Source organism: Promicromonospora sp. NFX87, from assembly GCF_048564965.1.
Lineage (GTDB): Bacteria > Actinomycetota > Actinomycetes > Actinomycetales > Cellulomonadaceae > Promicromonospora.
In genome coordinates this window covers 6,024,927-6,140,269 of the sequence record NZ_CP183413.1, presented here as the reverse complement: position 1 = coordinate 6,140,269, position 115,343 = coordinate 6,024,927, and the positions used below count along the sequence as shown (strand labels likewise).

Annotated in this window: 94 protein-coding genes (2 of these 94 cut by a window edge); 52 read left to right on the top strand and 42 right to left on the bottom strand. The window is 71.3% G+C overall.

Annotation, left to right across the window (positions count from 1 at the left end):
• The 6 genes from ACNYC2_RS27425 to ACNYC2_RS27400 all read left to right on the top strand — a co-directional run.
• Positions 1–2,525, top strand: the 3' portion of a protein-coding gene (locus ACNYC2_RS27425; protein ID WP_419704774.1) for a glycoside hydrolase family 2 TIM barrel-domain containing protein. The gene continues 457 nt to the left of window position 1, outside the view; the window shows 2,525 of its 2,982 coding nt (coding positions 458–2,982); its start codon lies off the left edge, out of view; its stop codon occupies positions 2,523–2,525.
• Between the two features lie 87 nt (positions 2,526–2,612).
• Positions 2,613–3,728: a mannonate dehydratase gene (locus tag ACNYC2_RS27420; RefSeq protein ID WP_419707915.1), complete on the top strand. Its 1,116-nt coding sequence runs from the start codon at positions 2,613–2,615 to the stop codon at positions 3,726–3,728.
• Positions 3,729–3,789: 61 nt separating this feature from the next.
• Positions 3,790–4,395 (top strand): DinB family protein, encoded by a 606-nt coding sequence (locus ACNYC2_RS27415; protein WP_419704773.1) that lies wholly within the window; start codon positions 3,790–3,792, stop codon positions 4,393–4,395.
• A 147-nt stretch (positions 4,396–4,542) separates the two neighbouring features.
• Positions 4,543–4,950 (top strand): VOC family protein, encoded by a 408-nt coding sequence (locus ACNYC2_RS27410; RefSeq protein ID WP_419704772.1) that lies wholly within the window; start codon positions 4,543–4,545, stop codon positions 4,948–4,950.
• A 38-nt stretch (positions 4,951–4,988) separates the two neighbouring features.
• On the top strand, positions 4,989–5,834 hold the full coding sequence (locus tag ACNYC2_RS27405) for an alpha/beta fold hydrolase (RefSeq protein ID WP_419704771.1): 846 nt from the start codon (positions 4,989–4,991) through the stop codon (positions 5,832–5,834).
• Positions 5,835–5,962: 128 nt separating this feature from the next.
• A complete protein-coding gene (locus ACNYC2_RS27400; protein WP_419704770.1) occupies positions 5,963–6,781 on the top strand; it encodes a DUF1206 domain-containing protein in 819 nt (272 codons plus the stop codon).
• A gap of 10 nt (positions 6,782–6,791) precedes the next feature.
• On the opposite strand, the gene ACNYC2_RS27395 is transcribed toward ACNYC2_RS27400, so the two are convergent.
• A complete protein-coding gene (locus ACNYC2_RS27395; RefSeq protein ID WP_419704769.1) occupies positions 6,792–7,673 on the bottom strand; it encodes a fructosamine kinase family protein in 882 nt (293 codons plus the stop codon).
• A 127-nt stretch (positions 7,674–7,800) separates the two neighbouring features.
• Positions 7,801–8,997 (bottom strand): cellulose binding domain-containing protein, encoded by a 1,197-nt coding sequence (locus ACNYC2_RS27390; RefSeq protein ID WP_419704768.1) that lies wholly within the window; start codon positions 8,995–8,997, stop codon positions 7,801–7,803.
• 219 nt (positions 8,998–9,216) lie between these two features.
• On the opposite strand from ACNYC2_RS27390, the gene ACNYC2_RS27385 reads away from it, so the two are divergent.
• On the top strand, positions 9,217–9,885 hold the full coding sequence (locus ACNYC2_RS27385) for a Type 1 glutamine amidotransferase-like domain-containing protein (protein WP_419704767.1): 669 nt from the start codon (positions 9,217–9,219) through the stop codon (positions 9,883–9,885).
• 64 nt (positions 9,886–9,949) lie between these two features.
• On the opposite strand, the gene ACNYC2_RS27380 is transcribed toward ACNYC2_RS27385, so the two are convergent.
• Both ACNYC2_RS27380 and dnaB read right to left on the bottom strand, forming a co-directional pair.
• A complete protein-coding gene (locus ACNYC2_RS27380; RefSeq protein ID WP_419704766.1) occupies positions 9,950–11,119 on the bottom strand; it encodes an AI-2E family transporter in 1,170 nt (389 codons plus the stop codon).
• 174 nt (positions 11,120–11,293) lie between these two features.
• Positions 11,294–13,108 carry a replicative DNA helicase gene (dnaB, locus tag ACNYC2_RS27375; RefSeq protein WP_419704765.1) on the bottom strand — a complete coding sequence of 605 codons (1,815 nt, stop codon included), beginning with the start codon at positions 13,106–13,108 and terminating at the stop codon, positions 11,294–11,296.
• A 346-nt stretch (positions 13,109–13,454) separates the two neighbouring features.
• Between dnaB and ACNYC2_RS27370 the strand changes: the two genes are divergently transcribed.
• Positions 13,455–14,798, top strand: coding sequence for an MATE family efflux transporter (locus ACNYC2_RS27370; RefSeq protein WP_419704764.1), 1,344 nt, complete (start codon positions 13,455–13,457; stop codon positions 14,796–14,798).
• Between the two features lie 24 nt (positions 14,799–14,822).
• On the opposite strand, the gene ACNYC2_RS27365 is transcribed toward ACNYC2_RS27370, so the two are convergent.
• A complete protein-coding gene (locus ACNYC2_RS27365) occupies positions 14,823–15,782 on the bottom strand; it encodes a winged helix-turn-helix domain-containing protein (RefSeq protein ID WP_419704763.1) in 960 nt (319 codons plus the stop codon).
• 398 nt (positions 15,783–16,180) lie between these two features.
• Here ACNYC2_RS27365 and ACNYC2_RS27360 point away from each other — a divergent pair, with 398 nt between their 5' ends.
• Positions 16,181–20,293 carry a carboxypeptidase regulatory-like domain-containing protein gene (locus tag ACNYC2_RS27360; protein ID WP_419704762.1) on the top strand — a complete coding sequence of 1,371 codons (4,113 nt, stop codon included), beginning with the start codon at positions 16,181–16,183 and terminating at the stop codon, positions 20,291–20,293.
• A 37-nt stretch (positions 20,294–20,330) separates the two neighbouring features.
• On the opposite strand, the gene ACNYC2_RS27355 is transcribed toward ACNYC2_RS27360, so the two are convergent.
• A complete protein-coding gene (locus tag ACNYC2_RS27355; protein WP_419704761.1) occupies positions 20,331–21,422 on the bottom strand; it encodes an inositol-3-phosphate synthase in 1,092 nt (363 codons plus the stop codon).
• Positions 21,419–22,066: a PadR family transcriptional regulator gene (locus ACNYC2_RS27350; RefSeq protein ID WP_419704760.1), complete on the bottom strand. Its 648-nt coding sequence runs from the start codon at positions 22,064–22,066 to the stop codon at positions 21,419–21,421. The genes ACNYC2_RS27355 and ACNYC2_RS27350 overlap by 4 nt, the downstream gene beginning before the upstream one ends.
• Positions 22,067–22,528: 462 nt before the next feature.
• Between ACNYC2_RS27350 and ACNYC2_RS27345 the strand changes: the two genes are divergently transcribed.
• The 10 genes from ACNYC2_RS27345 (at position 22,529) to ACNYC2_RS27300 (ending at position 35,629) form a co-directional block, all read left to right on the top strand.
• Positions 22,529–24,967, top strand: a complete 2,439-nt coding sequence (locus ACNYC2_RS27345; RefSeq protein ID WP_419704759.1) for a transglycosylase domain-containing protein — start codon at positions 22,529–22,531, stop codon at positions 24,965–24,967.
• A gap of 330 nt (positions 24,968–25,297) precedes the next feature.
• On the top strand, positions 25,298–27,721 hold the full coding sequence (locus tag ACNYC2_RS27340) for a transglycosylase domain-containing protein (RefSeq protein ID WP_419704758.1): 2,424 nt from the start codon (positions 25,298–25,300) through the stop codon (positions 27,719–27,721).
• 214 nt (positions 27,722–27,935) lie between these two features.
• Positions 27,936–28,226 carry a 30S ribosomal protein S6 gene (gene rpsF, locus ACNYC2_RS27335; RefSeq protein ID WP_207775488.1) on the top strand — a complete coding sequence of 97 codons (291 nt, stop codon included), beginning with the start codon at positions 27,936–27,938 and terminating at the stop codon, positions 28,224–28,226.
• 110 nt (positions 28,227–28,336) lie between these two features.
• A complete protein-coding gene (locus ACNYC2_RS27330; protein ID WP_116673132.1) occupies positions 28,337–28,888 on the top strand; it encodes a single-stranded DNA-binding protein in 552 nt (183 codons plus the stop codon).
• Positions 28,889–28,967: 79 nt separating this feature from the next.
• Positions 28,968–29,204 carry a 30S ribosomal protein S18 gene (gene rpsR, locus ACNYC2_RS27325; RefSeq protein WP_116673133.1) on the top strand — a complete coding sequence of 79 codons (237 nt, stop codon included), beginning with the start codon at positions 28,968–28,970 and terminating at the stop codon, positions 29,202–29,204.
• A 17-nt stretch (positions 29,205–29,221) separates the two neighbouring features.
• Positions 29,222–29,671 (top strand): 50S ribosomal protein L9, encoded by a 450-nt coding sequence (rplI, locus tag ACNYC2_RS27320; protein WP_116673134.1) that lies wholly within the window; start codon positions 29,222–29,224, stop codon positions 29,669–29,671.
• Positions 29,672–29,862: 191 nt separating this feature from the next.
• A complete protein-coding gene (locus ACNYC2_RS27315; protein ID WP_419704757.1) occupies positions 29,863–31,266 on the top strand; it encodes an ABC transporter substrate-binding protein in 1,404 nt (467 codons plus the stop codon).
• A gap of 20 nt (positions 31,267–31,286) precedes the next feature.
• Positions 31,287–32,183 (top strand): carbohydrate ABC transporter permease, encoded by an 897-nt coding sequence (locus tag ACNYC2_RS27310; protein WP_419704756.1) that lies wholly within the window; start codon positions 31,287–31,289, stop codon positions 32,181–32,183.
• Positions 32,180–33,046 (top strand): carbohydrate ABC transporter permease, encoded by an 867-nt coding sequence (locus ACNYC2_RS27305; RefSeq protein WP_419704755.1) that lies wholly within the window; start codon positions 32,180–32,182, stop codon positions 33,044–33,046. Before ACNYC2_RS27310 ends, ACNYC2_RS27305 begins: the two co-directional genes overlap by 4 nt.
• Positions 33,047–33,421: 375 nt before the next feature.
• Complete coding sequence (locus ACNYC2_RS27300; RefSeq protein ID WP_419704754.1) at positions 33,422–35,629, top strand: hypothetical protein; 2,208 nt, start codon at positions 33,422–33,424, stop codon at positions 35,627–35,629.
• A gap of 74 nt (positions 35,630–35,703) precedes the next feature.
• Here ACNYC2_RS27300 and ACNYC2_RS27295 read toward each other — a convergent pair whose 3' ends face one another.
• Entirely contained in the window at positions 35,704–36,420 is a 717-nt protein-coding gene (locus tag ACNYC2_RS27295; protein WP_419707914.1) for a DUF305 domain-containing protein, read from the bottom strand.
• Positions 36,421–36,635: 215 nt separating this feature from the next.
• Between ACNYC2_RS27295 and ACNYC2_RS27290 the strand changes: the two genes are divergently transcribed.
• The 3 genes from ACNYC2_RS27290 to ACNYC2_RS27280 all read left to right on the top strand — a co-directional run bounded on the left by ACNYC2_RS27290 (position 36,636) and on the right by ACNYC2_RS27280 (position 40,644).
• The gene (locus ACNYC2_RS27290) at positions 36,636–38,066 is read left to right on the top strand and encodes an LVIVD repeat-containing protein (RefSeq protein ID WP_419704753.1); all 1,431 of its coding nucleotides are present in this window, start codon (positions 36,636–36,638) and stop codon (positions 38,064–38,066) included.
• Between the two features lie 303 nt (positions 38,067–38,369).
• Positions 38,370–39,680, top strand: coding sequence for an LVIVD repeat-containing protein (locus tag ACNYC2_RS27285; protein WP_377136549.1), 1,311 nt, complete (start codon positions 38,370–38,372; stop codon positions 39,678–39,680).
• A gap of 190 nt (positions 39,681–39,870) precedes the next feature.
• On the top strand, positions 39,871–40,644 hold the full coding sequence (locus tag ACNYC2_RS27280) for a DUF305 domain-containing protein (RefSeq protein WP_419704752.1): 774 nt from the start codon (positions 39,871–39,873) through the stop codon (positions 40,642–40,644).
• Between the two features lie 43 nt (positions 40,645–40,687).
• On the opposite strand, the gene ACNYC2_RS27275 is transcribed toward ACNYC2_RS27280, so the two are convergent.
• The gene (locus ACNYC2_RS27275) at positions 40,688–41,506 is read right to left on the bottom strand and encodes a type II CAAX prenyl endopeptidase Rce1 family protein (protein ID WP_419704751.1); all 819 of its coding nucleotides are present in this window, start codon (positions 41,504–41,506) and stop codon (positions 40,688–40,690) included.
• 148 nt (positions 41,507–41,654) lie between these two features.
• Here ACNYC2_RS27275 and ACNYC2_RS27270 point away from each other — a divergent pair, with 148 nt between their 5' ends.
• Complete coding sequence (locus ACNYC2_RS27270) at positions 41,655–43,916, top strand: carbon starvation CstA family protein (RefSeq protein WP_419704750.1); 2,262 nt, start codon at positions 41,655–41,657, stop codon at positions 43,914–43,916.
• A complete protein-coding gene (locus tag ACNYC2_RS27265; protein WP_419704749.1) occupies positions 43,913–44,149 on the top strand; it encodes a YbdD/YjiX family protein in 237 nt (78 codons plus the stop codon). The genes ACNYC2_RS27270 and ACNYC2_RS27265 overlap by 4 nt, the downstream gene beginning before the upstream one ends.
• A 134-nt stretch (positions 44,150–44,283) precedes the next feature.
• Here the strand turns inward: ACNYC2_RS27265 and ACNYC2_RS27260 are convergent, their stop codons facing one another.
• Positions 44,284–45,099, bottom strand: a complete 816-nt coding sequence (locus ACNYC2_RS27260; RefSeq protein ID WP_419704748.1) for a hydrolase — start codon at positions 45,097–45,099, stop codon at positions 44,284–44,286.
• Positions 45,100–45,363: 264 nt separating this feature from the next.
• Here ACNYC2_RS27260 and ACNYC2_RS27255 point away from each other — a divergent pair, with 264 nt between their 5' ends.
• The 3 genes from ACNYC2_RS27255 to ACNYC2_RS27245 all read left to right on the top strand — a co-directional run bounded on the left by ACNYC2_RS27255 (position 45,364) and on the right by ACNYC2_RS27245 (position 48,844).
• Positions 45,364–46,524: a right-handed parallel beta-helix repeat-containing protein gene (locus ACNYC2_RS27255; RefSeq protein ID WP_419704747.1), complete on the top strand. Its 1,161-nt coding sequence runs from the start codon at positions 45,364–45,366 to the stop codon at positions 46,522–46,524.
• A gap of 74 nt (positions 46,525–46,598) precedes the next feature.
• Positions 46,599–48,149: a sensor histidine kinase gene (locus ACNYC2_RS27250; protein WP_419704746.1), complete on the top strand. Its 1,551-nt coding sequence runs from the start codon at positions 46,599–46,601 to the stop codon at positions 48,147–48,149.
• Positions 48,146–48,844 carry a response regulator gene (locus tag ACNYC2_RS27245; protein ID WP_419704745.1) on the top strand — a complete coding sequence of 233 codons (699 nt, stop codon included), beginning with the start codon at positions 48,146–48,148 and terminating at the stop codon, positions 48,842–48,844. Before ACNYC2_RS27250 ends, ACNYC2_RS27245 begins: the two co-directional genes overlap by 4 nt.
• 207 nt (positions 48,845–49,051) lie before the next feature.
• Here ACNYC2_RS27245 and ACNYC2_RS27240 read toward each other — a convergent pair whose 3' ends face one another.
• The gene (locus ACNYC2_RS27240; protein WP_419704744.1) at positions 49,052–49,822 is read right to left on the bottom strand and encodes a hypothetical protein; all 771 of its coding nucleotides are present in this window, start codon (positions 49,820–49,822) and stop codon (positions 49,052–49,054) included.
• A 353-nt stretch (positions 49,823–50,175) separates the two neighbouring features.
• Here ACNYC2_RS27240 and ACNYC2_RS27235 point away from each other — a divergent pair, with 353 nt between their 5' ends.
• The 8 genes from ACNYC2_RS27235 to ACNYC2_RS27200 all read left to right on the top strand — a co-directional run bounded on the left by ACNYC2_RS27235 (position 50,176) and on the right by ACNYC2_RS27200 (position 61,009).
• A complete protein-coding gene (locus ACNYC2_RS27235; protein WP_419704743.1) occupies positions 50,176–51,075 on the top strand; it encodes an ABC transporter ATP-binding protein in 900 nt (299 codons plus the stop codon).
• Positions 51,072–52,271: an ABC transporter permease gene (locus tag ACNYC2_RS27230; RefSeq protein WP_419704742.1), complete on the top strand. Its 1,200-nt coding sequence runs from the start codon at positions 51,072–51,074 to the stop codon at positions 52,269–52,271. Before ACNYC2_RS27235 ends, ACNYC2_RS27230 begins: the two co-directional genes overlap by 4 nt.
• On the top strand, positions 52,268–54,082 hold the full coding sequence (locus ACNYC2_RS27225) for a PQQ-binding-like beta-propeller repeat protein (protein WP_419704741.1): 1,815 nt from the start codon (positions 52,268–52,270) through the stop codon (positions 54,080–54,082). The genes ACNYC2_RS27230 and ACNYC2_RS27225 overlap by 4 nt, the downstream gene beginning before the upstream one ends.
• Positions 54,083–54,131: 49 nt before the next feature.
• Complete coding sequence (locus ACNYC2_RS27220) at positions 54,132–55,772, top strand: PQQ-binding-like beta-propeller repeat protein (protein WP_419704740.1); 1,641 nt, start codon at positions 54,132–54,134, stop codon at positions 55,770–55,772.
• A gap of 51 nt (positions 55,773–55,823) precedes the next feature.
• Entirely contained in the window at positions 55,824–57,518 is a 1,695-nt protein-coding gene (locus tag ACNYC2_RS27215) for a PQQ-binding-like beta-propeller repeat protein (RefSeq protein WP_419704739.1), read from the top strand.
• A 67-nt stretch (positions 57,519–57,585) separates the two neighbouring features.
• Positions 57,586–59,262, top strand: coding sequence for a PQQ-binding-like beta-propeller repeat protein (locus ACNYC2_RS27210; RefSeq protein WP_419704738.1), 1,677 nt, complete (start codon positions 57,586–57,588; stop codon positions 59,260–59,262).
• Between the two features lie 46 nt (positions 59,263–59,308).
• Complete coding sequence (locus tag ACNYC2_RS27205; protein ID WP_419704737.1) at positions 59,309–60,094, top strand: deoxyribonuclease IV; 786 nt, start codon at positions 59,309–59,311, stop codon at positions 60,092–60,094.
• A gap of 51 nt (positions 60,095–60,145) precedes the next feature.
• On the top strand, positions 60,146–61,009 hold the full coding sequence (locus tag ACNYC2_RS27200) for an NAD-dependent epimerase/dehydratase family protein (RefSeq protein ID WP_419704736.1): 864 nt from the start codon (positions 60,146–60,148) through the stop codon (positions 61,007–61,009).
• A gap of 59 nt (positions 61,010–61,068) precedes the next feature.
• Here ACNYC2_RS27200 and ACNYC2_RS27195 read toward each other — a convergent pair whose 3' ends face one another.
• Positions 61,069–61,938: a DNA/RNA non-specific endonuclease gene (locus ACNYC2_RS27195; protein ID WP_419704735.1), complete on the bottom strand. Its 870-nt coding sequence runs from the start codon at positions 61,936–61,938 to the stop codon at positions 61,069–61,071.
• 56 nt (positions 61,939–61,994) lie between these two features.
• Here ACNYC2_RS27195 and ACNYC2_RS27190 point away from each other — a divergent pair, with 56 nt between their 5' ends.
• Positions 61,995–64,721 (top strand): phosphoenolpyruvate carboxylase, encoded by a 2,727-nt coding sequence (locus ACNYC2_RS27190; protein ID WP_419704734.1) that lies wholly within the window; start codon positions 61,995–61,997, stop codon positions 64,719–64,721.
• Positions 64,722–64,770: 49 nt separating this feature from the next.
• Entirely contained in the window at positions 64,771–65,559 is a 789-nt protein-coding gene (locus tag ACNYC2_RS27185) for a sirohydrochlorin chelatase (protein WP_419704733.1), read from the top strand.
• Between the two features lie 16 nt (positions 65,560–65,575).
• On the opposite strand, the gene ACNYC2_RS27180 is transcribed toward ACNYC2_RS27185, so the two are convergent.
• Positions 65,576–66,508 carry a 5'-3' exonuclease gene (locus ACNYC2_RS27180; protein WP_419704732.1) on the bottom strand — a complete coding sequence of 311 codons (933 nt, stop codon included), beginning with the start codon at positions 66,506–66,508 and terminating at the stop codon, positions 65,576–65,578.
• A 138-nt stretch (positions 66,509–66,646) separates the two neighbouring features.
• On the opposite strand from ACNYC2_RS27180, the gene ACNYC2_RS27175 reads away from it, so the two are divergent.
• Complete coding sequence (locus ACNYC2_RS27175) at positions 66,647–67,045, top strand: hypothetical protein (protein WP_419704731.1); 399 nt, start codon at positions 66,647–66,649, stop codon at positions 67,043–67,045.
• A gap of 56 nt (positions 67,046–67,101) precedes the next feature.
• On the opposite strand, the gene ACNYC2_RS27170 is transcribed toward ACNYC2_RS27175, so the two are convergent.
• The 7 genes from ACNYC2_RS27170 to ACNYC2_RS27140 form a co-directional block, all read right to left on the bottom strand.
• The gene (locus ACNYC2_RS27170) at positions 67,102–67,509 is read right to left on the bottom strand and encodes a fluoride efflux transporter FluC (RefSeq protein WP_419704730.1); all 408 of its coding nucleotides are present in this window, start codon (positions 67,507–67,509) and stop codon (positions 67,102–67,104) included.
• Between the two features lie 5 nt (positions 67,510–67,514).
• A complete protein-coding gene (locus ACNYC2_RS27165) occupies positions 67,515–67,982 on the bottom strand; it encodes a fluoride efflux transporter FluC (protein ID WP_419704729.1) in 468 nt (155 codons plus the stop codon).
• Positions 67,983–68,032: 50 nt separating this feature from the next.
• A complete protein-coding gene (locus ACNYC2_RS27160; RefSeq protein WP_377136523.1) occupies positions 68,033–68,494 on the bottom strand; it encodes a universal stress protein in 462 nt (153 codons plus the stop codon).
• A 24-nt stretch (positions 68,495–68,518) separates the two neighbouring features.
• On the bottom strand, positions 68,519–69,541 hold the full coding sequence (locus ACNYC2_RS27155; protein WP_419704728.1) for a sigma-70 family RNA polymerase sigma factor: 1,023 nt from the start codon (positions 69,539–69,541) through the stop codon (positions 68,519–68,521).
• Between the two features lie 83 nt (positions 69,542–69,624).
• A complete protein-coding gene (locus tag ACNYC2_RS27150) occupies positions 69,625–71,823 on the bottom strand; it encodes a SpoIIE family protein phosphatase (protein WP_419704727.1) in 2,199 nt (732 codons plus the stop codon).
• Positions 71,824–71,913: 90 nt separating this feature from the next.
• Complete coding sequence (locus tag ACNYC2_RS27145) at positions 71,914–74,943, bottom strand: helix-turn-helix transcriptional regulator (protein WP_419704726.1); 3,030 nt, start codon at positions 74,941–74,943, stop codon at positions 71,914–71,916.
• A gap of 65 nt (positions 74,944–75,008) precedes the next feature.
• The gene (locus tag ACNYC2_RS27140) at positions 75,009–75,224 is read right to left on the bottom strand and encodes a hypothetical protein (protein ID WP_419704725.1); all 216 of its coding nucleotides are present in this window, start codon (positions 75,222–75,224) and stop codon (positions 75,009–75,011) included.
• Between the two features lie 407 nt (positions 75,225–75,631).
• Here ACNYC2_RS27140 and ACNYC2_RS27135 point away from each other — a divergent pair, with 407 nt between their 5' ends.
• Together ACNYC2_RS27135 and ACNYC2_RS27130 are read left to right on the top strand one after the other, a co-directional pair.
• Entirely contained in the window at positions 75,632–76,249 is a 618-nt protein-coding gene (locus ACNYC2_RS27135) for a hypothetical protein (protein ID WP_419704724.1), read from the top strand.
• Positions 76,250–76,549: 300 nt separating this feature from the next.
• Positions 76,550–78,559 (top strand): penicillin-binding transpeptidase domain-containing protein, encoded by a 2,010-nt coding sequence (locus tag ACNYC2_RS27130; protein WP_419704723.1) that lies wholly within the window; start codon positions 76,550–76,552, stop codon positions 78,557–78,559.
• A gap of 118 nt (positions 78,560–78,677) precedes the next feature.
• On the opposite strand, the gene ACNYC2_RS27125 is transcribed toward ACNYC2_RS27130, so the two are convergent.
• From ACNYC2_RS27125 to ACNYC2_RS27095, 7 genes are all read right to left on the bottom strand, one after another.
• Positions 78,678–79,145, bottom strand: coding sequence for a hypothetical protein (locus ACNYC2_RS27125; protein ID WP_419704722.1), 468 nt, complete (start codon positions 79,143–79,145; stop codon positions 78,678–78,680).
• A gap of 210 nt (positions 79,146–79,355) precedes the next feature.
• A complete protein-coding gene (locus ACNYC2_RS27120) occupies positions 79,356–79,760 on the bottom strand; it encodes an SHOCT domain-containing protein (protein ID WP_419704721.1) in 405 nt (134 codons plus the stop codon).
• 153 nt (positions 79,761–79,913) lie between these two features.
• The gene (locus ACNYC2_RS27115; RefSeq protein WP_419704720.1) at positions 79,914–80,579 is read right to left on the bottom strand and encodes a response regulator; all 666 of its coding nucleotides are present in this window, start codon (positions 80,577–80,579) and stop codon (positions 79,914–79,916) included.
• Complete coding sequence (locus ACNYC2_RS27110) at positions 80,576–81,994, bottom strand: sensor histidine kinase (protein ID WP_419704719.1); 1,419 nt, start codon at positions 81,992–81,994, stop codon at positions 80,576–80,578. Before ACNYC2_RS27110 ends, ACNYC2_RS27115 begins: the two co-directional genes overlap by 4 nt.
• Before the next feature lie 75 nt (positions 81,995–82,069).
• Positions 82,070–83,305: an amidohydrolase gene (locus ACNYC2_RS27105; protein ID WP_419704718.1), complete on the bottom strand. Its 1,236-nt coding sequence runs from the start codon at positions 83,303–83,305 to the stop codon at positions 82,070–82,072.
• A 72-nt stretch (positions 83,306–83,377) separates the two neighbouring features.
• Complete coding sequence (locus tag ACNYC2_RS27100; protein ID WP_419704717.1) at positions 83,378–83,674, bottom strand: DUF4287 domain-containing protein; 297 nt, start codon at positions 83,672–83,674, stop codon at positions 83,378–83,380.
• Between the two features lie 122 nt (positions 83,675–83,796).
• Positions 83,797–84,234: a hypothetical protein gene (locus ACNYC2_RS27095; protein ID WP_419704716.1), complete on the bottom strand. Its 438-nt coding sequence runs from the start codon at positions 84,232–84,234 to the stop codon at positions 83,797–83,799.
• 102 nt (positions 84,235–84,336) lie between these two features.
• Here ACNYC2_RS27095 and ACNYC2_RS27090 point away from each other — a divergent pair, with 102 nt between their 5' ends.
• Together ACNYC2_RS27090 and ACNYC2_RS27085 are read left to right on the top strand one after the other, a co-directional pair.
• Positions 84,337–86,424, top strand: a complete 2,088-nt coding sequence (locus ACNYC2_RS27090) for an NAD(+) synthase (protein WP_419704715.1) — start codon at positions 84,337–84,339, stop codon at positions 86,422–86,424.
• Positions 86,425–86,514: 90 nt separating this feature from the next.
• A complete protein-coding gene (locus tag ACNYC2_RS27085) occupies positions 86,515–87,240 on the top strand; it encodes a copper resistance CopC family protein (RefSeq protein ID WP_419704714.1) in 726 nt (241 codons plus the stop codon).
• Positions 87,241–87,302: 62 nt separating this feature from the next.
• On the opposite strand, the gene ACNYC2_RS27080 is transcribed toward ACNYC2_RS27085, so the two are convergent.
• Entirely contained in the window at positions 87,303–89,411 is a 2,109-nt protein-coding gene (locus ACNYC2_RS27080) for a glycosyl hydrolase family 28-related protein (RefSeq protein WP_419704713.1), read from the bottom strand.
• Between the two features lie 156 nt (positions 89,412–89,567).
• Complete coding sequence (locus ACNYC2_RS27075; RefSeq protein ID WP_419704712.1) at positions 89,568–91,019, bottom strand: MFS transporter; 1,452 nt, start codon at positions 91,017–91,019, stop codon at positions 89,568–89,570.
• 319 nt (positions 91,020–91,338) lie between these two features.
• Here ACNYC2_RS27075 and ACNYC2_RS27070 point away from each other — a divergent pair, with 319 nt between their 5' ends.
• The gene (locus ACNYC2_RS27070; RefSeq protein ID WP_116673175.1) at positions 91,339–91,620 is read left to right on the top strand and encodes an HU family DNA-binding protein; all 282 of its coding nucleotides are present in this window, start codon (positions 91,339–91,341) and stop codon (positions 91,618–91,620) included.
• A gap of 97 nt (positions 91,621–91,717) precedes the next feature.
• On the opposite strand, the gene ACNYC2_RS27065 is transcribed toward ACNYC2_RS27070, so the two are convergent.
• The 3 genes from ACNYC2_RS27065 to ACNYC2_RS27055 all read right to left on the bottom strand — a co-directional run bounded on the left by ACNYC2_RS27065 (position 91,718) and on the right by ACNYC2_RS27055 (position 96,747).
• Positions 91,718–94,252 carry a flippase-like domain-containing protein gene (locus tag ACNYC2_RS27065; protein ID WP_419704711.1) on the bottom strand — a complete coding sequence of 845 codons (2,535 nt, stop codon included), beginning with the start codon at positions 94,250–94,252 and terminating at the stop codon, positions 91,718–91,720.
• A gap of 129 nt (positions 94,253–94,381) precedes the next feature.
• Positions 94,382–95,161: a CPBP family intramembrane glutamic endopeptidase gene (locus tag ACNYC2_RS27060; RefSeq protein ID WP_419704710.1), complete on the bottom strand. Its 780-nt coding sequence runs from the start codon at positions 95,159–95,161 to the stop codon at positions 94,382–94,384.
• 80 nt (positions 95,162–95,241) lie between these two features.
• The gene (locus ACNYC2_RS27055) at positions 95,242–96,747 is read right to left on the bottom strand and encodes a S10 family peptidase (RefSeq protein ID WP_419704709.1); all 1,506 of its coding nucleotides are present in this window, start codon (positions 96,745–96,747) and stop codon (positions 95,242–95,244) included.
• 185 nt (positions 96,748–96,932) lie between these two features.
• Here ACNYC2_RS27055 and ACNYC2_RS27050 point away from each other — a divergent pair, with 185 nt between their 5' ends.
• The 6 genes from ACNYC2_RS27050 (at position 96,933) to ACNYC2_RS27025 (ending at position 100,409) form a co-directional block, all read left to right on the top strand.
• Positions 96,933–97,160: a hypothetical protein gene (locus tag ACNYC2_RS27050; protein WP_419704708.1), complete on the top strand. Its 228-nt coding sequence runs from the start codon at positions 96,933–96,935 to the stop codon at positions 97,158–97,160.
• A 1-nt stretch (position 97,161) separates the two neighbouring features.
• Positions 97,162–97,671 (top strand): hypothetical protein, encoded by a 510-nt coding sequence (locus ACNYC2_RS27045; RefSeq protein WP_419704707.1) that lies wholly within the window; start codon positions 97,162–97,164, stop codon positions 97,669–97,671.
• 93 nt (positions 97,672–97,764) lie between these two features.
• Positions 97,765–98,463 carry a hypothetical protein gene (locus ACNYC2_RS27040; protein WP_419704706.1) on the top strand — a complete coding sequence of 233 codons (699 nt, stop codon included), beginning with the start codon at positions 97,765–97,767 and terminating at the stop codon, positions 98,461–98,463.
• Positions 98,456–98,758, top strand: coding sequence for a transcriptional regulator (locus ACNYC2_RS27035; RefSeq protein ID WP_419704705.1), 303 nt, complete (start codon positions 98,456–98,458; stop codon positions 98,756–98,758). The genes ACNYC2_RS27040 and ACNYC2_RS27035 overlap by 8 nt, the downstream gene beginning before the upstream one ends.
• Positions 98,759–98,778: 20 nt before the next feature.
• The gene (locus ACNYC2_RS27030) at positions 98,779–99,603 is read left to right on the top strand and encodes an ABC transporter ATP-binding protein (RefSeq protein ID WP_419704704.1); all 825 of its coding nucleotides are present in this window, start codon (positions 98,779–98,781) and stop codon (positions 99,601–99,603) included.
• The gene (locus tag ACNYC2_RS27025) at positions 99,600–100,409 is read left to right on the top strand and encodes an ABC transporter permease (RefSeq protein ID WP_419704703.1); all 810 of its coding nucleotides are present in this window, start codon (positions 99,600–99,602) and stop codon (positions 100,407–100,409) included. Before ACNYC2_RS27030 ends, ACNYC2_RS27025 begins: the two co-directional genes overlap by 4 nt.
• Before the next feature lie 12 nt (positions 100,410–100,421).
• On the opposite strand, the gene ACNYC2_RS27020 is transcribed toward ACNYC2_RS27025, so the two are convergent.
• The 3 genes from ACNYC2_RS27020 to ACNYC2_RS27010 all read right to left on the bottom strand — a co-directional run bounded on the left by ACNYC2_RS27020 (position 100,422) and on the right by ACNYC2_RS27010 (position 103,732).
• Positions 100,422–102,803, bottom strand: coding sequence for a heavy metal translocating P-type ATPase (locus ACNYC2_RS27020; RefSeq protein WP_419707913.1), 2,382 nt, complete (start codon positions 102,801–102,803; stop codon positions 100,422–100,424).
• 192 nt (positions 102,804–102,995) lie between these two features.
• On the bottom strand, positions 102,996–103,304 hold the full coding sequence (locus ACNYC2_RS27015) for a heavy-metal-associated domain-containing protein (RefSeq protein ID WP_116673181.1): 309 nt from the start codon (positions 103,302–103,304) through the stop codon (positions 102,996–102,998).
• A 47-nt stretch (positions 103,305–103,351) separates the two neighbouring features.
• Entirely contained in the window at positions 103,352–103,732 is a 381-nt protein-coding gene (locus ACNYC2_RS27010) for a metal-sensitive transcriptional regulator (RefSeq protein WP_419704702.1), read from the bottom strand.
• A gap of 138 nt (positions 103,733–103,870) precedes the next feature.
• Between ACNYC2_RS27010 and ACNYC2_RS27005 the strand changes: the two genes are divergently transcribed.
• The gene (locus tag ACNYC2_RS27005; protein ID WP_419704701.1) at positions 103,871–104,728 is read left to right on the top strand and encodes a rhamnogalacturonan acetylesterase; all 858 of its coding nucleotides are present in this window, start codon (positions 103,871–103,873) and stop codon (positions 104,726–104,728) included.
• A 3-nt stretch (positions 104,729–104,731) separates the two neighbouring features.
• On the opposite strand, the gene ACNYC2_RS27000 is transcribed toward ACNYC2_RS27005, so the two are convergent.
• The 7 genes from ACNYC2_RS27000 to hemE all read right to left on the bottom strand — a co-directional run bounded on the left by ACNYC2_RS27000 (position 104,732) and on the right by hemE (position 112,300).
• Complete coding sequence (locus ACNYC2_RS27000; protein ID WP_419704700.1) at positions 104,732–105,046, bottom strand: hypothetical protein; 315 nt, start codon at positions 105,044–105,046, stop codon at positions 104,732–104,734.
• Between the two features lie 113 nt (positions 105,047–105,159).
• Positions 105,160–106,530 carry a glutamate-1-semialdehyde 2,1-aminomutase gene (gene hemL / locus ACNYC2_RS26995; protein WP_419704699.1) on the bottom strand — a complete coding sequence of 457 codons (1,371 nt, stop codon included), beginning with the start codon at positions 106,528–106,530 and terminating at the stop codon, positions 105,160–105,162.
• A complete protein-coding gene (gene hemB, locus ACNYC2_RS26990) occupies positions 106,527–107,471 on the bottom strand; it encodes a porphobilinogen synthase (RefSeq protein ID WP_419707912.1) in 945 nt (314 codons plus the stop codon). Before hemB ends, hemL begins: the two co-directional genes overlap by 4 nt.
• A 132-nt stretch (positions 107,472–107,603) precedes the next feature.
• On the bottom strand, positions 107,604–108,395 hold the full coding sequence (locus ACNYC2_RS26985) for a uroporphyrinogen-III synthase (protein ID WP_419704698.1): 792 nt from the start codon (positions 108,393–108,395) through the stop codon (positions 107,604–107,606).
• Positions 108,392–109,432, bottom strand: a complete 1,041-nt coding sequence (hemC, locus tag ACNYC2_RS26980) for a hydroxymethylbilane synthase (protein WP_419704697.1) — start codon at positions 109,430–109,432, stop codon at positions 108,392–108,394. Before hemC ends, ACNYC2_RS26985 begins: the two co-directional genes overlap by 4 nt.
• Before the next feature lie 86 nt (positions 109,433–109,518).
• Positions 109,519–111,036, bottom strand: coding sequence for a protoporphyrinogen/coproporphyrinogen oxidase (locus ACNYC2_RS26975; protein ID WP_419704696.1), 1,518 nt, complete (start codon positions 111,034–111,036; stop codon positions 109,519–109,521).
• 178 nt (positions 111,037–111,214) lie between these two features.
• A complete protein-coding gene (gene hemE, locus ACNYC2_RS26970; RefSeq protein ID WP_419704695.1) occupies positions 111,215–112,300 on the bottom strand; it encodes a uroporphyrinogen decarboxylase in 1,086 nt (361 codons plus the stop codon).
• A 49-nt stretch (positions 112,301–112,349) separates the two neighbouring features.
• On the opposite strand from hemE, the gene ACNYC2_RS26965 reads away from it, so the two are divergent.
• Together ACNYC2_RS26965 and ACNYC2_RS26960 are read left to right on the top strand one after the other, a co-directional pair.
• The gene (locus ACNYC2_RS26965; RefSeq protein ID WP_419704694.1) at positions 112,350–113,846 is read left to right on the top strand and encodes a glutamyl-tRNA reductase; all 1,497 of its coding nucleotides are present in this window, start codon (positions 112,350–112,352) and stop codon (positions 113,844–113,846) included.
• A 172-nt stretch (positions 113,847–114,018) separates the two neighbouring features.
• On the top strand, positions 114,019–115,343 hold the 5' portion of the coding sequence (locus ACNYC2_RS26960; protein WP_419704693.1) for a hypothetical protein. The gene runs 58 nt beyond the window's last position; 1,325 of the gene's 1,383 nt are visible here — the first part of the coding sequence; it begins with the start codon at positions 114,019–114,021; its stop codon lies off the right edge, out of view.

The following is a 115,343-nucleotide window of genomic DNA, read 5'->3' as shown; positions in this document are numbered from 1 at the left end:
AGGTGGACCTGACCGACAAGCTGCGTGACGGCGGCGAGCACCTGCTCGCGGTCCGCGTCACCAAGTGGTCGGCGATGTCGTACGTCGAGGACCAGGACCAGTGGTGGCTCTCCGGGATCTTCCGCAGCGTCACGCTGGAGCACCGGCCGGACGGCGCGCTCGACGACGTCCGCGTGCACGCCGGCTACGACCACACGACCGGCGTCGGCACGCTGCGGGTGGACGCCGCGACAGTGGTGGCCGCCCCCGGCGCGGTCGCGGCACGGGTCGCGGTGCCCGAGCTCGGGATCGAGGGCGCTGCCGGCGAGGAGCTGCGGGTCGCCGTCGAGCCGTGGAGTGCCGAGCGGCCGCGGCTCTACGACGTCGTCGTCACTACGGACACCGAGACGGTGACGCTCGCCGTCGGCTTCCGTACCGTCTCCATCGAGGACGGCGTGTTCCTCGTCAACGGGCGGCCGATCAAGCTGCGCGGCGTCAACCGGCACGAGTTCGACCCGCTGCGCGGCCGCGCCGTGACGCCGGAGCGGATGCTCGAGGACGTGCTGCTCATGAAGCGGCACCACATCAACGCCGTCCGCACGAGCCACTATCCGCCGCACCCGCACTTCCTCGACCTGTGCGACCGGTACGGCCTCTACGTGATCGACGAGAACGACCTGGAGACGCACGGGTTCCTGGGCGAGAGCTGGGCCGGCAACCCCACGGACGACCCGGCCTGGACCGAGGTGCTGGTCGACCGTGTCACCAGGACCGTGCGCCGCGACGCGCACCACACGAGCATCATCATGTGGTCGCTGGGCAACGAGGCGGGCGGCGGGCGCAACGTCCGGGCGATGGCCGACGCCGTCCGGGCGCTCGACCCGAGCCGGCCGATCCACTACGAGGGCGACTACTCGAGCGACGACGTGGACGTGTACTCGCGGATGTACGCCGACAGCGCGGAGGTCGAGCTGATCGGCCAGGGCATCGAGCCGCCGCTGGAGCGCGCCGACGCAGACGCCCGCCGTCGGGCCATGCCGTTCGTGCTGTGCGAGTACGCGCACGCGATGGGCAACGGCCCGGGCGGCCTCGCCGACTACGACGCGGCCTTCGACCGGCACGCGCGCCTGCTCGGCGGGTTCATCTGGGAGTGGATCGACCACGGCCTGACCCGCGCCGACGCCGACGGGAACCTGTTCTCGGCGTACGGCGGCGACTTCGGCGAGCGGTTCCACGACGGGACCTTCATCGCCGACGGTCTGCTCCTGCCCGACCGCACGCCGTCGCCCGGGCTGCTGGAGACGGCGGCCGTGTTCGCGCCGATCCGGATCGACGCCCAGCCGGACGGCACGCTCCTGGTGCGTAACCGTTACGCGTTCCGCGACACGAGCCATGCGGAGATCGGCTGGACGCTGCACCGCGGTGCGGAGGTGCTCGCGACGGGCACCCTCGACCTGGTGCTGGAGGCCGGGACGCAGACGGTGGTGCGGCCGCCGTCCGACCTCGTGCTCCCGGAGCCGGGCGAGGCCCCGGTCTGGTGGACGGTGCGGGCCGTCCAGCACAAGGCCGAGGCGCTCGAGGAGGCGTGGCTCGAGCCCGGCTTCGAGCTCGGCGCGGGCCAGCTCCTCCTCGTCGAGCCGGCGTCGCTCACCGCCCCGGCGGGCCGGGTCTCCACGGAGGCCGACGGCGGGTTCCGCGCAGGCCCGGCCCGGTTCGACGGCCGTGGTGACCTCCGCGAGCTCGCCGGCCGGACGGTGCACGGCTTCCGGGTCGACGCCTGGCGCGCGCCCACCGACAACGACCGCCGCCCGGCGAAGTGGCAGGGGTCGGCCGACGAGGAGAAGTGGCGCGACGCGGGCCTGCACCTGCTCGCCGAGCGCAAGAACGGTGTCGGCGTCAGTGCCGACGGGGCGCTCGAGATCGACGCCAGGATCGCGGGCCCGGCGACCCGTGCGGGCTTCGCCACGCGCTACCGCTGGCAGCCCGTCACCGACGCACCGGACGCGGTCGACCTGCTCGTCGACATCCGGCCGGAGGGCCGCTGGCCCGAGAACGTGGCTCGCCTCGGCGTGGTGCTGGCGCTCGACGAGCCGACGGCCGCCGAGACCGGCGTCCGCTGGTCGGGCCTCGGGCCGGACGAGTCGTACGCCGACTCGAAGCAGGCGGCGCTCGGCGGTTCGTGGCAGCACACCGTCGCGGACTGGCAGACGCGGTACACCCACCCGCAGGAGAACGGCGCGCGCCGGGGCGTGACGAGCGCCGTCCTGTCCTTCACGGACGGGACCGGTCTGCGGATCGACGCCGGGGAGGTGACGGTCGGCGCCCGGTCGCAGCTCGGGATCGAGCTGTCGCTGCGTCCCTGGTCCGATGAGGCGCTGGATCGGGCGGCCCACCCGCACGAGCTCGTGCCCGACGGCAGGCTGTGGCTGCACCTCGACGCGGCACAGCACGGCGTCGGCAGCGCAGCGTGCGGCCCCGGCGTCCTGGCGAACGCTCAGCTCCACGCGGCGCCCGTCCGGATGCGGCTGCGCTTCACCACCCTGTGAACACGTGCCCGCCCCGCGCCGCGGGGCGGGCATGATGTATACAAGAGTGGACATACAAGGGCGACGACGAGGAGTGCGGCCGTGAAGATGGGCTTCCGCTGGTACGGCGAGGGCAACGACACAGTGACCCTGGATCATGTGCGTCAGATCCCTGGCGTGGAGACCATCGTGTGGAGCCTGCACCACAAGCAGGCCGGTGAGGTCTGGGAGCAGGCGGAGATCGACGCCGAGGTCGCCCGCATCACCGGCCTGTCGGACGAGGCCCGCGCCAAGGGCGTGACGCGGACGTTCGACGCCGAGGTGGTCGAGTCGGTCAACGTCCACGAGTCGATCAAGCTCGGCCGGACCGTTCTCGGGATGAGCCGCGACGAGGCGATCGCGAACTACGTCACGACGATCGAGCGGCTCGGCCGCGCCGGCGTGAAGGTCGTCTGCTACAACTTCATGCCCGTCTTCGACTGGCTGCGCACCGACCTGTGGCACCCGCTGCCCGACGGCTCGACCGCGCTGTACTACGAGAAGGCAGTGGTCGACAAGATGTCGCCCGAGAGCCTCATCGCCGACATGGAGGCGAACACCCACGGGCTGACCCTGCCCGGCTGGGAGCCGGAGCGGCTGGCTAGCTTCAGCGAGCTCAACGAGGCCTACGTGGGTGTCACCCACGACGACATGTACGCGAACTACCAGTACTTCCTCGAGGCGGTCATCCCCACGTGCGAGGAGTACGACGTCAAGCTCGGTGTCCACCCCGACGACCCGCCGTTCGACGTCTTCGGCTGGCCGCGCGTGGTCTCCAGCAAGGAAGGCCTCGCGCGGGTGCTCGACCTGCACCCCAGCCCGCACCACGGCCTGACGCTGTGTCTCGGCAGCTTCTCCGCCAACCCGGAGCACGACGCCGTCGACGCCGTGCGGACCTTCATGGACCGCATCCACTTCTCGCACGTGCGCAACATCAAGCACTTCGACAACGGCGACTTCACCGAGGTGGCCCACCGCGCCGTCGAGGGCAGCGTCGACACCACCGGGATCATGAAGGCGTACGCGGAGGCCGGCTACCAGGGCTACATCCGGCCCGACCACGGACGCCACCTCTGGGACGAGAACACCACGAACAAGCCCCGCCCCGGCTACGGCCTCTACGACCGGGCGCTCGGCATCCAGTACCTGCTCGGCGCGTGGGACGCGTTCCGCTACCAGGCCTGATCGGCGGCACGGGGCCGATTTTCCGTGGCGGTCTGCTCCGGCGTGGGTCCACGATGTTCGTATGGACCCACAGGAGCAGGCCGAAGAAGCCGTGACGACGCGCTGGACGCAGTCCACAGTCTTTCCCGACATGTGGGCCGACCCCGACGACGACCCGCGCGAGACCGAGACCCCGTCCGACGAGCGCGGCCTGCTGCTCGACTACCTCCGCTACTACCGCCTCACCCTGGAGATGAAGTGCGGGGGGCTCGACGCCGAGCAGATCGCCCGCCGGTCGGCCCCGCCGTCCACCATGTCGCTGCTCGGTCTGGTGCGGCACCTCGCCGACGGCGAGCGGCACCTGCGCCGGGTCATGGCGGGTGAGGACGCCCCCGACCTCTACCGCACCGCGGAGGACCGCGACGCGGAGTGGAACGGCGCAGTCGCCGACCCGGCGGTCGTCGAGGACGCCTGGCAGAGCTGGCACGCCGAGATGGACGCCACGGACCGCTACCTCGACGGCGTCACCGACCTCGGCACGTGGAACGCCGGCGCGTCCGACTTCGGACCAGAGGGCGCTGACCTGCAGCTTCGCGATGCGCTCGTGGGGCAGATCGTCGAGTACGCGCGGCACTGCGGCCACGCCGACATCCTGCGCGAGCGGATCGACGGTCGCGTCGGCCAGTGACCGGCGTGGCGATCCGAGGGTGATGTCTGGCCGACGGGGGCCGACTGCCTTGCGGTTCGGTCCCGCGGTGGGACTCTGGAAGTGACTGACGCCCCGTGGCGCGCCCTGCGGTGCGGTCACCGCCGGTCACGAGGGAGTGAGACAGCGATGGTCACTGTGCGCAGCGTGTATCCGAGCTTCTCGGCGAACGACATAGATGCGGTCCGCGCGTTCTACGCGGACACGCTGGGACTGCGGGTGACGGCCCAGCCCGAGGGTGCGGGCCTTGCGATCAATCTCGACGGCGGTACCACGGTGTTCGTGTACGCCAAGGAGAACCACACGCCGGCGTCGTTCACGGTCCTGCACCTCACCGTCGACGACGTCGACGAGGTGGTCGACGAGCTGATCGCCAAGGGTGTGGTCTTCGAGCGCTACGAGGGGTTCGAGCAGGACGAGAAGGGCATCGTGCGCGGGTTCATGGAAGGGGGCGACGGCGCCTGGTTCACCGATCCCGCGGGTAACGTCATCGGGCTCGCCGACGGCGAGGGCTTCGAGGCAGCCCTCAGCAGCTAGGCCGGGTGAGGGTGCCGGACTCGGTAACATCTGGCCCCATGTCCCCCACGTTCGTCCTGGTCCACGGCGCCTTCGCCAACTCGTTCTCGTTCGCGCCGCTCCAGGCCGAGCTCGCCCTGCTGGGCCACCGCTCGGCAGCGGTGGACCTGCCCGGGCACGGCTTCGCGGCGACCTACCCGGCCGCGTACCAGGCACCGCAGGACCTCGCGGGCCTGGCGACCGCGCCCGGCAGCATCAAGGGCGTCACCCTCGCCGACAACGCGGCCCGGGTCATCGAGGCTCTCGAGCGCGCCAAGGAGCACGGCCCGGTGATCCTGGTCGGTCACAGCCGGGGCGGCGCCACGCTGACCGCGGTCGGCAACGCCCGTCCGGACCTGATCGACCGCATCGTGTACGTCTCCGCGTGGGCCCCGGTGGACCTCGGAGTGGGCGAGTACTACGCCGAACCCGAGATGGCCTCCGTCGACGCCGGGGTCCTCGCCGGCGTGCTGGCGGCCGACCCGGCCGCCGTCGGCCTGCTGCGGGCCAACTTCCGCACCGCGGACCCGGCTGCGCTCGCGAGCCTCAAGGAGGCGTTCCTCGCCGACGGTACCGACGACGAGTTCTTCACCTTCCTCAACACCTTCCAGCCGGACGAGAACCTGGACGCGGGCACGTCGGCAGACCGCGTCCAGGCCGCGACGTGGGGCACCATCCCGCGGACCTACGTGCGGCTCAGTGCCGACACGAGCATCCCGGTAGCGATGCAGGACCGGATGATCCGCGAGGCAGACGCGCTCACCCCCGACAACCGGTACGACGTGCACACCCTCGAGTCCAGCCACCTGTTGTGGCTGGTCCGGCCGCGCCCGGCAGCGGAGCTGCTGGCGAGCCTGGCCGGCTAGCCGGCTGCCCGGCGGCGCGCTTTCGCGGGCGTCGCTGGGTCGTGCCGTGTGCGGAATGCGTATTGCGGTGAAATGCGCGAATCTGTAGGTAGCCGCGTTCCGTGCGGCTCGACGGAGGTACAGGTCCAATGTCCGAGAAAGCCATCCCTCCTTCAGCCGACGCCGCCGCGCGGCGAACCAAGAACAGCAGAGCCGTGCAGATCCTGGCCCGAGGCGGCTACATCGCCTCCGGCGTGCTGCACGTGCTGGTCGCCTGGCTGGCCGTCCAGCTCGCGCTCGGCCAGCCCGAGGGCCAGGCCGACGAGTCCGGCGCCTTCCGCACCCTCGCCCAGATGCCCGGCGGCGAGGTGGTGCTCTGGGCGGTCGCCGTGGGCTTCGCGGCGCTCGCCGTCTGGCAGCTCCTCACGGCCGCCGTCGGTGCGCCGAACGCCGGGAGCCAGGCGGGGGCGCGGGCCAAGAGCGCGGCCAAGGGTGTGCTCTACGCGGTGCTGGCGGTCTCCGGGGTCAGGGCCGCGCAGGGCACCGGTGGATCGGGCCGCAGCGAGGAGAGCATGACGGCACAGGTTCTGGAGATGCCGGGTGGCCCATGGCTCGTGGGCGCCGGTGGTCTGGCCATCGTCGGCGTCGGTGTCTACCACGTGGTCAAGGGCGCGCGGAAGAAGTTCCTGCGGGACCTCACGGGAACCGGCGGCGGTTCGGTCGGGCAGGTGGTGGTGCGGCTCGGACAGGTGGGTTACGTCGCCAAGGGCATCGCGCTCGGCGTCGTCGGTGGGCTGATCGTGGCCGCAGCGGTGACCACGGACGCCGCACAGGCCGGCGGCCTCGACGAGGCCCTGCGCACGATGCGCGACCAGCCGTTCGGCACGGCGCTGCTCATCGTGGTCGGGCTGGGGATCGGTGCGTTCGGTCTCTACTCCTTCGCGCGTGCCCGGTTCGCGCGGCTCTGATCCGGCTCGATCAGCCCCGCCGGAATGGGGCGAGCGTGGCGCGCACCTGTTCGGCCGCGCCCCAGTCGTCGTCGAACTGCGCGATGACCGCCAGGTGCTGGCGCAGCTGGAGGAGCTGCATGCGTTCCCGCCAGCCGGTATCGAGCGAGGTCAGCTCTGCGTACAGGTCGAAGAAGACATGCGCCTCGGGCGGCGGCGCCGTCGTCCACAGGTGAGCCAGATCGACCTCGGCCCACGTGTACGAGACCGCCGGGTCGATCAGAGCCGGCTGCCCGTCGGGTGCGGCCAGGACGTTCTGCGCCCACAGGTCACCGTGTGTGAGGCAGGCGGTCCTGGCCGGGAGCAGGTCGGGCAGCCGGGCGCACAGCCGCTCCAGCGCCGCCCGGTCCGCGGCGTCGAGCGCCGCCTGGACGCGGGGCTCGTCGAGCCAGCGCAGCAGCCGGTGCCGGGCGAAGAACTCGAAACCGTCGTCCGTCCAGGTGTTGACCTGCCGACGGCGACCCAGCCAGTTGTCGCGGTGCCAGCCGAACCGGTCGTGAGCGCTGCTCGTGTGCAGGCGGGCGAGCGTGTGCGCGAGCTGCTCCCAGAAGGCCTCGGAGCTCGGCCGGGGTCGCAGCACCGAGAGCACGAGCAGTTCACGGCTCGCAAGCAGCACCTCGGGCGTCATGACACCGCCAAGAGTGCGCAGCGCGTGCAGGCCCTCGGCTTCCGCTGCGAACGCGTCGTCCGACGGCGGTTCCGCGAACGCCTTGGCGAACAACGACGTGCCGTCCTGACGTCTCGCGAACCCTGCCGTCGCCGCGAGTCCGCCGGTCGCCGGCTCGACCGTGACGACGTCGGTGAACCCGGCCGCGTGGAGCCGGTCGAGCAGCAGCGCTGTCGGATCCAGCACGGGCGTGCTCCTCTCGTCGGCTCCGCCGCGAGTGGCGAAGCGTCCGCATTCAAGCACGTGGCATGCCGGGTGAGAGAAGGCCGCCGACCCGCTCCACTGGCGGGACGGCGGCCGTCGGCTCACCCTCTCAGGAGCTTGTGCACGTCAGACTGGGCGTCGGCGGCGTGCCGCTGCCGAGCAGGCCGAAGGTCGTGGTCCCACCGGCCGGGAGCCGGCCGTTCTCAGCCGCGTTCCGGACGACGACCTGGTCGCCCTGCGACGTCGCCGTCCCGTTCCACACCTGGTCCACGCGCTCACCGGACGAGCGCCAGCTGACGTTCCACGACGTCGTCGACGCCTCTCCGGCCCGGACGGTCACCTCGCCCTGGAAGCCGCCGGGCCAGGAGTTCACGGTGCGGTACGTCGCCGTGCAGTCACCGGTGGGCGTCGGTGTGGGCGTCGTCGACGTCAGGGACGTGAAGAACCGCCAGATCTCACCCGGCACGTGCGACTGCGACTGGCCGCGGTCCCGGGCGTCCCATTGGTGGTCGCTGTCGTTCGCGATCCACACGACCGGGTAGCCGTCGCGGCACGTGTAGCTGGTCTTGGTGTGGGTGCCGCTGCCCGCGGCGGGCTCCGGTGCCTGCTGGGCCTGGCACCCGTTGTTCTGCAGGAAGCGATCTCGCAGCGCACGGCCCTGCGAGATGTTCAGGACGCTGTCCGTGACACCGTGGGAGCCGAGGTAGGCGACGGGCTGGGTGCCGCCGGCGCAGCCGGACAGCTGGGCGCCGTTGAGGACCGCCACCGCGCGGAACACGTCAGCACGTGCGCAGGCCAGGGCGTTGCTCATGCCGCCGCCGTAGCTGAAGCCGGTAGCGAACCGCTGGCCCGTGTCGATGCAGAACGCGGAGTCGAGGGTGCGCAGCACGTCGTCCACGAACGTCACGTCTCGACCGTTGGTGTTGGGCCAGGCGTTGTCGATGCCCTGCGGGGCCACGAAGATCGTGCTGTTGCTCGCGAGCGGCTTCAGGCCGTAGAAGCCCTGGTTCACCACGTCCTGCGACGTGCCGTGCCACCAGTGCAGTCCCACGACCAGGCGGTACGGGCGGCTCGGGTCGTACCCGGCGGGCACGTCGAGGCGGAACGTGCGGGACTGCCCGCCGCTCGTGATGGTGTGGTTGCCGGTGCCCAGGCCCGCGGGCTGGCCGCAGCCGGCGGTGGCCGCCGCCGGAGCGGCCTCCTCGGGGAGTGCGGAGGCGGGTGCGTTGAGCCCGCCGAGGGCGAGCAGGACGGCCGAGGCCGCCAGCAGGACCCGCCATCCTCGGGACGGAGTGGGGTGTCGCATGGTGTCGCTCCCTTCACCAGGGTCCCCAGCCGCGCTGCCGAGGACGGAATCCGCGGACGAAGCCCGACGGTGCGGCGAATTTATCGTTAAAGGTGGGACGGGCTGAAGAAGGTTAAACGGTTCAAGCGCCAGTGCCTAGAGCTGCGGGAGCGATGATTCCCGCAGCGCTCCGCCGTCTACCGGTCATCGAGCTCTTCACTCACCCGAACCCGGAGAATCATGCGGCTGCTACTCACCTCCGCAGGCGTCAGGAACGCCGGCATCCACGACGCGCTGCTCGGCCTCCTGGGCCGGCCGGTCGCCGACTGCGACGCCCTCTGCATCCCCACCGCGCTGTACGGGCACCCGGCCGTCGGCCCGGGGCGGAACGCCAGGGACTTCATCACCGGAGAGTCCGACGACATGACCGGGCTCGGCTGGAAGTCGGTGGGCGTGCTCGAGCTGACCGCGCTGCCCACCATCGACGAGGAGCTCTGGGTCCCCAAGGTCCGGGACGCGGACGTCCTCCTGGTGGCTGGTGGTGACGCCCTCTACCTGAACCACTGGATGCGGGAGTCCGGGTTCGCGGACCTCCTCCCCTCCCTGACCGAGACGGTCTACGTGGGGATGAGCGCAGGCAGCATGGTGATGACCCCGCGCATCGGGGAGTGGTTCGTCGAGTGGACCCCGCCGTCGGGCGGCGACGCCACGCTCGGGATCGTCGACTTCTCGATCTTTCCGCACGTCGACCACCCGATGCTGCCGTACAACACGATGGCGGCCGCCGAGAGGTGGGCGGCCGGGATCGAGGGACCGGCGTACGCGATCGACGACGAGACCGCCCTCGTGGTGGCCGACGGGTCCGTCGAGGTCGTGTCCGAGGGCCACTGGAAGCTTCTTGACGGGTAACGGCCGGCCAGGCGAGGACTACCGCATGCTCTGCTACATCCGTGAGCTCTGAGGCCTGCGCGGGTCAGACGGTCTCGGAGCGCTTCTGCCGCGCGAACCGTGCGGGCAGGTCGGGCCCGTCCCACACCTGGATAGCGCGCCAGATCGACGCGGCGATCGGTACGGCGAGGACGGCGCCGGTGATGCCGACGAGCACCGTTCCCGCGGTCAGCGCGAACAGGATGACGAGCGGGTGCAGGCGCAGGGTCCGGCCCATGACGATCGGCTGGAGGAAGTCGCCCTCGAGCTGGTTCACGACGACGACGATCGCTACGACGATCAGTGCCTCGACCGGCCCGACCGCGACCAGCGTGACCAGCGCCGCGAGGATGCCGGCCACTGTCGCCCCGACCAGGGGGATGAAGGCGAGCAGGAAGACGAGCACGGACAGCGGGATGACGAGCGGGACGCCCACGATGGCGAGGCCGATCCCGATGCCGACCGCGTCGACGAAGGCCACGATCGCCGTCCCGCGCACGTAGCCGCCGAGCGTGCGGATGGTCGCGGCGCCGACGCGCTGCCCCCGCTCGTACCGGTGGCCCTCGAAGGGCCGCAGCAGGAACTCCCACATCGCCGGGCCGTCCTTCAGGAAGAAGAACAGCACGACGATCATGATGAAGAACCCGGCGACGAAGTCGGCGGTCTGGGAGACACCCGCGATGGCGCCCGAGCCGAAGGTGTCCGACTGCAGCAGGTTCATGGCGGACTCACGCACCGAGGCGATCTGCTCGGTGGAGATCTGGAACGGCAGATCCTGGATGTAGGTCTGCAGGGAGTCGAAACCGTCGAGCGCCTGGGTCTGGAGCTCGTCCCACTGGTCCACGACGGCCCGCACGACGAGCCACACGATCGCCGTCAGCAGCGCGACGAGGGCCAGCAGCGCGATCCACGTCGCGAGCAGCGACGGCAGACCGCGGCGGCGCAGCACCGAGACCAACGGGTAGATCGCCGCCGCCAGCACGAGCGCGATGAGGACGGGGATCACGACGAGGGTCAGGCGCGTGCCCACGAACCCGAAGACGGCGATGACCGCCACGACCGCGAGGATCTGCAACGAGCGTGTGCCGACACGACCGAAGCCGTCGGACCAGAGCCGGGACGCGCCGCTCTCGGCGGGCTTCAGGCGGCCGGCGGGCGGCTGGGCCTCGACGCTCGGGCGGGCGGGGCGCGGTGTGCGGCGGCCGAAGAGTCCCATCGCCTGTCCTCCTTGTGCGGGATCCGGCAGACGCCGGACGTGCCGACGCTATTGCGGTCCGGCCCGAGTCGCGCGGTGGCGTGCCCGCGTGTCGAGAGCGCGGTGCCGTGGAACTTCCCAGCGGTACGCCTGCTGGGCCACCAGCGAGCTACGGAGCCCGCTCGACGTCGTGCGTCAGACCTGCATGTCGACGAACCGCTGGTAGTGCCCCTGGAACGCCACGGTGATCACGTCGGTCGGGCCGTTACGGTGCTTGGCCACGATGAAGTCCGCCTCGCCAGCGCGTGGTGACTCCTTCTCGTAGGCGTCCTCACGGTGGAGCAGGATCACGACGTCGGCGTCCTGCTCGATCGAGCCCGACTCACGAAGGTCCGACATCTGCGGCTTCTTGTCGCTGCGCTGCTCGGCGCCACGGTTCAGCTGCGAGATGGCGATGACGGGCACCTCGAGCTCCTTCGCGAGCAGCTTGAGTGAACGCGAGAACTCGGAGACCTCCTGCTGACGCGACTCGACACGCTTGCCGGACGACATCAGCTGGAGGTAGTCGATGACCACGAGCTTGAGGTCGTGCTTCTGCTTGAGCCGCCGGCACTTCGCACGGATCTCCATCAGCGACATGTTCGGTGAGTCATCGATGAACAGTGGGGCGTCCGACACCTTGCCCATGGTGGCGGCGAGCTTCTGCCAGTCACCGTCGTCCATGTTGCCGCTACGCATCTTGGTCAGCGGGACCCGGGCCTCGGCCGCGAGCATACGCATGACGATCTCGTTGCGGCTCATCTCCAGGGAGAAGATGACGGCTGCCTGGTTGTGGTGGATGGCCGCATGAGAAGCGACGTTGATCCCCAGCACCGAATTGTGGGTAGGGATCAGCGACCGGCTCGCCAGGTACAGGTGCGACGGGTTCTCCACCTCGACGCAGCGCACGGGCACCGACTCGATCGCCCGAACTGAGGCGACTCCGAAGACGCGTGGCGCACCTTCATGTCCTGGGCCGATGGCCAGCTCGGTGCCACCACCAAGCTTTCCGGCCATCTCTTCGGTTGTCAGGATCTGGGCGTCCGCTGCCGCGCCGACGGCCCACTGGTGCTGAGCGTCCGCGACGATCACTGTGCCGTCGTCGAACTCCACCTCGTAGCACGGGCGACCTCGCATGACCTCGGTGGCTGCGACCACCCTGGTGGGGGTGCCGTCGGCAGCCAGGAGCATGTCGCCGACGGCGACCTCACCCATGGTCGTCCAACCGGACGGCGTCGGTAGCGGTGTATCGAGTGCCAGTGCCTTACCAACAGCAGGTCGGGCAGCCACGACGATCATCTGGCCGCCGTGCAGGCCGTTCGTCAGGCGGTCGAAGTCCGAGTACCCGGTGGGCACCCCGGTGAGCCCCTCGCCACGGCCCTGGGCCGCGTCGATCTCGTCGAAGGTCGGCCCGATGATGTCGGCCAGCGGCAGGTAGTCCTCCGACGCCCGGCGCTCGGTCACCGCGTAGACCTCGGCCTGCGCGTTGTTGACGACGTCGTCGACCTCGCCGCCGTCGGTGGCGTAACCCATCTGCACGATGCGCGTGCCGGCTTCGACGAGGCGGCGCATGATCGCGCGCTCGCGAACGATCCGCGCGTAGTAGCCCGCGTTCGCCGCTGTGGGCACGCCTGCCATGAGGTCGTGCAGGTACGGCGCACCACCGACGCGCGCATGCTCACCACGGCGCTGGAGCTCGGCGAGCACCGTGATGGCGTCGGCCGGCTCGCCACGACCGTAGAGGTCGATGATCGCGTCGTAGATCGCCTCGTGCGCCGGCCGGTAGAAGTCGTTGCCGCGGATCTGCTCGATCACGTCGGCGATCGCGTCCTTGGACAGCAGCATGCCGCCCAGCACGCTCATCTCCGCGGCGATGTCCTGCGGCGGGGTGCGATCGAGGCCCGGCCGTCCCGAATAGCTCGACTCCAGCTCCTCGACCGACATCCGCACCTCCTGCTTTCCACGTCTCATGACATCTTGGCGCACGCTGCGCGTCCGCTCGACCGACGTCCTACACCTGTTCTACTCCTCGCCACCCACACGCCCCGGGACTTCGGGGCCGACACGCCTTTGTGTCGTGTGCGACAGCCGCACCCCGGCTGGCCAGCGGGTGGGTCCCGCTGACGCTAAGCCCCTGCGGACCCGAACGCAATGAGACCTGTGGACGAGCCTGTGCACATCCATGTGGAAAGGTGGCCCAGGGCTGTGCACAGTGGGTGGACAACCCTGTCCCCAGTTGTGGATAACCCCTGTGTAAAACATCACCATCCCCTCTGACCTGCATCAACGTAACCCCCAGCCTGTGGAGGAAAGAAAGTTGGGCGAGCCGCGCCACACTCCGGGTTTTCGGCGGTCCATCGACCGGGAGATCCTCGCCCTCGCGGTACCCGCCCTCGGGGCGCTCGTCGCCGAACCCGTCTTCGTGCTTGTGGACAGCGCGGTGGTGGGGCATCTCGGCACGGCCCAGCTGGCAGGCCTCTCGCTCGCGAGCAACGTGCTCCTGACCCTCGTGGGGCTGTGCATCTTCCTCGCGTACACGACCACCGCGTCGGTGGCCCGGCTCACCGGTGCAGGCAAGGAGCGGGAGGCGCTGCAGTCCGGCATCGACGGGATGTGGCTCGCGCTCGGGATCGGCGCCGTCCTCGTCGCCGTCCTGCTGCTCGCCGCCCCGCTGACGGTGACCGCCCTGGGCGCGCACGGCGACGTCGCGCGGCATGCCGTGATCTACCTGCGCTGGTCGGCGCCCGGCCTCGCCGGGATGCTCGTGGTCCAGGCCGCGACCGGCGTCCTCCGCGGCCTGCGCGACACGCGCACCCCGCTGGTCGTCGCGGCCTCCGGCGCGCTGCTCAACGTGGGCCTGAACCTCGCGCTCGTCTACGGCGCGGGAATGGGGATCGCTGGCTCGGGCCTGGGGACGGCCGTCACCCAGATCCTCATGGCGGTGGTGCTCGGGGTGATCGTGGTGCGGGGCGCGCGAGCACGCGGTTCGAGCCTGCGTCCGCACCGCGCGGGCATCCTCTCGGGTGCCCGGGCCGGCGTGCCGCTGGTGATCCGCACCCTCAGCCTGCGCGCCGCCATCCTGCTCACCGTGGTCGTGGCGACCGATCTCGGCGCCGTCGCGCTGGCCGGGCACCAGGTCGTGAGCTCCCTGTGGGGCCTTGCCGCCTTCGCGCTCGACGCGCTCGCCATCGCGGCGCAGGCCCTCGTCGGCCACGGGCTCGGCGCCGGAGACGTGGGGCACGTGCGCCTGGTGCTGCGCCGCTGCCTGCAGTGGGGCGTCGGTGCCGGGGCGCTGATCGGCCTGGTCCTGGCCGTGACCGGGTGGTGGATCGCGCCACTGTTCTCGCCCGATCCCGACGTGCGCGTCGCGATCGCGCTCGGCATAGCCGTCTGCGGCGTGCTCATGCCGATGGCGGGCTGGGTCTTCGTGCTGGACGGCGTCCTCATCGGTGCGGGCGACGGCCGCTACCTCGCCTGGGCCGGCATGGCGACGCTGGTGGTCTACGTCCCGTTCGCGCTCGCGGTCTCCGCCTGGGCGCCCGACGGCGCGCGGGGTCTCGCCTGGCTCTGGCTCGCGTTCGCCGGCGTGTTCATGGCCGCACGCGCCGTCACGACCGGATGGCGTGCGCGGGGTGACCGCTGGCTGGTGACCGGGGCGTGACGACCATGCGCCCCGGCCTGCCTCCTAGACCCGCACCCTGAGCCGGTAGCCCACCCCGCGCACCGACGCGACCTCCACGTCGCGGACCGGCGCCAGCCGCTTGCGCAGCCGCTTCACCGCCGATGTCACCGGGTCGGAGTCGCCTAGGTACGGCAGCTGCCATACGCGTGCGGTGAGCTCGGCGAACGACCAGACCCGGCCCGCCTCCAGGGCGAGGGTCGCGAGCAGGTCGAACTCCCGCGCCGACAGATACACGCGCCGGCCCAGTGCGATGACCTCCCGGCCGGCCAGGTCCACGAGCAGCGGCCCGGCCACCAGTGGTTCCAGCGTCGGCGGGGCGGTCATCGGGATCGATCCGCTGACGGCGGGAGCGCCGCCGGTCCGGTCCCGTACGGCACCGGCACCGCTGTCCAGGGCGGGCTCGGGAACCGGGCCGGCGGCTCGCGCGGTGGCACGGGCCGCCGTGGCGGCTGCCGCGTACCCGGGCTCCGGCCGGAGCGGTGCCGGGACGGTCGTGCGCAGCACCGGCTGTGCCAGCACGCTGCCCGACGGCGGCCGGAACCGTCCGCGGCGTCCGGCCGCTCCGGCGTCGGACCCACCGGGCACCGGTGCGGGCAGGGCCGCGGACAGCGCTGTCGACCTGCGCTCCGCCGTGACGAGCAGCGGCGCCTCGGTGAGGTTGGTGCTCTCGGGGAAGCGGTCGGCCGGGTGCTCGGGGAGGTGTCGGCCGTAGGTCTGGTCCTCCGTCGGACCGGGGTTGTCGTATCGCTCGGGCTGCGCGCCGAGGACGCGCGTGGCGGTGTCGGCGGGATGCCTCGGTGCGGTCTGGTTGCCCAGGACGGCGCGGGCGCCCTCCGCGTCAGGTGTGGCGAGCACCGTCGCCCGGCCACGGAGCAGATGGGCGATCTCGATGATCTGGTCTGAAGGCAGGCCAACGCAGACGACGAGGCCGGGGGCAGAACCTGGTGCGAGGTCGAGCGTCACGTGCGTCACCCTCCGTGGATGGAGCCGTTCGGGTACTTACCGGGTGGAAACCGGCCAGCGCGCGCCAGTTTGTCCTCGGCCCGTACCAATGAGGTCAATTTTTCGTTACCTGCGCGTTGCGTGCCGGAAATGACACATTCCCGCCCAGGTGGCATTTTTACGCCACAGTTCACCCGCCGGGGGTGAATTTTCGCCAGAAACGGGTGAAATTCCACCAGGGTTGTTGACACGAGCGGCCACCCCACTCCCGACCGTGTTTTGACCGAGAAATGACCGACACCTGACCGTGAACGAACCTTGTTGCCCTGACCTGCGCAAACAACGGTTAGGGATGGCCCACGACCGTGGTCCGTCCAAGCGCATCCGGAGTCGTGGATGCGCCGGGTAATGGAGGGTTCATGCATCGTCGAACTGCTCTCGCACGGAGCTCGACAACCGCCACAGCGGTTCTCGCGCTCGTCGCGACATCAGCGCTGAGCGTCGCCCCGGTGGCGTTCGCAGGAACGTCCCCGGCCACAGCGGCGACAACCACGAAGGCCGTGGCGGCCGACCCCGAAGACAAGTTCACCGACTTCGCGAGGGAGATGCTGGCGGAGCGCAAGACCGCCGACTTCTGGGTCGAGATGGCCGACGAGGCGGACCTGACCGACGCCCGGGGCATCACGAACTGGGACGAGCGGGGGCAGCGGGTCTACGACGCTCTCACCAGCACCGCCGAGGCGTCCCAGGCGAGCCTGATCAAGCAGCTCGACGCCGCCGGCGCCGACTACGAGAGCTACTGGATCAGCAACCGGATCCTCGTCCAGGACGGCACGCTGGCGCTGGCCGACAAGCTCGCGAAGAGCGGCGAGGTCCAGCGGATCAGCGAGACGGTGCAGCTGAACCTGGTCGAGCCGGTCAAGCGGACCGACGTCAGCGACAAGGGCACCCTTGCCGTCGAGTGGGGCCTGGACGCCATCAACGCGCCCGAGGTCTGGGAGATGGGCTACACGGGTGAGGGCATCACCGTGTCGAACATCGACACCGGCGCGCAGTACGACCACCCGGCCCTGGCCGACCAGTACCGCGGCAAGCAGGCCGACGGCACGGTCGTGAACGACTACAACTGGCAGGACACCTCCGGCTCGGCCGAGCTGCCGTTCGACGACAACGGCCACGGCACGCACACCATCGGCACCATGGTCGGCGACGACGGCAACGGCAACCAGATCGGTGTCGCTCCCGGCGCCGAATGGATCGCCACGAACGGCTGCGACAGCTGCTCGGACGCCGCCCTGCTCTCGTCCGGGCAGTGGATAGTCGCCCCGACCAAGACGGACGGCAGCGACCCCGACCCGTCGAAGCGGCCCAACGTCGTCAACAACTCGTGGGGCCTCACCGCCGCGGGCAGCATCGACGACTGGTACACCGACACCACCGCGGCCTGGGAGGCCGCAGGCATCTTCGGCACCTGGTCCGCAGGCAACTCCGGCCCGGGCTGCACGACGACGTCGTCCCCCGGCGCCAACACCGGCTCCTACTCGGTCGGCGCGTTCGACGTGAACGGCGCCATCGCCGGCTTCTCGTCCCGCGGCGCCGGCGAGGACGGCCTGGTCAAGCCCAACATCGCGGCCCCCGGCGTGAACGTGCGCTCCTCGGTCCCCGGTGACGGCTACGCCGCCTTCAACGGCACGTCCATGGCTGCCCCGCACCTCGCGGGCGCGGTGGCGCTGCTGTGGAGCGCGGCCCCCGCCCTCATCGGTGACATCGAGGGCACGCAGGCCCTGCTCGACGAGTCCGCCGTCGACACGAACGACACCACCTGCGGCGGCACCGCCGACGACAACAACGTGTGGGGCGAGGGCAAGCTCGACGTCGCCGCACTCATCGACGCCGCCCCGATCGGCGCTACCGGCTACGTCAACGGCACCGTGACCGACGCCGACGGCACCCCGATCGCCGGGGCCGACGTCACGGTCGACGGCGAGCGCGACCGCACCGTCAGCACCGACGAGGACGGCACCTTCAGCGCGCGCGTCGCCACCGGTGACTACGCGGTGTCCGCGTCCGCCTTCGGGTTCCTGCCCTCGACGCCGGCCCCCGCGGCCGTCACCGAGGACGGCACCGTCGACGTGCCGATCACGCTCGAGGCCGCCCCGTCGCACGCCGTGACGGGTACCGTCACCTTCGCCGGGTCGGGCGACCCGGTCGTGGGCGCACCGGTCAGCCTCGGCAGCCACTTCGAGGACACCACCACCGGCGCGGACGGCACCTTCGCCTTCGCCGACGTCCCCGAGGGCACCTACCCGCTGACCGTCGAGATGGGCGGCTGCGCCTCCACCTACGAGGCCGACGTCGTGGTCGACGGCGCGAAGGACGTGCCCGTCGAGATCACCGCGGTGACCGACGACTTCGGCTACTCCTGCGCCACGTCGACCGGCGACTACCTGCAGGGCGACACCAAGTCCTCGCTCACCGGCGACGACGCGCAGATCTCGCTCGACCTGCCCTTCGCCTTCCCCTTCTACGGCGAGAGCTACGACACCGCGTTCATCACGTCCAACGGCCACCTGAACTTCCTGGCCGCCACGACGAGCTACGCGAACGGTCCCATCCCGAGCAGCGCGGCACCCAACGCCGCCCTGTACCCCTTCTGGGACGACCTGCTCATCGACGCCGACTCGGGCCTCTACACGGGCACGACGACGGTCGACGGCGAGGACGCGTTCGTCCTCGAGTGGCGCAACGTGCGCAAGTACAGCCCCGCCTCCGACCGGCTCAACTTCTCGGTCACCCTCGTCGCCGACGGCACCGCGATCTTCGGCTACGGCGACGTGACGGACACCGACACCGCCAAGGGCAACTCGGCGTCGATCGGTATCGAGAACGCCAACGGCACCGTCGGCATGCAGTACTCCAACAACACCGCCGCGATCTCCTCGGGGCTGACCATCACCTACACGGCGCCGGTCCTCGCGTTCCTCGAGGGCACCGTCACCGACCTCAACACGGGTGATCCCGTCGAGGACGCGACCGTCACGGCGACCGCCGAGGGCGTCACCCGCACCGCCACCACGGAGGAGGACGGCACCTACTCGGCCATCGCCCTGCCCGGCGACTACACCGTTGAGGTCACGGCACCGGACTACGAGTCCGAGTCGGGCACCGTCACCCTCGAACCGGAGGGCACCGGCACGTTCGACGCGGCGCTCGCCGCGGGCAAGCTCGCCGTGAGCACCGGTTCGATCAGCGCCACGCTCCCGCTGGGCAGCTCCACGACCAAGCGGTTCACGGTGAAGAACGAGGGCACCGCGCCGGCCGACGTCGAGCTGGTCGGCACCGGTGGCGGCTTCGACATCCTGGGTGCCGAGGGCGCCGCCGTCATCCAGCACCCGCAGGGCGAGGCGACCGTCGCCAAGTCCACGAAGCCGTCGGCCAAGGCCGGCGGGTCGCTCGGTACCTCGGGTACGCGGCTCCAGGCCGCGGGCAAGGGGACCACGGGCAAGGTCGTGACGCCGGAGTCCATCCCGGTTTCGCCGAACGCCACGACCATCACCCACTCGACGTCGCAGGAGATCGCCGAGCTCAGCTCGGCCTCGTGCGGTGGCCTGGCGGGGACGACGGAGAACCACTTCTTCCGGACGTTCACGCTGAGCGACTTCGGCATCGACGGTGACTTCGACGTCTCGGAGGTCTCCTTCGGGGTGGAGCAGGCGACGGCGCAGACCCTGACCGTCAAGCTCCACACCCTGGAGGGCGCCCTCACGTTCGCCAACCTGACGCAGATCGGGACGGCTGACATCGCCATCCCGGCCTCGACCCTGACGATGATCTCGGTGCCCGTGGAGGGCGAGGTGCCGGCCGGCTCCACGCTCGTCGTCGAGATCGTCTCGGCCAACCAGCAGGCCAACGGTGGTGTCTTCTACATCGGGTCCAACGGTGCGGGGCAGAGTGCGCCGTCGTACCTCTCGGCCACCGACTGCGCGCTCCCGGAGCCCGCGACGACGGACTCCATCGGCTGGCCCGACATGCACATCGTCATGAACGTCTCCGGTGACACCGCCGGCGGCGGCAGCATGGACTGGGTGACGACGACCCCTGCCGAGTTCACGCTCGCACCGGGCCAGAGCAAGACCATCACCGCGGCCCTGAACGGTGTGGTAGCCCAGCCGGGTACGTTCACCGGCTCGATCGTCGCCGACGCCGAGACGCCCTACGACGCCCCGTCGGTGGACGTGTCCATGAAGATCAACCCGCCGAAGAGCTGGGGCAAGCTCTCCGGCACCGTGGGCGGCTTCACGCCCGACGGCGTCGTGTCGCTCGGGGACTCGGTGGTCCAGCTCAACGGCCGCTTCTCGACGGTCACCCTGGTCACCGGGGCCGACGGCAAGTACGAGTACTGGTTCGACAAGTCTGAGCGCACCGCTCAGATCATCGCGACGGCCAACGGGTACGTCCCGCAGGTCGGCTCCGCGAAGGTGACGGCGGGCACGAACGTCGTGACCGACTTCGAGCTGGACCCGCTCAAGTAACCCAGGTCCGTGAAGTAGCGCGGATTGTTCTACCGGGTCAGCGTTCGATGTCGCCGCGGATGAAGGCCTCCAGCTGGGCGCGGCCGGCGGTGTCCTCCATCTGCACGGGCGGCGACTTCATGAAGTACGTGGCCGCGGACAGGATCGGGCCGCCGACGCCGCGGTCCTTCGCGATCTTCGCCGCGCGCACCGCGTCGATGATGATGCCCGCCGAGTTCGGGGAGTCCCACACCTCGAGCTTGTACTCCAGGCTGAGCGGCACCTCGCCGAACGCGCGGCCCTCGAGCCGCACGTACGCCCACTTGCGGTCGTCGAGCCACGCCACGTAGTCCGACGGACCGATGTGTACGTTCCGGTCCTCCTTCTTGCCGGCCAGCGCGCCCGTCAGGTTGGACGTCACGGCCTGCGTCTTGGAGAGCTTCTTCGACTCCAGACGGTCACGCTGCAGCATGTTCTTGAAGTCCATGTTGCCGCCGACGTTCAGCTGGTAGGTGCGGTCCAGGACGACGCCGCGGTCCTCGAACAGCTTGGCCAGCACGCGGTGCGTGATCGTCGCGCCGACCTGGGACTTGATGTCGTCGCCGACGATCGGCACGCCGGCGTCCTCGAACTTCTTGGCCCACGCGGGGTCGGACGCGATGAAGACCGGAAGGGCGTTCACGAAGGCGACGCCCGCGTCGATCGCGCACTGCGCGTAGAACTTGGCGGCCTCCTCAGAACCCACCGGCAGGTAGCAGACCAGCACGTCGACCCGCGCCTCGCGCAGCGTTGCCACGACGTCGACGGCGTCCTTCGTGGACTCGTCGATCGTGGCGCGGTAGTAGTCACCGAGGCCGTCGAGCGTGGGGCCACGCTGGACCGTCACGCCGGTGGGCGGTACGTCCGCGATCTTGATGGTGTTGTTCTCCGACGCGTTGATGGCCTCGGCCAGGTCGAAGCCGACCTTCTTCGCGTCGACGTCGAATGCCGCGACGAACTCGAGGTCCGACACGTGGTAGTCGCCGAACTGCACGTGCATGAGGCCCGGGACGGTACTCGCCGGGTCGGCGTCACGGTAGTAGTGCACGCCCTGGACCAGGGACGAGGCGCAGTTTCCTACGCCGACGATGCCCACGCGGATGGAGGTCATCCTCGCTCCTTCTTCGTTTGGTCTTGCTGCGATGGGCGGGGCGGCGCCGCAGCACGACCCCGTTCCGTGGAGATGAGGCTGTCGAGCCAGTGCACTTCGCGCTCGACCTTCTCGAGCCCGAACCGCTGGAGCTCGAGTGCGTATTCGTCGAGCCGCGAACGCGGGTGCGCCGCAGCCTGGCGGTACGCCTCCAGCCGCTCGGTCAGCCGGGTGCGCCGACCTTCGAGGACACGGAGGCGGGTCTCGGCGTCGGTCTGCGCGAAGAGCGCGAACCGAACGTCGAAGTTGTCGTCCTCCCAGGCCGCGGGGCCGGCGGTGGCCAGGACGGTCTGGAGGTGCTCCTTGCCCTCGGCGGTCAGCTCGTAGACGACGCGGCGCCGGCCGAGAGGTTTGGGCTTGGTGGTGCGGCCGGGTATCACCGGCTTGGTCCTGCGTGGTGGGGCCGGCGGCGGGTCGCTCTCCGTCGTCGCGATCAGACCGCGCGTGACCAGGGCCTTGAGGGCCGGGTAGAGCGTGCCGTAGGAGAAGGCGCGGAACGAGCCGAGCACAAGATTGAGGCGCTTACGGAGCTCGTACCCGTGCAGCGGGGACTCGTTGAGCAGGCCGAGGACCGCGGTCTCCAGCACGTCGGACCGACTGCGCACGGCGGCCTCCTTCCCGAGCTCGACCCGATCTTCCGGTCGGATCCACTTTCCGGTCGACGACTCGATGTATCGAGTCGATACATCGAGAGAATAAGCACGCGGATGGCGGTCCGCAATCCGCCGCTCCGGGGCCGCACCCCGCCGATTCGTTAGTGGATGAAATGTGAAGCAGGGGCAGACGGACTGGGCTGACCCTGGGGGAAGTGTCCGCGCGCGGGTCCGGGGAGCAGTTTCGGGCTATTAGGGCAGGCGGGTGATCCCCTATGGTTTCGGTTTGTCCGCCGTGGCAAGTGTCGATCGCAGGCGACGGGCGCAAGTCGAACCGAGGAAGAGGCTGACGTGTCCAACTGGAGTCCCCCTCCGATCTGGCCGCACACTCCCCGACGGCGGCAGGGAATCTGGAACTACCCCCGCCCTTACCGCACCGGGCTCCGCGCGTGGATCCCGTCGTGGCGGGTCGTCGTGGGCACCTTCCTGACGGGCACGTCGCTCGTGGCCGGCGTCCTCGTGGCTGGATGGCTCGGGTGGGAGGTGCCGGCCGAGAACCCGGACGTCGGGTCGGAGACCACCACCGTGTACTACTCCGACGGCACGCCCATCGGAAAGTTCGCGGCCCAGGACCGCACGATCCTGTCGCTGTCCGACCTCCCGCCGTACATCGGGCAGGCGGTGATCTCGTCGGAGGACTCGAAGTTCGAGAGCCACCCGGGTATCGACCTCTTGGGCATCGTCCGCGCGGCGGTCAACAACTTCACCGGCGGTGCGCGGCAGGGCGCCTCCACGCTGACGCAGCAGTACGTCGAGAACACCTACTACGTGGCCGGCCAGTCGAGCTACGCCGACAAGCTTCGCGAGCTGGTGCTGGCGCTGAAGGTTGACCGGGACAAGTCGAAGGACCAGATCCTCGAGGGGTATCTCAACACGATCTACCTGGGCAGAGGCGCCTACGGTGTCGAGGCGGCGTCCAAGGCGTACTTCGGGCACTCGGCCAAGGAGATGACCATCTCCCAGGCGGCCTTCCTCGCGGGCATCGTCCCGAACCCGACCTACTGGGATCCCCGTCAGGGTGAGGGCGCGCAGAAGCAGGCTGAGATCCGTTGGAACCGCACCCTGAACCTGATGCTGGAGAACGGTTACATCACCAAGGAGGAACGGAACAGCGCGCAGTTCCCGGAGCTCCAGGAGTACAAGCAGGGCTCGGGCGACAGCCGGACCGCCTACCTGCTGGAGCAGGTGGCGAGAGAGCTCGCCCAGCCGGCTCCCGTGGGCCCCGGCATCTCCGAGGACCAGCTGACGAAGCGCGGCTACGAGATCCACACGTCGATCGACCGCAAGATGCAGGCCGCCGCCTACGAGACGATGGAGCTGCCCGACGACGCGGACGACTCCACCCGTGCGTCACTGACGTCGATCGACCCGCAGACCGGCGAGATCAAGGCGATGTACGGCGGACCGAACTACTCGGACTACCCGACCAACGCCGCGACGTTCCGGGCGCAGGGCGCGTCGACCTTCAAGCCCTTCACGCTGATCGGCGCGCTGCGGGAGGACATCCCGCTCACCAAGAAGTACGACAGCACGGACGGCATGACCATCGAGGGCTGGAAGACCGAACCCGACGGCCCGGACGTCCCGCTGAGCAACTTCGACAACAAGTCGTACGGGTGGATCGACCTCGCGGACGCGACGGCGCAGTCGGTCAACGTGGTGTACGGCCAGCTCAACAAGGAGATCGGGCCGGACAAGACGGCTCAGGTCGCCTACGACCTGGGCATCCCACGACCCGACGACAACGAAGAGACGAACGACTGCTGCGTCATCAGGAACAACCTGGCGAACGTGCTCGGCACGGACTACGTCACCAACGTCGACCTCGCCCACGCCTACTCGACGATCGCCGCGCAGGGTTACCGCACCACGCCGCACCTGGTGACCGAGGTGAAAAGAGGCGACGAGGTCGTCGACAAGGGTGACAGCACCCGCGAGCAGGTGTTCGACGCAGACGTGATGGCCGCCACGACGTACGCGCTGGAGAAGGTGGTCGAGGAGGGGTCCGGCATAGAAGCGCAGAAGCTCGTAGGCCCCGACGGCGTGACCCGCCGCCCGGCGGCGGGCAAGACGGGCTCGTCGCAGCAGACCGAGTCGGCGTGGTTCGCCGGCTTCGTGCCGCAGCTCACCACGGTGGTCGGCCTGTACCAGTACGACATCGAGAAGAACACCTACGAGCAGGTCCAGCCGTTCGGCGGCTACGAGTGGATGACCGGTGGCTCCTGGCCCGCCAAGGCATGGACCGCCTACATGAACAAGGCGACCGCGGGCATGGAGATCGAGCCCTTCCCGGAGTACGTGCCGCCCGCCCCGGAACCGGAACCATCGCCGTCGTCCTCTCCCTCGGCCACCCAGTCGGAGGAGCCGGAGACAGAGATGGTCGTCGTACCCGACAACCTCGTCGGTGAGCAGTACCCCAACGCCGCCTCGGCGCTCGCCGGTCTGGAGCTCGTGCCCGCGCAGGTGGAGGTCGACAGCGACCAGCCGGCTGGCACCGTGCTCGCAGTGGCTCAGGCGGGTCAGGAGGTCGAGGTCGGCACGACCATCCAGGTCCAGGTCTCGAACGGGTCCGCCGCCGAGGAGGAGACCACCACGGTGCCCTTCGGCCTGACGGGCCAGAATCAGGGATCGGCAGAGGGACAGCTACGGGCTGCGGAGCTGACGCCGGTCGTCCAGGAGCAGCCGTCCGACACCGTGCCTGAGGGCCGGGTGATCTCGGTCAACCCCGAGGAGGGGGCGGAGGTGCCGGTGGGCAGCGAGGTGACGCTCGTCGTCTCGACCGGGCCTCCGGAGGGCGGCGGGGACCCGTCCGACGATCCGTCCAGCGGCGACGGAGGCGGGATCTTCGGGTAGCTCGCGACCTGTGGGGACGGGCTCGGCCGGCGCCGGCCGAGCCCGTCGTCGGACCGGGTGAAATGCGGTTGGTGCCACTGCTTGAACACGGTGCGCACACAGAGAAACCGCGTTTGTACTACTTGCCGCGAACATCGATCCTCTATCGTTTCCTCGGCCCAGTGCGATCACTGGACCGATACGAGGAACGAGGAAGACGTGGCGAACAGGAGTCCATCTCCGATCTGGCCGCAAACTCCCCGACGACGGCGAGGTGTCTGGAACTACCCGCGGCCGTACCGCACGGGGATCCGCGCCTGGGTCCCGTCGTGGCGAGTTGTGGTCGGCACCATGCTGACCGGTATATCGCTCGTGGTGGGCGTTTTCGTGGCCGGGTGGATCGGCACCCCGATCCCCGAGGAGAACGCCGCCATCGGTTCGGAGACCACTACCGTCTACTACGCGAACAACCGCGTGATGGGTACGTTCGCGGCGGTGGACCGCACGATCCGGACCCTCGACGAGCTGCCGCCGCACATACCCGCGGCAGTGCTCGCCTCGGAGGACCAGAACTTCAGGAACCACTTCGGCGTCGATCCCCTGGGCATCGTCCGTGCCTTCGTCAGCAACGTGACCGGCGGTACCCGGCAGGGCGCGTCGACGCTGACCCAGCAGTACGTGGAGAACACCTATTTCGAGCCCGGCCAGACCTCTTACGCGGACAAGTTCCGCGAGATCATCCTGGCCGTCAAGGTGGACCGGGAGAAGTCGAAGGACGAGATCCTCGAGGGCTACGTCAACAGCATCTATCTGGGCCGTGGTGCCTATGGGTTCGAGGCTGCCGCGAAGGCGTACTTCGACAAGCCTGCTGCGGAGCTGACCGTCTCGGAGACCGCGATGCTGGTGGGGATCATCCCGTCGCCGTCGTACTGGGACCCGCGTTTCGGCGAGGGGTCCCGCGCCGTCGCCGAGGAGAAGTGGGGTCGTGTCCTGCGGAACATGGCCGAGCAGGGCCTCATCACCCAGGAGGAGCGCAAGTCGGCCACGTTCCCCGAGCCGATCGAGTACAAGCCGGTGTCGCGCGCCGGACAGGTGGGGTACCTGCTCGAAGAGGTCCGCAAGGAGCTTGCCGCGAACTCGGACATCACCGAGGAAGATCTCATGAAGGGCGGCTATGAGATCCACACCACTATCAACTCGTACTGGCAGAAGGCCGCGGTCGAGACGGCGCGGACCATCCCGTACAAGGGCGAGGGCGCCGCATCGGATGAGCTCGGCGTCTCCATCGTGTCCGTCGACCCGAAGGACGGCGCCATCCGCGCCCTGTACGGCGGTGCGGACTATGCGGAGAAGCAGTTCAATGCCGCCACTGACGGCCTCGCGCAGGGCGGCTCCACGTTCAAGCCGTTCACCCTGATCGGCGCACTCGAGGACGGGCACGAGCTCAACGAGTACTACACGGGAAACAGCCCGATGCAGATCGAGGGCTGGACCGACAGTCCGGGTGAGCCCGAGAAGGAGCTCACCAACTTCGGCACCGAGCCGGGCGGCGAGTCGTTCGGCGACATCGACCTGATCGACGCGACCGCGAACTCCGTGAACACCGTCTACGCGCAGCTCAACGTGGAGATCGGGCCGAAGAAGTCGCAGGACGTCGCGATTCGGGCCGGCATCCCCAAGGACTCGACGAACGCCGAGCTGTCCAACGTGCTGGGCACCTCCACGGTGCGCGCCGTCGACCTGGCGGGGGCCTACGCCACGTTCGCTGCCATGGGCACCCGGTCGAAGCCGCACATGGTCAACTCCGTGAAGGACGGCGAGACGGTCCACTACAAGTGGACCGGCACGCCGGAGCCGAACATGATCGATCCCGAGGTGATGACCAAGGCCACCTACGCGCTGCAGAAGGTGGTCGAGGAGGGGTCCGGCAAGCCGGCGCAGGAGCTCCTCGGCCCGGACGGCAACCCGCGTCCGGTCGCCGGCAAGACCGGCTCCACCAACGGCAACATGTCCGCATGGTTCGCCGGCTACATCCCGCAGGTCTCGACGGTCGTCGGCCTCTACCAGTCGAAGCCGAACGATACGGGCCAGGCGCCGATCACCCCGTTCGGCGAGTGGGCGGGCGGCAGCCTGACCGGTGGCACGTGGCCCGTCTGGGCGTGGACCGAGTACATGAAGAAGATCACCGGGGACATGGAGGTAGTGCCCTTCCCGGACTACGTGCCGCCGCTCCCGTCCCCCTCGCCCACGCCGACGCCGTCGCCCACGCCGACGCCCACCCCGGACGACAAGGTGCAGGTGCCTGTCGGGCTCGTCGGGCAGCAGTACAACGGCGTCGCGGCGGTGCTGTCAGAGCTGGGCCTCAGCCCCCAACTGGTGGAGGTCGACAGCGACCAGCCCGCCGGGATGGTGCTCTCGGTGCAGCACGAGGGTCAGGAGGTCCGTCGTGGCACGGGCATCCGGGTCGAGGTCTCGAGGGGACCGGGTGAGGAGATGGCGAGGGTGCCGGGCGGTCTGGTCGGCGGCGACGAGAACAATGCCCGGAACCAGCTCCAGAACGCCGGGCTCCGGCCCGCCATCCAGCGTCAGGCGTCCGAGGACGTCGAGCAGGGCGTGGTCATGCAGGTCAACCCGACCGAGGGCACCGAGGTGCCCGCCGGTAGCCCGGTGCAGGTGATCGTCTCGTCCGGACCGGGCGACATCGGCTTCCCGACCGGCGAACCGACGGGTGGCGGCCCTGGCAACGGCGGCGGAGGAGGCGGTGGCGGCGGCTAGCGCTCGCCGTCCCGGGATCCCGTGACCGAGGGGCCGTCTCCTGCTGGAGGCGACCCCTCGGCCGTACCGAGATCGCAGAGATCCCGTGTGTGAGGGGACTCTCGGCCGTTCGATTCCGCCGTCGCCCACATGGCGGGTAGTCTTGGCCCTTGCTGTGAACCCTCCTGTCACGGAACGACCGTGACCGCTGAGACCAGAGGAGGTGGGTATACACATGCGTCAGTACGAAATGATGGTGATCCTTGACCCGGAGGTCGAGGAGCGCACCGTTGCCCCGTCGCTCGACAAGTACCTGTCGGTCATCACGACCGAGGGTGGCTCCGTCGACAAGGTGGACATCTGGGGGCGCCGCCGTCTGGCCTTCGAGATTCAGAAGAAGTCCGAGGGCATCTACGCCGTGGTCGACTTCACCGCGACGTCTGCCACCGCCAAGGAGCTGGACCGTCAGCTCGGCCTCAACGAGGTCGTGCTCCGGACCAAGATCCTGCGCACCGGCGACAAGTGAGTCGTCCGAACTGACCCCTCTTCGCCCGCGCGAGTGTCAGTGTCTCGTGGTTGCATTCACCGCGAGCCCGGACATCGCGTACGGAACGTCGACTGAATCGAGGAATTGGCATGGCTGGTGAAACTGTCATCACAGTGATCGGGAACCTTACCGGGGACCCTGAGCTGCGCTTCACCCCTTCAGGTGCTGCGGTCGCCAACTTCACGGTGGCGTCGACCCCGCGAACCTTCGACCGCCAGAGCAACGAGTGGAAGGACGGGGAAACCCTGTTCATGCGCTGCTCGATCTGGCGTGAGGCCGCGGAGAGCGTCGCGGAGTCGCTGACCAAGGGCACGCGCGTCATCGCGCAGGGTCGCCTGGTCCAGCGCTCCTACGACACCCGTGAGGGCGAGAAGCGAACCGTCGTCGAGCTGCAGGTGGACGAGATCGGTCCGTCCCTGCGCTACGCCACGGCCAAGGTCACCCGGGCCCAGCGGTCCGGTGGTGGCGGCGGTTTCGGTGGCGGTGGCGGCGGTGGCTTCAACGGTGGCGGTGCCCAGCAGGGTGGCGGCTCCGGTGGAGGATTCAGTTCTTCCGGTGGCGGTCAGAGCAATGACGACCCGTGGGCCACGGCAGGCCCGGCGTCGTCCGGTGGTTCGTTCTCGGACGACCCGCCGTTCTGATCGACATCCCCACGTTCATTCTTTTTGCTCGCACGGCCCGCCAGGCCGGGTGAGCAGCACCTGACAAAGGAGCAACACCATGGCAAAGCCTGTGGTGCGCAAGCCCAAGAAGAAGATCAACCCGCTCAAGTCGGCGAAGATCCACAACATCGACTACAAGGACACGGCGCTCCTGCGCAAGTTCATCTCTGACCGCGGAAAGATCCGTGCGCGTCGTGTCACTGGTGTCTCCGTGCAGGAGCAGCGTCAGATCGCGAAGGCCGTGAAGAACGCCCGCGAGATGGCCCTTCTCCCGTACACGTCGACGGCTCGCTGAGGAAGGGATCGAGAACAATGGCAAAGCTGATCCTGACCCACGAGGTGACCGGCCTGGGCGAGCCCGGCGACGTGGTCGAGGTGAAGGACGGGTACGCCCGTAACTTCCTCATCCCGCGTTCGCTGGCGACGCCTTGGACCAAGGGTGCCGAGTCCGACATCAACGCGATCCGTAAGGCCCGCAAGAGCCGCGAGATCGCATCGCTGGACGAGGCGAAGGCCCTGGCCTCCTCGCTGTCCGCGAAGCCTGTCGTCGTCGCGGCGAACGCCGGCCCTGGTGGCCGCCTGTTCGGTGCGGTGACCACGGCCGACATCGCCGGTGCGGTCTCCGCCGCCGGCGGCCCGTCCGTCGACAAGCGCAAGATCGAGATCGGTCAGTCCATCAAGACGACCGGCGACTACACCGTGTCGATCCGCCTGCACCCTGAGGTGTCGGCCAAGATCGGTGTGAAGGTCGTCGCCGACTGAGCTGACGCTCCGTCGACTGTCTGACCGCGCGATCGGAAGGCCCCGGTTCCCCTGTGGGGAGCCGGGGCCTTCCGCATGTGCGGCGCCGCCGGGCCGCATCGAGCGACATTTCACGGCAATTCCTTGAACATCTCTTGCCAATGGGTTAAACCTGGGTGCCAGGTCTACTCACTCGATGGCGAGGAGATGCCATGTTCCGGCAGAACCGGGCGGCTGCGGTCCGCCTGACGATCGCAGCTACCACGGCCGCCACCATGGCCCTGACGCTCGCCGCCTGCGGTAGCGGTGGCCCCGAGTCCGACGGCATGGTCACCGTCTGGACCGTCGAGACCCAGCCCGAACGCCTGGCGATCCAGGAGGAGGCGATGGCCGCCTGGTCCGAGCAGTCCGGCATCGAGACCGACCTGGTGCCGGTCGAGGAGGATCAGGTGTCGCAGCTCCTGTCCGCCGCGGCACTGTCCGGTGACGATATGCCGGACGTCGTCAACGCGATCAGCCCCGGGCTGGTCCGGGCCTTCGACCGCGACGGCTACCTCGACCGCGACGCCGCCGGCGAGGTGGTCGAGGCGCTCGGCGAGGAGACGTTCACGCCGTCGGCCCTCGAGCTGACCAGCGACGGCGACGAGCTGCTCGCCGTACCCTCGGACGCCTGGCCGATGCTGGTCTACTACCGCACCGACCTCTTCGAGGAGGCGGGCCTGGAGCCGCCCACCACGTACGACGACCTGCGGGCGGCGGCCGAGGAGCTCACGACGGAGGGCCGGCACGGCATCACGCTGGCCACCGACGCGGCCGACCCGTTCACGCAGCAGACGCTGGAGTTCCTGGCGCAGGGCAACGGCTGCGAGCTCGTCGACGACGCCGGCACGGCGACCCTCGACAGCCCGCAGTGCGCCGAGACGATAGAGCTCTACGCGGACCTGGCCGGCGACCTCTCGCCGGACGGCACCCAGGGCGTCGAGTCCTCCCGGTCCACCTACTTCGCCGGGCAGGCGGCGATGACCGTGTGGTCGTCGTTCCTGCTCGACGAGATGGCCGGGCTGCGGGAGGAGTTCACGCCGTCGTGCGACGAGTGCGGCGACGACCCGGGGTGGCTCGCCGAGAACACCGGAGTGGTTCCCGTGGTCGAGGGTCCGTCAGCGGGTGGCGAAGCCGCCGGGTACGTGGAGTTCGTGTCGTGGGGCATCACCGACGGCGCGGACCCCGAGACCGCCGACCTCGTCGAGTACATGATGTCCGACGCGTACGTGGACTGGCTGGCGATGGCGCCGGAGGGCAAGGTGCCCGTGCGGACCGGCACCGCGGACAACCCCACCGAGTACACGGACGCCTGGTCCGAGCTGGAGATCGGCGTCGACGCCAAGAAGACGTTCTCCGACGTCTGGCCGACTGAGGTGACCGACACGCTGGCCGCAGCACCCGAGTCCGCGGACCGCTGGGCGCTGCCACAGGGCCAGGGCGCGATCCTCGGCCCGATCACGAGCGAGCTGCCGCTCGCCAAGGCCGCGGCCGACCTCGGGTCGGGCACCACCGACGCCGCCGGGGCGCAGACGGCCATGCAGGACGCCGTGGCCGACATAGCGTCCCGCGACTAGGACCCATCGGAGGGGGCGGGATGGCGTCGAAGCTGCGGGGGTCCGAGAACCGGGACGGGATCGCGCTCGTCGTGCCCGTGGTCCTGGTGGTGGCCGCGATCATCGTCGTCCCCATCGTGTGGACGGTGGTGCTGTCCTTCCAGGACGCGCGTTACGTGGACGTGGCCCGCAACGGCCTGTTCAACGAGCTCACGCTCGACAACTACGTCGATGTCCTCGCGGCCCCGGCGTTCTGGCAGGCGCTGCTCACGACTGTCCAGTACTCGGTCGCGACCACCGCCGGGTCGATCACGGTGGGCCTGGTGGCTGCGCTCGCGTTCCGGGACCGGTTCCGTTTCCGGGCGCCGCTGCGTGCGGTGATGCTGCTGCCCTATGTCGCGCCGGTCGTGGCCACCACGTTCGTGTGGCAGGTGGCCCTGAACCCGCAGTACGGCGTGGTGAACGCGTTCGGCACCCAGGTGCTCGGGTGGGAGCACCCGGTCAACTTTCTCTCGTCCGCGCCCACCGCGCTCCTCACGGTCATCGTCTACGACATCTGGCGCTACTTCCCGTTCGCGTTCATGTTCCTCGGCGCGGCCCTGACCGGCCTCAGCCGCGAGATCGAGGAGGCCGCAGTGGTCGACGGCGCCACACCGCTGCAGAAGTTCTGGTTCGTGGTGCTGCCCCAGCTGCTGCCCACTGTCGCCCTGCTGGTGCTGTTCCGCATGGTCATGGCGTTCAACGAGTTCGACGACGTCTACCTGCTCACCGGCGGTGCGGCCGGCACGCAGGTGGCGTCCGTGCGGGTGTTCGAGCAGCTCACCGGATCGAGCGACATCGGGGGCGCCAGCGCCACCGCCGCGGTGATGGCCGTGTTCCTCGGCGTGGCGCTGGCGATCTACCTACGCCTGACGGCCAGGCAGAGGGAGGCGCGATGAGCGCGGTGACGGTCCAGACCAGGGTGCTGCGGGTACTACGGGTAGTAGTGATCGTCGGACTCGTCGTGGCCACCGTGGTGCCGTTCGTCTACATGCTCGCCCTGAGCTTCGTGCGCATCGACGACCTGCTGCGCGACCCGTTGCGCGTGCTGCCGGCGCTCGACCGGATCACCACCGAGACCTATCGCGAGGTCCTGGCCTCGGAGGAGGACGGCGGGTACGGGTTCGCGCGATTCATGCGCAACTCGGCGATCGTGGCGGTCGGGGCCTCTGCGCTGACCGTCGTGCTGGTGGTCCCGGCGTCGTACGCGCTGACGCGCCTGCGGTTCGCGGGACGCTCGCAGGTCTCGTGGCTGTTCCTTGCCGTCTACCTGTTCCCGACGATCATCATCGCGGTGCCGGTGTTCGTTGGGTTCCAGGTGCTGGGGCTGGGGTCGTCCCTGGTGGGGTTGGCGATCGCGTACGTCGCCCTGACAGTCCCGGTCTCCGTGCACATGCTGCGCAACTACCTCGTCGGCATCCCTGAGTCGATAGACGAGGCGGCGGTGATCGACGGCGCGTCGCGCCTCCAGATCCTGACGCGCATCACCGTGCCGCTGGCGATGCCCACGATCATGTCGACGGCGCTTTACTCGTTCATGATCGCCTGGAACGAGTTCCTGTTCGCGCTCCTGTTCCTGTCCGCCAAGCAGGACCTGTGGACGGTGTCGCTCGGGCTGACGCGGCTCGCCGACGGCCAGGAGGTGTCGAAGACGGTGCTCATGGCGGGCAGCGTGCTCCTCACGGTGCCGATCGTGATCCTGTACGGCGTGGCCGAGCGTGCCCTCACCGAAGGGCTGACAGCCGGCGCGGACAAGGGCTAGCGCCAGAGGCGACCGCGGGCGGGTCCGCGGGGCGCATCTGCGCTCGAATGCGCGGCTTGGTTGATGAGTTTCGCCGATCGGCGTCGGCGGGTGATCTTTCCCCGTTTTACTGAGTTGTGATCAATAGAGCGTTCCCCAGAGGGCCAACCGCCGGTACGTTCAGCCCAGATGCCCGAGATGACGGGCTTCGTGCTCGCCAACGGCGGCGAGCCCGGCGGTGGCGCCGGTTGGACAACTTTTTCGCGGGGCGACGGTGCCCGCGGAGCGAGAGGCGAACCGATGACGCAGTTGCACGCATCCCGACCAGCACAACCAGGGCCAGCACCAACGATCCTGATAGCGGTAGGTCTGGCCTTCCTGCTTGTCGGCGCGATCGTGGCCACGGCCTTCATGCTCCTGTTCCAGGGCCAGGTCGCGTCCGGCGCGAACCAGCTGGCTGACGGCGCGGGCGAGGTGAACGACGGCGTCCAGACCAGTCTGGTCTCCGGCGTCGACGAGCTCAGCGCTGGAGCCGTGGAGCTCAACGACGGCGTGCAGGACGAGGTCGTGCCGGGTGTCGAGAAGCTCGCTGACGGCGCCGGGCAGCTTGATGACGGGGCCGCCGAGCTGCGCGCGGGCGTGATCAAGCTGCACGACGGGTCGAAGAAGATCGCGGACGGTACCGCCGAGACGGCGGAGGACGTGTCCGAGCTTGCGGACGCGTCGCTGAAGCTGACGGCTGGCTCCACGAAGATCAGGGACGGGCTTGGCAGGCTGAACGACGGGGCACCCGAGCTCGCCGATGGAGCTGAGCGTCTTGCGGATGGGTCTCTCCTGGTCGCAGCCGGCGTCGCGACAGTCAGTGAGGGCGTCAGCCCGCTGGATGCGGGCGCGCGCCTGCTGGCTTCTGGTTCCGGCGCGCTTCGGGACGGCGTGGAGCAGGTCCGTGACGGTGTGACTCCGCTCGACGCGGGTGCTCGTCAGCTGGCGTCCGGGTCACAAGGTGTAGCAGCGGGGGCCGGGCTGGTCGATACAGCCGCCGGTCAGCTCGCCGACGGTTCCTCACGGGTCTTCGTCGGCAGCCAGACGCTGAACACCGGGCTGTCGCAGCTGGCCGCGAACAACAGCACCATCCTGGGTGGCGTGTCCGCGCTCCAGGGCGGTGCGGGCAACCTGGCATCTGGTGCCGCGGCACTGGACGCCGGAGCCGACAAGGTCGCCGGAGGCGCTCAGCAGCTCAACGCCGGCACCCCCGCCCTTGTTTCTGGTGCTGGTGCTGCGGCGGCCGGTGCCGATCAGGTCGCCGATGGTGCCGCCGCCGTGTCCGGCGGTGTCGGCGCCGCGAAGGACGGCGCGAACCAGTTGGCCGCCAGCATCGGAGGTCTGATCAGCGGGGCGCAGAACGTGCAGGGGGGCAACCAGGCACTTTCGGCACAGCTGAACCAGCTCGCCGATGCCACTGACGACGCGACGCTCAAGGGTCAGCTCCGGGCACTCGCGGACTCGGCGGGCAAGCTCGCCACCGGCGCCGGCCAGGTCAAGGACGGAGCGGCGCAGGCGCAGGGTGGGGCCTCCGGCCTCGGCTCCTCGCTGGGCGCGCTGTCGAAGGGAGCGTCCGACGTCTCCAACGGTGCATCAGCCGTGGCCGAGGGCACGGGGAAGGTCTCCACCGGGGTGAACCAGGTTGCCGCAGGGATCGGGCAGCTCTCGGCCGGTGCGAACGATGTGGCCGGCGGAGCGGAGCAGGTCAAGGACGGCAGCGCTTCCCTCCACGCCGGGTTCGGGCAGCTTGTGCCGGGCGTGGAGAAGTACGTGGCCGGCGTCGGCTCGGCATACGAGGGCAGCTCGACTCTCGTCGCGGGTAGCGGGCAGGTTGCCGGCGGCAACGCCCAGCTGGCGCAGAAGACTCCGGCCCTGGCCGCTGGCGCTTCGCAGGTCGCTAATGGCAATGCCAGCCTCGCTGTGGGGACCGGCCAGCTCAAGACTGGTCTGCCGGTGCTGCTCTCCGGTGCCGAACGGGTGGCAGAGGGCAACGCCGACCTCGCCGCCGGTACCGGCCAGCTCAAGGGTGGTCTGCCCGCACTGCTCTCGGGTGCGACCCAGGTCGCCGGCGGCAACGCCGGCCTGGCATCGAAGACACCGACGCTCGTCTCCGGCGTCGACCAGCTCTACGCCGGTTCCAGCAGGCTGACCGACGGCATCATCGAGGTACGCGACCGCGTGGTCCCGAAGGTCGCGAAGTCGCAGCGCCTCGCCGACGGGTCGGTCAAGGTCCGCGACGGACTGGAGGAGGCCCGGAAGGGCACCCGCACCCTCGTCGACGGCACAGGCGCCCTCGACGACGGCACGCAGACCCTGGCGGCCGGTGCCACCGATCTCGCGGCCGGGACGCAGCTGCTCGCTGACGGTTCCGGCAGGCTGGCCACGGGCACCACGGAGCTGGCGTCCGGGACGACGCGGCTGTCCGACGGCACCGGTGAGCTCCAGACCAAGGTCGGCGACGCGCCGGTGGGTGCGGTGGGCATCATCGTCATCATCGCCGCGGCGCTCGGTGTGCTGGCGGCCATCGCCGGTCTGATCCTGCAGAGCCGCCGTCGCGCCTGATCACCACCGATCACACAGATCACCGGGACGGAGCCAACAGCTCCGTCCCGGCGATCGTCATGTCGGACGTCGACTCACAGCTCGGCGAGCATGTCCGCCATCCGGTCGATCTCCGCCATCTGGTCGGCCGCGATGTTGGTCGCCAGCTCGAGGACCCGCTCCTCGCTGCCCGACCCGGCGACCTCCTCGCACATGGTGAGCGCACCCTCGTGATGCTTGATCATGCCGTCGAGGAACAGCCTGTCGAACTCGGTCCCGGACGCCCCCTCGAGCGCCGCCATCTCCGCGTCGGTCAGCATCCCGGGCATGTCGTCGGTGTCGTGCCCGTGCCCCGACGTCCGCGGGCCGGAGCCGTCGCCCGCCTCCGCGGTGAGCGGCACCGCGTAGTCGTTCTCCTCGAGCCAGCCGGACATGAGGTCGATCTCGCTGTCCTGCACGACGTCGATCCGGGCGGCGAACTTCTGCAGCTGCTCCGAGTCGCTCCGCTCCGGAACCAGCCCGGACATCTCGATCGCCTGCGTGTGGTGCACGATCATGTCGCTCAGGAAGTCGGCGTCGCCCTTCGAGAACTGAGCCTGGGCGGGTGCGCCCTTGTAGTCCTCGGGGGCGATCGTCTCGCTCTTCTCGCCGGGCTTACCCGGCTGCAGCACCACGGAGCTGGGCGTCGACACCGGTTCCGGCTCGTCGGCCGGCCCGGTGCAGCCGGCCAGGCCGAGGGTGAGCGGCATCAGCACGGCAAGGCCGGTAGCGACCGCGCGGAAGCGCGGCCGTCGTGCGGTACCTGTCAGCATCTCCACGGGGCGATCCTCTCGTACGTGCCGTCGCGTCCGGGTCTCCGGACTCCGACGGTTGGCGGCACGCGACGATCCTGCCAGGCAATTTGTCTCCGCTGTGTAAAAAAGGGCGCTTAGATTCGTGGTGCTGGCAGAACACTGTGGGTCAAACTGCCTATACCGACCTAGGAGGTGTGGCGCCCTTGCGTCGTCCAACCCTTACCCGATCGCACGTGCGGGGCGCCGCGGCCGCTGCCCTCGCGGCGGTGCTCACGGCGACAATGCTCGCCGGCGCGGCACCGAGCCTGGCCTCGCCCGGCGACGGTACGGCGGAGCAGTTCGCCGCCGGCACGGCCTCGACGTCCTCGGCCGCCCCGGACGTACCCCCGGGCAAGACCGAGTCCTCGAAGATCAAGCACCTGAGCAACCAGCCCAAGAACGGCGCACTGCGGGACACGGGCTCGGACCTCGCGTTCCAGGGCAAGTACGCGTTCGCCGGCAACTACGCCGGCTTCACCGTCTACGACCTCTCCGACCCGGAGAACCCCGAGCAGGTGGTCCAGGTCCGCTGTCCGGGCGGCCAGAACGACGTCTCGGTCTACAAGGACATCCTGATCCTGTCCACGGACGCGTCGCGCAGCGACGACTCGTGCAAGTCGAAGGGGCTCCCCGAGACCAAGAAGGCGGCCTGGGAAGGCATCAAGGTCTGGGACATCTCCAACCCGCGGAAGCCGAAGTACGTCCAGTCCGTCGAGACCGACTGCGGTTCGCACACGCACTCCCTGGCCCCGTCCGAGAACGGGCGTGACCTGTACGTGTACGTCTCCTCGTACTTCCCGGCCAAGGCGTTCCCGGACTGCCAGCCGCCGCACGACAAGATCTCGATCGTGAAGGTCCCGCTGAGCTCGCCGGAGTCGGCCCGCGTCGTCTCGACGCCGAACCTGTTCCCGGGCGGCGGTTACAAGGGCGACCCCAACGGCGAGGGCTGGGCGACCAGCGGCTGCCACGACATCACCACCTACGCCAAGTACGACCTGGCGGCCGGTGCGTGCATGGGTGACGGCATCCTGATGGACATCTCCGACCGAGAGCACCCCCGGGTGATCGACCGGGTCCGGGACACCGAGAACTTCGCGTTCTGGCACTCGGCCACCTTCAACGACGATGCCACCAAGGTCGTGTTCACGGACGAGCTGGGCGGTGGCGGTCTCGCGACCTGCACCAAGGAGTACGCGCCGGAGCTGGGCGCCAACGGCATCTACGACATCAAGCGCAAGGCGGGCGGCAAGAAGGACCTCGTCTTCAGGTCGTACTACAAGATCCCGCGCATCAACACGGAGAACGAGAACTGCGTCGCGCACAACGGCTCGCTCATCCCGGTGCCGGGCAAGGACGTGATGGTCCAGTCCTGGTACCAGGGCGGCGTCTCGGTGTTCGACTTCACGGACTCCCGCAACCCGCGTGAGCTCGCGTGGTTCGACCGCGGTGAGGGCGTGAGCAACGGCGGTACGTGGTCCACGTACTACTACAACGGCTACGCCTACTCGAACGACCTCGACATCGGCTTCGACACCTTCGAGATCGCCGACTCGATCGACGGGAAGGCCGAGAAGGTGCGGCTCCCGTCCCTGAACCCGCAGATGCAGGAGTCGTTCGACCGCTGACGCGTCCGCGTAGCGGCTCCTGCGCACCAGGCTGCCCGACGGCGACGGGGTGCCTTCCGTACGGAAGGTGCCCCGTCCGCCGTCGGGCAGCCTTGCGTCGCTTGGGGCAATTGTCACCACTGTGTAAAAAAACACCAAGAGTCCTGGTACTGAGAGGTTGCTGTGAGCGACACTGCCTCAACCGACCTAGGAGGTGTGACGCCCGTGCGTCGTCCAACCTTTACCCGATCTCGCGTCCGGGGTGCCACTGGCGTCGCCCTGACAGCGTTCTTCGCTGCGGCGACGGTGGCACTGGCAGGGCCCGTGGCTGCATCTGTCGCCGAGCCGGACGTGCCGCCGGGCGAGACGCAGTCCTCGAACATGACCCACCTCAGCAACCAGCCCAAGAACGGCGCGCTGCAGGGTACGGGTTCGGACATCGCGTTCCAGGGCAAGTACGCGTTCGCCGGCAACTACGACGGGTTCACCGTCTACGACCTGACGGACAAGGAGAATCCCGAGCAGGTCGTCCAGGTGTACTGCCCGGGCTCGCAGAACGACGTCTCGGTCTACAAGAACCTGCTGGTGCTGTCGACCGACTCGTCGCGCAGCGACGACTCGTGCGCGTCGACGTCGCTCCCCGCCACCGAGAAGGCGGCCTGGGAGGGCATCAAGATCTGGGACATCTCGAACCCGCTCGCCCCGGAGTACATCAAGTCGATCGAGACGGAGTGCGGCTCGCACACGCACTCGCTCGCTCCGGCCAAGGACGGCCGGAACCTCTACGCCTACGTTTCCTCGTACTCGCCGAACGCGACGTACCCGGACTGCCAGCCGCCGCACGACTTCGTCTCGATCGTGAAGATCCCGCTGAAGAACCCGACGTCGGCGAAGCTGGTCGCCACGCCGAACCTGTTCCCGGACGGCGGCTACGAGGGCGACCCCGCCCGCAGGGCCTCGACGACGAGCGGTTGCCACGACATCACCACCTACGCCAAGTACGACCTGGCGGCCGGCGCGTGCATGGGTGACGGCATCCTGATGGACATCAAGGACCGTGAGCGTCCCCGCGTGATCAGCCAGGTGCGGGACACGGTCAACTTCGCGTTCTGGCACTCGGCGACGTTCAACAACGACGCCACCAAGGTGGTCTTCACCGACGAGCTCGGCGGCGGCGGTCTCGCGACCTGCACCGACGAGTACGCGCCGGAGCTGGGCGCCAACGGCATCTACGACATCAAGCGCTCCTGGTACGGCAAGAAGGAGCTGGAGTTCGCGTCGTACTACAAGATCCCGCGGATCAACACGGCCGCGGAGAACTGCGTCGCGCACAACGGCTCGCTGATCCCGGTCAAGGGCAAGGACATCATGGTCCAGTCCTGGTACCAGGGCGGCGTCTCCGTCTTCGACTTCACCGACTCGGACAACCCGCGCGAGCTCGCGTGGTTCGACCGCGGTGAGGGCCTGAGCAGCGGCGGCACCTGGTCGACGTACTACTACAACGGGTACGCCTACTCGAACGACCTCGGCATCGGGTTCGACACGTTCGACATCGACGACTCGATCGACGGCCGGGCCGAGCGGGTCAAGCAGTACAGCCTGAACCCGCAGATGCAGGAGTCGTACGGCTACTGACGCCACACCGCTGACGTAGAACGAGGGCGAGGCGGTCTCGACAAGCTCGACCAGCGATGGTCGAGCTTGTCGAGACCACCTCGCCCTCGTCCTGTCTCGCCCTGGTTGTACCTCGGCGGAGGGGTCTGGGTCTCGTGTGAGGGTTTTCCGTGATGGCGCGACCAGGGCTTTGTATGGGAACCTCCCGGACATGACGCCCCAGGACTCGACGACCGAGGAGACCACCCCGCCGTCGGGCAGCGTGCCTGACGCGGAGAGGCCGACGCCGGAGTACGGGCTGCGCCGCCGCCTCCGGCTCATGGGGGCGGTGCTCGCCGGCGGGCTCGCCGTCGTGCTGGCCCTGCTGCTCTGGCTGGGCGTGCTGGTCCCGGCCAAGCAGAAGGCCGCCGGCTACTCGGACGCGGACGCCACCTACGCCGCCGTCGCGATCGAGCACAACGCGCAGGCGGTCCAGCTGACGGCGCTCGCCCCCGGCCGGTCCACCGACGACGACGTGCTCGCCCTCGCGGTCGAGGTGGGCGAGGCTTCGGCGGGCCGGGTCGAGGACCTCGCCGCATGGCTCCAGGCGCGGGACATCCCGGTGCCGGCGGCAGGCCGGGAGGCGCTCGCGCTCGCCGAGGACGGCCTGACGACCGAGCTGCCCGACGACGGCAGCGGCCCCCGCGCCGGCGCGACCGCACACTCGCACGAGGGCGGGAGCCACGGCATGCTCACCGACGAGCAGGTGAACGGGATCGCCGCGCTCCACGCGCAGGACTTCGACATCGCGCTGCTGGCCGCGCTCGTGGAGCACCACTACGGCGGGCTGCAGCCCGCCGACCAGGAGATCAGCGGGGGCGAGGACGCCGAGGCCAAGGCGCTGGCGCAGGCCGAGGCCGACGCCATCCGCGTCGAGGTGGAAGAGGTCCGCGACGCGCTCGCGTCCATCGGCGGGCCGGGCTCCAACGACGGGTCCGGCTCGTAGCCGAGCCGGACCGGGGCAGGGCGCGAAGGCCGCGCCCGGACGGTCAGGGCGCCGTGACGAAGATGTCGAACAGCTCCGGGTGGTGGCCGTGCACCAGGACGGCGAACACGACGGCGTCGAACAGCAGGTGGACCGCCACGACGTAGCTGAGCGACTTGAACTTCGCGAAGATCCAGCCCTGGACCAGGGCGAACGGCACGGTGAGCAGCGGTCCCCACTCGCGGTAGCCGAGCTCCCACAGGAACGACACGAAGATCATCGACTGCAGCAGGTTGGCCTGCCACATCGGGAAGTGCTTGCAGAGCAGGGCGAACACCACGCAGATGAAGAACAGCTCGTCCCAGATGCCGACGGCGTTCACGCCCACGAAGAGCCGCCAGATGTCCTGCGACCCGTCGAGGTCCGGCCAGTTGAGGTAGGCGCCGGAGCCGAGGAAGTAGAACGGCAGCAGCACGTACCCGAGCGCCACGACGGCGGCCAGGTAGACCCACTGCCCGCGGGTCCAGCGGCGCCCGGTCAGCACGGGGAACTGGATGGTGTCCTGCTTCAGTACGAACCGCGACAGCGCCCACGGCACCAGCACCGAACCGCCGAGCGCCAGGGTGAAGCGCAGCATCCCGGCGTCGGACAGGTCGGCCTCCAGCGAGATCGTCGAGATGATCCCGAGCCCCACGCCGATCAGCGCCAGGTCGCGGCCCAGTGCGCGGTCGGCCCACAGGCCCAGCGCTATGCCCAGCACCAGCGGCAGGTAAGCGATCGGTCGGATGTGGACGGCGAAGAGCAGGATCGCCGACGCCGAGACGAGGAAGGCGGCGGTGAGACGCGCCGGGCCGACCAGCGAGGTGGGCAGGGTGAGGGTCACGGGGACGAGGTTCCCACAAGAACGGGATGCGTTGTCGACGTCCGGCCTGGTTCTTCCCGTTCCGGGACAACTAGAGTCAGTGCGCAGTAACGATTTCATCCAGGTTCCGGCCCCCAGACGGGCCGGCCACCCCGGCAAGGAGGCCGTCGTGCGCTCACCCGAGCACGTTGAGCTGGTTCGGAACAATCCGGACCTCCCCCCGGTGGCGGTCATCGACCGCAGACCGATGACTCCCGGCAAGAAGCTGATCTTCGCGGTGATCGGGCTGGTCGCGGCGGTCGCGTGGGCCCTCGTCGCGTTCGTGCGCGGCGAAGCGGTCAACGGCGCCTACTTCGTCGTCGCCGCCGTCGGCACCTACGTCGTCGCCTACCGCTTCTACGCCCGGCTGATCGAGTACAAGGTCGTGCGCCCGCGGGACGACCGCGCGACGCCCGCCGAGCAGCACGAGAACGGCAGGGACTTCGCGCCCACGGACCGTCGGGTGCTGTTCGGCCACCACTTCGCCGCCATCGCCGGCGCGGGCCCGCTGGTCGGCCCGGTGCTCGCCGCGCAGATGGGCTACCTGCCCGGCACCCTCTGGATCATCATCGGTGCGGTCCTGGCGGGCTGCGTGCAGGACTACCTCGTCCTGTGGCTGTCCACGCGACGCCGCGGCCGCTCGCTCGGCCAGATGATCCGCGACGAGATGGGCCGCGTCGGTGGCGCCGCCGGCCTGATCGGTGTCTTCGTCATCATGATCATCATCCTGGCCGTCCTCGCCCTCGTGGTGGTCAACGCCCTGGCCGAGTCGCCGTGGGGCGTGTTCTCCGTCGGCATGACCATCCCGATCGCCCTCTTCATGGGCGTCTACCTCCGATACCTGCGCCCGGGCCGGGTGTCCGAGGTCTCGGTGATCGGCGTGGTGCTGCTGGTCCTCGCGATCGTGGCGGGCGGCTGGGTGGCCGACACCCCCTGGGGTGCCGAGACGTTCACGCTCGAGCCGGTGACCGTCGCCTGGCTCATCGTGGGCTACGGGTTCCTCGCATCGGTGCTGCCGGTGTGGCTGCTGCTCGCGCCGCGCGACTACCTGTCCACGTTCATGAAGGTGGGCACCATCGTGCTGCTCGCCATCGGCGTGCTCATCGCGCAGCCCGCGGTGCAGGCCCCCGCCGTGTCGAGCTTCGCGATAGAGGGCAACGGGCCCGCGTTCGCCGGATCCCTGTTCCCGTTCCTGTTCATCACCATCGCGTGCGGTGCGCTGTCCGGGTTCCACGCCCTGATCTCGTCCGGCACGAGCCCCAAGCTGGTCGAGAAGGAGAGCCAGCTCCGGCTCATCGGCTACGGCGGCATGCTCACCGAGTCGTTCGTGGCGATCATGGCCCTGGTCACCGCCATCTCCATCGACCAGCACCTGTACTTCACGATGAACGCCCCGGCCTCGCTCACGGGTGGTGAGCCGGCTGCCGCGGCGGACTACGTGAACGGCCTCGGCCTGGGCGGCACGCCCGCCACGGCGGCCGACATCCAGGGCGCCGCCGACGCCGTCGGCGAGGAGTCGATCGTCTCCCGCACCGGCGGTGCGCCGACGCTCGCGTTCGGCATGTCCCAGATCCTCGGCTCGTTCCTGGGTGGCGCCGGCATGCAGGCGTTCTGGTACCACTTCGCGATCATGTTCGAGGCGCTCTTCATCCTCACCACCGTCGACGCCGGTACGCGCGTCGCCCGCTTCATGCTGTCCGACACGCTCGGCAACCTCGGCGGTCCGCTGCGCAAGTTCCGCGACCCGTCCTGGCGGGTGGGCGCCTGGATCTGCTCGATAGTGGTGTGCGGCCTGTGGGGCGCGATCCTGCTCATGGGCGTGACCGACCCGCTGGGCGGCATCAACTCGCTGTTCCCGCTGTTCGGCATCGCGAACCAGCTGCTCGCCGCCATGGCGCTCGCCCTGGTCACGGTGGTGGTGGTCAAGAAGGGCTACCTCAAGTGGGCGTGGATCCCCGCCGTCCCGCTGGTGTGGGACCTCGCGGTGACCATGACGGCGTCGTACCAGAAGATCTTCTCCCCGGAGCCGACCCTCGGGTTCTGGGCGAACCACAACGCGTTCCGCGAGGCGCGGGCAGCGGGCGAGACGTCGTTCGGGACCGCCGCCGACCCGGCTGCGATGGACGCCGTCATCCGCAACACATTCCTGCAGGGCACGCTGTCCATCGTCTTCGCGCTGCTCGTGCTGACCGTGGCGCTGGTGGCGCTGTGGGTGTGCGTCAAGGCGATCCGGGCGGGCGGCCTGCCGACCAGCGAGGAGCCGGACTCGCAGTCGTCGACGTTCGCGCCGTCCGGCCTCGTGCCCACCGACGCCGAACGGGAGGTGGCAGCCCAGTGGACCGCCTACTACGAGGAGAACCCGGGCAAGCTCCGGACGGGGACGCACGCGTGAGCTCGCACCCGGTAGCGGGTCGGACGGCGGACGGCGGCGTGCTCGCCGTCGTCCGCCGGGGCTGGCGCGCGCTGGCCTGGTACGTCACCGGGGTGCTGGGCGAGAGCGACTACCCGCGGTACGTGGCGCACCTGCGCCGGGTGCACCCGGACGCCGCCGTGCCGACCGCGAGCGAGTACTGGCGGGACCGCTACGCGGCCCAGGACGCGACCCCAACCGCGCGCTGCTGCTGACCGCTCCGCAACGCTCCGCCGAAGTAGAGCGAGCGTCCGGACACCCGCTCTACTTCGGCGACCGGGCACTGGCGAGGTAGAGCGGGTGTCCGGACACCCGCTCTACTTCGGCGGAGCGTTGCGGGGCAGGTCGGCTAGGTCAGGTGGTCGAAGTCGCCGCGGGTCCAGGCCGCGTGGCGCTCCGCCGAGCGCAGCACGATCCCGCGCGCGTCGACGGGGATCACGCCCCGGAAGTTGTTGTAGAGCCTGTCGAACTCGAACCGTCCCACGTGGCGGGCAACCCGCTGGACCACGGGCCCCGAGAGCGGGATCCGGTTCGGGTAGCTGCGCATGAACGAGACCGACGTCCGGTCCGGGTTGGCGAAGATCGTGTCGCCGCTCAACAGCACACCCTTCCCTGACGCGCCCGCCGTCCAGTGCGCCACCGAGGAACCGGGGAAGTGCCCGCCCGGCTGGCTCAGCGTCACGCCGGGCAGGATCTCCCGGTCGCCCTTCCACAGCTCCACCGCGTCGTCGGTCCGGGCGAGCCAGCCGGCGTCGACCTCACTGACCAGGATCGGGACGCCGCCAAGCCGGCGGCTCCACTCGACCTGCACGCCGTACATGTGCGGATGGCTCGCCACGATGTACGCCAGCCCGCCGAGGCCGCGGACGGCGGCGACCGCGGCGTCGTCCACATAGCCCGGGACGTCGAACATGAGGTTCCCCCGCGCCGTCCGGACGACCTTCGCGGTGGGGCCGATGCCGACGTCAGGCACGGTGGTGAGGCCGAACAGGTCGGGTTCGAGCTCCTCGACGGCGATGCTCTGCCCTTCCGCCGCGAGCTCTTCCAGCGTGGTCCACTGCTGCCCGTCGGCAGGCACCCACTGGCGTTCGTCCGCGCAGACGGCGCACACCTCGGGCCGGGACTCGTGCTCCACGCCGCACGTGCGGCAGATCCAGAACGTCATCGTGAGGTCTCCTTCGTCGGGCTGGTGCTGCATCACTGCAGCGGCACTGCTCCGCCACGATGCGCCCGCGCAGTGGTCGTGTCCAGCAAACCCCGGTCGGTCGCGAAGATTTTCGGTCGCTCGTCCGGCGTGGCTCACCGGTGTGTCGAAAAGTGAATCGTTTCGGATCTTCGTGGGACCTGGTGCCGGAGGGGTGAAATCCATACGCTCGTGACCACGTGGGTCTACAACGTTGTAGGCCGTCGTTCTCAAGGAGGAGTGACCATGGCACCAACGTCACAGCGCCGCCCGCGGCTTCTCGCCGCGGGAGTCGCAGCACTGTCGGTAGTCGTCTCCCTGCTCGCCGCGCCGGGGGTCGCGGCCGCATCCACCGAAACTTCGGTCGGCACGGCAGCCGGCGGCACGACGGCGGTCGCGGCACCCGCTGCTGCCTGCGGCAACGGCGCGGACGCCCTCGTCACCGGAAGCCAGTCGTCCGGGTTCACCGCTACCTATCGCGGGCGGACCGTCTACCAGGGCCAGTACTACATCAACGCCATCTGGGAGGCGTTGGGGGCGCTCAGCCCGAACCGCACCAGCCAGGAGAAGGTGTCGGTGATGGCCAGCGCCTGGATCGGCAACAACACGATCAACCTGCCGAGCCACACGTCGTTCGAGGTCTGCGGAACGCTCGACACCGGCTACGTCGCCGGACGGGGCGCGATCCAGGCGGTGGGGGTCGAGGACGTGTCCATCCCCTACCTGAGGATGACCGGGGCGCCGTACTTCGGCCTCCGCTTCGCCGACGTGCACGGCCTGCACCTGGGCCAGATCGACATGCGGATGACCGGGGGTATCGGCATCCGCTTCGAGCGTGACCTGCCGGGCAGCACGAACGTCCGCATGGACTCGGTCTACGCCTCCGGCATGCCGGGCCACGCGATCGAGACCTGGCACATCAACGGCCTCACGATCGGCACCGTCACCGCGCGGAACGTCGGCGAGTCGGGGCTGCTGATCCAGGGCACGAGCAACGCCACCATCGGGACGGTCGACGGCGACAACGTGGCCACGGGCACCGGCTACGCCACCTTCCGCATGGCCAACGCCAACGGGCCGAACATCACGGTGAACCGCGTGAAGTCGCGCGGCGGCGGCCGGGGCGTGTTCTGCGTCTCGAACTCGCGGGGTGCGCGGATCAACTCCGTCGACCTCGCGAGCAACGGCAACAACTCGATCCTCATCGAGAACTGCTCCGACATCACGATCGCCGGCGGGACCGTGAACGGAGGCGGTGAGGTGCGGCTCGCCGCGCGTACGGAGTTCCCCAACAACCGGAACATCCACATCACGCTCCGCGTGGACAACACCTCGGTGCGGGAGTCGCCGTGCGGCGAGAACACGACGTGGACCCTCACCGGGAACGGCTCCCGCAACATCTGCTGACCCCGGATACGGGCGGGCCCTTCTCCGTCTTGAGAGGGAAGCGGTCATGCCCCCGGAGTTCCTACTCTGGGGGCATGGCCGATGCTCTGTCTCCCCCCGACGCCCGGCGTCCTGGCGTGCCGCGGTCCGACGCGCCCCGTGGCGACGAGGGCGTGGTCGCCCGCGCGCTCGACTGGTTCGGCGTCGACTCCGACTGGGAGCGGGTTCCCGCCGGCCGTGACGCCTACCGCAGGGACCTGCTGCTGGGTGCGGGGTTCGCGGTGCTCGCCGCGGTCTCGATCGAGCTGGGCCGCAGCATGGGCATCTTCGAGGAGGTATCGGAGCCGTTGTGGCTCGTCTACCTCCTCGGGGTGGTCAGCACCCTGCCGCTGGCGTGGCGCCGCCGCTACCCGCTGGTGTCGCTCGTGCTCGTGTACGGGTCCTTCCTCGGGATCGGTCTCACCATCCCGTCGATCACCGTGCTCATGCCGATGCAGGTCATGTACTTCGTCGCCCTGTTCACGGCGGTCGCCTGGGCGCGGGACCGGCGGGCGATGCTCGTGGTCGTCAGTGCCTGCGTCCTGGTGATGTTCACGTGGCTGGTCTGGATGTTCGCGGTGCAGCAGGGCATCGAGGTGCTCCTCGAGGAGTTCCCGACCCGTGCGGACTGGCCCGGCGTGATCGATCCGTACCTCGCGAACAGCGTCTACCAGTTCATCGTCAACATCGCGTTCTTCGGCGGCGCGGTGGTGGCGGGCCAGATGCAGTGGAACGCGGCGCGGCGTCGGCAGCAGCTCACCGACCAGTCGGTCACCATCGAGAAGCAGGCGGCGGCCCTCACCGACCAGGCGATAGTCGCCGAGCGGGTGCGGATCGCGCGCGAGCTGCACGACGTCGTCGCGCACCACGTGTCGGTGATCGGCATCCAGGCGGCCGCCGCCCGGCGGGTCCTGGACCGTGACCCGGCCCGCGCGGCGGAAGCACTCCTGACCATCGAGCGGGAGTCCCGCGAGGGCGTCGCCCAGATGCGGAACCTGGTCGGCACGCTCCGTTCGGTGCCCGACGCCAGTGGCGCAGGCCCGTCGTCCGGGCCGGACGGCGCAAGCTCCCGAGCACCCGAACCGGGCCTGGCCGACCTCCCGGCCCTGACCGCCGCCGACGACGACGGCCTGGACACCACGTTCCGGCAGGTCGAGGAGCCCGCGGGCGCCGCGGCTGACGTGCCGGACCCGATGGGGCTCAGCCTCTACCGAACCGCCCAGGAGGCGATGGCGAACGTGCGCAAGCATTCGACCGCCCGGTCCGCGACGGTCACGCTGCGCGTGGTCCGCCGCCCGGAGACGCACGCAGGGCCGCAGTTCGAGCACGGCTTCGCCGAGGTGGAGGTGCTGGACGACGGCCGCCCGCGCCACGGGACGTCCGGCTCCGGCCTGGGGCTGCTGGGCATCCGGGAGCGGGTCGCCACGCACCAGGGGATGGTCGAGATCGGGCCGCGGGCGACGGGCGGGTACCGCGTCCGGGTGCGGTTGCCGCTGCCCGCGCCGGGTCCCGGCGCGGCGCCGATGGCTCCCGCCACGCTCCCCGCGCGGCAGGCGGCGGCTCCGGCCGAAGCTCTGCCGGCGGCCCGGACGGAGGTCGTCGGATGACGCGCGTGCTGCTGGTCGACGACCAGGCGCTGGTGCGTTCCGGCTTCTCCCTCATCCTCTCGGTGGAGGACGACTTCGAGGTCGTCGGCGAGGCGGGCGACGGCGCCGCGGCGATCGAGCTGACCCGCGCCCTGCGGCCGGACATCGTGCTGATGGACGTCCAGATGCCCGTCATGGACGGTATCGAGGCCACGCGTCGGATCGTGGCGGAGGACCTCGCGAAGGTGCTGGTCCTGACGACGTTCGACCACGACGAGTACGTCTTCGACGGGCTGGCGGCGGGGGCCTCGGGGTTCCTGCTCAAGAACTCCGACGCGGAGCACCTGGTCGAGGCCGTGCGGACGGTGGCGGCCGGCCACGCGCTGCTCGCACCGCAGATCACGCGACGGGTGATCGAGCAGATGGTCGCGGGGGAGCGGCAGGCGCCGTCCGAGCGGAGACCGACGGGCGAGCCTGTCGGGACCCACGCCGCGAGGCAGCAGATGGCGGCCCCGGCCGGCCTCGCCCTCCTCACACCGCGCGAGCGCGAGGTGCTGGAGCTGGTGGGCACCGGGCTGTCGAACGCGGAGATCGCGTCGTCCCTGTACCTCGGCGAGGCGACGGTGAAGACCCACGTCTCGAACGTGCTCTCCAAGCTGCACGTGCGGGACCGGGTGCAGGCGGTCGTCCTGGCCCATCGGGTGGGCCTGGTCTGAGCGGGACGGGCCGGCTCTCGGCTACCTGAATGTCACCGATCGTCGACACTGTTCGCGGATGTCACCGATCGTCGACATCCGCTTTGATGAATCGGATATATATCCCTTTCCCGGCGGAATGCGGAAAGGGTCAGAGAAGCGAGGTCCTGGGGAAAGGGCCTCGCTTCTCTGCGTTGTGGGAAGCCGGCGAGTTTTCGGAGAACCGGACTATTCGGTCGGTTCCGTGGAAGGCTCAGGTGAAGGCTCTGTCGACGGGTCCGGAGAAGGCTCCGTCGAAGGCTCCGGCGACGGCTCGACGCTCGGCTCCGGGGAGGGCTCGGTTGTCGGCTCCGGGGTCGGCTCCTCGGACGGCGGGTCCGTGGGCTCCTCCGACGGCGGGTCGGTCGGCTCCGGTGTGGGAGTCGGCGTCGGCGTCGGTTCCGGGGTGGGGGTGGGCGTCGGCGTGGGCTCCGGGGTGGGCGTCGGAGTCGGTGTGGGGGTCGGCGTAGGCGTCGGAGTCGGCGTGGGCGACTGCGTCGGCGGCTTCGTCGTGGGCGGGCCCGAAGGGTTGCCGGGGTGCGTCGGCCGTGAGCCGTTGCCGAGGTCGATGCCGGGCAGCGGCGCCATCGTGAAGCCGCCGCTTGGCTGGTCAGGCGGTGAATCGGCCATGTGCCGGGGGACGTACGTCGACGCGGGAGGCGGCGTGTACGTGAACTGGTTCTGCCCGGGGCGCGCGCGCACGTCGACCGTGCCGTTCTCCCCCTGGTTGGACGTCGCCTCGCGCTTCACCATCATCGGCGGCAGGCCCTGCAGCACGTCGGGCACGGCAGGTGCGGCCGTCGTGTCCCGGTCCTTGTCCGGTCCCGGTGGCTGCACGGCTACGGCACCCATGATTCCCGCCGTCAGCACGAAGGCTGCGGTCGTTCCTGTGACGATCAATCGCTTGCGCACGCTCAGCTCCCCCTGCGGGTTCAGATACTGCGTTGTGCCCTCTGTCATGGCGGTCCGTTCCCTCTGTACCGGACCACAAGACGTCCTCCGGAGCGGAATGCTCATTCCTCCGTGGACGGGCTGAAGAACCATTCAGCGCCACTCTCGTTCTTATGGCGCTCCGGATGGGACAATACGTGGCAGAACGCCATCGGCAACCGGTACGTGTAATACCAGGTCAATGGGTATGTGGATGCAGGTGCACAGACCGTGGTCGGCAGAATGTCACGAGATCGGCAACTCGAAATGCCGATCTTCTGCCGCTTTGCCGACCACTCGACGGACGGCCCCCGCCGGGAGGCGGAGCGGGTTCCGCCTTGCGGTGGATCCCCCTCCCACGTCGCGGCTCTAGCGTGACTGCCATGAGCGATCTGGAGGTGCGGGACCTGACCCGCGTGTTCGTGTCGGGCGGAGCGCCCCGGCGAGCGGTGGACGGCGTCAGCTTCACGGCGCGGTCGGGCCTGCTCACGGGGTTCGTGGGGGCCAACGGTGCGGGCAAGACGACGACCATGCGGATGATCATGGGAGTGCTCGCGATCACGAGCGGTGAGGTGCGGTTCGGCGACGAACCGGTCACCCGGCACGACCGCCGCGAGTTCGGGTACATGCCCGAGGAACGCGGCCTCTACCCGAAGCAGCCCGTGCTCGACCAGCTCGTCTACCTGGCACGTCTGCGGGGCATCGCGGCACCCGTCGCGCGCCGCGAGGTGCTGGAGCACCTCGACCGGCTCGGGCTCGCGGACCGCGCGAAGGAGCACGTGGAGAAGCTGTCGCTCGGCAACCAGCAGCGCGTGCAGATCGTCGCGGCGATCATGGGGCAGCCCAAGGCGCTCGTCCTGGACGAGCCGTTCAGCGGCCTCGACCCGGGGGCCGTCGACGCCATGGTCGACCTGCTGCGCGAGCACACGCGGCGCGGGGTGCCCGTGCTGTTCAGCTCGCACCAGCTCGACCTCGTGGAGCGCCTCTGCGAGCGGCTCGTCATCCTCGGCGGGGGCAGGCTCCTCGCGGAGGGCACACCCGACGGCCTGCGCGCCCAGGGCGTGACCAGGCACCGGCTGGTCCTGTCGGGCGACGCCGGCTTCGTCCGGGGCGTGCCCGGCGTCCTGGCGGTGGACGTGGACGGTACGTCCGCGCTGGTCGAGGTGGACGACGACGCCGCGGCCACCCGCCTCCTGTCCGCCGCCCTGGAGCGGGGCGCCGTCCAGGAGTTCTCGCCCGTACGGCCGACCCTGGCCCAGATCTACCGTGAGGTGACCGCGTGAGGAACGCATGGATGCTGGTGGCGACCCGCGAGATCGTGGTGCGGGCGCTCAACAAGGGGTTCCTGATCGGCCTCGTGGTCAACGTCGTCATGATCGGCGGGCTGATCGGCTTCACGTCCTACATGGACGGCCGCACCGAGTCGTTCGACGTCGCGGTGGTCGCGGGGGACGAGCCCGCGGCGACCGCGCTGGAGTCCGCCGCAGGGACCGCGGCCTCGGACGACCAGGACATCGAGCTGAACGTGGTGCGCGTGGACTCCGCCGCGGCCGCAGAGGCGGCGCTCGAGGACGAGACCGCCGACGCCTGGCTCAGCTCCGGCGCCGGCGACGCGGGCGGCTGGACCCTGTCCGGGTGGCGGGAGCCCGACAACGACCTGGCCGCGCTGGTCGGGTCCACCGTGCGCGACCAGGTGATGGCCGGCCGGGCGGACGCCGCCGGGACCACCGTCGACGCGCTCACGGCCGGCAGCGACGTCGAGACCGAACGCCTCGACGGCAACCCGGTGGACCCGCAGATCGTGTTCGTGGCCGGGTTCGTGCTCGCGTTCCTGTTCTTCATGGGGGCCGTCGGGTCGGGCTCGATGATCGCGGGCAGCGTGATCGAGGAGAAGCAGTCCCGGCTGGTCGAGATCATCGCCACCGCCGTGCCGCTGCGCCAGCTGCTCGCGGGCAAGATCATCGGCAGCTCGGTCATCGCGCTGGCGCAGAACCTCCTGCTCGCCGGCGTGGGGCTCATCGGCGCCTCGTTCACCGATCTCTCGGCGATCCTGCCCGCGATGTCGGCCACGATGATCTGGTTCGTCGTCTTCTTCACCGTCGGGTTCGTCGCGGTGGCCGCCCTGTACGCGGTGGCGGGCTCGCTCGCGTCGCGCACCGAGGACCTCCAGTACACGACCAGCCCGCTGATGATGCTGATCCTCGCCGTGTACGTGGTGACCTTCTCGGCCGACGGCATGCTGGAGCGCGTCCTGTCGTACATCCCACCGGCGTCGATCGTCTCGATGCCGGTGCGGGTGCTCAACGGCGACGCGCTCTGGTGGGAGCCGCTCGTGTCGCTCCTCGTCCTCCTGCTGGCCACGCTCGGTGCGGTGCTCCTCAGCGAGCGGGCGTACCGCGGGGCACTCATGCAGACGGGCGGCCGGGTCAGCTGGAAGGCGGCCATCACCGCGGACCGGGGCACTACCCTCGGGGCGTGACCGAACGCACTCAGCAGGACGACACCGGGAACGGGACGCCCGATCCGTCGAAGGTGCAGACCTTCGAGCTCATCGACGAGGTCCCCGGTGCCTTCGGCGGCCCGGAGGCCGAGGGCGCGGACAGCGACGGCCCGGACAGCGACGGCCCGGACAGCGAGGGCTCGGACGGCGACGGTTCCGCCGCGACGGAGCCGGACGCCGGAGCCGGCGAGCCCGCTCCGCGCGAGCCCGGTCGGGCGACGCTCGCGCTGGCGAGCGCCCGGGCCGCCGTCGGCCGGAACGTGCGGCGTGGTGGGTCGGCCGTCCGGCGGCGGCTGCCCACCACCCGGCGCGGCAAGGTGCTGCTGGCCGGTGGCACGGTGTCCGTCGTCGTGCTGGCTGTCGCGGCCGGTGTGCTGGTGGACGCGCGGCTGCGTGAGCAGGCGCTCCTCGCGACCCCGGCGGGGGTGCGGAGCCTGGAGGTGAAGCCGACCGAGCAGTGGTCGATCGATCTCGAGAACCCGATCGCCTCGACGCTCGTCGAGATGCCGGGCGTGCTCGCGATCGCCGGTGACGGGAAGGTCCGTGGTGTGGACCCGGCGTCGGGCGAGGTGCTGTGGACGGTCGACCTCGAGGAGAACCTGAGCTGCGGTCCGTCGGCGCTCCTCGGCGTCGGCGAGCCGTCGATCCAGGAGCCGGCCGATCCGCTCGTCTGCGTCACGTCCTCCGGCGAGGACGACGAACGCGAGCAGAGCGTCACGGTCGTCGAGGCGGACGGCGCCACGCGGAGCCGGGAGCTCGACCCCGGGGCCGAGGTCGTCCCGGTCGCGGGCGGCGGTCTCCTCCACTTCGAGATCGCGGGCGGCAAGACGGAGCAGCGTCCTGTGGTGGTCGACAAGCTGGGCGTCCCCCACCTTCCGAAGGACTTCGTCGGACCGGATCTGACGGTCGGCGTGGAGGACGCGGCGACGGGTAAGCAGCGGTGGACCGACACGCTGACCTTCGGGGCCCCGCGGCCCGACAGCTGCATCACCTATGACGAGTCCGGCGCCCCGGTCCTCGACGTCGCGGGCGCGCTGGGCTGGGACCTGCACGGTGACGTGCTGGAGGTCCAGGGCTGCGGTGTCTCGGGGGCCTTCCGGCTCGACGGCACCCGGCTCGACGACCCGAAGGACACGGAGGACCCGCCTGCCGACGGCGTCGACACCGCGTCGTTCCTGTCCCTGCCGGACGGCGGCTGGGTCGGTCCCGACACGGCGGCCGCCGACGTCGCGGTGGCCACCGACGTGGTGCACCTGCCGGACGGCGGCACCGTCGGCCTCGACGGTAACGTGCTCGTGCCGTGGGCGACCGACGGCCGCGATCCGGGGCTCGTGCTGGAGCGGGTAGGCGTGCGCACGCAGGCCAGGTCCACCTCCGCCGACGACCCCGGGGCGCTGCTCTGGTCGGCGCCACAGCTCAGGGCCACGACGCTGCTGGCAGAGGTGTCCGGTACTGCCGTCGTCCTGGACGAACAGGGGGCGGTCCGTGCCATCGACCTCGGCACGGGCGCCGACCGGTGGACCCTCTCCCCGAAGACGCTCTCGTTCGGCGACCTGGCCTGGGCGGCGGAGTCGTCGATCTTCGGCGCCTACACGGACGGCGACACCCTGCTGCTGCCCGTGAGCGCGGACCCGAGCGGCGAGTCCTCCGGGCTGCGGCTGCTCGCGGTGGACCTCCGGGACGGGTCGGTGCGCTGGGAGCTCGAGCAGGAGACCCCGTACACGCAGCTCATCAGTGTCGACGGGTATCTGGCGCAGGTCACGCAGCACGGTGTGGTGGGTCTCGGCTGATCACGTACGGGATAGCTGGTCTCGCAGGTCACGCGGGTAGGCTCCGGCCATGCCACGGCCCGCCAAGCAGGAGTCCGTAGTCTTCGACCTGGTCGAGGAGAACGGGTCGGACGGGGACGCGTACGACGACGCGAACGGTACCGCGCACGAGGTCGGTGGGAGACCGGACGTCCCTGACGAGCCCCGGCCCCTGCTGCTGGTCCGGCTGTCGCGGTTGTCGCGGCGGACCTGGGTGCTCACCGCCGCGGTGGTCGCGATCGGCGTCGTGACGGTCGCCGCGGTCGACCTGGTGCGGGACCACCGGCGCGCGGAGCTGATGCGCACCTCGCCGGTGGGCGTTGCGTCTCTCGCGGACCCGCCGGCGGAGACCTGGGCGGTGCGGTTCGACACGCCCGTCGAACAGGGTCAGGACGCGTCCATGAACCAGCAGGTGGTGATCATGGACGGGCTGCTCGTGGTGCCCCCGACCACTGGGCGGAGCTACCGGGTGGACCCCGCGTCGGGGGTCGGCGAGCCGGTTCTGCCGGGTTTCGACGAGGTGGTGGCCATCGATCCGGCGGAGGGCGGGGTGGCCTGGCGGGTCCCGCTGGGCGAAGACCCCACCTGTGGGCCGACCGGCTACGACGCGTCGACGTCGACCGAGGTGCTGGTCTGCGTGCACGGTGCGGACGACGCGCGCGAGGTGGTGGCCATCGCCCCTGACGGCAGCACCCGGTCGCGGCCCGCGGAGCTGGCCGAGGGCGAGCACGTGTTCCCGGGGCCGGACGGCACGGCGGTGCGGACGGTGCGGACCGGAGATCCGGCAGGGGAGGTGGAGTGCGACGTGTCGGGCACCTGCTCGTCCGGGTACCTGGTCCCCGGCCGGGACGTGCGTGTGACCGCGGAGGACGCCGGGACCGGCGCGGAACGCTGGACGAGCACCGTCGAGTTCGACCCGATGAACTCGATGAACTGCCAGGGGACGCCCGACTCGGGCGACTGGCCGACTCCGGAGTCGGCGACGGACCCGGACGTGGTCACCGTGAGCGCCGGGTCCGAGACGGTGGTCGTCGACGGGTGCGGCGTGTCGGCGACGTTGTCCGCGTACGGAATACGGCTCGATCTGGTGGGCGACGCCAGCCTGACCGCGCCGGCCTGGGTCACCGAGCTCGGTTCCGGCCGCTTCGCGGTGCAGGGCGAGGGGCTGGGTACGACGGTCGTCGACCAGGCCGGCAACACCCTGTACACCCTGGACGGCTGGATACGGACCGACGCGACGTCGCCCGACGCGCCCGCCGACCTGTGGTTCGTCCAGACGGCCACCGACGCGTGGGGGTTCGAGGCGGTGCGCGAGGACGGGTCCGTCGCCTGGTCGGAGCGCTACGGCCAGAGCGTGCTGCTCGCGGGGCGGGACGTGGTGGTGGTGAACCGCGGGAACCGGGTGGTGGGCCTGGCGCGGACCACCGGCGCGGAGCTCTGGAGCTGGGGCAGCGACGACCTGACCGAGATGATCCGGTCCCGCGCCCTGACCGACGGCGAGACGGTGGCCCTGGAGTACCTGTCGCGGGACGGTTCCTCCGACGGACTGCTCGTCACCCTCGACCTGGACACCGGCAAGCAGCTCTGGCACATGCCGTTGACCGGCCCGGTGATCGCCGTCGGCGGGCACCTCGTGGAGTTCACCCGGGAGGGCGTGCGCGGCCTCGGGTGATCTCCGCCGGATCGGCTGGTCCGCGCGGCGCCCGGCGCTACGCTCGGCCGCATGGCGCGCGACCCGGACGAGGGTGATGCGTTCGTCTTCGAGCTGGTCGACGACGACGCGGCCGCCGGTGACGTGCCGACGGGTCCCGCCGGGCCGGACACGACAGCCGATGCGGAGCTCGCGGCGGCCGACCCCGCGGCGTCGGGCAGCCCAGGGCGCAGGCGGCGTGCCGCCGCGCAGGCCGCGGCAGTCCTGGCGATCGTGCTCGGGACGGGGCTCGCGGTCGACGGCATCCGCGACCACGCGCGTATGGAGCGGATGCGCGACATCCCGGGGGGCGTCGCCGACCTCTCGGCACCGCTGGAGGAGACCTGGGTGTGGGCCGGCGCGGTGGGTTCCGGCGAGAGCAGCACCGCCGACGTCGTGGTGCTCGGCGGAGTGCTGGCGTTCAGGTCCGACGACGGGCTGGTCGCGCTGGACCCGGCCACGGGCCAGGAAGCCTGGACCGTGCGGCTCCGCGCGAACGCGGACTGCGGTCCGACGGTCTCGCCGGCCCGGGCCGATCCGGCGTCGGAGGCGCTGGTGTGCCTGCAGCGGACCGGGGACGGCACCGAGCGCGAGGTGGTCGCCGTCGGGCCGGACGGCGCGACGTCGGCCCCGCGCGTCCTGGACGCCGCCGACACGCGCCGGTACGGCCTGCCGCACGTCGGGCCGGACGGCGCGGTGCTGCGTGCGAAGCGCGCGGGACCGGTCTCCGCGATAGACCTCGGGGACGCCGAGTGCACGGCGGCCGGCGAATGCTACGGAACCGTCGAGGCGGGCCGTGACCTGCTGCTCCGTGCCGAGGACGCGGCGACCGGCGCCGCACGCTGGACGGTGACCGTCCCGTTCCGGGCGGCGGACGCCGCGCTGTGCGCGCGCACCTTCGGCGGGTCCTGGGGCGGCTCGGACTCCCGGCTGGTGCTCAGCGGGCAGCTCACCCCTGACACCTTCGGCGCCCGGGTCACCTCGGGCCTCGTCGATCTGAACGGGTGCGGCGTCGAGGCCTCCGTCACGTCGGACGGGGTAGTGCTCGGCACGGAGATCGAACCGGGCAGGGGCGGCGTCATCAGGCTGGGTGCCATCAGGTACGCGGGGGTGACCTTCGCGGGTGTGGCACGCGCCCGTCTGTACGCGGCCGACGGCGACGTCGTCGGCGAGATCACCGGCTACCCGCTCAGCCCGGCGGCCACCGACGAGGTAGGGCCGGCGACGCTGCTCGCGGTCGACGAGCCCGCGCGCCGGCTGCGCGCCTACGAGCCGGACGGCACACCCCGCTGGGACATCGTCCTGCAGTCGGGCGGCCAGGAGTTCCTCGCCCAGGTGGGAGACACCGCCGTCGTCACGTCCGGAGCGGGGACCGTGCGGGGGCTGGATCTCGCCACGGGCACGGAGAGGTGGGCCTGGGACGGCTCCGCCCCGGTGTCGGCGGACGACGGCGGGTACTTCGGCAGCGCCCACGTGGTGCAGGCCTTCACCGACGGCGAGTCCGTGCTCCTGCTGACCGAACGCGAGGCAGGGGGCGGGACGCAGGGTCTGGTGGCGCTCGACGCGGCCTCCGGTGCGGTGCTCTGGGACCGGCCGGGCGGCGGGCCGCTGACCACGTTCGACCTGACGGACGGCGACACCGTCGAGCAGGGCGTGGTCGGTGACCTGATAGCGGTGGACGGCAACCTGCTGGAGGTCACCCCGCGTGGCGTGCGCGGCCTCGGGTGACAGCCTTGGGTGACAGCCTCGGGTGAGTCCTGGGTGAGACCGACCCGACCGGCATACGCTCGACCGCATGGCACGTGATCCGGAGCCGGGTGGTGCGTTCGTCTTCGACCTGGTCGACGACGGCGCGGCCGACCCCGCGAGCCCCCTCGCACTGCCTGCTGCGGCCGCCGGGGGCGAGCCGGACGGGGAACAGCCGGACGTGGACGGCGCCGTGCCTGGTGAGCCCCCGGCTGGGTCGGGTCGGATGCTCCGCGGCGTCGCGCCGGTCGCCGCGGTCCTGGCGATAGTGCTCGGCACGGGTCTCGGGATGGACGGCGTCCGGGACGCCGCGCGGTCGGAGCGGATGCGTGAGGTGCACGGGGGTGTGGTCGACGTGTCCGGACCGCTCACCGAGACGTGGGCCTGGGAGGGTGACGTCGGCTCCCGGACGGCGGTCGAGGAAGGGCTGGGCGTCGAGGTGGCGGTCCTCGGTGACGTGCTCGCGTTCGAGTCCGGCGGCGAGCTGGTCGCGCTCTCCGCTGCCACGGGCGCCGAGGCCTGGGCGGTCCCGCTCGGCGCCGACCCCGACTGCGGGCCCACCGGCTCGGCGGGCTGGGGACAGGTCACGACGTCGGCCCTGGTGTGCCTGGCCGGCCCGGACACGGACCGGGTGGTGACGGTGGTCGGGCCGGACGGTGCGGTCTCGGAGCCACGCGTCCTCGACCCTGCGGACATCCGCCGGTTCGGAGAGCCTCGGCCCGGGCCGGACGGCACGGTGGTGCGCGCCGAGCGGACCGGCCGGGCGCCGACGTCCGGCCTCGGCGACGGCCGGTGCACCGAGCTGGGGGAGTGCACGGGCACGGTGCGGGCAGGTCGGGACCTCACGGTCCGGGCCGAGGACGCCGTCACCGGTGAGGAGCGCTGGCACGTGACGGTCCCGTTCCGGCCCACGCCTGCCGACCAGTGCGCCAACTGGTACGGCACCTCCTGGGACGGGTCGGGCACCGCCGTGGACCTGAACAGCATGCTCGATCCCGGCGGCTTCGGCGCCCGGATCACCGACAGGCTGGTCCAGCTGTACGGGTGCGGTGTCGAGGCCGTCATCACCTCGGACGGCGTGCCGCTCGGTACCGAGATCGAGCCCGGTACCGGCAGCGTGGAAAGCTTCCGCAACGGCGGGTACACCAGCTACACCTACAGCGAGGAGGTGCGGACCGTCCTCTACGACTCGGCCGGCACCGTCGTCGGCGAGATCGACGGGTACGCCGCGGAGCCGGGTGCCGTGGACGGGTCCGGGCCCGACACCCTCCTCGGCGTCGGGGAGCCGGGAGCCCGGGTCACGGCCTACGAGCCGGACGGCACCCCACGCTGGGACGCCGAGGTGACCACTGATGCCCAGAGCTTCCTCGCGCAGGTCGCCGGGACAGCGGTGATCCTGACCGGCGGTGGGACGGTGCGCGCGCTGGACCTCGCGTCCGGCGAGGAACAGTGGGCATGGAGGAGTACGGACGCCGACGAGTACGGGGCGGACCTCTACGTCTCCCGTAGCTTCACCGACGGGCAGTTCGTGCTGCTGGTCGTCGAGAACGGGTACGGCAGCGCGGGTCTGGTGTCGCTCGACGTGGTCTCCGGCGAGGTGGTCTGGGAGCAGCACGGCGAGGAGGCCGTGCTCGACGGATCCGGCCAGATCGGGGGCAGCGGGCTGCTGGCGATCGACGGCAACCTCCTGGAGGTCATGCCGGACGGCGTCCGCGGGCTGGGCTGACGGTGCCGGCCGACGCCGTGTCGGTGAGCCGTCCTATGGTGGGGCCATGGTGAAGATCGGCGCGCACGTGGACCTGACCGACGCGATCGGTGCGGCGAAGACGCTCGGCGCGGACACGGTGCAGGTGTTCCTCAGCGACCCGCAGGCGTGGAAGGTCCCGGACCTCCCGTACGAGGGCGGTGCCGAGGCGCTCCGGGCCGACGCCGCCGCGGCCGACGTGGACCTGTACGTGCACGCGCCGTACGTGATCAACGTGGCGTCCACGAACAACCGGATCCGGATCCCGAGCCGCAAGCTGCTGCAGCAGATCATGAACGGCGCCTCCGCGATCGGTGCCAAGGGCGTGGTCGTGCACGGCGGGCACGTCACCGCGAACGACGAGCCGGCCAAGGGCTTCGACAACTGGCGCAAGGCGATCGACGCCCTGGAGACCGACGTCCCGGTGCTCATCGAGAACACGGCGGGCGGCGACTACTCCATGGCGCGCCGGCTGGAGCGGATCGAGGAGCTGTGGGCGGCCGTGACCACGGCGAACGGCGGCGACAACGTCGGGTTCACCCTCGACACCTGCCACGCCTGGGCCGGTGGGTTCGACCTCGCGACGGCCGTCGACCAGATCCGCGCGATCACCGGCCGCATCGACCTGGTGCACGCCAACGACTCGCGCGACGTCGCGGGGTCGGGTGCGGACCGGCACATCAACTTCGGCAAGGGGCTGATCCCCGAGGAGCTCCTGGTCGGGGTGGTCGCGGCGGCGGGCGCCCCCGTCATCTGCGAGACCAAGGGCGACATGGCACCCGACATCGCCTGGCTGCGCGAGCGGCTGGGCTGACCCACCCACCGCCGGTCGAGCTTGTCGAGACCACCTGGCAGGATCGGACGCATGGCAACGACGCAGCGGGTAGTGGTCACCGGCGCGAGCGGAAAGCTCGGCCAGTTCGTGGTGGAGCACCTGGTGGACTCGGGCTACCACGTGGTCTCGACCGACCGCGTGGCACCCCCGCCGGGCAGCCCCGGAGACTTCACCGTCGCGGACCTGACGGACCTCGGCCAGGTGATCGAGCTCCTGTCCGGCGTGGACGAGGGACGGGCCGCCGACGCCGTCGTGCACCTCTCCGCGATCCCGGCGCCCGGCCTGGCGACCAACGCCGCGACGTTCCGCAACAACGTGCCCAGCACGTACAACGTGCTGCGCGCCGCCCAGGTCGTCGGCATCCGGAACGTGGTGACCGCGTCGTCCGAGACCGTGCTCGGCCTCCCGTTCGACGTGCCGCCGCCGTACCTCCCGGTGGACGAGGAGTACGACGTCCTGCCGCAGTCCACGTACTCGCTCGGCAAGTCGCTCGAGGAGGAGATGGCCAAGCACTTCACGCGCTGGGACCCGGAGCTGAAGGTCGTCGCGCTCAGGTTCTCCAACGTGATGCGCCCCGAGGACTACGCCCGCTTCCCGTCCTGGCAGGACGACGCGCAGGCCCGGCGCTGGAACCTGTGGGGCTACATCGACGGCCGCGACGGGGCACAGGCGGTGCGCCGCGCGCTCGAGGCGGAGCTCACGGGGTTCGAGGCGTTCGTCATCGCCAACGAGGACACCGTGATGCGGCGCAGCTCGGCAGACCTGGCGGCGGAGGTCTTCCCCGACGTGCCGCTCCGCCGTCCGCTCGAGGGCCGGGAGACCCTCCTCAGCATCGACAAGGCCCGCCGCCTCCTGAACTACGCCCCGACCCACACCTGGCAGGACCACGCCTAGCCCGCTGAGTGCTGGGTATTTGTCGTGCTCAGCCCTCTTTTCGCGCAAATACCCAGCACTCAGCGGTCGGGGAGGGTGATCTGGTCTCGGGTTCGGATCTCCGACCAGGCTCGGGCGCGCGGGAGGCGGTGGATGGTGATGTCCGTCGGGCGGGTGCCCGACGGCGTCCGGGGCGGCTCCGCGAGCACGTCCGCCCCCGGGAGCGGGCCCAGACCCAGCCGGGTGAGCGCCGCGACGTCGGCCACCGGCACCTGGTAGGTCCGGAACGGGCCCAGCGGCGGGATGTCGTCCCGGGCCAGGGCCTGTGCGGTGATGGCGTGGAGCTGGGCGTCGTCGAGCTGTGGCGTCTGGTCCAGCACGAAACCGGTGGCCCGCAGCACGTCGCCCGGTCCCACCCAGGCCACCACCTTCCAGAACAGGCGCGGGATGCGGACGCCGCGGTAGAGCGGGTCGTCGGCGGCGAAGACCGGCCCGGTCTGCACCGCCAGGCGGTGGTCATGGGCCGCGGCATACGCGAGCACGTGGTCCTCGAGCCCGTTCCACAGCTCCTTCGACTGGTTGAACCTGTTCACCTGCGGCGCGGCGTTCGTGTAGATGAACGTGTCGTGGTTGGCCCGGGCGGCGGTCTCGGCGTCGCCCCACACGGGGTCGAGACGGCGGACCAGGTGGCCGCGGTCGAGCGGGTTGCCCGAGTACAGCTCGCTGCCCGACTGCTCCCCGGAAGCCACCCGGTGGTCCAGCCGCCACCGGCCGCTGCGGCGCAGGGCCAGCAACGATGCGCCGTCGACCATGCAGGCGGTGGCCGCGGCGAGCCGGCGCCGCGGATCGAGCAGCACCGAGAAGTGGGTGTAGTCCAGGACACGTACCTCGTCGGACGAGACCGGAAGCGGGACGGTGAAACCGAGGAACTCTGCGTCATAGCCGGTCACAGACAGACAGCCAACCAGAGTCGGGCAGGTCATGACCAGACCAACAATCGGACACGATGAACGGGCAATGGCAATCTGGTCCTAGGCTCTCACCCGTGAGTGAATCAACTCAGACCGTTCGCGGCAACGCCCGGCACGAGGTACCCGACCCGCTGCGCGAGGATGTACGCCTCCTCGGCGGACTTCTCGGCAGGATCCTCCGCGAGGACGGGGGCCAGGATCTGCTGGACGACGTCGAACGTCTCCGCGAGCTGACCATCCGCGCCTACGGCGACCCGTCGCCGCACGCGCTGGACGAGGCGGCGGACCTGGTCGCGTCGTTCTCGGTCGAGCGCGCCGAACAGGTCGCCCGCGCGTTCACCTGCTACTTCCACCTCGCGAACCTCGCCGAGGAGTACCACCGCGTCCGCGTGCTGCGCTCCCGCGAGGCCGAGACGACCACGGGTCCGGCGGTCCTCGAGGACACCATCCCCGCGGCGTTCGCCAGGCTCACCGAAGAGGTCGGGAGGGACGAGGCGCTGCGCAGGCTCGGCGAGCTCGAGTTCCGGCCGGTGCTGACGGCACACCCGACCGAGGCGCGCCGCCGGGCGATCAGCGGCACCATCCGCCGCCTCGCGGACCTCCTGGCCGAGCGGGACACGCGCCGCCCCGGCGGCGTGACGCTCGCCGAGAACGAGCGGCGCATGCTCGGCGAGATCGACACCATGTGGCGCACCGCACCCGTGCGGACCAGCAAGCCCTCGGTGATCGACGAGGTCAAGACTGTGATGGGCGTGTTCGACGCCGTCCTCGTGGACGTCTTCGGCGACGTGTACCGGCGGCTCGACGACTGGCTCCTGGCCGACGACGCCGGCCGCGCCACCCCCGTCGCCAAACCGTTCGTGAAGCTCGGGACCTGGATCGGCGGCGACCGCGACGGCAACCCCAACGTCACCGCGGAGATCACCCGGCAGGCCGCGGCCCTCGCCGCGGACCACGCGCTGGCGGCGCTGGAGCGGCTCGCCGTGGAGACCGGGCGCAAGCTGACGCTCGACGCCGAGGGCACCACCCCGTCGTCCGACCTCAACGCGCTCTGGCAGCGGATCCGCCAGATGTCCGAGGAGGTCGCCCGGCGGGCGCAGGAGGCCTCGCCGAACGAGCCCCACCGTGCGGTGATGCTGGCGCTCGCGGAGCGGATCTCCGCGACCCGAACCCGCGACGCCGACCTCGCGTACGCGAACGCGGAGCAGTTCGAGGCGGACCTGATAGTCGTGCAGGACTCGCTGGTGGCGGCCGGCGCGGCCCGCGCCGCGTACGGGGACCTGCAGCGCCTGGTCTGGCAGGTGCAGACCTTCGGGTTCCACCTGGCGGAGCTCGAGGTGCGGCAGCACTCCCAGGTGCACGCGGCGGCCCTCGCCGAGATCCGCGAGCTGGGGATCAACGGCGCGCTGAGCGACAAGACCCGCGAGGTGCTCGACACCTATCGCGCGCTCGGCGCCATCCAGCGCCGGTTCGGCGAGCGCGCCGCGCGCCGCTACATCGTGTCGTTCACGCAGGCTCCCGAGCACCTCGCCGCCGTCTACGAGCTGGCCGCGCACGCGTTCGCGGACGACCCCGAGGCCGGGCCCGTGATCGACGCGATCCCGCTGTTCGAGACCTTCGCGGACCTGCAGAACTCGGTGCCGATCCTGGACTCGATGCTCACGCTGCCCGCGGTGCAGAAGCGGCTGACCGAGAACGGCCGGCGCGTCGAGGTCATGCTCGGCTACTCGGACTCGTCCAAGGACGTCGGTCCCGTGGCGGCGACGCTCGCGCTGCACGACGCCCAGTCGCGGATCGCCGAGTGGGCCCGCAACAACGACCTCAAGCTCACGCTGTTCCACGGCCGCGGCGGCGCGCTCGGCCGCGGTGGTGGCCCCGCCAACCGGGCGGTGCTGGCCCAGCCGCCGCACTCGGTGGACGGGCGCTTCAAGCTGACCGAGCAGGGCGAGGTCATCCTCGCCCGGTACGGCGACCCCGTGATCGCGTCCCGGCACATCGAGCAGGTGGCCGCGGCGACGCTGCTGGCGTCCGCACCGTCGGTAGAGGCCGTCAACGAGAGCGCCGCCGCGAAGTTCGCTCCGCTCGCCAAGGCGCTCGACGCGACCTCCCGTGAGCGGTTCCACGAGCTCGTGAAGGCTGACGGGTTCCCGAAGTGGTTCGCGCAGGTCACGCCGCTCGAGGAGGTGGGGCTGCTGCCGATCGGTTCGCGTCCCGCCAAGCGCGGTCTCTCCGTCAACTCGCTCGACGACCTGCGTGCGATCCCCTGGGTCTTCTCCTGGTCGCAGGCCCGCATCAACCTGGCCGGCTGGTACGGCCTGGGCACGGCACTCGCCGCGGTCGGCGACGTCGAGCTGCTGAAGTCGGCGCGCGCCGAATGGCCGCTGTTCGCGACCATGCTCGACAACGTCGAGATGTCGCTCGCCAAGACCGACGAGCGGATCGCCGCGCAGTACCTCGCGCTGGGTTCGCGCGACGACCTCGCCGCGATGGTGCTCGACGAGCTCCGCCTCACGCGCGAGTGGGTGCTGAAGATCAGCGGCAACGAGTGGCCGCTGGCCTCCAAGCGGGTGCTCGGCCGCGCCGTGCAGCTGCGGTCGCCGTACGTCGACGCCCTCTCGTTGCTGCAGGTCCGCGCGCTGCGCGGCCTGCGCACCGGGTCCGACGGCGGCTCCGCGGTCGACGGCGACTACGCCGGACGGCTGCAGCACCTGCTGCTGCTCACCGTGAACGGTGTCTCGGCGGGCCTGCAGAACACGGGGTGAGCCGACCGGCGTCGAGATCGCAGAAGCCGGTGGACCGATGGGAGAGACGATGAGTGCGGTACTGGTCGGGACGTCCCACGGGACCGACGATCCTGCGGGACAGGCGGCGGTGCGCGCCCTGCTCGACGGCGTCCGTGCGGCGCGGCCCGAGCTCGACGTACGCGAGGCGTTCGTGGACGTGCAGCAGCCGGAGGTTGACGACGTGCTGGCGGGTGCCGTGCGGGACGCCGGCTCCGCCGTGGTCGTGCCGCTGCTGCTGTCCACGGGGTACCACGTGCGGCACGACATCGCGCAGGCCGTCGCCGCTGTCAACGCCTCCGGCGAGGGTGCTCCTGGCGAGCGTGTGGCGGTAGCCGCCGAGCCGCTCGGGCCGCACCCGCTGCTCGTCGACATCCTCGCCGACCGGTACGCCGCCGCCGAGGCGGCACACGGTCCGTTCCGGCCGGACGACGCGGTGGTGCTCGCGGCCGCCGGCTCCTCGGTGGCGGCGGCTGCCACCGCCGTCGAGGAGGTCACGAGCGCGTTGGCCCAGCGACTTGGGCGGCCCATCACACCGTCGTACGGAGCGGGGGCGGAGCCGCGCGTGCCTGCCGCGGTGGCCGCTGCCCGGGCCGCGGCGCCCGGGGGGTCCGGGACCGCCGGCTCCGCGGATACGTCCGCGCCGCGGGTGATCGTCGTGTCCTACCTGCTCGCGCCCGGGTACTTCCTGGACCGCGTGCTGGAGGCGGGCGCCGATGTGGTGACCGACCCGGTCGCGGGCCCGGCCCGAGCCGAGAAGGCGGACCCGCGCCTGGTCCAGGTCGTGCTGGACCGCTACGACGCGGCGATCGCGTCCTGAGACCGTTCGGCTGGGCTCACTCCCAGCCGAACGCCGTCCGCACCCGCCCCACGCTGGACTGCAGGCCCCACGTGGCGGTCAGCGCCGCCAGCGCGTCGGGGTCGGCGGGCGCCTTGGGCACCGCCGGGTCGAACGCCGGCAGCGGCGCGTCCCGTGCGACCTGGACGACGACGGGCGCGACCTGCAGGTAGGCGTCGGCCTCCTGCAGGCGGCGGCGCTGCGTGGTGGTCAGGCCCTTGTCGCCGGAGTCACGGGCGGCGAGGATCCCGGCCAGGTCGCCGTACTGCGCGAGCAGCTTGGCCGCCGTCTTCTCGCCGACCCCCGGCACGCCGGGCAGGCCGTCGCTCGGGTCGCCCCTGAGCGTCGCCATGTCCGCATAGGCCTGCCCGGACGCGACGCCGTACCGCTCGGCCAGCCGCTTCTCGTTCACCACGTCGGGGTCGCGGATGCCGCGCGCCGGGTACAGCACGCGCACCCCCGCGGCGTCGTCGACCAGCTGGAACAGGTCGCGGTCACCGGTGACGATGTCGACCGGGCCGGCGTTCTGCTCGACGGCACGAGCGGTCAGGGTGCCGATGACGTCGTCGGCCTCGTAGCCGGGCACACCGACGCGCGCGATGCCGAGCGCGGCGAGCACCTCGACGATGATCGGGACCTGGGCGAGCAGCACCTCGGGCACCTCCTCGATGCCGGTGGTGCCGGGCACCTCCTGCGCCACGCGGTGCGCCTTGTAGCTCGGGATCGCCTCCACACGGAACGCGGGGCGCCAGTCGTCGTCCCAGCACGCGACCAGGCGGTCGGGGCCGTGCGTCGTGGCGAGCCAGGCGACGGTGTCGAGCAGGCCACGGACGGCGTTCACGGGCGCACCGCTCGGTGCCCGCAGCGAGTCGGGGACGCCGAAGAAGGCGCGGAAGTACAGCGAGGCGGTGTCGAGGAGCATCAGGCTCATGCAGCGAAGCCTGCCACGGCACACCGACACGCGTACGTTGAGCGCGCTGTGGGCCTCGCAGGGCGCAGTACGGGAACAATTTGGGTGAAATAGCGGCCGAAGGCCGGTTCCGGTCTGGTGTGCCCGTAGTGTCCGAACATGGCAAGCAAAGTACAGCAGGTGACCGAGGTGATCGAGGGACTCGGCCTTGGTATGGCAGCTATCGGCGAGACGCGAGTTACGTCCGCCAAGGCAGATCTCGAGCGCGCGCTGAGCTACGCGTGGTCGAGCTGGGAACACACCAGCGACTACCCGTTGATCGAGCGGGTGCAGAAGCCGGAGAACGAGCTCCGGGCCGGGATCAGCGGATCCAGCCGGCGGACGAACGCCGCGGTGGTCTGGCGAGAGGGCGGCGACCAGTTCGTCGTCGACATCGCGCTGGTGAACCGGACACCTGAGGAAGCGGCGCGCTTCGTCGGCGACCGGCCGCTCAAGGAGTGGACGCTGCTCGCCGAGCTCTTCCTCGGCGCTCTGAACCCCGGCGAGGTGCCGGTCTAAGGCCGCCGAACGAGGCGCACCGCCGACGACGACCCGAGCGGCGTCGCGGGCCCGGGTCAGCCGTACGGTCCGCTCACCACCGTGCCCAGCCACATGCCCAGTCCGGCTGCCGTGACGGTGACCATCAGCGTGCCCAGAGAGTTCGCCAGCGCGAGCCGCATCCGGCCGGACTGGGCCAGCCGCACGGATTCCACAGTGCTTGTGGAGAACGTGGTGTACCCGCCGCACAGGCCGACGACGAGGGTGAGCTGCAGCAGCCGGGCGGTGTCGTGCGGCACCCCGAGGTAGGCGAGCGTGAAGAGCAGCGTCGTGAACAGACCGATGAGGAACGAGCCGGTCACGTTCACGACGAACGTGCCCCACGGGAACCCGCCGTTGTGGCGGGCCCGGATCTCGCCGTCGACCATGAACCGGGCGGCGGCGCCCAGGCCCCCGCCGACGGCCACCACGAACAGCTCGAACATCTAGGTCACCTGCGCTCTCGTCGTCGGTCGGCGCGTGCGGCCAGCGCGATCCCGCCGAGGCAGGCAGCGGTCCCGCCCGCGAGGGTGAGTAGCACGTAGAGCAGCGCGAGCCAGCCGAGCCCGTCGCCGAACAGCTGCTGCGTCTGCAACGCCAGCGCCGAGTACGTGGTGAAGCCACCGAGCACGCCGGTCCCGATCCCGATGCGGATCTTGCGGCGTCGCACGGTCTCGCGGCCGCGGCGGGTGAGGGCCTCCAGGAGATACCCCAGGGCGAGCGCGCCGACCACGTTGACCACGAGCGTCCCGATCGGGAAGAAGAGGATCGTCTCGCCCGCGCTCGGGAACAGGATGGTCAGCGGAGTCAGGAGGATTCCCGACCAGAAGGTCAGCAGGTGCCGGGCGACCGAGCCCGCGGCTCCGCCGAGCGCGACGAGACCGACGTACCGCCAGTCACGGTGCGGCGCTCGGGTCACCCGGTGTGCTCCTTCGTGAACGCTCGACAGGTTGTGGAAGAACCTATCGCTCACGACGTCGACGCCGCCCCCGGAAGGACCACCACGGGGCGCGGCTGGTTGTGGATGAGCCGGCCGGCGACCGTCCCGCCGACGATGTTGGTGGTCCAGCCGCGCAGGCCGGAGCGCCGAGCGCCGACGACGATCATCGCTGCCTCCACCTGGTCGGCCACCCGCCCCAGCTCGGCGGCCGGGTCACCGGCGCCGCGCAGGGCGCTCCACGGCAGGCCGACGTCGGCCATCGCCCTGTTCAGGCCCGCCAGGACGTCGGCCCCGTACGCGTCCGAGGACACGGCGATGTCCGGATCCACCGAGACGGTGAATCCCCGGGAGTCGGAGACGGCTGTCTCGTCGACCCACACGCATACGAGCTCGATCAGGCTCCCACCCAGGGACTGGACGAGCGACGCTGCCCGCCGAGCCAGGTCCGGATTCTTGTGGTCAACGCCGACCACCACGGATCGCACAGTCACCCTTGTGAGGGTATGGCCAAATGCCTACTCGAGGTGGTCCGGCAGGCCGAATCGGGGAAACCACTTCTCCGTGTCGATGAAGGTGGTGATGCCGGTGATGTGCTCACCGTCGTTCTCCAGCACCACGATGCCCCACGGGAAGTGGCCGCCCTTCGGGTCCGGGCGGTACTGCGCGAACCCCGGCGTGCCGTTGACATGGATCGGTACCAGGCGCGATCCCTCGCACCCGTTGCCCGGGCCGAGCATCCACGCCTGGATGTTCTCGATGCCCTCCAGCCACATCGCGTACGGCGGCATGTTCATGACCGCGTCCTCGCGCAGCAGGTTGGCCAGCGCCTGCATGTCGTACCGCTCGAACGCCGCGACGTACCGCTCCAGCAGCTCGGACTCGCCCGCCGACGGCGTTGCGGAAGCCTCCGACGTGCCCGACCTGTCCGGCGCCTTGTCCGCGAGCGTCGCGCGCGCCCGCTGCAGCGCACTGTTCACGGACGCCACCGACGTGTCGAGCAGCGTGGCGACCTCGGTCGCGGGCCAGCGCAGCACCTCGCGCAGGATGAGTACCGCGCGCTGCTTGGCCGGCAGGTGCTGCAGCGCGGCGACGAACGCCAGGCGCACCGACTCGCGCGCGATGGTCGTGTCCGCGGGGTCACCCGCGCCGGGGAGCACGTGCTCCGTCGGGACGGGTTCGACCCATGCGTACTCGGGCAGGACGTTCGCGAGGCTCTCCTCGACAGGGTCGACCGCGGCGCCGAGGCCCATGGGTCGCTCGCGCTTGGCCCGGCTCGAACCGAGCTGGTCGAAGCAGACGTTCGTGGCGATCCGGTACAACCAGGTGCGGAGCGAGGAACGCCCCTCGAACCGCTCGTAGGACCGCCACGCGCGCAGGAGGGTCTCCTGCACCGCGTCGTCGGCGTCGAACGCGCCGCCCAGCAGCCGATAGCAGTACCCGGTGAGCTCGCGGCGGTAGACCTCCAGCTGTGCGGAGAGCTCGTCCGCAGCCAGGTCCTCACCGGTGCTTTGCCTAGGATGTGACGCTGTCTGTGCCATGGATCACACGTTACGCGGCACCACTGACACGCTCCCCTGGATTCGATCCTGGCCGAAGCCAACGGCCCGACTTCACCCCGGCGTCAGCGCAGGTCGAGCTCGAACCAGACGGTCTTGCCGGTCCGTCGGCTCCCCCGCCGGCCCGTCCGGTGCTGCCCTTCGGCCGGCTCGCCGTGCCGGTCCACGCCCCAGCGGGACGCGAGCCGCTCGAGGAACTGCACGCCGCGCCCGCCGAACTCGGTGACCGTCGGGTCGCGCAGCTCGGGCTGCGCGGTCGACGAGTCCCGCACCCCTACCCGCAGGCGCTCCATGTCCACCTCGACGGTGGCGGTGAACGGCGCCTGCCCGTGGTCGACGGCGTTGGTCAGCACCTCGGACGTCAGCAGCATCACCGTCCGGCGCAGCGCCATCGGCACGGCGCAGCTCTCCAGGACGTCGTCGACCCAGATACGGGCCGGGCCGACGTCGCTCAGCGAGGGGGCGAGCTTCCGTTCCGCGGTGGCGGGCCGTCCCAGCGACGGCGGGCCCGACGGGGCCGCCGCCCGCACGCGGACGGCGAGCACCGCGACGTCGTCCCGCTGGTCGTCCGAGGCGAGGCGGCGCACGAGGGTCACGGGGAGCGCCGCGGTGGCCGTGTCGCCCAGCACGCCGAGCGTCTTCTGCAGGCGGTTCAGCCACTGGTCCGGTGTGGTGCCGCGCTGCTCGGCGAGGCCGTCCGTGTAGAGCAGGAGCGTGTCGCCGGGGTACAGCGTCGTGACGTGGTCGGTGCGTTTCGCCGTCGGCCGGACGCCGAGCATCATGTCCGGCAGCACCGAGAGGCGCTCGACCGTACCGTCCTCCCTGAGCACGAGGGGCGGCGGATGGCCGGCGGTCGACCACGTGAGCTGATAGGCGGCGCCGCCGGCCCGCTCCAGGCGGGCGACCACCGCGGTCCCGCTGGCGAGCAGCCCCAGGCCCGAGTTGGCCTTGTCGAGCAGGGACAACAGGGCCGACGGCGACTCGTCGTGGCTCCACGCGAACGCCCGCAGCAGGGACCTGAGCTGGCCCATCTTCGCCGCGGCGCGCATGTCGTGGCCGGTCACGTCGCCGATCATGAACATGGTGGCGTCGTCGTCCACCGCTACCGCGTCGTACCAGTCGCCGCCTATCTGGTCGGAGCGCGTGGCGGGGGAGTAGGTGGCCGCCATGTCGAGGTGCGGCACCTCGGGCAGCCGGCTGAGCATCGCCCGCTGCAGCGTCTTCGCGGACTCGCGGCGTTCTTCCAGGAGCCGTGCGCGCTCGAGGGCGTGACCCGTGTAGTGCGCGAGACCGGTCTGCAGCGCGTACGAGTCCTTGTCCGGCCCGCGGTCCCGGTCCCACGCCAGCCCGATGACGGCGACCACGGCGCCGGACGTCACCACCGGGAGGAAGGCGCGGGCGCCGATGTCCGGGTCGCAGAGGTCCTTGATGTCCGGGAAGGCCGAGAAGAGCTCGTCGCCCGACCGGAAGAACAGCGGACGGCCCGTGCGGGCGGCCTCGGCCAGCGGCCGCTGGTCGTCCAGCTTCGCCTGCCGCAGCCGCTGCGGGAACTGCGGCTCGGCGTGGACGAGCGAGCGATAGGTGATCCCCCGTCCGTCCGCGTCCATCAGGGCGAACGCGCAGTACCGCGCGCCGATACCGGCGGTACTGACCTCGACGATCACCTCTTCGACCTGGTCCATGGTGTTGGCGTTCGCGAACGCCTCGCTCAGCGAGAGCAGGAACCGGCTGCGGCGGTTGGCACGGACCGCCGTCTGCTGGATCCGGCGCGCGCGCTCCCGCTCCGCCCGTAGCCGCAGCTCAGCGGTGCAGGCCGCGGCGAGGTCGGCGAGGGACGCGCGGTCGTCCTCCGACCACTCGCGGGGCTCGTCCACGACCGCGCACAGGGCGCCGACGGCGCGGCCGCGCAGGTCGAACACCGGGTAACCGGCGACGGCGACCAGGCCCATCTCGCGGACGAGGTAGTTGTCGCGCAAGAGCGGGTCGAGGCGGGCGTCCGACGTGACGACCGGCTCGCCGCGCGTGGCGATCACGTTCGTGAGCGTCCCCGGGTACTGCAGCATGCGGTTCGACTGCATGGGTTCCGGCATCCCGGAGGAACCTGCCAGCACCTGCCCCTGCGGAACCACGAAGTACACGACGGCGGCCGGCACCTTCAGGTGACGCCGAACCAGGCGAGCAAATCGGTCAAAGGCCTCATCAGCAGTGGGAGCACCGAGACCGACGTGCTCAAGGTCTCGCAACGCCTGGAGGTCCGTCGGCATCTGCTCAGTATTGCGAGAGAAGGGCGCGTGCGCGACAGATGTACCGGATGTGTCCCTTTTGCGCCGGGCAGGTAGCCTGCCGCGTTCGGGTCATACCTCGAGCAGGCCGCGCTGGTGCGCGAGGCTCACCGCTTCCGCCCGCCCCGAGGCGCCGAGCTTGGCGAGCAGGTTGGACACGTGCACGCTCACCGTCTTGGTGGAGATGAAGAGCCGTTCGCCGATCTGCCGGTTCGAGAGGCCCTGCGCGACGAGGCCGAGCACCTCTTCCTCCCGGTCCGTCAGGGTCGACGCGGTGGCACGGCGTACACCCGGCAGGTCGAGCCGCGCCCGCCTGGCCAGCGCGCGGACGGCTTCGGTCAGGGGCTTCGCGCCCATGTCCTCCGCCTCCGAGAGCGCCTCGGCCGCCTCCACCTCGGCGGCCTCTCGCTCGCCGGTCCCCAGCAGTGCCTCGGCCCAGCGGTAGCGCGACCGCGCCACCTCGTAGCGGTAACCGAAGTCGAACGCGTTCACCGTCTCCTGCCACGCCTCGGCGGCCTCCCGCCACAGCCTGCCGGACGCCGATTCGTCGTTCTCGTCGCCCGCCGGTCCCTGGCCGTGCCCCACCACCGCGTGCAGACGGGCGTTCTCGGCGGCGGCCCGCTGCAGCCAGGCCCTGCCCTCGGGGCCGAGCACGCCGCCCCGGGGGCGGCCACGCTGGGCGGTCTCCCGTGCGATGGCGAGGAGGGAGTCACCGCTCTCGATCCGAGCGGCAGCGCGGGACTCCACCGCCGTCGCGGCGGCAGATCCCGGAGCGCCGACGCGCCCCGCCGAACGGTCGGCCTCGGCCGCGTCGGCCAGCGCGGCGATCGCCAGTGCGGACAGCCAGATCCGACCGAGGAACACCTCTGTCCACACCTCGCCGAGGTGGTCGGTGATCCGTACGGCCAGGGCCGCCGCGTCGTCGTACCGGCCTGCCCACGTCAGGGCGTCGACCATGCTGCCACCGCCGAGCAGGGCGATCTGGCCGTCGTTCTGCCAGTGGTCCAGCAGGGCCTCGCCGCGGGCGAGCACGTCGTCGTCGCCCCGGGCCACCGCCGCATACATCCGGCTCGCGTCCATGATGTGTTTGGACGTGGCAGGGACGCCCTCGGCGGCGCGCGCCGTCAGGTCGCCGCGGAAGTAGAGCATGACCTCCTGCAGGATCCGCAGGTTGACGGTGGGCGTGCTCCAGGCGAGGCCGAGCTCCTCGGCCCGGGCGAGCGCGTGTCGCACCCGCTGCTCCGCGGTGTCCAGCTCACCCGCGTAGAAGCGGTTGGCCGTGGCGTTGTACAGGGTGCGCATCTCGGTAAGCACGTCCCCTGCCTCGACAGCCGCCGAGCGCGCCTCGTCGAGGAGTGCCGCCGCCCGGTCGGGGTCGGCTACGTCGAGCACGGCGAGCGTGGAGAGCGCGGCGGCGAGCGCGCCGGGCTGGGCCGTGGCGCGCGCCTCCTCGATGGCGCAGGCGGCGTGCATGCGGGCGTCGTCGTCCTGGTCGACGATCATCGCGATCCGAGCGAGCAGAGCGTTGGTCCAGATCCGTTCCGGGCTGAGCTTCGGGAGGATCTCCAGGGCGGCCCGCAGGTCCGCGATCGCCGCTTCGACCTGACCCGGTGTCTCGTCCCAGGTCGGCAGGTCGACATAGCGGTGCACGAGCACGTGCTGCAGGCCGGCACGCCGCACGGGGTCGTCGACGCCTTCGACCGCGCGCCTGGTCAGCTTGACCGCGCGCATCGGGTCGCCCGCTCGTGCGGCCGCCTCGCCCGCCGACAGGGCGACGGAGACCCGGTCCTCGCCGATCCGTTCCTCGGCGTCCGGGACCGACTCCCACAGCGCCAGCACCTGCTCCCAGTGCTTCAGCTCTTCCTCGGGCGCGAGCAGCCGGCGGGCGCGCAGGGCGGCGTCACGCGACGCGCTCAGGGCCGCGGGCAGGTCGTGCCCCTCGAAGGCGTGGTGGGCGCGTTCGGCGGCGCTGCCGATCGGCATGCCGTCGGGCCCGTCCTGCTCGATCACCGCGAGGTAGGCGCGGTGCACCGCCGAGCGTTCGCCCGGGAGCAGGTCGGCGTACAGGGCCTCGGCCAGCAGCGCGTGCCGGAACTCCAGGCACGAGTCGCACACCACGAGCACCTGCTGGGTCACGGCCTCGCGCAGCGCGGCGTCGATGTCCGGAGCGCCCCAGCGCGCGGCGGCGGCCCGGAGCAGATCCTCTCGCACGCGGCGTCCGGCGACCGACGCGATGCGCAGCACCTGCTGCACCTCGGGGTCCAGCCGTTCGAGCCGGGTGCGCAGCACCTCGGTGAGGGTCCAGGGCAGGCTCGCCGAGTCCGGCCCGGCGTCCAGGAGCTCTTCCGCGAAGAATGCGTTGCCCTCCGACCGCTCCAGCACCTCGGCGAAACCCGCGGGCGCCAGTGGCCGGCCGGCCAGGGCAGTGGTGAACTCGCGCAGCTCGTCCTCGTTGAAGGGCTGCAGGTCCATCCGTTCGACGTGCTCCAGCCGAGACAGCTCGGCGAGCAGCGGGCGCAGCGGATGACGCCTGTCGACGTCGTCCGTCCGGTAGGTCACCACTATCAGTACGTTCTCTGAGCGGGCGCGGGCCGCGAGGAACCGCAGCACGTCGCGCGTCGACGCGTCGGCCCAGTGCGCGTCCTCGATCACCAGCACGAGGGGACGCTCGGGCACGCCGGAGAGGGCGAGGCTGCGCCCGATGCCCTCGAAGAGCTGAAGCCGCTCGTCGTGGTCGGCATCGCCGGTCCCACCGGGCTCCAGGAGGCGCCACAGCGCCGGCCGCTCGGCCACCAGCTCGGTGACCCGCGCCGCGGCCTCGGGCCCCGCGGCACCGGCCTGCAGCTGGGTCAGCGCCTCGGTGAACGGCAGGTACGGGATACCCACCTGGCCCAGGTCCACACAGTGCACCACCACGGCGCTCGCCCCTGCCTGCTCCGCCGCCTGGGCGACATGGGTGATCAGGCGCGTCTTGCCCACGCCGGCGTCACCGCCCGCGAGCACGAAGCCGGGACGACCCGCCGAGGCGCGCCCCACCGCCAGCAGGAGAGAGGAAACCTGCTCCTGCCGGGAGACCAGGGGGATCGTCGTGGAGCGTCGCACCTGCACATCGTGCCACCGCTCACCGACACTCCCCCCGGTCTCTTGCAGCCCGGCTCCCACCGTGATCACGCGAACAGGCCGCGACGGGTGGTGGTCGCCGCCGGACGCATGCCCGCGATGCCCTCCCTGATCTGCTCGACGCGGTCGGCCCGGCGCTCCGTCCGGCGCTCGGCCCGGTCGCCCTGGTCCGCACCGCTCGTCCCCTGGCGGCCCCAGGCCTTCCTGACCTCTGCCTGCCGGTACTCGATCTCCGCCTCGACGGCGGGTCCCCACAGCGACATGATTCCTCCGGATGTCCCCGGCGGGCCGTGTGCCCGTCCGGCTGATGAGGAAGACACTCGTCCTGAGGCCGGACCCCGCGGATCGGACGGTCGGGCAGTCCTGGCGGGCGGGGTACCTCAGACGGCCGGCCGATGCGCCTCTGAGGTACCCCTGAGGTGGGGCTGAGGTACCTCTGAGGTGGTCTGAGGTGCCACGGGGCGAGGCCCGCCGGCCCCCGGTGGCGCACGAGATTCAGGCAGTTCACGGGCTCTCTATTGCGATCTACGTCACACCAGACGCACACTGGAGCAAGCAGCGAACCCAATTCGGGGGTGGAATCGTGACCGGAACCGAAGCTGGAACGTACGACATCTTGCCCATGCTCGGCCGTGGAAAGCACCGCAACCCAAAGAAGGGCGCGTGCTTCATGGAGCTCGCATCCTTCCTCGCAGGCGAGAAGTGGAGCGATCACCCTGCCTGCACGCATCCGCTGATCGCGATGCTCGCCCGTGCGGTGAACGACCTGACGGCGGACCACTCGCGTCCGCAGCTCGCGCCGCTCATCCCGTCGGTCATCGGCCTGACCAGCACCGACCCGCGCTGGGACGTGCGCATCGCGCTGCGCGCCGCGCAGACGGCGCTGCCTGTCTCGCCCGCCGACCGGCAGCAGACGCTGGCCGTCGCGATCCTCGGCTCCGAGCGCATGCTCGACGTCCTGGACGACCGGCCCCCCGGCACCCTGGCGCCGGAGAGCAAGGACGCGCTCGCGGCCGTACCGAAGACCGCGGCCTGGGCCGAGCGGTTCTGCGCGGGCACCAGCGTGCGACCCAAGCGGTTCGTGCGCGACGCCGCACCGAGCGTGGTCTCCACCGCGGTGCAGGGCATCTCGGAGGCCTTCGTGCCCGACGTCGACGCGCGGCTGCGCGCCCTGCTCGAGGCGACGATCGCTGACGCGCGCCGCTGGGCCGGGAACGCGGACGACGACGCCCGCACGCTCGACCCGCTGGCATGGGGTCCGGTGGTGAAGTCAGCACCTGGCGCCTGACCCGTCGGGCTCCGATACCGCGGTCACAAGCCGCGAGACCGTGCCTCTCTATCGACGACGCGCGACGTCGCCGGGCGGGGCCGCAGATCCAGGGGGTTCGGCGGCCCCGCCCATCTCCTTCACCCAAGCCCGCCCGATTCCTCCCAAGAGATAACACGTGCGGATCATGGCCGGGCCCTTAGGCTCCTGGGCATGAGCGGATACCCTTCACCTCACCTGCCTGCGGACGGTCATGCGCCGGTCCCGCCTCCGCCAGGTGGGTATGCAGAGGTTCCGCCCCCTCCGGGTGGCTACGCACAGGTGCCGCCGCCGGGCGGCCCGCCGCCCGGCGCACCGGCTCCTCGCCGCAAGGGCCGGCTGGCGCTGATCATCGGCGTCGTCGTCGTCCTGCTCCTGGTGGTGGGGGTCGGTCTGTGGTTCCTCTTCCGTGAACCGCCGATCCCCGACCCGGAGCCGGCCGCCGAACAGCTCGCGGCAGCGCTCCAGGAGGGCAAGCCGGCGGGTGTCCCGCTCGTCATGGAGACGTCGGCCTCGCCGGACGAGCAGTACGCCCAGGTGTTCGAGCAGCTCCTGGCCACCGTCGGCGAGGACGCCGGGACCGTCCAGGTCAAGAGCGTCACGCCGGTCGAGGAGGGCGACAGGGGCACCGCTACGGCCACCGCGACGCTCGCCTGGTCCTGGCCCGTCGCGACCGAGCAGGCGTGGGAGTACGAGACCGTCGCGCAGCTCACCTACCCGGGCGCCACCGACGGCGAGGCCGGGCAGTGGGAGGCCGGCTGGAACACCGGCGTGCTGGTGCCGGGTCTGGAGGCGGGCGAGCGGCTCGCCGTCGAGCGCACCGAACCTGCGCGCGGCGACATCGTCACGCCGACCGGCGAGACGATCGTCGGCATGACGCCCGTGCATCGCGTGGGCATCGACAAGACCCGTCCGGGCTGGGAGACGGCCGCCGAGCAGCTCGGGAGCGTGCTGAAGTTCGACCAGGAGACCACCGACCGCATCGCCGCGCAGGTCGCCGCCGCGGGGGCCAAGGCGTTCATCGAGGTCATCACGATCCGCGACAACGACTCGGAGTACGACTTCGATGCCGCCATGGCGATCAACGGCGTGGTCGGGATCCCCGACGAGCTGTCGCTCGCGCGGGACCGGGACTTCGCGCGGCCGCTCCTCGGTACGGTCGGGGAGGCCACCGCGGAGATCGTCGAGGAGTCGAAGGGCGCCATCAAGCCCGGCGACATGGTCGGCCTGTCCGGTCTGCAGGCCGCACACGACGAGCAGCTTCGCGGAGTGCCCGGCCTGGCGGTGACCATCGAGCCCGCCGAACCGGCCGAGGGCGGAGAAGGCGGCGAGGGCCGCGAGGCGTTCACCATCGACAAGAAGGACGGCGAGCCGCTGACGATCTCGCTCGACCCCGCCACGCAGGTCCGGGCCGAGGCGGCACTGGCCGACCTCGACGACCTGGCGAGCGCCATCGTCGCGATCAAGCCGTCGACCGGCGAGGTGCTCGCGGCGGCGTCAGGTCCTGGTTCCGAGGGGTACAGCACGGCCACGCTGGGCCAGTACGCGCCGGGTTCCACGTTCAAGATCGCGACGTCCCTCGCGATGCTCCGTTCGGGGATCACGCCGGACAGCACGCTGCCCTGCACGGAGAGCATCGACGTCGAGGGTCGCACGTTCCAGAACGTTCCCGGCTACCCCGCGTCCGCGACGGGTGACGCCGTGCCGTTCCGGACGGTGTTCGCCAACTCGTGCAACACGGCCTTCATCTCGCAGCACCAGAAGATCTCGCAGCAGCAGCTGCACGACGCCGCGGCGGCGCTCGGCCTGGGCGTCGAGGCCAAGGCCTTCGGCGCCGGGGCCGCGATGGGCGACGTCCCGGCGGAGGCGGCGGCCACGGAGCACGCGGCGTCGATGATCGGCCAGGGCAAGGTGCTGGCGACGCCGCTCGCGATGGCGACCGTCGCGGCCAGCGTCTCCGCGGGCCACACCGTGTCGCCGTGGCTGGTGGAGCCGTCCGACGGGAAGGCCGCCGAGAAGGCGCCGGCGGGCGATCTGACCACCGAGGAGGCGGCCACCCTGCGCGGCCTGATGGGCGGCGTGGTGCAGGAAGGCTCCGCCACGGTGCTGCGGGACGTGCCTGGGATCGTCGGCGCGAAGACGGGAACGGCTCAGTTCGGTGACGGCAGCAAGGCCCACGTCTGGATGCTCGCCGTCACGAACGACCTGGCCGCCGTCGTGTTCATCGAGGAGGGTGAGCTGGGCTCGACCACGGCCGGCCCGGTGATGCACGAGTTCCTCACGGGCAACTGACCGGCGCGTCCCCGACCAGCAGGGCAGGCCCGGCGGGTCGAGCAGGCCCGGCGGGTCGAGCAGGCCCGGCTGGTCGAGCTTGTCGAGACCGACGAGCTCGACCAGCGGGCCGCTCGGATCAGCCCTTGAAGCCGCCTTCCTTGCATGCGGTCTCGTAGTTCTTGATAGCCGTGGCGACGGCCTTGGGACGGGCGATGGAGCCGTCGAGCGCCTGGTCGAACGGCGCGCGGACCGCCTCGAGATGGGCGATGCTCACCTCGTCCGCCAGACCGATCAGCTCGCCGATGGCCCTGCTGATGGAGAGGAAGGTGCCCGTGCGATCCTCGTCGAGCGGCGCCTGGACGGCGGGGGCGGCGGTGGTGATGTCCGAGTCGAGCCGGCCGCTGAAGAACGCGTTGCACGACTCGACGAGGTCGTACTCGCCGGTGCTGATCGGCGCCTTGGCGACGGGCGACGGCGCGATCGGCGTGACCTCTTCGCCGGAGGGCGCGAAGTCGCTGGCCATGCTCTCGAGGGCCGCGCATCCGGACAGCAGTAGTGCACAGGAGACCAGTGCGGCCGTCGCCCAGTTCTTGCTGGTGCTCACGATCTACTTCCCTCACGTCATCGGGTCTGAAAGGTGCGTTCGGTCGCACTCGCCCGCGAGTCTAGCGGCACCGCCGCAACAGAAGGCCAATCGTTGCCGTCGTGACGAGCGGGGTTCCGGCGCCCGGCGTCGCGCGGACCGCCCGCACACGCACCCGGCGCCCAGGTCACCGGAGTGGCCTGGGCGCCGAGGGGCGGGTGGGGCGGTTCGTCAGCGGTTGTCGTCGGCCGGCGGCTGGTCCTGGGGCGCGGGGGCCGCGGGACGCACATCGGCAGCCGTCGGTCCGGCGTTCGGCGCCGCGCTCGGCGGGGCCGTCGGGTACGGCTCCGCCGAGCGGAGCACGGTGAGCCGGGAGCGGTACTCGGCCTCGTCGATCTCCCCGCGAGCGAAGCGGGTACCCAGCAGCGTCACCGGGTCGGTGCCGGCCGCGGCGTGCGCCGCCCACGGACCGCCCCAGCCGCCGCGCGGGCCGCGCCGGGCACGCCGGGCGATCAGGAAGATCACCGTCGCGAACAGCAGGAACCACAGCAGCGGGAAGATGAAGAAGAACGGGCCGGGTCCGCCCCAGCCGTAGTGGGGCCCGTTGGCGAGGACCTCCGTCGTCGCGGTGAGCATGTCGACCTCCAGCATCTGGTTCGGCCGGTCGTTCCGGCCACAGCACCAGGCTGCCGCCGTCCGACGCCGGGGTCGTCAGCCCCGCGTACCTGCTCCCCTACACCCGTGGTGCCGTCGCAGCCCTGCGCCGTCGGCCCGTCGGTCCGGCACCCGTCAGCCGGCCCACCCGGGTCGCACGAGGCCCGCCTCGTACGCGAGCACCACGAGCTGCGCGCGGTCGCGCGAACGGGTCTTCATGAGCACCCGGGAGACGTGCGTCTTCACGGTCGACTCGGAGAGGTACAGCTTGCCCGCGATCTCGTCGTTCGCCAGCCCGCCGGCCACCTCGACGAGCACCTCGCGCTCACGCGGCGTGAGCTCCGCGAGCGCGGGCACCGGCCGCACGTCGCGCGTCGCCTCCGCGACCTTGGCCAGCAGCCGCCGCGTCACCGTCGGGGACAGGAGCGCGTTGCCCGACGCCGCCACGCGCACCGCCCGCACCAGCTCGGCCGGCTCGGTGTCCTTGACGAGGAACCCGGAGGCGCCGGCACGGATGGCCTCCGTGACGTACTCGTCGAGCTCGAACGTCGTCACGACCACCACGTGCACACCGGCCGCCCGCGGCTCGGCGATGATCCGCCGCGTCGCCTCGAGCCCGTCCAGGCCGGGCATCCGGATGTCCATGAGCACCACCTGGGGCAGGTGCTCGAGGGTGAGCGCCACCGCGGCGTCGCCGGTGGCCGCCTGCGCGACGACGCGCATGTCGTCCTCGGAGTCGATGAGCGCGCGGAACCCGCCGCGTACCAGTGCCTGGTCGTCGGCGAGCAGGACGTCGATCATGCGGTGTCTCCGGTCTCGGGTCTGTCTGATGCTTCCGTGGTCGAGCCGGCCTGCCCTGAGCCTGTCGAACGGGTCGAGGCCTGGGACGAGCCCTCGGATACGGGGAGCCTGGCACGAACTTCCCACCCGGCGCCGCCCCCACGGGGTCCGGCGGTGAGCGTCCCGCCCGCGCCCTCCACCCGTTCGCGCATCCCGAGGAGCCCGTAGCCGGGCTCGACCGGCCCTCCGGCGGGGACGCCGTCGTCGGCCACGACTACCTCGACGCCGTCGTGCCTGGTGACCCGCAGGGTCACCCGGCGGGCCGAGGGCGCGTGCCTGCGCACGTTGGTCAGCGACTCCTGCACCACACGGTGCACGACGCCGACGACGTGGTCGGGGAGGCCGCTCACGTCGGCGGCGAGCTCGACGGTGACGTCGAGACCCTCGGCCCTGGCCTGGTCGGCCAGGGCGTGCAGCCCGGTGAGGTCCCAGGTGGGGGTGAGCGGGGCCGCGCCGTCGTGCAGCGTGCCCTGGGCGGGCGGGGAGGTGCCCTCGCGGACTATGCCCAGCACCGTGCGGACCTCCGCGAGGGCGTCCTTGCTGGTGTCACGGATGTTGGACAACGCCTCCCTGGCCTGCCCGGGGTTCTTCTCGAGCAGGTGCAGGCCCACCCCGGCCTGGACGTTGATGGCCGACAGGGAGTGGGCGAGGACGTCGTGCAGCTCGCGCGCGATCCTGAGCCGCTCCGAGGCGACGGCGGTACGCTCCCGCTCCGCGGCGGTGGCCCGGGCCGCGGCTCGCGCCGCCACGCGTCGCGTGATCCGGTCCCGCGCGCCGCTCGCGACGAGCAGCACGACGGCCAGCCATGCGGCTGCCGCGATGAGCGACCCCGGGCTGAGCAACCAGCCGCCGTCGTCGGCGTTCCAGCCCGGGCCGTGACCAGGGCCCCACTCGCTGCGCGGAGGCCGCGGCTCGTCGGTCAGGGCCTGTTCGACGCGCGGCGCGATGAGCGAGGCGACGGCGCTGACGCCCCCGGCGAGCAGGGCTGCGCCGGACCACGCGATCAGGCGGGCCCGGCGTGCGTCGCCGCTGAGCATGATGCCCGCGAGCACGGCGACCGGCCCGAGGAAGACCGGCCCCCAGGGGTAGCCGAGCAGCAGGAACGTGACGGTCGCCGCGACGGACAGCACAGCGGCGACCGCGGGGCGCCGGGGCAGCAGGAACAGCAGCGCCGCCGGCGCGACCAGCAGCAGGAGGAACCCGACGAGGCCGGGTTCCGACGCCCAGGCCTGGCCGCGCGCGGCGCCGAGCGAACCCAGGTTGGCGGCGAACGCCACCGCGACCGCGACGAACACGCGTGGTCGCGTGCGGTCGAACGGTCCGGCGGCGTTCGGGTCCGGGAGGGGGTCGCTCGTGGGACGGGTGGTGCCCAGCATGCTCGCACGCTACGCCCGGGCAGGCCCTGACGCGTCCGACCGCGGTACCGGTGCGTGTGCTACCCGGGTGCCGGGTCAGGCGAAGCGGGCCGAGCGCTCGACCACGCGGCCTGCCCCGCGCCCGCCGTCGGCGGCCGGGTCCCAGGTGTAGACCTCGGTGCCGGTGATGAAGACGTGCTCGGCGCGGGAGTCGGTGTCGAGCGGGTCACCCGACCAGAGCACGACGTCGCCGTCGAGCCCCTCCTTGATGGCGCCCACCCGGTCGTCCAGGCCGAGGAACGACGCCGGGTTGGTCGTGATCGCCGCCAGGGCGGTCTCTCGCGGCAGCCCGTCGCGGGCCGCGAACGACGCCTGGTGCACCAGGAAGTTGATCGGGATGACGGGGTGGTCGGTGGTGATCGCGACGCGCACGCCGGCCGCCGCCATCACCGCGATGTTGCGGTTCGCGCGCTGCCGCACCTCGACCTTGGACCGCGAGACGAACATCGGGCCGTAGATCACCGGGATGTCCTTCTCGGCGAGGACGTCGGCGATGAGGTGGCCCTCGGTGCCGTGGTTGATGACGAGCCGGTAGCCGAACTCCTCCGAGAGGCGGATCGCCGTGGCGATGTCGTCGGCACGGTGCGTGTGCTGGTCCCAGGCGAGCTCGCCCGCCAGGACGCGTGCCAGCGTCTCCTTGCCCAGGTCCCGCTCGAACGGCTTGCCCTCCTCGGCCGCGGCGTCCCGCTTCGCCACGTAGTTCTGGGCGTCGACGAACGCAGCGCGGATCACGTTGGCGACGCCCAGGCGCGTGGACGGGAGCTGCTTCTTGTCCCCGTAGACCCGCTTCGGGTTCTCGCCGAGCGCGCTCTTGACCGACACGGAGTCGCTGATCACCTGCTCGTCCACGGTGCGGCCGCCCCAGGTCTTGATCGCGACGGTCTGCCCGCCGATCGGGTTGCCCGAGCCCGGCTTGATGACTGCCGTCGTCACGCCGCCGGCGAGCGCGTCGCGGAAGCCGTCCTCGTCCACCTGGATGGCGTCGAGCGCACGGAACGCGGACCCGTTCGGGTCCGTCATCTCGTTGGTGTCGTTGCCGGCCCAGCCCTCGCCCTCCTCGTGGATGCCGATGTGGCCGTGCCCCTCGACGAACCCGGGCAGGAGCCACCTGCCCTGGGCGTCGATCGTCCGGGTGCCCTCGGGTACTGCCACGTCCGGTCCGACAGCGGTGATGACGCCCTCCTCGATGAGGACCGTGCCGTTCTCGATGACGGCGGAGGCGACGGGGACGACGTGGGCGTTGACGATGGCGATGCTGGAGCGGGTTGTCATGGGTACATCATTACCCGGAGTAACGACGTCTCCGGACACGCCTGTCGCGGTGGGCGCCCGTTCCGGCCGGCGTCAGCCCGTGGTCGCCGGGTTGGTCGCCTTCCCGTCGAGCCAGAGCGTGTCGGACTCGTCGCTGTGCGAGCCGGAGGTGCCCACATGCTTTGTGCTGATCCGCGGCCCCTTGGTGATGACGTGGACGATGGCCATGCCATGCCCGCGGCCCAGGTCGTAGCCCTCCTTGAGCCACTCGAGGATCGGGGTCGCCTTGGTGGACGCGTCGAACCCGCGCTCCTCGGCAAGCTTGATGAGCTCCCGCGGGGTGTGCCCCGTCTTGGTCTCGACGGCGTCGAGGTAGGCCTGGAATGACATGGGAGGTCCTTTCGTACCGGGGTCGGCGCCGGTCGGCACCACGTTCTACCGGGACAGACGGGGCCGGCCGACGGAACTCATCGCTGGTCCGGCAGGCCGCCGCAGCGCGCTCGGCCGGCGGTTCAGGGTGAGGCCCAGCAGTAGACCCCGGCCCGCTCGGCGACGGCGGTGCGCGCGAGCCGGGCGAGGTCGTGCAGGAACGCGGCGAGCGGGGCCGGGTCCTCGGTGCGGAGCTCCTCGGTTCGCGACCCGGCGTCCGCCGCGTCGAGCAGCGCACCCTCGTCGGCTCCTGCGAGAGCGTCGACGAGGCTCGGCTGGACCCGTGCGACGACGGCGCCCGTGTCCATGGAGAAGGTCACGGTGACACTGTCGGCCGTCACCCCGGCAGAGGTCTGGTCAGTCAGAAACGTCGCGAGCGTGCCGAGCGCGACGTACGGGTCGACGCCCTTGGACTCGAGCACATGCCCCTCGGGCAGCCCCTGCCCGTGCACGCCGCCCTCGAGGTACCCGGCGGCCTCGGCGTCGGAGGCGGCGATGAAGTAGTCGGTGAGGATCCCCATGGCCCGAGAGCATGCCAGCCGCCTCTGACATCGACCGACGTCGGCGCCCCACGAACCTTGCCGACGTCGGGCAGCTTGCGCCCGCCTCCCTAGACTCGAACCGTGGACTTCTACAACGCCTATGCCCACGGGTTCGCCCGGGTGGCGGCCTGCACCATCCCGGTCGCCGTCGCCGACCCCGCCGCGAACGCCGCGATGGTCCTGGACCAGGCGCGGCAGCTCAACGACGACGGCGTAGCGGTAGCGGTGTTCCCCGAGCTCTGCCTGAGCGGCTACGCGATAGACGACCTGTTCATGCAGGACGTCCTCCTCGAGTCGGTGCTCGACGCGCTCGCCGGTATCCGGCAGGCCAGCCTCGAGCTCAGCACGATGCTCGTCGTCGGCGCGCCGCTGCTGGTCGGTAGCCGCCTGCTGAACACCGCCGTCGTCGTGCACAGGGGCCGGATCCTCGGCGTCGCGCCCAAGTCGTACCTGCCGAACTATCGCGAGTTCTACGAGAAGCGGCAGTTCGCGTCCGGCGACGAGCACCGCGGCACCCTCACCCTGCTCGGCGAGGAGGCGCCGATCGGCGCCGACCTGATCTTCCGCGCCGACGACGTCTCTGGCCTTGCCGTCCACGTCGAGGTCTGCGAGGACATGTGGGTACCCGTGCCGCCGAGTGCGCTGGCGGCGCTCGCGGGCGCGACGGTGCTGCTGAACCTGTCGGCGAGCCCCGTCACCGTGGCGCGCGCCGAGGACCGCCGGCTGGTCGTCCGCAGCGGGAGCTACCGCTGCAGCGCCGCCTACGTCTACACGGTCGCCGGCCAGGGCGAGTCCAGCACGGACCTGTCGTGGGACGGCCAGACGATGGTCTACGAGGCAGGGGACCTGCTCGGCGAGACCGAACGCTTCCCCGACGGCGCCCGTGCCACCGTGGTCGACGTCGACCTGGACCGCCTGCGCCAGGAACGGCTCCGGCAGGGCACGTTCGACGACAACCGGCGCGGCCTCGGGATGGTCGCGCCCGGGGCCTCGGCAGGCTCGACCGACGGGGGCGACGGACGGTTCCGGGAGATCTCGTTCAGCGTCCAGCCGCCGCAGGGCGACATCGGCCTGCGGCGCAAGGTCGACCGCTTCCCCTTCGTGCCCGACGACGCCGACCGCCTGGCCCAGGACTGCTACGAGGCCTACAACATCCAGGTCACAGGGCTCGAGCAGCGCCTGCGCGCCATCGGGCAGCCGAAGATCGTGATCGGCGTCAGCGGCGGGCTCGACTCCACGCACGCCCTGATCGTGGCGGCCAAGGCGATGGACCGGCTCGGCAGGCCGCGTACCGACATCCACGCCTTCACGATGCCCGGCTTCGCCACGGGCAAGGAGACCAAGGACCGCGCGATCCGGCTCGCCGAGTCCCTGGGCGTCACCTTCCAGGAGCTCGACATCCGGCCCGCCGCGGAGCAGATGCTGCGGGACCTGGACCACCCGTTCTCCGAGGGCGCCAAGCAGTACGACGTCACCTTCGAGAACGTCCAGGCAGGCCTGCGCACCGACTACCTGTTCCGGCTCGCGAACCACCGCGGCGGCATAGTGCTCGGCACGGGCGACCTCTCGGAGCTGGCGCTGGGCTGGTGCACGTACGGCGTGGGCGACCAGATGTCGCACTATGGCGTGAACGCGGGCGTGCCGAAGACGCTGATCCAGCACCTCATCCGCTGGACCGTCGACAGCGGCCAGTTCGCGCCGGACGCGAACAGCCCGGTCAACGCCGTCCTGACGGAGATCGTGGAGCAGGAGATCACCCCTGAGCTGATCCCCACCGAGGAGGGCGAGACGCCGCAGTCCACCGAGGCGACGGTCGGCCCGTACGCCCTCCAGGACTTCACGCTGTTCCACGTGCTGCGCTACGGCTTCCGCCCGTCGAAGATCGCGTTCCTGGCCTGGCACGCCTGGCACGCGGTGGACGACGGCGACTGGCCGCCCGGCTTCCCCGCCGCACAGCGCACCGCGTACGACCTGGCGACGATCCGGCGCTGGCTCGACGTGTTCGTGCGCCGGTTCTTCGCCTCGCAGTTCAAGCGGTCGGCCCTGCCGAACGGCCCGAAGGTGTCACCGGGCGGCACCATGTCGCCCCGCGGCGACTGGCGGATGCCCTCGGACGCTTCGGCGGCGGCCTGGCTGGCGGAGCTGGAGAGGAACGTCCCGGAGGCCTGATCTTCTGCTCTCGGCGTGAGCGTTGCGCCCCGAGCGGACGTGCCGTCACGACCGGTCCCGCGCACATCCGGGGCGGGTAGGGTGCCTCGTATGCCTGCTGTCCCCGTTGCCCTGGCCCGGCCTGGTAGCCGTCGCCTCGTCCGCGTGATCACCGTGTTCGCGGCGGTGCTCACCTTCGCGGCACTCCTGCTGGTGGCCGGTCCGGCGAGCGCTCACGACCAGCTCCTGTCGTCCGACCCGAAGGACGGCGCGACGCTCGACGAGCACCCGGCGAGCATCTCGCTCACCTTCAGCTCGGCGCCGCTCGACACGGGTATCGAGGTCGCCCTGGTCGGTCCGGACGGCGTCACCGCGCAGGGCCAGGACATCCAGGTCGACGACAAGGTCGTGACCGCGCAGCTCGCCGACGACCTGCCCGCCGGCCGGTACGACGTCGCCTGGCACGTCGTCTCCTCCGACGGCCACCCGATCGACGGCGAGTTCGGCTACACGGTCGAGACCGCCGCCGAGCCCACGGCGTCCCCGAGCGGCGAGGCGACCCAGGAGGCCGAGCCGACCGAGGACGCGACACCGGCCACCGAGGTCGAGCCGACCGAGCCGTCCGAGCTGGCCGGCGCCGGCAACGGCGCGGGTACCAGCGGGCTGGCCGTGACCGGCGGGATCGTCGCCGCGGTGCTCGTCGTGCTGGGCCTGGTGGTCATCATGCGGCGCAAGATCCTCGAGAACGACCGCCTGCGCGGGTCCGACGAGCACGACCCTGAAAACCCGGACACCGAGAAGCCCAACACCAACCCGGACGGCAAGCCCCGCATCTGACGGCGACTTGTCAGAACCTCAGGTCACCCGAGTGGCCTGAGGCTCTGACACGTGGGGGTGACTCACCAGGGCGACGGGGCCGGCGGGGCCACGACGGGCGGGGTGTCGTTGCAGCTGATGACGTTCGGCAGGTAGCGGGTCAGCCAGTTCGCGGGCCCGTCACCCCAGGGGGTGCTGGTCTGCCCGTCGTTGCCGCCCAGGTCGGCGAGCGTGAACTCCGAGCCGTTCTCGAAGTCCCAGTTGAACGCCCCGCAGTTGTTCACCCCGGCCCAGCCGACGTTGCGCACGTCGACGTTCTCGAACGACGCGGTCCCCGCCGTCCGGGCGCTGAGCACCGACGTCCCCGCGCCGTCGACCCGGACGTCGCGGACCTGCACGCCGTCGATCCGGTAGGCATCCTTCACGCCGAACTCCGTGACGAGCATGATCGCGTTGTAGGTGCTGTCGAGGTAGTGGTCGCCGGTGACGGTGATGTCCGCGTCGATGCTGCGGTCCAGCGCGTAGAACCAGAGCGAGCCGAGGCCGATCCGCCAGTTCAGGTCCAGGCCGCCCGCGCGAACGGTCGTGTTGTCACGGAACGTGAGCGCGCCCTCGAACGGCTCCGCGCCGAAGCGCGCGCCGGCGTGCAGCCCAGAACCCTCGCGCACCGGATCGGCGACGAGGTTGCCCTCGACGGTGATGTCACGGCCACCGTAGATCGCGATGCCGTTCGCCAGCACCGGCGTCTGCACGGTGTTCCGGGCGAACGTGTTGCCGCTGTTCTGGTCGGTCTGCGCCCACATCGCCAGCGCGTCGTCGCCCGTGTTCCGGAAGAAGCTGTTCGTCACCGACGAGCCGGTCACGCCGCGGTGGAAGTTCACGCCGTCGCCGATCTGGTCGGTGACCACCAGGTCGGAGACGTGCGTGTTCGACATCGGGCCGTCGAACCACAGGCCCACCTTCGTGCGGTGGATGTACAGGTCCGAGACGGTGGAGTCGCTCATGGCCCCGCCGATGCCGTTGACCTGGTCGGTGTCGATGCGCTCGCGGACGTCCCCGACGATCGCGAAGCCCGAGAGATGCACGTCGGCCGAGCCGCCGTCCTCGGCGTACTTCCCGTAGAAGCCGACGCCGGTGTGCACCGAACCGTCGGGCGCCGGCTCTGCCAGCTCGACCTCGCGGCCGCGGACTATCGAGTGCCAGCTCCCCGCGCCCCTGACGGTCACGTCGTCCACCACGATGTGCCGGTTGACCTGGAACGTGCCCGCCGGGATCCACAGGGTGCGGTCGTTGGCCGACGCCCAGTCGACAGCGCGCTGGAACGCGGCACCGGAGTCCCGGCGGCCCGTCGGGTCGGCGCCGAACCGCAGCACGCTCACCGCGCCGCGTGGACTGGCGTCCGGCCGTCCGACGAGCTCGGAGTCGAGCAGGTCGATCGTCGTGCGGTCCGCCGTGGCGCCGCGGGGGACCGACAGGCGGACTACGTCGCCCGCCCGGTAGGTCTTGCCGAGCAGGAGGCGCTGCTCGTCGTAGAAGTGGCTGGGCCGGAACGGCTTGACGAGCCAGTCGGGTGTGGCGGTGCCCGGCACGCAGGCGCACTCTGGGTACCACCAGTCGGGCTGCGTGAGGTCGGCCTGCGGATCGTTGGTGAACGGGTACGCGTTGTACAGCCAGGCGTACTCGGAGGTCAGCCGCAGCGTCCGGGCCGGTCCCGCGGGAGTGAGGTGGCCGCGGTGCGCCCGCAGCACCCGCACGTCGAGCGGCGACGTGATCCCGCCGCCCTCCGGTGCGTCGGGGATCGAGTAGCGCACCGTGATCGCGTCCGCGTCGGCGGGCAGGGTGAAGTCGACGTACTCGCCCTCGGTGAGCTGCACGGCCGAACGCCCCGACGCCTCTGCCGCGAGCGTGTAGGCGTCCCGGCTCGGGGCGAGCACGGTGCCGGTGGTGACGGCCTGCTCCGCCTCCTGCTCGAGGAACGGCACGTCCGCCCCGCGGCCGGCGACGAGCGCGGGGTCGAGCCCGGCGCGGGTAACGACCGGGCCGTCCGCGGGCCCGGGTTGCGCCGTGGCGGACGCCGTCGTCGTCGTGGCAGCGGTCGCCAGGAGGACGCCGGCGACCACCCACGCGGTGAGCCGCGCGTCGAGGGATCGTCGGGACCTGGCGGAAAGAGGTGGGGGAGCAAGGCGTGTCATCGTCGACTCGACTCTGTCAGGCCGGCCCAGGGCCGACTGGCTGGCGCCGGCTCACGGCCGGGCGGCTGCGTTGCCGCATGCCGAGCGTAGGTCTGGGAACGGCCCCGGACAACCACCTCTATCGAGATTCTTCAGTAATGCATCGAGTTCTTGCACTTAAGACGCAAGTGATTGCGTCGGCATGTCGCGGTGCCGCACCGCCAGGATCACCGTCACCACGGCAGGCAGCAGCAGGATGGCGCCCGCCGTGTTCACTGCCTGGAACCCGCCCCACGCGAGGAGTGGGCCGGCCAGCGCGGCGGCGCCCGCGCCGAAGTAGTTCATCAGCGCGTCGGTGGCACCCTGCAGTGGCAGCTTGACGTGCGGCTCCGCCACGGACGCCAGCACCGACGACGACGCGATGAGGCACGCCGACCAGCCGAGCCCGAGCAGCACCAGCGCCACCGCCGTGAGCACCTCGGTATCGAACGCCGGGGCCGCGGTGCCGTGTCCCGCGTGCGCGCCTGCGTGCCCGCCGGAACCGGCGTCGGCGTCGGACACCATCGCCGCGGCCAGGAAGCCGAGGACCACTGCCGCGCCCTGCAGCACCATCCCGCCGACGGCGACCCGCAGCGGGCCGAAGCGGTCGGACAGCCACCCGAACACCGGGCTGAACGCGAACATCCCCAGCACGTGCAGGCTGATCACTATGCCCACGAGCTGCAGCGACATCCCGCCGTGCTGCATGTGCACCGGCGTCATCACCATCACCATGATCATCACGCCGTGCGCGACGGCGGTGGTCACCACGGCGAACCGCGCCCGGGGGTGCGCCCAGGCCCACCGCAGCGCGGCGAGGGCCCCGGTCCGCCGGGGCTCGGCGCGCGAGGCGCCGTCGGCCCGCTTGCCGAGCCGCCCGACGGCGGTGGTGGCGGCCGCGACCGCGTTGCCCACCGCCGCGTTGCCCACCGGGTCCCGGTACAGGGCCGCGAGCACGAGCCCGGCCAGCAGGTACGCGACGATCGAGAAGAGGTACGGGCCGCCGAGGGCGGGCACGCCGAACCCGCTGCCCACCACGGCACCGGGGGCCGCGAGGTTGGGGCCCACGACGGAGCCGACGGTGGTGGACCACAGGACCACCGACATCGTCCGGGCGCGGGTACCCGAACCCACGTTGTCCGCTGCCGCGTACCGGGACTGCAGGTTGGTCGCGTTGGCCACGCCGTAGAGCGTGAGGCCCACGAGCAGCACGACGAGCTGCCCCACGACGGCCGCCGTGACGATGAGCAGCGCGCCCACCGTGGAGAGGGCATAGCCGAGGGACAGCGCCCAGCGGCGTCCGCGCACCTGGGCGAACGTCGCGAGCGGGATCGAGGCGACGGCGGCGGCGAGCACACCGACGGCCTGCGCGAGGCCGGCCATGGAGGTGCCGCCGAGGCTCTCGGCGAGCAGCGCGCCGACGGCGGCGCCGGAGGCGACCCCGACGCCGGCCAGGAGGTTGCTGAACACGAGCACGACCAGGTTGCGGCGTGCGTGCGGGGCGTCCGCGGGGGCTGGGGCGGAGGGCTCCGCGGCGTCCTCGGGGGTGGCACCGGAGGCGTCGTCGGAGGCGTCCTGAGAGGCGTTCACGACACCTTCGACGGTGGCTGGGAGCTCGTACGGCGGTTTCTCCACGATTTCCTCTCATTGGCGCGGGACTACTGGAACGGTAGACGGCTATGGGTTGCGGAAGTCATCGGATAGTGCGGGGTGACACTGCTCCGGGAGGCCCTTCACCGTCGTCGTCCACAGGCTCGTACACAGGTTCGCGTCCTCTGAGAGCAGAAAGTTACCCACGACTCGCCGTAGAAGTACCCGTTCTCCGCGAATTCCTGCCGATCTGCTGGCAGTATGGGGCCTCGTCGTCGGGCGGGTACCGCCGCACGACGTGACCGAAGAAGGGAACCGCATGTCGCTCAACAAGTCCGAGCTCGTCTCGGCCATCGCCAGCAAGGCCGAGATCAACAAGACCGAGGCCGAGGCCGCGCTCAACGCCTTCCAGGAGGTGCTGATCGAGTCGCTCGCCAAGGGCGAGGCCGTCAAGGTGACTGGCTTCCTCTCGGCCGAGCGCGTCGAGCGTGCCGCCCGCACGGGTCGCAACCCGCGCACCGGCGAGGAGATCCAGATCCCGGCGAACTTCGGTGTCAAGATCAGCGCCGGCTCGCTGCTGAAGAAGGCCGTCGCGAAGTGACGCTTCGCCGCTGATTTTTATAGCGAGGCGAAGGCCCGGCTCCCAGTACGGGGGTCGGGCCTTCGCATGTCCGGGGTGCGGCCGGCCGCACCCGCCGTCAGAGGTCGCCCTTGCGCTCCAGGTACTTCATCGCCACCCAGCCCATCGGCACGCGGCCCCAGTACGTGCACAGGCGGTACAGGATGGTCGCGGAGAAGGCGATGGTGGCCGGCACGCCTGCGGCCGTCAGACCGGCCGTCAGGGCGCCCTCGACACCGCCCAGGCCGCCGGGGGTCGGGATGAGCGCGCCGAGCGCGTTGCCGACGAGGTTGACCAGGGCGATGTCGACCAGCGAGAGCGACTGCCCGAACGCCGCGAGGCAGCACCACAGGGCGATGATGTAGCCCAGCGTCATGATCAGGTTCCCCGCAACGCCGAGCGCGAGCCGGCCGGGATGGCTCAGCATCTGGGCCAGCCGGGGCCACACCTGCCGCAGCCTCGGCCCGATGTAGCCCATGCCCCACCGCCGTACGGGCGGCACGAGCAGCGTCGCGACGACGACCACCGCGATGCCCGCCAGGGTGATCAGCACCGCGGGCGACGGCAGCTCCACGAGGGCACCGGACCCGGTGAAGATCGACAGGGCGACGAGCAGCAGCACCGTGACGACGAACTGCGACACCTGGACCAGCGCGACGGTGGCCACGGCCATCGACATAGACACCCCGCGCTGCGTGAGCAGCCGCAGGTTCAGCGCCGCCGGGCCGATGCCGGCGGGGGCCGCCAGAGCGACGAACGAGCCTGCCGCGGCAGTGCACGTGGCGCGCCCGATCGGCACGCGGACCGGTGAGAACGCGACCAGCGTGAGGCCGGCGCCGAACCAGGTCAGGACGGCGAGCGCGAACGCCACGGCGATCCACCACGGGTTGGCCTCGCGCACGGCCTGCGTGATCTCGTTGAAGTTGATCGTGGTCACGATCACCGCGACCGCGACGATCATCAGCGTCGTGGTGAGCACGGTGCGCGCGCTGAACCGGGAGATGCGCTGCGGCTGCACGCTCGCCTCGGGCAGGCGCTCCACCAGGGCGCCCCGCAGCTCGCCCAGGAGGCCCTTCGCCCGCCGCACCTCCTCGCGGGTGGTCCGGGGCAGGGCTATCGACTGGATCAGGGGCCCGATGGCGGCGATGTCGGCGTCGGGCAGCGCGCGGACCGCCGACGCGACGGCGCGCCGGGGACCGACCCGCAGCCCGATGAGCGCGAGCATCTGCACGAGGTCGAGGCGTCGCGAGAGCGGCGGCGAGGCGATGTCACCCTGCTCCCAGCCGGTGATCCACACGTGCGGGTCGCCGTCGGTGTCGCGGTGCGTGAGCAGGACGTCCTGCGTCAGCGCGCGGTGCGTGAGGCCCGCCGCGTGGGCCCGGCCGAGCTGCTCCCAGGCCTCGGCGATGACGTCGTCGTCCACCTCGTCGTCGGGCAGGTCGCGGAGCGACAGCGCCGGGGAGGCGTGCTCGAGGACGAGCGCTATCGAGTCGCCGAACTCGCCGATCCCCAGGAGCCGGGGGGTGCGGACGCCGGCGGCGGTCGCCGCGTAGGACAGGAGGGCGGTGCGCTCGGCGACGGCCTTGAGCGAGATGGCGGCCCGGCCCTCGATGCCGCGCAGGCGCAGGGCCCGCCACAGGCGCGTGATGAGCCCGACGACCTGGCGGTCGCCGTCGAGCACCACCACGTCGCGGCGGACGCCGTCGTCGCAGTAGAGGGCGTACACGCGGTTGCCGTCCCCGCGGCTCAGGGCGAGCGCCACCGGGTCGTCGGGCGTGGCGTCCGGCGTGCCGGTCCCGGTGGCCACGTCGCCGGTCTGTGCGGGCTGCGCCTGCACCCGGGCCAGCGACGTCGGCACGAAGCCGGCGCGGCGCACGGCGGTCACGAGGTCGGGGCCGTACGCGCGCTCGCTGCGCGTGCCCGACACGTACTGCACCGACGATCCGGCGAGCCGGCCGAGCAGCAGCGCGACGAGCACCCCGGGCAGCGAGACCTGGCCGGTGATCAGCACGATCAGCAGGGCCGCGAACATCAGGTTCCACGAGATGCGGACGGTCCGGCGTCGCGTGGCGGGTCCGGCGACCGTGAGCATCGCCGTCAGGGCGACGGCGTACTCCGGGATGGCCAGCACGTAGCCGGTGCCGCTCTCCCACACCGACATGCCGCGCACGAGCTCGTCCGAGCCGAGCTGGTGCAGCAGGACGGTCGTGAGGACGCCCAGCACCAGGCCGAGGGCTGCGCCGACTATCGACTCGATGATCTGCCTGCCCAGGCGGCGGACCGCCAGCTCGATCATCACGGCGACCGGGGCGAACATGCTGACCAGTCCCTGCAGCACCGCTACCGGGACGAACAGGATGTCGGCCAGCAGGTCGTTGAAGCTCCGGACGTCCTCGGTGACGCCCTCCGTGGTGCCGTGCGCGACCACCGAGAGGATCAGGACGCCCGCGACGCCCAGCGCGCACCCGATCATCCAGACCAGCGCGCGCGGGTGCCGGACACGCTCTTCGGGCGTGTCGACGACGTCGACCAGGTCGGACCCGGCCGGCGCGGTGCCCGGAACGTCGGACAGATCGGCACCGGCGCCAACACGGCCGGTGCTCGAGTTGGACATGTCTCGGATTCTAAGGGCGTTGGGCCGCACATGACCGGAGGAGCGGTGACGACACCCGTTCGTCCCAGGGCAGGTCAGGCGGCAGGCCGGGTCAGGTCGGCGAATTCCCTCGTACTGCCCTGCCCGGGATCAGCGGATCCCCAGGGCCTCGCGCCACTCCGCGGGCACGAGGGCGTAGCCGACGAACGCCACGACGTCGAGCAGCGTATGGGCGACGACCAGCGGGATCACGCGGCGCCGTCCGCCGGGCTGGAACCTCGGCGACGTGTAGAACCACGAGAACACGACGCCCATCACGACGTTCCCGATGAACGGTCCGATGCCCTGGTACAGGTGGTACGAGCCGCGCAGGAGCGAGCTGGCCACGATGAACTTCACCCGGTTCCAGCCGAGGTCCCGCGTCCGCTCGTAGAGGTAGCCGACGGCGATCACCTCCTCGAGCAGCCCGTTCTGGAACGCGCTGAGCAGCAGCACCGGGACGGTCCACCAGTGGGTGTCCAGGGCGCTGGCCTGCACCTCGACGGTGATGCCGAGCGCGCGTCCGAGGACGTAGAACGCGAGCCCCGGGATGCCTATCGCCGCGGCGAGGGCGACACCCCAGCCGAGGTCGCGGCCCGGACGGGACCGGTCGAGGCCGAGGCTGCGGACGGCGCTGCGGCCCGGTCCGCTGAGCAGGTACAGCGCCAGTGCTACCGGGACCAGCGCGAACCCGATGCTGAGCAGCTGGTAGACGAGGTCGAGGTAGGGACGCTCGGACTGGCTCGCGTTGAGTGTGGCGGTCTGCTCGGCGAGCGGCGTGCCGGCGGTGAGGCGGGCCGTGATGTTGACGAGTGCGTAGACCGCCGACTGGCCCAGGCTGAGCCCGAGCACTATCCACACCTCGGCGGCGACACGACGGTTGGAGGACACGGCCCGTTTATAGCAGCCGCCGCTGGGCGCGGGCCGTGCCCACGCCCGGCGGCGGCTGCCGTCGGGCCCCCTGGTCCGGCTCAGGCCCGGTTCGAGGCACGCCTGACGAAGTCCGCGAGGTCCGCCGCCTGCGCCACGCGGGACTCCTGGTGGATGTACATCATGTGGCCCGCGGGGTACACCCGGGTCTCGATGCGGTCGCGGTAGGACGCCGGGATCGCCATCTGGTCGAGGCTGTACTCGATGGCCTCGACCGGGACGCCGCCGTCGTACCGGCCCATGGCGATGTGCACCTGGAGGTGCGGGTTGATGATCATCGCGGTCGCGAGCTTGTCGGCGACGTCGACGGCCTGGCCCTCGAACTCCTTGTACGACCAGGGGTGCACCTGGCGGGACAGCACCTCGTAGATCGCGTCGTTCTCGTACTCGAGCTCGCCCCGCAGGTAGTGGTGCAGCGCCGCCGTGTACGGCCCGGACGTGGCGGACATGAACGGGTCGTACGGCATCTGCTCGTGGATGTAGTGGTCGGCCGGCCCGGTGAACCGGGTGTCGAGACGGCCGGTGACCAGGCGGCGCGAGCGCAGCAGCTCCGCGTAGACCCGGGTGTGCTCGAGCCGCAGGTTGGCGCGGTCGACGTAGTCCTCGCCGAGCCCGGTCAGAGAGGCGATCTTCGCGACGGCGGCGGCGCGCTCGTCGCCGGGCACGCGCGCCCCGCGGGCCAGGACCGAGGCGTACGTCTCCGCCCAGTCCCGCGCCTCGGCGACGACGTCGTCCGTCGTGCGGTCCCCGAGCAGGCCGTGGTACTGCGCCGTCGCGGCGTAGAGCGGCAGGAACAGGGGGTGCGGCAGGTTGGAGTGCTCGCCGTCGAACAGGGCCTCCAGGTTCAGCGCCGGAGCCACCAGCATGACGCCGTTGAAGAACATCCCGAAGCGCTGCTGCAGGTACTCGGCCAGCGCCGCCCCGCGGGTGCCGCCGTACGACTCGCCGATGAGGAACTTGGGGCTCATCCACCGGTCGTTGCGGCTCGTCCACAGCCGGATGATCTCGCCGACCGACTCGAGGTCGCCCGTGAACCCGTGGAACGGCTTGGCCTGCTCGCCCTCGGTCGCGCGCGAGTAGCCCGTGGAGACCGGGTCGATGAACACGAGGTCGGAGACGTGCAGCAGGGTCTCCAGGTTGTCGACCAGCCCGTACGGCGGCGGCGTCAGGTTGCCGACGTCGCCCGAGTCGACCCGGCGCGGGCCGAGCAGCCCCAGGTGCAGCCAGACGGACGACGAGCCGGGGCCGCCGTTGAACGCGAACGTCACGGGGCGGCGCGTCACGTCGGCCTCATCGAGCGTGTAGTACGTGATCGAGACCTCGGCCTTGGGCTTGCGGCCGTCGTACTTCTCGTCCTTGTGGACCTCCTGGCGCAGCACCACCCGGCCGGTCGTCGCGCTGTAGGCCAGGTCGCCCTGCGGGGTGTGCAGGGTGTGCCGCGTGGTGACGAGGTCGTCGGTGGGTTCGGGCTTCTTGGGCGAGTTTTCGGCGGACGTCGTCGTGGTCGCCTCGGACTGGTCGGTGCTGGTGCTCTTCTCGTCGGTCACGTGGGGAACATATCGCGCGTGTTGGTCGGTAACGGCAGGTATATGGCGCAGGCCCCTAAGGGCCGTTGCGTATACGCAACAAGTGCCTCCTACTGATGCCATCTGCCCGAAAAATTGACATTATTGAGGGCTGAAGGTCAGGTGATGTTGGCGATTTCCAACAGCGAGGGGTATGTTGAACGAGCATGGTGAGTACCGGGCGTCATCCGAAGAATCCGATCAACGCTGTCATCGGCGAACTGCCGCAGGGCATCGAGATGGTGCTGGTCCACAAGGGTCACCGCTGGGGCATGTTGGAATGCGTCGTGTGCGGCGCAACCGAGGCGATCTGGTCGACGCCTCGAGACGCCGACAACCACGCGCGACGTCTGCTCAAGTTCGTGGCGCGGCACTCGCACGATGAGGAGGGCTGATATGCCGGTGTACGAGTTCACGATGATCCTCGACAGGGACCTGTCGGACGACGATTACGACAGGCTGTTCGAAGCGGGGCTCGACGACAGCTCTCCAGGTTCCGAGAGCGGCCACGGGTACGTCGCGGTTGCCAGGGAGGCCCCGCGGCTCCTGGATGCGATCGTGTCCGCAGTCCATGACGCAGTCGGCGCCGGACTTCGTCCGGTCGCGATCGCGGACGAGGATCTGGTCACGCTCGGCCAGATCGCCGAGCGCTCTGGCCGAACCCACGAATCCGTCCGGCTGCTCGCCGCCGGACGCCGAGGGCCGGGCGGGTTCCCTGCCGCTGTTGGTTCTGGCAAGACATCCCTCTACTCCTGGGCCGCTGTGTCGGACTGGTTCGCCGAGAAGCTCGGCGTCGTCGTCCAGCCGCACGATGCTGACGCGCGCCTGCTTGCGGCCGCGTCCCACATCCTGCGCGCTCGCGCGCTTGCGCCTACTGAGGATCTCGCGTTGCTCGCCTCCGCCTGATCGGCCCGTTCGCGCTAACCCCTTGCGTCCCGTCTCCGACAACTGGCAAACTGGTTTGCAGTACAAACCAGTTTGAGAGGCGAGGAGCCGACCATGGCGAGCGACCCGACGTCGGGCAGACCTGAGGGCCAGGAAGAAGCGGCGGGCCTCGACCCCGCCGAGATGCTGCGGATGATCCGGCAGCAGCAGGAGGCGGCACGGGACGCGACCGAACCCGACGGTCGCCTGCTGTTCGGCGGCTGGGGCCTCGCGTGGCTGATCGGCTACCTGGCCATGTGGTCCACGGCCCGCGACACGGGCGTGCCCGCGGCCTGGGCCAGCTGGGTGCTCGCCGGGTGCATCGTCGGCGCGACGGCGCTCACCGTCGTGCACAGCGTCACCCGGACGTCCGGCACGCGCGGTGCGAGCGCCCGGGTCGGCGCGATGTACGGCTGGACCTGGTTCCTCGCGTTCGTGGCCTACGGCGTGCTGCTGGGCGCCATGGGCGACGCAGGCGCGTCCTTCGAGGTCCAGGCGATCGCCGGGAACGGTTTCGCGTGTGTGATCGTCGGCCTCCTGTACCTCGCGGGCGGAATGCTCTTCGAGGAGCTCCGGATGTACGCCATCGGCGGCTGGATGCTGGTCACAGCGGTGCTCGCCGCGTTCGCGGGGATGCCCAACACGTACCTCGTGATAGCGGTAGCGGGTGGCGGCGGGTTCCTGGCCATGGTCGCGGTGGAGCAGGTGATCCGCGCACGGCGTCGATCACCCGGGACCGGAGAGCGGACGGAGGGCGGTGGGCGGCGTGCCTGAGGAGCTCGACCCCGTCATCCACGCCCCCGCCCGCCTGCGCGTGGTCGCCTCGCTCGCGGCCCTCGGCCCCGGCGACGAGGTGGCCTTCCCGAAGCTGCGGAAGCTGCTCGACATGACCGCCGGGAACCTGTCGACCCACCTGCGCAAGCTGGAGGACGCCGGGTACGTGCGCGTCACCAAGACTCATGAGGGCAGGACGCCTGCGACCTACCTGGCCCTCACCCCGACCGGCCGCACCGCGTTCGCGGACTACCAGGCGGCACTGATGAACCTTCTGAAGGGAGCACAGGGATGAGTGCGGTAGAGGTGAGGGGAATGACACGGCGTTTCGGCGACGTCGTCGCCCTGGACGACGTATCGCTGGAGGTGGGGCGCGGCGAGCTGGTGGGCATGCTCGGCCCGAACGGGGCCGGCAAGTCCACGCTGCTCTCGCTGGTCAGCGGCCAGCGGCGGCCCGACGCCGGTGTGGTGCGCCTGGACGGCCGCGACCCGCGCGACGCCCGGGCGCGCACGGTGCTCGGCCTGACCCCGCAGGAGACGGGACTGCCCGCGACGCTGCGAGTGCGTGAGGTCGTCGACTTCGTCGGCGGCCACTACCCCGACCCCGTGCCGACGGACGAGCTGCTGGAGCAGTTCGGGCTCGCCGACCTGGGCAAGCGCCAGACCGGTTCGCTGTCCGGCGGGCAGAAGCGGCGGCTCGCCGTCGCCATGTCCCTGGTGGGCCGCCCGAGCGTCGTGCTGCTCGACGAGCCGACCACCGGGCTCGACGTCTCCGGTCGCACCGCGCTGTGGGACGCCATCCGGGAGTACCACGCGAACGGCGGGACGGTGCTGCTCACCTCGCACTACCTGGAGGAGGTGCAGGCCCTGGCCGAGCGGGTCGTCGTCATCGACCACGGCAAGGTGCTCGCCGACGACTCCCTCGGGACGATCCTCTCCCGGGTCGGCGCCCGCCGCGTGCAGTTCACCGACGCCGCCGGGGAGCGGCAGGAGCGCCTCGTCCCCGACTCGGACGTCTTCGTGCGCGAGCTCGTCACGTCCGGCGCGGAGTTCCGCGACCTGGAGATCCGGGGCGCGTCCCTGGAGGAAGCGTTCGGCCAGCTGGTCAACCACGAGGCGACAGAAGGAGCGGTGCGATGAGCGCGGTGGCGAGCACGACGACGTCGGGCGGCAGGACGGGCAGCGGGCACACCCAGCCGTTCCTGAAGCTGTCCTGGCTGCACCTGAAGTACCAGTTCCTGGAGACCGTCCGGATCCCCATCGCGGTGCTCGGGAACGTCCTGTTCCCGTCGCTGACCATGTTCTTCTTCGTCGTGCCGCAGACGGGGATCGCGGGCAACCCCGTGTTCGCGACGACCTCCATCTCCGGCCTCGCGCTGTTCGCGGTCTGCTCGGCGAGCCTGTTCACGTACGGCCTCGGCGTGGCCGAGGACCGGCAGCTGCCGTTCTACCCGTTCCTGCGGTCGCTGCCGACCGGCCCCGGGCCGCAGATGGTCGCCCGCGTGCTGAACGGCGGGATCTTCTCGCTGTTCGGCGTGCTGCCGCTGATCATCATCGGCTGGCTGTTCACGGCGGCCACCGTGACGCCCGGGCAGCTGCTGGTCGGGATCGGGACCATCCTCGCCGTGTCGGTGCCGTTCGTGCTGCTGGGCATGGCGATCGGATACTCGCTGTCGGCCAAGGCGGCACTGCCCGTCGTCCAGATCATCCTGTTCCCGCTGGCCTTCGCGGGCGGGCTGTTCCTGCCGCCCCAGATGTTCCCGGGCTGGCTCGACGCGATCTCGATGGCCACGCCCACCCGGGCCGGCCGTGACCTGCTGGTGCAGGCCACGACGGGCGCTGAGGCCTACTCCCTGGCGCTCCCCGTCCTGGCCGGGTGGACGCTGCTGTTCGTCGTGCTCGCGATCGTCGCCTACCGCAACGACGAGGGCCGCCGCTTCCGCTGAGCCGGTGGTCGCCTACTCCGCGCGGCGCAGCCGCAGGGAGTTCAGCACCACCAGCACCGAGCTCGCCGCCATCGCCCCGCCCGCGATCATCGGGCTGAGCAGGCCCGCCGCCGCCAGCGGGATCGCCGCGACGTTGTACGCGAACGCCCAGAACAGGTTCTGCTTGATGACCCGCAGAGTCTTCCGGGACAGGCGTACGGCGCTCGCGGCGGCCCGCAGGTCGCCGCGGACCAGCGTGATGTCGCTCGCCTCGATCGCGACGTCCGTACCGGTGCCCATCGCGAGACCGAGGTCGGCCGTGGCGAGTGCGGCGGCGTCGTTCACGCCGTCGCCCACCATCGCCACCGTGCGGCCCTCGGCCTGGAGCCGGGCCACCACCGTGGCCTTGTCCGCGGGCAGCACGCGGGCTATGACGTCAGCGTCGGGGATGCCGACGGCCCGCGCCGCGACGAGGGCGGCGCCCTCCGAGTCGCCGGTCAGCAGGTACGGTCGCAGGCCCAGCTCCTGGAGCTCGGCCACTGCCTGCGCCGACGTCGGCTTGGCCGGGTCGCGCAGCGCGATCACGCCGCGGGCGGCCCCGTTCCAGGCCACGGCCACCGCGGTGGCCCCCGCCTCCTCCTGCTGCCGGACGGCGGTACGGACCTCCGCCGGGACGGTCACCCCCTGCTCGACGAGCCAGGCGGGGCGGCCCACCAGGACGCGGCGGGTGTTCAGCGCCCCGCCGAGGGCCAGGCCGGAGTGCGCGCGTCGGACGAGGCCCTCGACACCGCCGCCCGCATGGGCGATGAAGCCCGTGACCTCGAGCGGCGTCCCGGTCTCGGGCTCGCCGGCCGCGCGTCCCGCGGCGGTGAGCGCCCGTGCGATGGGGTGCTCGCTCAGGGACTCGACGGCGGCCGCGTAGCGCAGCACGTCCGGGGCGTCGGTGAGGTGGTTGGCGTCGGTCTCGACGGGTGGGGTCTCGACAGGCTCGACCAGCGGGGCGGTCTCGACCTGCGGAGACCCGGCGCCCCACACGTCGACCACCCGCATGCGGCCCTCGGTGACGGTGCCGGTCTTGTCGAGCACCACCGTGTCCACGCGGCGCGTGCTCTCCAGGATCTCCGGCCCGCGGATCAGCACGCCGAGCTGTGCCCCGCGGCCGGTGCCGACCAGGATCGCCGTCGGCGTGGCCAGACCGAGGGCGCAGGGGCACGCGATGATCAGCACCGCGACGGCGGCGGTGAACGCCGCCTCGACGTCGCCGGTCACGGCCAGCCAGCCGACCAGCGTCAGCGCGGCCAGCACGAGCACGACCGGCACGAACACCGCGGAGATGCGGTCCGCGAGGCGCGCCACGGGGGCCTTGCCCGTCTGCGCCTGGGCCACGAGCCGCCCGATACGGGCAAGCATCGTGTCCTCGCCCACCCGGGTGGCACGTACGAGCAGGTGTCCCGAGGTGCTGACCGTCCCGCCGACGACGTCGTCGCCGGGCGTCACGTCGACAGGCACGGGTTCGCCGGTGACCAGGGAGGTGTCGAGCGCCGAGGCGCCCTCCACCACCGTCCCGTCCGTGGCGACCGTTCCGCCGGGACGGACCGCGAACACGTCCCCGACCTGCAGGGCGGCGACGGGCACGGCAGAGGTGCGCCAGCCGCCGTCGCCGAGACGCAGGGGCGTGCCGTCCGGGCCGAGCGTGATGCGCTCCGCGTCCTTGGCGCCCAGGCTCAGCAGGGCGCGCAGGGCGTCCCCGGCGCGGCGCCGCGACCGGTGCTCGGCGTACCGCCCGGCCAGGAGGAACGTGGTGACCACCGCGCCGACCTCGAAGTACAGGCCGGGGCCCATACCGTCGCCCGCGGGCCGGAACGCGTCGGCGACCAGCACCCACAGCGACCACAGGGTCGCCGCGAGCACCCCGATGGACACGAGCGTGTCCATGGTCGAGCTCGCGTGCCGGGCGGCTCGCACGGCGGCGGTGTGGAACGGCCAGGCGCCCCACGCGACCACGGGCAGCGCCAGGGCGGCGACCGCCCACTCGCTACCCGGGAACGCCAGCGCCGGCACCATCGACAGCAGCAGCACCGGGACCGTCAGCGCCGCCGAGACGCGCAGCCGGCGGAGCAGGTCGTCGCCCCGGTACTCGGTGCCGACCGCCGGGGTCGCGCCCGGCTCGGATCCGGCGCCCGGCTCGCCGCTGGTCCTCGTCGCCTCGGACGTGCTCGACCCGTTCGCCGCCCGCCGCCGCGTCACCTGCGCGCCGTACCCCGCCGACTCGACGGCGGCGACCAGGTCCTGGTCGGTGACTGCCTCCGATAGCACGACGTGGGCCGACTCCAGGGGCAGGTTCACGGTGGCGGCGACCCCGTCGAGCCGGTTGAGCTTGCGCTCGACCCGGGCCACGCACGAGGCGCAGGTCATCCCGGACACGGCGAGCTCGACCTCGCCGACGAGATGCGGCGCTTCAACGACAGTCACGGTTCTCCTGGGAATGGGGGTGTCGGACGCGGTCGTCCTCGAGGGCCCGGGCCACTCTGCTCTGAAACGGTTCAGTGGGGAGAAATCCGGGCCTCGAAAGGGGGTGACGGCCGGTCCGACGAACTTCGGAAACGGTCAGGACGAGATGATCGGCAGCGACCGGTTCGCCTGTCGGGCCGGGGCCTGTGCCGCCGACTCGGCGGCCACCGCGTTCTCGAGCACCTCGACGTCGGTCACGTCGTAGCCCGCCTCGTCCACGGCGTCCCGCAGCGGCGCCTCGGCCAGGGGCAGCTTGGAGATCACGCGCACCAGCGAGGTGTCGCCGGCGTGCAGCTCGACGCTGACGTCCTGGACGTCCGGGACGCCCTTGAGCTCGTTGGTCACGGCGGACACGCAGTGGCCGCAGGTCATACCGGTCACGGCGAGCTTGGTCACAGTGGTCATATCGTCTCCTCGGATGGCGGGCTGATCTGCACGCAGCTGATGGGTGTTCACATGCGGACGAGGCGAGCGATCGCCTCGGCGGCTTCCTTGACCTTGGCGGCGCCCTCGTCGTCGGACGCCTTGGCCGCGTCGACCACGCAGTGCCCCAGGTGATCCTCGACCAGCGCGAGGCTCACCGCCTGCAGGGCCTTCGTCACGGCGCTCACCTGGGTGAGCACGTCGATGCAGTACGTGTCCTCGTCGATCATGCGCGCGATGCCGCGCACCTGTCCCTCGATACGACGCATCCGCTTGAGGTAAGCGGGCTTGTCGGACGCGTAGCCGTGCGGCTCGTCGTGCGAACCGGCCAGGTCAGGGTCCGTGTCATGGTGATCATGCTGCCCGACGGCGACCACAGCCGCCTCGGTGGTCTCCGTCGCCTCGGTCATTCCTCAATCAGATACCCCGGCGGGGTAAAGAGTCAAACGCCCAGGCCAGCGGTGCATAAACGGCACTGACCCGCAGGTATATCGGCTATCTTTCGTCCTGGACACCCCAGGTTCTTGCACGAGAGGCACCCCACAGGCATGGCCGCCCCGATGACCCGTCGCTTCATGCTCGCCGCACTTGTCGCCGGCCCGCTCGCTCTCACGACGGCGAGCGCGGCACCCGCGGCCGCTCCCGCTCGTGAGCCGGCGATCCGCGCCGTCGCCCGGACAGCAAGGGAGCAGCACCCGCTCCGGATCCACATCGCCGGCGACTCGACCGCCGCGCAGAAGTACGCTCCCGCCGCCCCCGAGACCGGCTGGGGCATGGCGCTGCCCTGGTACGTCGCGGAGCGGACGGAGGTGCTCAACCACGCGATGAACGGGCGCAGCTCCCGGACCTTCGTCGAGGAGGGGCGTCTCGCCGCGATCCTGGCCGACCTCCGCCCCGGTGACGTGCTGCTCGTCCAGTTCGGGCACAACGACGAGAAGTCCGACCCGCTGGTCCGCACCGACCCGTGGACCGCCTACCAGTCCTTCCTGCGCCTCTACGTCGACGGCGCGCGGCAGCGGGGTGCCGTGCCGGTGCTGCTCACCCCCGCCGAACGGTGGCGGTTCGACGCCGACGGCAACGCGGTCGCGACCCACGGGCGCTACCCGGACGCGATGCGCGCGCTGGCCGCGGACGAGGGTGTTCCCCTCATCGACATCACCGCGCAGACCATCGCTCGGTGGCAGCAGCTCGGGCCCCAGCTCAGCCGGCTCAACTTCCTGCACACCGCGGAGGGCTTCGACGACAACACGCACTTCAACGCCACGGGCGCGGGTGTGGTGGGGCAGATGGTGGCACGAGGGCTGCTCGCCGCCGGGGTCCTCGCCGAGAACGCGCTGCGCCGTCTCGACGAGGACGTCCCGGCCTCGTGGATCACGTGGCCGGAGACGGCCTCCGCCGTGGCGTGACGGTCAGCGCGTCAGGTTGCCGATGACGATGGCGACGAGGGCCACGGCTGCCCAGAGCACCAGGCCCCACCGCCACCAGAGGTTCAGCGTGAGCTTGCTGGGCGCGTCGAGCTGCATGGCCTCCTCGTCCGAGAGCGGCCGCGTGGCCCACCCGGCCTCGGTGGCGGTCGCCAGGCTGTACTTCAGGCCCCACGAGACCCGGAGCAGCCAGAACAGGTGGAAGTACGAGTAGCGCAGCACCAGGGCTCGCCCCGCGTCGAGCGGCGCAGTCTTGCTCTTGCTGCCCCAGCCGAAGAAGACCATGTTTCGTTCCCTCATCTCGAACCCTGCGCACGGTGCGCAGGGCTCGCAGATTGTGACAGAACATGGCATTGCGGTCAGTGGGTAGACCTCCCCACAGACGGCCGGCCGCCGGGCGGGCCCAGGACGGGTCAGGCGGACGCCGCTGCCGCCGCGCGCGCTGCCGCCGGGAGGGCGTCGAGGATGCGTGACACCGCCGCGTCGTCGTGCGCGGCGGAGACGAACCAGGCCTCGAAGACCGACGGCGGCAGGTTGACCCCGGACTCCAGCATCGAGTGGAAGAACGGCGTGTACCGGTACGTCTCGGCGGCCTGCGCCTGCGCGTAGTCGCGCACGCCCGACGCAGCGGCCAGCGGGCCGAAGAACACCGAGAACAGGGAGCCGGCCCGCTGCACGCGGTGCTCCACCCCTGCGGCGGACAGCGCGTCGCCGACGGCGTCGGACAGCACCCGCGACACCTCGTTCACGCGGCCGTACACGGCGTCGTCGGCCAGCCGCAGGGTCGCCAGGCCAGAGGCGACCGCCACGGGGTTACCCGACAGCGTGCCCGCCTGGTAGACGGGCCCGAGGGGCGCCAGGTGGTCCATGATCGACGCCGGCCCGCCCAGCGCGGCCACCGGCATGCCGCCGCCGACCACCTTGCCGAACGTGAACAGGTCGGGCGTGTAGCCATCGCCCCCGGCGGCGCGGATGGCCTCGTTCTCGAGCCCCCACCAGCCGGACGGACCCACGCGGAACCCGGTGAGCACCTCGTCCATGATGAACAGCGCGCCGTGCGTCGCCGTGATCCGCCGCAGGCCCTCGTTGAACCCCTCGGCGGGCGGCACCACACCCATGTTCGCGGGCGACGCCTCGGTGATGACCGCGGCGATCTCCGAGCCGCGCTGCGCGAACGCCGCCTCGACGGCCGCGAGGTCGTTGTAGGGCAGCACCAGCGTCTCGGCGGCGGTCGCCTCGGTGACGCCCGCCGAACCCGGCAGTGCGAGCGTCGCGACGCCCGACCCGGCCTCGGCCAGCAGCGCGTCCATGTGCCCGTGGTAGCAGCCGGCGAACTTGACCACGAGCGGCCGGCCCGTGAACCCGCGGGCGAGGCGGATCGCCGTCATCGTCGCCTCCGTACCCGTGGAGACCAGACGGACGCGCTCGGCGGCGGGCACCCGGCGCCGGACCTCCTCCGCGAGGTCCACCTCGGCGACCGTCGGGGCGCCGAACGACAGGCCGCGCGCTGCGGCGTCCTGCACCGCGGCGACGACCTCGGGGTGCGCGTGCCCCAGCAGCGCCGGACCCCACGAGCAGACCAGGTCCACGTACTCGCGCCCCGCGACGTCCGTGACGTACGGGCCGCTCGCCGAGGCGAGGAACCGCGGGTCGCCGCCCACGCTGCCGTAGGCGCGCACGGGCGAGTTCACGCCGCCCGGGATCGCGCCCTGCGCACGCAGGAACGCCGCGTGGTTCGCCTCGGGCGCCCGACGCAGGGCCTGGGTCTCGATCGCCTCGGTCACTTGATCCACTCCGCAATCTCCAGGGCCCAGTACGTGAGGATCACGTTCGCGCCCGCTCGCTTGATGCTCGTCACCGACTCCAGGACGGCCCGGTCCCGGTCGATCCAGCCGTTCGCGCCGGCCGCCTCGATCATCGCGTACTCGCCCGACACCTGGTACGCCGCCACCGGCACGTCGCTCCGGTCGGCGACCGCGCGCAGCACGTCCAGGTACGACCCGGCAGGCTTCACCATGACGATGTCGGCGCCCTCGGCGAGGTCCAGGTCGGCCTCGCGCAGACCCTCGCGGGCGTTCGCGAAGTCCATCTGGTACGTCTTGCGGTCGCCCTTGAGCTCCGAGTCCACGGCCTCGCGGAACGGGCCGTAGTAGGCGCTCGCGTACTTGGCGCTGTAGGCCAGGATGCTCGTGTCGAGGAAGTCCGCGTCGTCCAGCGCGTCGCGGATCATCGCCACCTGGCCGTCCATCATGCCGGACGGCGAGATGACGTCCGCGCCCGCCCTCGCCTGCGCCACCGCCATGGAGGCGTAGCGGGCGAGCGTCGTGTCGTTGTCCACAGCCCCTGTGGACGTCAGGACGCCGCAGTGGCCGTGGTCGGTGAACTCGTCCAGGCAGGTGTCCGCCATGAGCACGGGGGTGGCCGTACCCGCCGGAACCTCGTCCAGCACCTTGCGCGACGCCCGCAGCGCCCGCTGCAGGATCCCGTCCTCTGCGTCGGCCTGCGATCCGGTCGCGTCCTTGACCGTCGGGATGCCGAACAGCATGACGCCGCCGAGTCCCGCGTCCCGTGCGGCCCGCACCGCGTCCACCAGGGACTCCTCGGTGTGCTGCACCTGCCCGGGCATGCTCGTCAGCGGCGCGGGCTCGGTCAGCCCCTCCTTGACGAAGAGGGGCAGCACCAGGTCGGCCGGGTGCAGCCGAGTCTCCGCGACCAGGCGGCGCATGCCGGGTGTGGCACGCAGGCGACGTGGTCGGTACACGATCCCGGTGGAGCTCAAGGTGTCCTACTTTCTGTTCGGCTCGTTGGTTGTCAGACGGCCAGGTCACCAGCGTGACCTGAGCCTCTGACAGGTGCATCAGGTTCTGACAAGTGCCTCGGCCACGGCATCGGCCAGGGCCTCGTCCGTGGGCTCGGCGGCGGTCGCGAGCACCGTGTGCCCGACGACTCGTGCCGTGCCGGCCGACGGCTCACCGATCGCGACCACCCGCTGCGGGCCCAGCTGGGCCGCGACCTGGCGGGCGGCCGAGCCCGAGGCGACCACGACGACGTCGTACGGCCGGCGGAGCTCCGGCGGGAGCTCGCGCGTGACCGTCCGGTACGCGGTCACGACGTCGACCGCCCAGCCCTTGGCCACGAGGCCGCTGCGCAGGGTGTCGGAGGCGAGGTCGCCGAGCGGGAGCAGCACGCGGGGCTCGTGGTCCAGGTCTCCCGCGTCCGCGGCGGGGAACACGTCGGCGAGCCCGGCACCGGTCGCGACGTCGGGCACCAGGTCGACGGCCAGCCCGTGCTCGGCCAGCGCCTGCCGCGTCGCCGGCCCGACGGCGGCCCACCGGACGGGCTCGCCAGTGACCCGGCCGGTCGGTGCCGGTACGTCTCCGGTCGCGGATCCGAGCAGCGCGTCCACCGCGTTCACGCTCGTGACCCCGACCCAGTCGTACGCGCCCCGGGCGAGACGCTCGCGGGCGGCGTCGAGCTCCGCCAGGTCCTCGACCGGTGCCCGCTCGATGACGGGCGCCGCCACGGCGCAGTGCCCTTGCTCGCGCAGCAGCGCGAGCAGCCCGGCGGCCCGCCCCGGCGCGCGCGCCACCAGCACCACCGGGTGTCCGGCGGAGTCGGCCGGCTCGATGGGGAGGACCGCCTCGGTCACGCCTTCTCCGGGACGGTCGCGCTCAGCGGTGCGAGCCGCTCCGCGCCGTCGGCCAGCAGGTGCTCGGCCACGGAGATGCCCAGCGCGCGGGCGGCGTCGTCGAGGTCCTCGGGGGCGACGTCCTGGGAGAGCCGCGTCTCGCCGCTGCGGGACATCTGCTCGGTGCCGTCCACGGCGGCGACCACGGACCGCAGCTGGAGCGCGGCCCCGGCCACGGTCGCGTAGGCCCCGACGGGCGCGGCGCAACCGGCCTCCAGCCGCGCCAGCACCGAACGCTCGGCGAGCACGGCCAGGCGGGTCGGGCGGTGGTCGAGCAGGTGGATCGCATCGGCGAGGCCCTGTCCAGCGGCGTCGGCGGGGGCCACGAGGTCGGCGGTGCGGACCTCGACGGCGAGCGCGCCCTGGCCGGGGGCCGGGGCCACGACGTCGACGTCGAGCACCTCGCTGATCACCTCGGTGCGGCCCAGCCGGGCCAGGCCCGCGTAGGCGAGGACGACGGCGTCGAGGTCGGCGTCAGGGCCGAGCGCCCGGTCGAGCCGGGTGCCGACGTTGCCGCGGATGTCGACGACCTCCAGGTCCGGCCGGGCGGCGCGGATCTGGGCTGCCCGGCGGGGCGAGCCGGTGCCCACGCGCCCCCCGCGGGGGAGCGTCGCGAGGGTGAGCCCGTCGCGCGCGCACAGGGCGTCGCGCGGGTCGGCACGCTCGGGCGTCACGTAGGTGAGGTCGGGCGCGGGGGTGGTCGGCAGGTCCTTGAGGGAGTGGACGGCGACGTCGCAGCGTCCGTCGAGCAGCGCCTCCCGCAGGGCCGTCACGAAGACCCCGGTGCCGCCCAGGCTGGCCAGGCTGCCGGTCTTCACGTCGCCCTCGGTCCGGATGTGCACCAGCTCGACCGGCCGGCCGGTCAGCTCCTCCAGGCGCTTGGCCACCAGACCGCTCTGGGTGGTGGCGAGGGCGCTCGCGCGCGTACCGAGACGGATCGGCGCGGCGTCTCCCGGGACGCTTCCTGGTGTGCTGACGGCGAGGGGGGTCGGGGTCACTATCCCAGTCTCCACCCGAACCCCCGCCTGGAGGAAACGCGGCGGCCTATCTCACATCCTTGCTGGCGGACTGTCAGAACGTTCTGTCAGAACGCGCCGTTCCGGGTCGTTCCGGGCTCGCCGAGCCGCTCCGCCGTGCGCCGCGCGTGTCCGACGATCGCCGCCAGACCCGTGCCCGCGATCCAGCCGCCCGTGGCGTCGAGGCCGGGCTCGGTCAGCACCGCCTGCTCGAACTCCCTGATCGCGGCCCGGTAGGCAGGTGTCGGCGGGGGGAGTGCGCCGTCCCAGTGCTGGTGCAGGACGTCCCGCACCCGGCCGGTCAGATCGACGCCGAGCAGCGCCGACGCGTCGCGGGCGGCCTCCTCGGCGGTGGGCTGCGGCGTCGGCTCGCCGATGCGGCCGTAGCTGAGGCGCACCACGTGCCGGCCGGGGCCGACTGCGTCGCGCATCCGGCGGGCCAGCCACGGCCACTTCGCCGTCGCATGGGTCAGGGCCTTGGCGCGGACGGCGCCCGGGGTGGTCCCGGGGGCCACGAGCATCCCGGAACCGCGTGGGGCGGCGTCCAGCTCGGGCGCCTCCAGCAGGAGCGTGACCAGGCGGATGTCGGCGCCGCATTCAGGGGCGGGCGGCAGGGCGAGCCCGCCGACCCGCGCCTCGTCGAGATCGGTCTCTTGTTGGGCGTGCGCTTCGAGTTCGGTCGGTTGCCTCGAGATCGGTCGTTTGATCGACCGATCTCGAGGCAACCGACCGATCTCAGCGACCGCCGTGGGCGAAGGACCGAAGTCGGGACGGGTCGCGAGCACCAGCCGCGGCGCGCGCAGCGCCTGGCCGTTCTCGGTGCGGACCAGCCAGTCGGCGTCCGCCCGCTCCACGCCGACCACCCGCGCCCCCAGCCGCACGTCCAGGCGCGCCACCAGAGCGTTCACCAGAGCGTGGACACCGCCGTCGATCCCGCGCACCGCCGAACCAGGGGGAGCCGCCGCCCGCAGCGACGCCACCGCCCGCGAGAGGGACCCCGTCCGGGCGTATGCGTCGAGCAGCCCGGGCGCGACGGCAGCGACGTCGAGCCGGTCGAGCGGCGCCGAGTGCACGCCGGCCGCGACGGGCGTGACCAGTCGATCCGCCACCCGGGACCCGAGCCGAGACCGCGCGAACGTCCCGAGGTCGGTCGTGTCCACGAACCGGGCGGGCAGCATCCGGTCCAGCGTCCCGCGCAGCGCGCCCGGCCAGCCGATCGCGCGCCGCACGTCCGCGGCCCACGGCCGCGAGGGGATCCCGAGCACCCCGGCGGCGGGCAGCGGGAACGCCCGCCCGGCGGCGTAGCCCCAGGCGGAGAGTGCGGCGGGCGCCTCGACGTCCAGCCCCAGCTCCTCCGCCAACTCGTCGACGATGCCGCCGCGCACGGCGAACGACTCCGCGCCGAGGTCCAGCGGGACGTCCGGCAGCGAGGCGAAGGCCCCGCCACGGATCGGTCCGCCGGCCTGGTCGGCCGCCTCCAGGACGACGACGCGCAGCCCGCGCGCCGCGAGCGTGTGCGCGGCGACGAGCCCGCCGATCCCGGCCCCGACGACCACGGCGTCGGCCATCTCGGGCGACTCGGTCATCTCGGGTGCCGAAGACCGAGGCTCGCGAGGGTCGTCCTCGTTGACCATGCAGTTGCTGCCAGTCGAGTCGCAATCTTGGCAGCAACTGCATGGTCAAAGATCACCGCCCCGGCCGCCCCCGTCCAGGCCCCGGCCAGCCCGGCCAGCCCGGCCAGCCCGGCCACCCCGGCCACCCCGGTCACAACGAGTGCACCAGCTCGACCACGCGGGTCAGCACCGTCGGGTCGGTCTCGGGCGGCACGCCGTGACCGAGGTTGACCACGTGCCCGGGCGCCGCCGTCCCGCGGGCGACCACGTCGCGCACGTGCGCCTCCAGCACGTCCCACGGCGCGGCCAGCAGCGCAGGGTCGATGTTGCCCTGCAGGGGCACGCCGGGCAGCAGGGCGGCTGCCTCGTCGAGCGGCGTCCGATAGTCGACGCCCACCGCGTGGTCCACCAGGCCCGCGGCGACCAGCACGTCCCGCATGGCGGGCAGCAGGTGCCCGGTGCCGGTGCCGAAGTGGATGGCGGGCACGCCGGCGTCCGCCACGTGGGCGAGCGCGCGAGTCGACGACGGGGCGACGCGCGACGTGTAGTCCGCGAGCGAGAGCGAGCCCGCCCAGGAGTCGAAGAGCTGCACGGCGCTCGCTCCGGCCTCGACCTGCGCCCGCAGGAACGCCCCGGTGAGGTCGGCGGTCCAGGTCACGAGCGCGTCCCAGGTCGCCGGGTCGGCGTGCATCAGGGTGCGCGCGGCCAGGTGGTCGCGCGACGGCCGGCCCTCGACGAGATACGCGGCGAGCGTGAACGGCGCCCCGCCGAACCCGAGGAGCGGCGTCGTGCCCAGCTCGGCGACGGTCAGCGCGACGGCCTCCCGGATCGGGTCCAGGGCCGCGTCGTCGAGCGTGCGGGAGGTGAGGCGGGCGACCTCGTCCGCCGTGCGGTAGGGCTGGTCCATGACGGGGCCCACCCCCGCCTTGATGTCCACGCCCACCCCGGCGAGCTTGAGCGGCACCACGATGTCGGAGAAGAAGACGGCGGCGTCCACCCCGTGCCTGCGGACGGGCTGCAGCGTGATCTCCGACGCGAGCTCCGGCCGCAGGCACGACTCGAGCATGCCCGTGCCCTTGCGCACCTCGCGGTACTCGGGGAGGGACCGGCCGGCCTGGCGCATGAACCAGACAGGCGTGCGGCCAGGACGATCACCCCGGAGGGCCTGCACCAGGGGTGCGGCAGAGGTCCGCCCGTCAGCGAGCGGATGAGCAGGGGCAATCGTGGTGGACTTCACGCTTACCGATTCTGCCCTGCCCCGCCGGGGTGCATAAAGTTGGAGCACTGTGGTTCTCCTCTCCCTCACCGCCAGCCACCGCGAGCTCGACCTCGACGCGCTGGAACGCCTGTCCACGGGTTCGTCGTCAGTGGGTCGCGTCGTCGTGGGCTCGTGCGGCCCCGTCGCGGGCGCCGTCGTGATCTCGACGTGCAACCGCTTCGAGCTCTACCTCGACGTCGACGCGCCGCTCAGCGGCGACAGCGTGCGGCACGCGACGCGGCACGTGGCCGAGCTGGTGGCGCGCTCCTCGGGTGTGACGGGCGACGTCGCCGCCCGCAGCTTCACGGTCCGCACCGGACCGGAGGTCACCGAGCACCTGTTCGCCGTGGCGGCGGGCCTGGACGCGATGGTCGTGGGCGAGCGGGAGATCGCCGGCCAGGTCAAGCGCTCCCTCGCGGAGGCCCGCGAGCAGGAGACCACGTCCAAGACCCTGGAGCTGCTCTTCCAGACGGCGTCGCGCACCTCCAAGCGGGTGGGCACCGACACCGAGCTGGGTGCGGCGGGCCGGTCCGTCGTCGCCCTCGCGCTGGATCTCGCCGAGCGCGAGCTGCCGCCGTGGGACGGCACGCGCGCCGTGCTGATCGGCACCGGCTCGTACGCGGGCGCGTCCGTCGCCGCCCTCCGGGCGCGCGGCTGCGACGACATCCGCGTCTACTCGCAGTCCGGCCGTGCCGAGGCCTTCGCCGAGTCGCACGGCGTGCAGCCGGTGGACTCGCTCATCGAGGCACTGGCCGACGCCGACCTCGTGGTCAGCTGCAGCGGCGCTCGCGGCCGCGCGGCCGCCGCGACCTCGCGGGTCGAGCCTGTCGGGACCGAGCAGGGCGAGCGGCTGAGCGCCATGGTGGCCGGGAACCTCGGCGGCTCGACGGAGCTCCCCGGCCTGGTGACCGAGAACGGCCCCGAGGCGAGCCTCGGTCACGTCTTGGACGCCGCCGCACTGGTCCGCGCGCGGGAGCGCGCCGCTGACCGCGCCGGCGACGAGCCGGAGCCCCGGCCGCTGGTCATCCTGGACCTCGCGCTGCACCGCGACGTCGACCCGGGCGTGGCCGACGTCGAGGGTGTGCTGCTCTTCGACCTCGCCACCCTGAAGGCCCACGCGCCCGCCGTGGCGCACGACGTCGTCGCGCACGCGCAGCGGATAGTGGACTCGGCCGCGCGACGCTTCGAGGAGACCCGGCTGGGCCGGGAGGCCGACGCCGCGGTGATCGCGCTCCTGGACGAGGCGGAGGTCCGGGTGGTCGCCGAGATCACCGAGTCCGTCGCCCGGCTCACCGCCGAGCTGGCCGCACACGGGGAGCCCGGCCCGGACGAGGCCGACGTCGACGTCATCGCCCGCGAGGTGCGCAAGCGCGTGCACGCCGAGCTGCACGACAAGATCGTCGACGTCCGGGCGAGGGCCACCGCGGAGGCACGGGCCGCCGAGGCCGCTCTGGTCCAGGGTGCGGAGGCGCTGACGATGGAAGCGTCCGCCCACCGAGACGCCGATTCCTCCCGCCGCCGATAACGCTTGACGCGATAACGCGCGGAACAAGCGGGACGGACCGGTTTCTAGGGTCCAATTCGGCCATCGTTACCAAACCGTAACAAGGGTGATTTTATTCACCCGGGGGTGAGGGCTAAGTTCGGTGGCTCAAGGACCGAACGCGCTCATGCGCAACGAGATGCTGGAGCAACTCTTGAAGCACGCAGCACACAAGAAGAAGACCGTATCGGCGGGTGCGCGGACCATCGCGACCGTCGCCATCGCAACGGCGGCCACGAGCATGGCCGCCCCGGCAATGGCCGCAGAGGCCTCGCCGCTCGACTCGCTCGGTGACCTCGGGACCACCACCGAGGGCCTCAAGTCGAACCTCCCCGCCCTCTCGTCGACGTCGATCGACCTGAGCGAGCTCACGAAGGCCGCGCCCGTGGCCGACGCCGTGGTCAAGGAGCTGCCCGCGTCGATCGCCCCCACCACGGCCCTCGCGCCGAACTACGAGCCGGCCCAGTTCGTGTCGGGTGCCCTCAAGGGCGCCGCACCCCAGGTCGTCTCGAGCGTCGTGGGCGGCGTGACCAACGGCTCCGCCGTCTCCGGCGTGACTGGCACCGCCCGGTCGGCTCTCTCGAACGTGCTCGGCGGCAACGTCGTCGGCACCGCTACGGGTGCCCTCGGCACCGCCACCGGCGTCGTCGGTGGGGTCGCGGGTGGCGCGCTGCAGGGTGACGTCGTGGGCGGCGTCGCGGGCACCGCCACCGGTGCGGCCGGCAGCGTGGTCAGCACCGCTACCGGTGTCGCCGGCGGGGCCGTCAACACCGCCACCAGCACGGTCGACGGCGTGCCGTCCACCGTCGCCGACGTGATCCGCAACCTGCCGAACGTCCTGGGCGGCGTGACCGCTCCGATCGCCGGCCTTACCGCCAACCTGCCGGGCGTGCTCGGTGGCGTGGGCGGCGTCGTGAACAGCGTCGTGTCGCAGGTTCCCGGCGTGGTCGCCGGCGTTCCGGGCGTCGTCGCCAAGGTCACCACCCCGGCCGCCGGTGTGGTCGAGAGCGTCGTGGGCGACGTGGCGGTCGACGGCGTCGTCAAGCCGGTCACCACCGAGGTCGTCCCGGGTGCGGTCGGTTCCGTGCAGGGCAGCGTCGTCCCGGGCGCCACCGCGGCCGTCGGCGACGTGGCGGGCTCCGTCGTCCCGGGTGCCGTCGGCACCGTGACGGGCGACGTGGTCCCGGGCGTCGTGAACGACGTCGCGAAGCCGGTCGTCGGGGACGTCGTCCTCGGCGGTGTGGTCAAGGACGTCGTCAAGGACGACGTGGTCGGCAACGTGGTGGAGCCCGTCGTCAAGGACACGGTCGTCGACGGCGTCGCCAAGCCGATCGTCAAGGACGTCGTCGTGGACGGCGTCGCCAAGCCCGTCGTGGACACCGTGGGCAGCGTCGCCAAGCCCGTCACGGACACCGTGAAGGGTGTCGCGGGCGGCGCCGTGACGGACACCGTCGGTGGCGTCACCGACACCGTGGACGG

Bases quoted from the DNA above. Each gene is read 5' to 3' on its own strand.
- ACNYC2_RS27080 (WP_419704713.1), bottom strand. From the start codon at position 89,411: ATGACACGCCTTGCTCCCCCACCTCTTTCCGCCAGGTCCCGACGATCC.
- ACNYC2_RS27240 (WP_419704744.1), bottom strand. From the start codon at position 49,822: ATGACAGAGGGCACAACGCAGTATCTGAACCCGCAGGGGGAGCTGAGC.
- ACNYC2_RS27175 (WP_419704731.1), top strand. From the start codon at position 66,647: ATGGCAAGCAAAGTACAGCAGGTGACCGAGGTGATCGAGGGACTCGGC.
- ACNYC2_RS27135 (WP_419704724.1), top strand. From the start codon at position 75,632: ATGGAGCTCGCATCCTTCCTCGCAGGCGAGAAGTGGAGCGATCACCCT.
- ACNYC2_RS27380 (WP_419704766.1), bottom strand. From the start codon at position 11,119: ATGGGACTCTTCGGCCGCCGCACACCGCGCCCCGCCCGCCCGAGCGTC.
- ACNYC2_RS27190 (WP_419704734.1), top strand. From the start codon at position 61,995: ATGAACGGGCAATGGCAATCTGGTCCTAGGCTCTCACCCGTGAGTGAA.
- ACNYC2_RS27120 (WP_419704721.1), bottom strand. From the start codon at position 79,760: ATGCTCACCGCGACGACGGAGGTCCTCGCCAACGGGCCCCACTACGGC.
- ACNYC2_RS27040 (WP_419704706.1), top strand. From the start codon at position 97,765: ATGGCGAGCGACCCGACGTCGGGCAGACCTGAGGGCCAGGAAGAAGCG.
- ACNYC2_RS27110 (WP_419704719.1), bottom strand. From the start codon at position 81,994: ATGCTGGGCACCACCCGTCCCACGAGCGACCCCCTCCCGGACCCGAAC.
- ACNYC2_RS27210 (WP_419704738.1), top strand. From the start codon at position 57,586: ATGGCACGTGATCCGGAGCCGGGTGGTGCGTTCGTCTTCGACCTGGTC.
- ACNYC2_RS27030 (WP_419704704.1), top strand. From the start codon at position 98,779: ATGACACGGCGTTTCGGCGACGTCGTCGCCCTGGACGACGTATCGCTG.
- ACNYC2_RS27360 (WP_419704762.1), top strand. From the start codon at position 16,181: ATGCATCGTCGAACTGCTCTCGCACGGAGCTCGACAACCGCCACAGCG.
- ACNYC2_RS27000 (WP_419704700.1), bottom strand. From the start codon at position 105,046: ATGAGGGAACGAAACATGGTCTTCTTCGGCTGGGGCAGCAAGAGCAAG.
- ACNYC2_RS27340 (WP_419704758.1), top strand. From the start codon at position 25,298: ATGCTGACCGGTATATCGCTCGTGGTGGGCGTTTTCGTGGCCGGGTGG.
- ACNYC2_RS27185 (WP_419704733.1), top strand. From the start codon at position 64,771: ATGAGTGCGGTACTGGTCGGGACGTCCCACGGGACCGACGATCCTGCG.
- ACNYC2_RS27415 (WP_419704773.1), top strand. From the start codon at position 3,790: ATGGACCCACAGGAGCAGGCCGAAGAAGCCGTGACGACGCGCTGGACG.
- ACNYC2_RS27020 (WP_419707913.1), bottom strand. From the start codon at position 102,803: ATGACCTGCGCCTCGTGCGTGGCCCGGGTCGAGCGCAAGCTCAACCGG.
- ACNYC2_RS27045 (WP_419704707.1), top strand. From the start codon at position 97,162: ATGCCGGTGTACGAGTTCACGATGATCCTCGACAGGGACCTGTCGGAC.
- ACNYC2_RS27245 (WP_419704745.1), top strand. From the start codon at position 48,146: ATGACGCGCGTGCTGCTGGTCGACGACCAGGCGCTGGTGCGTTCCGGC.
- rplI (WP_116673134.1), top strand. From the start codon at position 29,222: ATGGCAAAGCTGATCCTGACCCACGAGGTGACCGGCCTGGGCGAGCCC.
- ACNYC2_RS27260 (WP_419704748.1), bottom strand. From the start codon at position 45,099: ATGACGTTCTGGATCTGCCGCACGTGCGGCGTGGAGCACGAGTCCCGG.
- ACNYC2_RS27025 (WP_419704703.1), top strand. From the start codon at position 99,600: ATGAGCGCGGTGGCGAGCACGACGACGTCGGGCGGCAGGACGGGCAGC.
- ACNYC2_RS27315 (WP_419704757.1), top strand. From the start codon at position 29,863: ATGTTCCGGCAGAACCGGGCGGCTGCGGTCCGCCTGACGATCGCAGCT.
- ACNYC2_RS27180 (WP_419704732.1), bottom strand. From the start codon at position 66,508: ATGAGCCTGATGCTCCTCGACACCGCCTCGCTGTACTTCCGCGCCTTC.
- ACNYC2_RS27390 (WP_419704768.1), bottom strand. From the start codon at position 8,997: ATGCGACACCCCACTCCGTCCCGAGGATGGCGGGTCCTGCTGGCGGCC.
- ACNYC2_RS27385 (WP_419704767.1), top strand. From the start codon at position 9,217: ATGCGGCTGCTACTCACCTCCGCAGGCGTCAGGAACGCCGGCATCCAC.
- ACNYC2_RS27255 (WP_419704747.1), top strand. From the start codon at position 45,364: ATGGCACCAACGTCACAGCGCCGCCCGCGGCTTCTCGCCGCGGGAGTC.
- ACNYC2_RS27215 (WP_419704739.1), top strand. From the start codon at position 55,824: ATGGCGCGCGACCCGGACGAGGGTGATGCGTTCGTCTTCGAGCTGGTC.
- ACNYC2_RS27155 (WP_419704728.1), bottom strand. From the start codon at position 69,541: ATGGCACAGACAGCGTCACATCCTAGGCAAAGCACCGGTGAGGACCTG.
- ACNYC2_RS27150 (WP_419704727.1), bottom strand. From the start codon at position 71,823: ATGCCGACGGACCTCCAGGCGTTGCGAGACCTTGAGCACGTCGGTCTC.
- ACNYC2_RS27050 (WP_419704708.1), top strand. From the start codon at position 96,933: ATGGTGAGTACCGGGCGTCATCCGAAGAATCCGATCAACGCTGTCATC.
- ACNYC2_RS27205 (WP_419704737.1), top strand. From the start codon at position 59,309: ATGGTGAAGATCGGCGCGCACGTGGACCTGACCGACGCGATCGGTGCG.
- rpsF (WP_207775488.1), top strand. From the start codon at position 27,936: ATGCGTCAGTACGAAATGATGGTGATCCTTGACCCGGAGGTCGAGGAG.
- ACNYC2_RS27330 (WP_116673132.1), top strand. From the start codon at position 28,337: ATGGCTGGTGAAACTGTCATCACAGTGATCGGGAACCTTACCGGGGAC.
- ACNYC2_RS27100 (WP_419704717.1), bottom strand. From the start codon at position 83,674: ATGTCATTCCAGGCCTACCTCGACGCCGTCGAGACCAAGACGGGGCAC.
- ACNYC2_RS26975 (WP_419704696.1), bottom strand. From the start codon at position 111,036: ATGACCGAGTCGCCCGAGATGGCCGACGCCGTGGTCGTCGGGGCCGGG.
- ACNYC2_RS27140 (WP_419704725.1), bottom strand. From the start codon at position 75,224: ATGTCGCTGTGGGGACCCGCCGTCGAGGCGGAGATCGAGTACCGGCAG.
- ACNYC2_RS27095 (WP_419704716.1), bottom strand. From the start codon at position 84,234: ATGGGGATCCTCACCGACTACTTCATCGCCGCCTCCGACGCCGAGGCC.
- ACNYC2_RS27065 (WP_419704711.1), bottom strand. From the start codon at position 94,252: ATGTCCAACTCGAGCACCGGCCGTGTTGGCGCCGGTGCCGATCTGTCC.
- ACNYC2_RS27085 (WP_419704714.1), top strand. From the start codon at position 86,515: ATGCCTGCTGTCCCCGTTGCCCTGGCCCGGCCTGGTAGCCGTCGCCTC.
- ACNYC2_RS27400 (WP_419704770.1), top strand. From the start codon at position 5,963: ATGTCCGAGAAAGCCATCCCTCCTTCAGCCGACGCCGCCGCGCGGCGA.
- ACNYC2_RS27295 (WP_419707914.1), bottom strand. From the start codon at position 36,420: ATGCTGACAGGTACCGCACGACGGCCGCGCTTCCGCGCGGTCGCTACC.
- ACNYC2_RS27115 (WP_419704720.1), bottom strand. From the start codon at position 80,579: ATGATCGACGTCCTGCTCGCCGACGACCAGGCACTGGTACGCGGCGGG.
- ACNYC2_RS27405 (WP_419704771.1), top strand. From the start codon at position 4,989: ATGTCCCCCACGTTCGTCCTGGTCCACGGCGCCTTCGCCAACTCGTTC.
- rpsR (WP_116673133.1), top strand. From the start codon at position 28,968: ATGGCAAAGCCTGTGGTGCGCAAGCCCAAGAAGAAGATCAACCCGCTC.
- ACNYC2_RS27355 (WP_419704761.1), bottom strand. From the start codon at position 21,422: ATGACCTCCATCCGCGTGGGCATCGTCGGCGTAGGAAACTGCGCCTCG.
- ACNYC2_RS27105 (WP_419704718.1), bottom strand. From the start codon at position 83,305: ATGACAACCCGCTCCAGCATCGCCATCGTCAACGCCCACGTCGTCCCC.
- ACNYC2_RS27250 (WP_419704746.1), top strand. From the start codon at position 46,599: ATGGCCGATGCTCTGTCTCCCCCCGACGCCCGGCGTCCTGGCGTGCCG.
- ACNYC2_RS27235 (WP_419704743.1), top strand. From the start codon at position 50,176: ATGAGCGATCTGGAGGTGCGGGACCTGACCCGCGTGTTCGTGTCGGGC.
- ACNYC2_RS27410 (WP_419704772.1), top strand. From the start codon at position 4,543: ATGGTCACTGTGCGCAGCGTGTATCCGAGCTTCTCGGCGAACGACATA.
- ACNYC2_RS27305 (WP_419704755.1), top strand. From the start codon at position 32,180: ATGAGCGCGGTGACGGTCCAGACCAGGGTGCTGCGGGTACTACGGGTA.
- ACNYC2_RS27220 (WP_419704740.1), top strand. From the start codon at position 54,132: ATGCCACGGCCCGCCAAGCAGGAGTCCGTAGTCTTCGACCTGGTCGAG.
- ACNYC2_RS27070 (WP_116673175.1), top strand. From the start codon at position 91,339: ATGTCGCTCAACAAGTCCGAGCTCGTCTCGGCCATCGCCAGCAAGGCC.
- ACNYC2_RS27310 (WP_419704756.1), top strand. From the start codon at position 31,287: ATGGCGTCGAAGCTGCGGGGGTCCGAGAACCGGGACGGGATCGCGCTC.
- ACNYC2_RS27200 (WP_419704736.1), top strand. From the start codon at position 60,146: ATGGCAACGACGCAGCGGGTAGTGGTCACCGGCGCGAGCGGAAAGCTC.
- ACNYC2_RS27005 (WP_419704701.1), top strand. From the start codon at position 103,871: ATGGCCGCCCCGATGACCCGTCGCTTCATGCTCGCCGCACTTGTCGCC.
- ACNYC2_RS27420 (WP_419707915.1), top strand. From the start codon at position 2,613: ATGGGCTTCCGCTGGTACGGCGAGGGCAACGACACAGTGACCCTGGAT.
- ACNYC2_RS27010 (WP_419704702.1), bottom strand. From the start codon at position 103,732: ATGACCGAGGCGACGGAGACCACCGAGGCGGCTGTGGTCGCCGTCGGG.
- ACNYC2_RS27280 (WP_419704752.1), top strand. From the start codon at position 39,871: ATGACGCCCCAGGACTCGACGACCGAGGAGACCACCCCGCCGTCGGGC.
- hemB (WP_419707912.1), bottom strand. From the start codon at position 107,471: ATGCGCCGCCTGGTCGCGGAGACTCGGCTGCACCCGGCCGACCTGGTG.
- ACNYC2_RS27170 (WP_419704730.1), bottom strand. From the start codon at position 67,509: ATGTTCGAGCTGTTCGTGGTGGCCGTCGGCGGGGGCCTGGGCGCCGCC.
- dnaB (WP_419704765.1), bottom strand. From the start codon at position 13,108: ATGAGACGTGGAAAGCAGGAGGTGCGGATGTCGGTCGAGGAGCTGGAG.
- ACNYC2_RS27015 (WP_116673181.1), bottom strand. From the start codon at position 103,304: ATGACCACTGTGACCAAGCTCGCCGTGACCGGTATGACCTGCGGCCAC.